The 113755-nt window shown below is 74.6% G+C and carries 105 protein-coding genes, 1 tRNA gene and 1 pseudogene (1 of these 107 cut by a window edge); 68 read left to right on the top strand and 39 right to left on the bottom strand.

Annotation, left to right across the window (positions count from 1 at the left end):
• The 3 genes from ACI79R_RS12770 to ACI79R_RS12760 form a co-directional block, all read left to right on the top strand.
• Positions 1 to 202, top strand: the 3' end of a protein-coding gene (locus ACI79R_RS12770; RefSeq protein WP_456574001.1) for a sensor histidine kinase. Its footprint begins 917 nt before the window's first position; the window shows 202 of its 1119 coding nt (coding positions 918-1119); its start codon lies off the left edge, out of view; its stop codon occupies positions 200 to 202.
• The gene (locus tag ACI79R_RS12765; RefSeq protein ID WP_456574000.1) at positions 199 to 804 is read left to right on the top strand and encodes a response regulator transcription factor; all 606 of its coding nucleotides are present in this window, start codon (positions 199 to 201) and stop codon (positions 802 to 804) included. The genes ACI79R_RS12770 and ACI79R_RS12765 overlap by 4 nt, the downstream gene beginning before the upstream one ends.
• A 225-nt stretch (positions 805 to 1029) precedes the next feature.
• The gene (locus ACI79R_RS12760) at positions 1030 to 1866 is read left to right on the top strand and encodes an alpha/beta fold hydrolase (protein WP_456573999.1); all 837 of its coding nucleotides are present in this window, start codon (positions 1030 to 1032) and stop codon (positions 1864 to 1866) included.
• 24 nt (positions 1867 to 1890) lie between these two features.
• Here ACI79R_RS12760 and ACI79R_RS12755 read toward each other — a convergent pair whose 3' ends face one another.
• On the bottom strand, positions 1891 to 2247 hold the full coding sequence (locus tag ACI79R_RS12755) for a type II toxin-antitoxin system VapB family antitoxin (protein WP_456573998.1): 357 nt from the start codon (positions 2245 to 2247) through the stop codon (positions 1891 to 1893).
• A 212-nt stretch (positions 2248 to 2459) separates the two neighbouring features.
• On the opposite strand from ACI79R_RS12755, the gene hrcA reads away from it, so the two are divergent.
• Genes hrcA through ACI79R_RS12740 form a run of 3 tightly spaced genes read left to right on the top strand, consistent with a single transcriptional unit; the run spans position 2460 to position 5396 of the window.
• Complete coding sequence (gene hrcA, locus ACI79R_RS12750; protein ID WP_456573997.1) at positions 2460 to 3482, top strand: heat-inducible transcriptional repressor HrcA; 1023 nt, start codon at positions 2460 to 2462, stop codon at positions 3480 to 3482.
• Between the two features lie 16 nt (positions 3483 to 3498).
• Positions 3499 to 4632, top strand: coding sequence for a molecular chaperone DnaJ (gene dnaJ / locus ACI79R_RS12745; protein ID WP_456573996.1), 1134 nt, complete (start codon positions 3499 to 3501; stop codon positions 4630 to 4632).
• A 5-nt stretch (positions 4633 to 4637) separates the two neighbouring features.
• On the top strand, positions 4638 to 5396 hold the full coding sequence (locus ACI79R_RS12740) for a 16S rRNA (uracil(1498)-N(3))-methyltransferase (RefSeq protein WP_456573995.1): 759 nt from the start codon (positions 4638 to 4640) through the stop codon (positions 5394 to 5396).
• 15 nt (positions 5397 to 5411) lie between these two features.
• Here ACI79R_RS12740 and ACI79R_RS12735 read toward each other — a convergent pair whose 3' ends face one another.
• Positions 5412 to 6323 carry a PhnD/SsuA/transferrin family substrate-binding protein gene (locus ACI79R_RS12735; RefSeq protein WP_456573994.1) on the bottom strand — a complete coding sequence of 304 codons (912 nt, stop codon included), beginning with the start codon at positions 6321 to 6323 and terminating at the stop codon, positions 5412 to 5414.
• Positions 6324 to 6410: 87 nt separating this feature from the next.
• Between ACI79R_RS12735 and ACI79R_RS12730 the strand changes: the two genes are divergently transcribed.
• The 9 genes from ACI79R_RS12730 (at position 6411) to ACI79R_RS12690 (ending at position 13560) form a co-directional block, all read left to right on the top strand.
• Positions 6411 to 6770 (top strand): histidine triad nucleotide-binding protein, encoded by a 360-nt coding sequence (locus ACI79R_RS12730; RefSeq protein ID WP_456573993.1) that lies wholly within the window; start codon positions 6411 to 6413, stop codon positions 6768 to 6770.
• A gap of 20 nt (positions 6771 to 6790) precedes the next feature.
• Positions 6791 to 7606, top strand: coding sequence for an enoyl-CoA hydratase/isomerase family protein (locus ACI79R_RS12725; protein ID WP_456573992.1), 816 nt, complete (start codon positions 6791 to 6793; stop codon positions 7604 to 7606).
• Between the two features lie 120 nt (positions 7607 to 7726).
• Positions 7727 to 8854: a PhoH family protein gene (locus ACI79R_RS12720; RefSeq protein ID WP_456573991.1), complete on the top strand. Its 1128-nt coding sequence runs from the start codon at positions 7727 to 7729 to the stop codon at positions 8852 to 8854.
• A 5-nt stretch (positions 8855 to 8859) separates the two neighbouring features.
• Positions 8860 to 9363 carry an rRNA maturation RNase YbeY gene (gene ybeY / locus ACI79R_RS12715; protein ID WP_456573990.1) on the top strand — a complete coding sequence of 168 codons (504 nt, stop codon included), beginning with the start codon at positions 8860 to 8862 and terminating at the stop codon, positions 9361 to 9363.
• On the top strand, positions 9360 to 10724 hold the full coding sequence (locus ACI79R_RS12710; protein WP_456573989.1) for a hemolysin family protein: 1365 nt from the start codon (positions 9360 to 9362) through the stop codon (positions 10722 to 10724). The genes ybeY and ACI79R_RS12710 overlap by 4 nt, the downstream gene beginning before the upstream one ends.
• Positions 10725 to 10730: 6 nt before the next feature.
• Complete coding sequence (locus ACI79R_RS12705; protein ID WP_456573988.1) at positions 10731 to 11063, top strand: cytidine deaminase; 333 nt, start codon at positions 10731 to 10733, stop codon at positions 11061 to 11063.
• Between the two features lie 37 nt (positions 11064 to 11100).
• Positions 11101 to 12015, top strand: a complete 915-nt coding sequence (gene era, locus ACI79R_RS12700; protein ID WP_456573987.1) for a GTPase Era — start codon at positions 11101 to 11103, stop codon at positions 12013 to 12015.
• 1 nt (position 12016) lies between these two features.
• Complete coding sequence (gene recO, locus ACI79R_RS12695) at positions 12017 to 12763, top strand: DNA repair protein RecO (protein ID WP_456573986.1); 747 nt, start codon at positions 12017 to 12019, stop codon at positions 12761 to 12763.
• A complete protein-coding gene (locus tag ACI79R_RS12690; protein ID WP_456573985.1) occupies positions 12760 to 13560 on the top strand; it encodes an isoprenyl transferase in 801 nt (266 codons plus the stop codon). Before recO ends, ACI79R_RS12690 begins: the two co-directional genes overlap by 4 nt.
• A gap of 13 nt (positions 13561 to 13573) precedes the next feature.
• Here ACI79R_RS12690 and ACI79R_RS12685 read toward each other — a convergent pair whose 3' ends face one another.
• On the bottom strand, positions 13574 to 15379 hold the full coding sequence (locus ACI79R_RS12685; protein ID WP_456573984.1) for a serine/threonine-protein kinase: 1806 nt from the start codon (positions 15377 to 15379) through the stop codon (positions 13574 to 13576).
• A 251-nt stretch (positions 15380 to 15630) separates the two neighbouring features.
• Between ACI79R_RS12685 and ACI79R_RS12680 the strand changes: the two genes are divergently transcribed.
• From ACI79R_RS12680 to ACI79R_RS12670, 3 genes are read left to right on the top strand one after another with little or no spacing between them, the layout of a single operon-like run.
• Positions 15631 to 17184 carry a hypothetical protein gene (locus ACI79R_RS12680; protein WP_456573983.1) on the top strand — a complete coding sequence of 518 codons (1554 nt, stop codon included), beginning with the start codon at positions 15631 to 15633 and terminating at the stop codon, positions 17182 to 17184.
• Positions 17185 to 17228: 44 nt separating this feature from the next.
• Complete coding sequence (locus ACI79R_RS12675; RefSeq protein WP_456573982.1) at positions 17229 to 17663, top strand: hypothetical protein; 435 nt, start codon at positions 17229 to 17231, stop codon at positions 17661 to 17663.
• Positions 17663 to 19204 carry an FHA domain-containing protein gene (locus ACI79R_RS12670; RefSeq protein WP_456573981.1) on the top strand — a complete coding sequence of 514 codons (1542 nt, stop codon included), beginning with the start codon at positions 17663 to 17665 and terminating at the stop codon, positions 19202 to 19204. The genes ACI79R_RS12675 and ACI79R_RS12670 overlap by 1 nt, the downstream gene beginning before the upstream one ends.
• A 163-nt stretch (positions 19205 to 19367) precedes the next feature.
• Here ACI79R_RS12670 and ACI79R_RS12665 read toward each other — a convergent pair whose 3' ends face one another.
• Positions 19368 to 21458 carry a cation:proton antiporter gene (locus ACI79R_RS12665; RefSeq protein WP_456573980.1) on the bottom strand — a complete coding sequence of 697 codons (2091 nt, stop codon included), beginning with the start codon at positions 21456 to 21458 and terminating at the stop codon, positions 19368 to 19370.
• 280 nt (positions 21459 to 21738) lie between these two features.
• Between ACI79R_RS12665 and ACI79R_RS12660 the strand changes: the two genes are divergently transcribed.
• On the top strand, positions 21739 to 22584 hold the full coding sequence (locus ACI79R_RS12660) for a protein kinase domain-containing protein (RefSeq protein WP_456573979.1): 846 nt from the start codon (positions 21739 to 21741) through the stop codon (positions 22582 to 22584).
• Between the two features lie 72 nt (positions 22585 to 22656).
• On the opposite strand, the gene ACI79R_RS12655 is transcribed toward ACI79R_RS12660, so the two are convergent.
• Positions 22657 to 24537, bottom strand: a complete 1881-nt coding sequence (locus ACI79R_RS12655) for a serine/threonine-protein kinase (RefSeq protein ID WP_456573978.1) — start codon at positions 24535 to 24537, stop codon at positions 22657 to 22659.
• 296 nt (positions 24538 to 24833) lie between these two features.
• Here ACI79R_RS12655 and ACI79R_RS12650 point away from each other — a divergent pair, with 296 nt between their 5' ends.
• A complete protein-coding gene (locus ACI79R_RS12650; RefSeq protein ID WP_456573977.1) occupies positions 24834 to 25616 on the top strand; it encodes a hypothetical protein in 783 nt (260 codons plus the stop codon).
• 73 nt (positions 25617 to 25689) lie between these two features.
• On the opposite strand, the gene ACI79R_RS12645 is transcribed toward ACI79R_RS12650, so the two are convergent.
• Positions 25690 to 26073 carry a Fur family transcriptional regulator gene (locus ACI79R_RS12645; protein WP_456573976.1) on the bottom strand — a complete coding sequence of 128 codons (384 nt, stop codon included), beginning with the start codon at positions 26071 to 26073 and terminating at the stop codon, positions 25690 to 25692.
• Between the two features lie 10 nt (positions 26074 to 26083).
• Here ACI79R_RS12645 and ACI79R_RS12640 point away from each other — a divergent pair, with 10 nt between their 5' ends.
• Positions 26084 to 26401 (top strand): antibiotic biosynthesis monooxygenase, encoded by a 318-nt coding sequence (locus ACI79R_RS12640; RefSeq protein WP_456573975.1) that lies wholly within the window; start codon positions 26084 to 26086, stop codon positions 26399 to 26401.
• Here the strand turns inward: ACI79R_RS12640 and ACI79R_RS12635 are convergent.
• Positions 26386 to 26973 (bottom strand): hypothetical protein, encoded by a 588-nt coding sequence (locus ACI79R_RS12635; protein WP_456573974.1) that lies wholly within the window; start codon positions 26971 to 26973, stop codon positions 26386 to 26388. The genes ACI79R_RS12640 and ACI79R_RS12635 overlap by 16 nt on opposite strands.
• Before the next feature lie 167 nt (positions 26974 to 27140).
• Between ACI79R_RS12635 and ACI79R_RS12630 the strand changes: the two genes are divergently transcribed.
• Positions 27141 to 28538 (top strand): glycine--tRNA ligase, encoded by a 1398-nt coding sequence (locus tag ACI79R_RS12630; RefSeq protein ID WP_456573973.1) that lies wholly within the window; start codon positions 27141 to 27143, stop codon positions 28536 to 28538.
• A 20-nt stretch (positions 28539 to 28558) separates the two neighbouring features.
• Here the strand turns inward: ACI79R_RS12630 and ACI79R_RS12625 are convergent, their stop codons facing one another.
• Positions 28559 to 29185: a class I SAM-dependent methyltransferase gene (locus ACI79R_RS12625; protein ID WP_456573972.1), complete on the bottom strand. Its 627-nt coding sequence runs from the start codon at positions 29183 to 29185 to the stop codon at positions 28559 to 28561.
• Between the two features lie 51 nt (positions 29186 to 29236).
• Between ACI79R_RS12625 and dusB the strand changes: the two genes are divergently transcribed.
• The 8 genes from dusB to ACI79R_RS12585 all read left to right on the top strand — a co-directional run bounded on the left by dusB (position 29237) and on the right by ACI79R_RS12585 (position 39067).
• Positions 29237 to 30400, top strand: coding sequence for a tRNA dihydrouridine synthase DusB (gene dusB / locus ACI79R_RS12620; protein WP_456573971.1), 1164 nt, complete (start codon positions 29237 to 29239; stop codon positions 30398 to 30400).
• Positions 30397 to 30861: an Rv0361 family membrane protein gene (locus ACI79R_RS12615; RefSeq protein ID WP_456573970.1), complete on the top strand. Its 465-nt coding sequence runs from the start codon at positions 30397 to 30399 to the stop codon at positions 30859 to 30861. The genes dusB and ACI79R_RS12615 overlap by 4 nt, the downstream gene beginning before the upstream one ends.
• A 115-nt stretch (positions 30862 to 30976) precedes the next feature.
• Positions 30977 to 31591, top strand: a complete 615-nt coding sequence (locus ACI79R_RS12610) for a hypothetical protein (protein WP_456573969.1) — start codon at positions 30977 to 30979, stop codon at positions 31589 to 31591.
• A gap of 138 nt (positions 31592 to 31729) precedes the next feature.
• Positions 31730 to 34447 carry a pyruvate, phosphate dikinase gene (gene ppdK / locus ACI79R_RS12605; protein WP_456573968.1) on the top strand — a complete coding sequence of 906 codons (2718 nt, stop codon included), beginning with the start codon at positions 31730 to 31732 and terminating at the stop codon, positions 34445 to 34447.
• 46 nt (positions 34448 to 34493) lie between these two features.
• Positions 34494 to 35126, top strand: a complete 633-nt coding sequence (locus ACI79R_RS12600) for a YdcF family protein (protein ID WP_456573967.1) — start codon at positions 34494 to 34496, stop codon at positions 35124 to 35126.
• 10 nt (positions 35127 to 35136) lie between these two features.
• Positions 35137 to 35658 carry a hypothetical protein gene (locus tag ACI79R_RS12595; protein ID WP_456573966.1) on the top strand — a complete coding sequence of 174 codons (522 nt, stop codon included), beginning with the start codon at positions 35137 to 35139 and terminating at the stop codon, positions 35656 to 35658.
• Entirely contained in the window at positions 35658 to 38489 is a 2832-nt protein-coding gene (gene dnaG / locus ACI79R_RS12590) for a DNA primase (RefSeq protein WP_456573965.1), read from the top strand. The genes ACI79R_RS12595 and dnaG overlap by 1 nt, the downstream gene beginning before the upstream one ends.
• Positions 38486 to 39067 (top strand): hypothetical protein, encoded by a 582-nt coding sequence (locus ACI79R_RS12585; protein ID WP_456573964.1) that lies wholly within the window; start codon positions 38486 to 38488, stop codon positions 39065 to 39067. Before dnaG ends, ACI79R_RS12585 begins: the two co-directional genes overlap by 4 nt.
• A gap of 61 nt (positions 39068 to 39128) precedes the next feature.
• On the opposite strand, the gene ACI79R_RS12580 is transcribed toward ACI79R_RS12585, so the two are convergent.
• A complete protein-coding gene (locus tag ACI79R_RS12580; RefSeq protein ID WP_456573963.1) occupies positions 39129 to 39338 on the bottom strand; it encodes a hypothetical protein in 210 nt (69 codons plus the stop codon).
• A gap of 132 nt (positions 39339 to 39470) precedes the next feature.
• On the opposite strand from ACI79R_RS12580, the gene ACI79R_RS12575 reads away from it, so the two are divergent.
• Positions 39471 to 39543: transfer RNA gene (locus ACI79R_RS12575), tRNA-Asn, on the top strand.
• 78 nt (positions 39544 to 39621) lie between these two features.
• Here the strand turns inward: ACI79R_RS12575 and ACI79R_RS12570 are convergent.
• Both ACI79R_RS12570 and ACI79R_RS12565 read right to left on the bottom strand, forming a co-directional pair.
• Positions 39622 to 39975, bottom strand: coding sequence for a tyrosine-type recombinase/integrase (locus ACI79R_RS12570; protein ID WP_456573962.1), 354 nt, complete (start codon positions 39973 to 39975; stop codon positions 39622 to 39624).
• Between the two features lie 619 nt (positions 39976 to 40594).
• Positions 40595 to 41419, bottom strand: a complete 825-nt coding sequence (locus ACI79R_RS12565) for a class I SAM-dependent methyltransferase (protein WP_456573961.1) — start codon at positions 41417 to 41419, stop codon at positions 40595 to 40597.
• A gap of 832 nt (positions 41420 to 42251) precedes the next feature.
• On the opposite strand from ACI79R_RS12565, the gene ACI79R_RS12560 reads away from it, so the two are divergent.
• Positions 42252 to 43151 carry a DMT family transporter gene (locus ACI79R_RS12560; protein WP_456573960.1) on the top strand — a complete coding sequence of 300 codons (900 nt, stop codon included), beginning with the start codon at positions 42252 to 42254 and terminating at the stop codon, positions 43149 to 43151.
• Positions 43152 to 43180: 29 nt separating this feature from the next.
• Here ACI79R_RS12560 and ACI79R_RS12555 read toward each other — a convergent pair whose 3' ends face one another.
• The 3 genes from ACI79R_RS12555 to ACI79R_RS12545 form a co-directional block, all read right to left on the bottom strand.
• Entirely contained in the window at positions 43181 to 43630 is a 450-nt protein-coding gene (locus tag ACI79R_RS12555) for a MaoC family dehydratase (protein ID WP_456573959.1), read from the bottom strand.
• A gap of 128 nt (positions 43631 to 43758) precedes the next feature.
• On the bottom strand, positions 43759 to 45423 hold the full coding sequence (locus ACI79R_RS12550; protein ID WP_456573958.1) for an FAD-dependent monooxygenase: 1665 nt from the start codon (positions 45421 to 45423) through the stop codon (positions 43759 to 43761).
• Positions 45423 to 45551 (bottom strand): hypothetical protein, encoded by a 129-nt coding sequence (locus tag ACI79R_RS12545; protein WP_456573957.1) that lies wholly within the window; start codon positions 45549 to 45551, stop codon positions 45423 to 45425. Before ACI79R_RS12545 ends, ACI79R_RS12550 begins: the two co-directional genes overlap by 1 nt.
• 229 nt (positions 45552 to 45780) lie before the next feature.
• Between ACI79R_RS12545 and ACI79R_RS12540 the strand changes: the two genes are divergently transcribed.
• The gene (locus ACI79R_RS12540; protein ID WP_456573956.1) at positions 45781 to 46623 is read left to right on the top strand and encodes a mycofactocin-coupled SDR family oxidoreductase; all 843 of its coding nucleotides are present in this window, start codon (positions 45781 to 45783) and stop codon (positions 46621 to 46623) included.
• Between the two features lie 58 nt (positions 46624 to 46681).
• The gene (locus ACI79R_RS12535; protein WP_456573955.1) at positions 46682 to 48139 is read left to right on the top strand and encodes an aldehyde dehydrogenase; all 1458 of its coding nucleotides are present in this window, start codon (positions 46682 to 46684) and stop codon (positions 48137 to 48139) included.
• 171 nt (positions 48140 to 48310) lie between these two features.
• On the opposite strand, the gene ACI79R_RS12530 is transcribed toward ACI79R_RS12535, so the two are convergent.
• Complete coding sequence (locus ACI79R_RS12530) at positions 48311 to 50167, bottom strand: NAD(P)-binding domain-containing protein (RefSeq protein ID WP_456573954.1); 1857 nt, start codon at positions 50165 to 50167, stop codon at positions 48311 to 48313.
• Between the two features lie 92 nt (positions 50168 to 50259).
• Positions 50260 to 51204: a LysR family transcriptional regulator gene (locus ACI79R_RS12525; protein ID WP_456573953.1), complete on the bottom strand. Its 945-nt coding sequence runs from the start codon at positions 51202 to 51204 to the stop codon at positions 50260 to 50262.
• Positions 51205 to 51298: 94 nt separating this feature from the next.
• On the opposite strand from ACI79R_RS12525, the gene ACI79R_RS12520 reads away from it, so the two are divergent.
• From ACI79R_RS12520 to ppsA, 6 genes are all read left to right on the top strand, one after another.
• Positions 51299 to 52243 carry a 3-carboxyethylcatechol 2,3-dioxygenase gene (locus ACI79R_RS12520; protein WP_456573952.1) on the top strand — a complete coding sequence of 315 codons (945 nt, stop codon included), beginning with the start codon at positions 51299 to 51301 and terminating at the stop codon, positions 52241 to 52243.
• Positions 52240 to 53124: an alpha/beta fold hydrolase gene (locus tag ACI79R_RS12515; protein ID WP_456573951.1), complete on the top strand. Its 885-nt coding sequence runs from the start codon at positions 52240 to 52242 to the stop codon at positions 53122 to 53124. Before ACI79R_RS12520 ends, ACI79R_RS12515 begins: the two co-directional genes overlap by 4 nt.
• An 82-nt stretch (positions 53125 to 53206) precedes the next feature.
• Positions 53207 to 54247 carry an ABC transporter substrate-binding protein gene (locus tag ACI79R_RS12510; protein ID WP_456573950.1) on the top strand — a complete coding sequence of 347 codons (1041 nt, stop codon included), beginning with the start codon at positions 53207 to 53209 and terminating at the stop codon, positions 54245 to 54247.
• Between the two features lie 38 nt (positions 54248 to 54285).
• A complete protein-coding gene (locus tag ACI79R_RS12505) occupies positions 54286 to 56043 on the top strand; it encodes an ABC transporter permease (RefSeq protein ID WP_456573949.1) in 1758 nt (585 codons plus the stop codon).
• A gap of 44 nt (positions 56044 to 56087) precedes the next feature.
• Positions 56088 to 56903, top strand: coding sequence for an ABC transporter ATP-binding protein (locus ACI79R_RS12500; protein ID WP_456573948.1), 816 nt, complete (start codon positions 56088 to 56090; stop codon positions 56901 to 56903).
• Between the two features lie 37 nt (positions 56904 to 56940).
• Positions 56941 to 59406, top strand: coding sequence for a phosphoenolpyruvate synthase (ppsA, locus tag ACI79R_RS12495; protein WP_456573947.1), 2466 nt, complete (start codon positions 56941 to 56943; stop codon positions 59404 to 59406).
• Here the strand turns inward: ppsA and ACI79R_RS12490 are convergent.
• A pseudogene (locus ACI79R_RS12490) lies at positions 59393 to 59720 on the bottom strand (NAD(+)--rifampin ADP-ribosyltransferase). The gene ppsA and the pseudogene ACI79R_RS12490 sit on opposite strands and share 14 nt — an antisense overlap.
• Positions 59717 to 60673 carry an EamA family transporter gene (locus tag ACI79R_RS12485; protein ID WP_456573946.1) on the bottom strand — a complete coding sequence of 319 codons (957 nt, stop codon included), beginning with the start codon at positions 60671 to 60673 and terminating at the stop codon, positions 59717 to 59719. Before ACI79R_RS12485 ends, ACI79R_RS12490 begins: the two are co-directional and overlap by 4 nt.
• An 87-nt stretch (positions 60674 to 60760) precedes the next feature.
• Between ACI79R_RS12485 and ACI79R_RS12480 the strand changes: the two genes are divergently transcribed.
• Positions 60761 to 61270, top strand: a complete 510-nt coding sequence (locus tag ACI79R_RS12480; RefSeq protein ID WP_456573945.1) for a MarR family winged helix-turn-helix transcriptional regulator — start codon at positions 60761 to 60763, stop codon at positions 61268 to 61270.
• A 3-nt stretch (positions 61271 to 61273) separates the two neighbouring features.
• Here the strand turns inward: ACI79R_RS12480 and ACI79R_RS12475 are convergent, their stop codons facing one another.
• Genes ACI79R_RS12475 through ACI79R_RS12465 form a run of 3 tightly spaced genes read right to left on the bottom strand, consistent with a single transcriptional unit; the run spans position 61274 to position 64513 of the window.
• Positions 61274 to 62911 (bottom strand): amidohydrolase, encoded by a 1638-nt coding sequence (locus tag ACI79R_RS12475; protein ID WP_456573944.1) that lies wholly within the window; start codon positions 62909 to 62911, stop codon positions 61274 to 61276.
• The gene (locus tag ACI79R_RS12470) at positions 62889 to 64349 is read right to left on the bottom strand and encodes a purine-cytosine permease family protein (RefSeq protein ID WP_456573943.1); all 1461 of its coding nucleotides are present in this window, start codon (positions 64347 to 64349) and stop codon (positions 62889 to 62891) included. The genes ACI79R_RS12475 and ACI79R_RS12470 overlap by 23 nt, the downstream gene beginning before the upstream one ends.
• The gene (locus ACI79R_RS12465; RefSeq protein WP_456573942.1) at positions 64346 to 64513 is read right to left on the bottom strand and encodes a hypothetical protein; all 168 of its coding nucleotides are present in this window, start codon (positions 64511 to 64513) and stop codon (positions 64346 to 64348) included. Before ACI79R_RS12465 ends, ACI79R_RS12470 begins: the two co-directional genes overlap by 4 nt.
• Before the next feature lie 133 nt (positions 64514 to 64646).
• On the opposite strand from ACI79R_RS12465, the gene ACI79R_RS12460 reads away from it, so the two are divergent.
• On the top strand, positions 64647 to 65261 hold the full coding sequence (locus ACI79R_RS12460; protein ID WP_456573941.1) for a TetR family transcriptional regulator: 615 nt from the start codon (positions 64647 to 64649) through the stop codon (positions 65259 to 65261).
• Between the two features lie 38 nt (positions 65262 to 65299).
• Here ACI79R_RS12460 and ACI79R_RS12455 read toward each other — a convergent pair whose 3' ends face one another.
• From ACI79R_RS12455 to ACI79R_RS12435, 5 genes are all read right to left on the bottom strand, one after another.
• Positions 65300 to 66751, bottom strand: coding sequence for a gamma-aminobutyraldehyde dehydrogenase (locus ACI79R_RS12455; protein WP_456573940.1), 1452 nt, complete (start codon positions 66749 to 66751; stop codon positions 65300 to 65302).
• A 22-nt stretch (positions 66752 to 66773) separates the two neighbouring features.
• Entirely contained in the window at positions 66774 to 67172 is a 399-nt protein-coding gene (locus tag ACI79R_RS12450) for a hypothetical protein (protein WP_456573939.1), read from the bottom strand.
• On the bottom strand, positions 67163 to 69055 hold the full coding sequence (locus ACI79R_RS12445) for a primary-amine oxidase (RefSeq protein WP_456573938.1): 1893 nt from the start codon (positions 69053 to 69055) through the stop codon (positions 67163 to 67165). Before ACI79R_RS12445 ends, ACI79R_RS12450 begins: the two co-directional genes overlap by 10 nt.
• On the bottom strand, positions 69052 to 70083 hold the full coding sequence (speB, locus tag ACI79R_RS12440; protein ID WP_456573937.1) for an agmatinase: 1032 nt from the start codon (positions 70081 to 70083) through the stop codon (positions 69052 to 69054). Before speB ends, ACI79R_RS12445 begins: the two co-directional genes overlap by 4 nt.
• A 112-nt stretch (positions 70084 to 70195) precedes the next feature.
• Positions 70196 to 70813: a TetR/AcrR family transcriptional regulator gene (locus ACI79R_RS12435; protein ID WP_456573936.1), complete on the bottom strand. Its 618-nt coding sequence runs from the start codon at positions 70811 to 70813 to the stop codon at positions 70196 to 70198.
• A gap of 129 nt (positions 70814 to 70942) precedes the next feature.
• Here ACI79R_RS12435 and ACI79R_RS12430 point away from each other — a divergent pair, with 129 nt between their 5' ends.
• Genes ACI79R_RS12430 through ACI79R_RS12420 form a run of 3 tightly spaced genes read left to right on the top strand, consistent with a single transcriptional unit; the run spans position 70943 to position 75782 of the window.
• A complete protein-coding gene (locus tag ACI79R_RS12430) occupies positions 70943 to 72430 on the top strand; it encodes an APC family permease (protein WP_456573935.1) in 1488 nt (495 codons plus the stop codon).
• Positions 72427 to 74049, top strand: coding sequence for an amidohydrolase (locus ACI79R_RS12425; protein ID WP_456573934.1), 1623 nt, complete (start codon positions 72427 to 72429; stop codon positions 74047 to 74049). The genes ACI79R_RS12430 and ACI79R_RS12425 overlap by 4 nt, the downstream gene beginning before the upstream one ends.
• Positions 74046 to 75782, top strand: a complete 1737-nt coding sequence (locus tag ACI79R_RS12420; RefSeq protein ID WP_456574037.1) for an amidase — start codon at positions 74046 to 74048, stop codon at positions 75780 to 75782. Before ACI79R_RS12425 ends, ACI79R_RS12420 begins: the two co-directional genes overlap by 4 nt.
• Here ACI79R_RS12420 and ACI79R_RS12415 read toward each other — a convergent pair.
• Positions 75769 to 76332 carry a helix-turn-helix domain-containing protein gene (locus ACI79R_RS12415; RefSeq protein WP_456573933.1) on the bottom strand — a complete coding sequence of 188 codons (564 nt, stop codon included), beginning with the start codon at positions 76330 to 76332 and terminating at the stop codon, positions 75769 to 75771. The two genes, ACI79R_RS12420 and ACI79R_RS12415, sit on opposite strands and share 14 nt — an antisense overlap.
• 95 nt (positions 76333 to 76427) lie before the next feature.
• Here ACI79R_RS12415 and ACI79R_RS12410 point away from each other — a divergent pair, with 95 nt between their 5' ends.
• From ACI79R_RS12410 to ACI79R_RS12400, 3 genes are read left to right on the top strand one after another with little or no spacing between them, the layout of a single operon-like run.
• Complete coding sequence (locus ACI79R_RS12410; protein ID WP_456573932.1) at positions 76428 to 77612, top strand: thiolase family protein; 1185 nt, start codon at positions 76428 to 76430, stop codon at positions 77610 to 77612.
• A 15-nt stretch (positions 77613 to 77627) separates the two neighbouring features.
• Positions 77628 to 79751, top strand: coding sequence for an AMP-binding protein (locus tag ACI79R_RS12405; RefSeq protein WP_456573931.1), 2124 nt, complete (start codon positions 77628 to 77630; stop codon positions 79749 to 79751).
• A gap of 17 nt (positions 79752 to 79768) precedes the next feature.
• Positions 79769 to 80548, top strand: a complete 780-nt coding sequence (locus tag ACI79R_RS12400; protein ID WP_456573930.1) for a TIGR03084 family metal-binding protein — start codon at positions 79769 to 79771, stop codon at positions 80546 to 80548.
• 41 nt (positions 80549 to 80589) lie between these two features.
• Here the strand turns inward: ACI79R_RS12400 and ACI79R_RS12395 are convergent, their stop codons facing one another.
• Together ACI79R_RS12395 and ACI79R_RS12390 are read right to left on the bottom strand one after the other, a co-directional pair.
• Complete coding sequence (locus ACI79R_RS12395) at positions 80590 to 81987, bottom strand: NAD(P)/FAD-dependent oxidoreductase (RefSeq protein ID WP_456573929.1); 1398 nt, start codon at positions 81985 to 81987, stop codon at positions 80590 to 80592.
• Between the two features lie 107 nt (positions 81988 to 82094).
• On the bottom strand, positions 82095 to 83534 hold the full coding sequence (locus ACI79R_RS12390) for an amidase (RefSeq protein WP_456573928.1): 1440 nt from the start codon (positions 83532 to 83534) through the stop codon (positions 82095 to 82097).
• 192 nt (positions 83535 to 83726) lie between these two features.
• On the opposite strand from ACI79R_RS12390, the gene ACI79R_RS12385 reads away from it, so the two are divergent.
• From ACI79R_RS12385 to ACI79R_RS12350, 8 genes are read left to right on the top strand one after another with little or no spacing between them, the layout of a single operon-like run.
• A complete protein-coding gene (locus ACI79R_RS12385; protein ID WP_456573927.1) occupies positions 83727 to 85358 on the top strand; it encodes an ABC transporter substrate-binding protein in 1632 nt (543 codons plus the stop codon).
• A 29-nt stretch (positions 85359 to 85387) separates the two neighbouring features.
• A complete protein-coding gene (locus ACI79R_RS12380; protein ID WP_456573926.1) occupies positions 85388 to 86347 on the top strand; it encodes an ABC transporter permease in 960 nt (319 codons plus the stop codon).
• Positions 86344 to 87213: an ABC transporter permease gene (locus tag ACI79R_RS12375; RefSeq protein ID WP_456573925.1), complete on the top strand. Its 870-nt coding sequence runs from the start codon at positions 86344 to 86346 to the stop codon at positions 87211 to 87213. Before ACI79R_RS12380 ends, ACI79R_RS12375 begins: the two co-directional genes overlap by 4 nt.
• Complete coding sequence (locus tag ACI79R_RS12370; RefSeq protein ID WP_456574036.1) at positions 87213 to 88229, top strand: ABC transporter ATP-binding protein; 1017 nt, start codon at positions 87213 to 87215, stop codon at positions 88227 to 88229. Before ACI79R_RS12375 ends, ACI79R_RS12370 begins: the two co-directional genes overlap by 1 nt.
• A complete protein-coding gene (locus tag ACI79R_RS12365) occupies positions 88226 to 89050 on the top strand; it encodes an ABC transporter ATP-binding protein (RefSeq protein ID WP_456573924.1) in 825 nt (274 codons plus the stop codon). The genes ACI79R_RS12370 and ACI79R_RS12365 overlap by 4 nt, the downstream gene beginning before the upstream one ends.
• Positions 89047 to 90435 (top strand): NAD(P)/FAD-dependent oxidoreductase, encoded by a 1389-nt coding sequence (locus tag ACI79R_RS12360; protein ID WP_456573923.1) that lies wholly within the window; start codon positions 89047 to 89049, stop codon positions 90433 to 90435. The genes ACI79R_RS12365 and ACI79R_RS12360 overlap by 4 nt, the downstream gene beginning before the upstream one ends.
• A 24-nt stretch (positions 90436 to 90459) precedes the next feature.
• Positions 90460 to 92064, top strand: coding sequence for a CocE/NonD family hydrolase (locus ACI79R_RS12355; protein WP_456573922.1), 1605 nt, complete (start codon positions 90460 to 90462; stop codon positions 92062 to 92064).
• A 26-nt stretch (positions 92065 to 92090) separates the two neighbouring features.
• Positions 92091 to 92555 carry a DUF3237 domain-containing protein gene (locus ACI79R_RS12350; protein WP_456573921.1) on the top strand — a complete coding sequence of 155 codons (465 nt, stop codon included), beginning with the start codon at positions 92091 to 92093 and terminating at the stop codon, positions 92553 to 92555.
• A gap of 21 nt (positions 92556 to 92576) precedes the next feature.
• Here the strand turns inward: ACI79R_RS12350 and ACI79R_RS12345 are convergent, their stop codons facing one another.
• Complete coding sequence (locus tag ACI79R_RS12345; RefSeq protein WP_456573920.1) at positions 92577 to 94265, bottom strand: PucR family transcriptional regulator; 1689 nt, start codon at positions 94263 to 94265, stop codon at positions 92577 to 92579.
• 112 nt (positions 94266 to 94377) lie between these two features.
• Here ACI79R_RS12345 and ACI79R_RS12340 point away from each other — a divergent pair, with 112 nt between their 5' ends.
• The 3 genes from ACI79R_RS12340 (at position 94378) to ACI79R_RS12330 (ending at position 96609) form a co-directional block, all read left to right on the top strand.
• The gene (locus tag ACI79R_RS12340; protein WP_456573919.1) at positions 94378 to 95115 is read left to right on the top strand and encodes a TetR/AcrR family transcriptional regulator; all 738 of its coding nucleotides are present in this window, start codon (positions 94378 to 94380) and stop codon (positions 95113 to 95115) included.
• 70 nt (positions 95116 to 95185) lie between these two features.
• A complete protein-coding gene (locus ACI79R_RS12335) occupies positions 95186 to 95536 on the top strand; it encodes a hypothetical protein (RefSeq protein WP_456573918.1) in 351 nt (116 codons plus the stop codon).
• Positions 95527 to 96609: an HNH endonuclease signature motif containing protein gene (locus ACI79R_RS12330; RefSeq protein ID WP_456573917.1), complete on the top strand. Its 1083-nt coding sequence runs from the start codon at positions 95527 to 95529 to the stop codon at positions 96607 to 96609. Before ACI79R_RS12335 ends, ACI79R_RS12330 begins: the two co-directional genes overlap by 10 nt.
• Positions 96610 to 96620: 11 nt before the next feature.
• Here ACI79R_RS12330 and ACI79R_RS12325 read toward each other — a convergent pair whose 3' ends face one another.
• A complete protein-coding gene (locus ACI79R_RS12325) occupies positions 96621 to 96986 on the bottom strand; it encodes a cupin domain-containing protein (protein WP_456573916.1) in 366 nt (121 codons plus the stop codon).
• 121 nt (positions 96987 to 97107) lie between these two features.
• Positions 97108 to 97683: a TetR/AcrR family transcriptional regulator gene (locus ACI79R_RS12320; RefSeq protein ID WP_456573915.1), complete on the bottom strand. Its 576-nt coding sequence runs from the start codon at positions 97681 to 97683 to the stop codon at positions 97108 to 97110.
• Between the two features lie 73 nt (positions 97684 to 97756).
• On the opposite strand from ACI79R_RS12320, the gene ACI79R_RS12315 reads away from it, so the two are divergent.
• Entirely contained in the window at positions 97757 to 99289 is a 1533-nt protein-coding gene (locus ACI79R_RS12315; protein ID WP_456573914.1) for an MFS transporter, read from the top strand.
• A 130-nt stretch (positions 99290 to 99419) separates the two neighbouring features.
• Positions 99420 to 100910, top strand: a complete 1491-nt coding sequence (locus tag ACI79R_RS12310; RefSeq protein WP_456573913.1) for a gamma-aminobutyraldehyde dehydrogenase — start codon at positions 99420 to 99422, stop codon at positions 100908 to 100910.
• 36 nt (positions 100911 to 100946) lie between these two features.
• Here the strand turns inward: ACI79R_RS12310 and ACI79R_RS12305 are convergent, their stop codons facing one another.
• A complete protein-coding gene (locus tag ACI79R_RS12305) occupies positions 100947 to 101948 on the bottom strand; it encodes an oxidoreductase (RefSeq protein ID WP_456573912.1) in 1002 nt (333 codons plus the stop codon).
• A 119-nt stretch (positions 101949 to 102067) separates the two neighbouring features.
• On the opposite strand from ACI79R_RS12305, the gene ACI79R_RS12300 reads away from it, so the two are divergent.
• The 4 genes from ACI79R_RS12300 to ACI79R_RS12285 all read left to right on the top strand — a co-directional run bounded on the left by ACI79R_RS12300 (position 102068) and on the right by ACI79R_RS12285 (position 106763).
• Positions 102068 to 104137, top strand: coding sequence for an acetate--CoA ligase family protein (locus ACI79R_RS12300; protein ID WP_456573911.1), 2070 nt, complete (start codon positions 102068 to 102070; stop codon positions 104135 to 104137).
• On the top strand, positions 104134 to 104553 hold the full coding sequence (gene kal / locus ACI79R_RS12295; protein WP_456573910.1) for a 3-aminobutyryl-CoA ammonia lyase: 420 nt from the start codon (positions 104134 to 104136) through the stop codon (positions 104551 to 104553). Before ACI79R_RS12300 ends, kal begins: the two co-directional genes overlap by 4 nt.
• A gap of 14 nt (positions 104554 to 104567) precedes the next feature.
• Entirely contained in the window at positions 104568 to 106214 is a 1647-nt protein-coding gene (locus ACI79R_RS12290) for an amidohydrolase (protein WP_456573909.1), read from the top strand.
• Positions 106215 to 106280: 66 nt separating this feature from the next.
• Positions 106281 to 106763, top strand: coding sequence for an Lrp/AsnC family transcriptional regulator (locus ACI79R_RS12285; RefSeq protein WP_456573908.1), 483 nt, complete (start codon positions 106281 to 106283; stop codon positions 106761 to 106763).
• 12 nt (positions 106764 to 106775) lie between these two features.
• On the opposite strand, the gene ACI79R_RS12280 is transcribed toward ACI79R_RS12285, so the two are convergent.
• On the bottom strand, positions 106776 to 107417 hold the full coding sequence (locus tag ACI79R_RS12280; RefSeq protein ID WP_456573907.1) for a hypothetical protein: 642 nt from the start codon (positions 107415 to 107417) through the stop codon (positions 106776 to 106778).
• Positions 107418 to 107531: 114 nt separating this feature from the next.
• On the opposite strand from ACI79R_RS12280, the gene ACI79R_RS12275 reads away from it, so the two are divergent.
• Positions 107532 to 108392: an SGNH/GDSL hydrolase family protein gene (locus tag ACI79R_RS12275; RefSeq protein ID WP_456573906.1), complete on the top strand. Its 861-nt coding sequence runs from the start codon at positions 107532 to 107534 to the stop codon at positions 108390 to 108392.
• Positions 108393 to 108400: 8 nt separating this feature from the next.
• Here ACI79R_RS12275 and ACI79R_RS12270 read toward each other — a convergent pair whose 3' ends face one another.
• On the bottom strand, positions 108401 to 109762 hold the full coding sequence (locus tag ACI79R_RS12270) for a CopD family protein (RefSeq protein ID WP_456573905.1): 1362 nt from the start codon (positions 109760 to 109762) through the stop codon (positions 108401 to 108403).
• Positions 109759 to 110310 carry a copper resistance CopC family protein gene (locus ACI79R_RS12265; protein ID WP_456573904.1) on the bottom strand — a complete coding sequence of 184 codons (552 nt, stop codon included), beginning with the start codon at positions 110308 to 110310 and terminating at the stop codon, positions 109759 to 109761. The genes ACI79R_RS12270 and ACI79R_RS12265 overlap by 4 nt, the downstream gene beginning before the upstream one ends.
• A gap of 268 nt (positions 110311 to 110578) precedes the next feature.
• On the opposite strand from ACI79R_RS12265, the gene ACI79R_RS12260 reads away from it, so the two are divergent.
• Positions 110579 to 111346 carry a hypothetical protein gene (locus tag ACI79R_RS12260; protein WP_456573903.1) on the top strand — a complete coding sequence of 256 codons (768 nt, stop codon included), beginning with the start codon at positions 110579 to 110581 and terminating at the stop codon, positions 111344 to 111346.
• 79 nt (positions 111347 to 111425) lie between these two features.
• Positions 111426 to 112109, top strand: a complete 684-nt coding sequence (locus tag ACI79R_RS12255; RefSeq protein WP_456573902.1) for a class F sortase — start codon at positions 111426 to 111428, stop codon at positions 112107 to 112109.
• Between the two features lie 10 nt (positions 112110 to 112119).
• On the opposite strand, the gene ACI79R_RS12250 is transcribed toward ACI79R_RS12255, so the two are convergent.
• The 3 genes from ACI79R_RS12250 to ACI79R_RS12240 are packed head-to-tail and all read right to left on the bottom strand — an operon-like array spanning position 112120 to position 113542.
• Positions 112120 to 112413: a DUF2218 domain-containing protein gene (locus ACI79R_RS12250; protein WP_456573901.1), complete on the bottom strand. Its 294-nt coding sequence runs from the start codon at positions 112411 to 112413 to the stop codon at positions 112120 to 112122.
• Positions 112406 to 113017: a PadR family transcriptional regulator gene (locus ACI79R_RS12245; RefSeq protein ID WP_456573900.1), complete on the bottom strand. Its 612-nt coding sequence runs from the start codon at positions 113015 to 113017 to the stop codon at positions 112406 to 112408. Before ACI79R_RS12245 ends, ACI79R_RS12250 begins: the two co-directional genes overlap by 8 nt.
• Positions 113018 to 113065: 48 nt before the next feature.
• Positions 113066 to 113542, bottom strand: a complete 477-nt coding sequence (locus tag ACI79R_RS12240; RefSeq protein ID WP_456573899.1) for a VanZ family protein — start codon at positions 113540 to 113542, stop codon at positions 113066 to 113068.
• Between the last annotated feature and the right edge of the window lie 213 nt (positions 113543 to 113755).

Below are 113755 nucleotides of genomic sequence, written 5' to 3'. Positions count from 1 at the left end.
CGCGGTCACGCTCGCCGTCACCGACGACGGCCGCGGCCCCGCCGGCCCGCCCGGGGCCGGCCTCGCCGGGCTGGAGGAACGGCTGGCCGCCCTCGGCGGGCACCTGGACAGCGGCCCCGCACCCGGCGGCGGGTTCGCCCTGACCGCCCGGGTGCCGGTGGCCGAGGCGGCCGTCCGGCAGGAGGAGGTGGCGCACCGGTGATCCGGGTGCTGATCGCCGAGGACCAGACGATGGTCCGCGGCGCGCTGCGGGCGCTGCTGGACCTCGAGGACGACATCACGGTCGTCGCCGAGGTGGGCCGGGGCGACCTCGTCGTCGACGCCGCCCGCGAGCACGCCCCGGACGTCGCCCTGCTGGACATCGAGATGCCCGGCTGCGACGGCATCGAGGCCGCCCGGGCGCTGGCCCGCGAGGTGCCCGGCTGCCGCGCCGTCGTCCTCACCACCTTCGGCCGGCCCGGCTTCCTCCGCCGCGCCATGGAGGTCGGCGCCGCCGGCTTCCTGGTCAAGGACGCCCCCGTCGCCGAGCTCGCCCGCTCCATCCGCGCCGTGGTGGCCGGCGAGCGGGTCATCGACCGCGACCTGGCCGCCGCCGCGCTCGCCATCGGGGCCACGCCGCTGTCGACCCGCGAGGCCGACGTGCTGCGCGAGGCCGCCGACGGCGCGACCGTCGCCGACATCTCCCGACGGCTGTTCCTGTCCGAGGGCACGGTGCGCAACTACCTGTCGTCGGCGATCGGCAAGACCGGGGCGCGCACCCGGGTGGAGGCGGCGCGCGTGGCGGAGGAGAAGGGCTGGCTGTAAGAGGACCCCCGTGCCCCCCACCGCTCGCAGGCTCGCGGCGGGCCCCTGCACGGGGGCCGCCCGTGCCCCCCACCGCTCGCAGGCTCGCGGCGGGCCCCTGCACGGGGGCCGCCCGTGCCCCCCACCGCTCGCAGGCTCGCGGCGGGCCCCTGCACGGGGGCCGGGCTCACCGCTGAGCGGGAGGACGCCTCCCGGCACGCCGCGTCGCGGGTGCATCGTCCGCACATGGCCCTGACCTACGAGTCCACCGCCCAGCCGCCGTCGGCCACCGACGGTCTGCACCACCACGTCGCCGGGGAGGGGCCGGACCTGGTCCTGCTGCACGGCTCGGGGCCCGGCGTGAGCGGCTGGTCGAACTTCTCGGAGAACCTGCCGGTGTTCGCCCGGCACTTCCGCACCCACGTCGTGGACATGCCCGGCTTCGGCGCCAGCCCGGCGCAGGAGTGGACCCGCCCCTATCCCGAGCACGCCGCCGAGGCGGTGCTGCGCTTCCTCGACGACCTCGGCATCGAGCGCGCCCACCTGCTCGGCAACTCGATGGGGGGCTACGTCGCGCTGACCGCGGCCCTGAAGGCGCCGGAGCGCGTCGACCGGCTGGCGCTCATGGGGCCGGGCGGGCTCTACGCCCCGGTGTTCACCGCGGGCCGCTCGGAGGGCGCCCGCCGGCTGTCGGAGTTCATGGCCAAGCCCTCGCGGGAGGCCATGTACGCCTGGGTCGACTGCATGGTCGCCGACCGCAGCATGATCACCGACCAGCTGATCGAGCAGCGCCTGGAGATGGCGATGGCCCCCGGCGCGATCGAGCGGATGCGCGACGTCATGCGCTCCCTCGGCAACCCCAGCCCCGAGCCGCCGCTGTGGACGCGGCTGGAGGAGATCCCCCACCCGACGCTGGTCACCTGGGGTCGGGACGACCGGATGCTGCCGTTGGACGGCGCGTTCTTCGGCACCCGTCGCATGCCCAGGGCCGACCTGCTGGTCTTCTCCGACTGCGGCCACTGGGCGCAGGTCGAGCGCAAGGCCGCCTTCGAGGCGGCCGTCATCGACTTCCTCGGCCGCTGACCGGCCGGCGGAGGGAGGCGGGCGTCAGCCCCGCGGCGCCGGCTCGGCCGGCATCAGCGCGTCGAGGTCGAGCACCCGGACGTGGATGACGTTGCGCTGCTGCAGCGCCGCACGCAGCGCCCGGTGCAGCCCGTCCTCGAGGTAGAGCTCGCCGTGCCACTGGACCGCGTGCGGGAACAGGTCGCCGTAGAAGGTGGAGTCGTCGGCGAGCAGGGCGTCCAGCGCCAGTTCCCGCTTGGTCGTGACGAGGGTGTCCAGCCGGATCTGCCGGGGCGGGATCATCGCCCAGTCCTTGGTGGACAGACCGTGGTCGGGATAGGGACGGCCGTCTCGTACCGCTTTGAAGATCAGGGAACCGACCTCCGTCCTGCTGCCCCGCACCGTGCCGACCGCACGCCACCCTAGTCGCCGGGCGCGGCCTCCGCCGCCGCCCCGTCCCGCCCTCCGCGGTCGCGCGAGCCACGCGACGCGGGGGCCGCCGGGTCGTATGCTGGGTTGGCACTCTGTCCGTGCGAGTGCCAGACCCGCGACGGGTGCGCCGGGGGGATCCGCGGTGTCGCACGGCACGTCGACCGGTACGGGGAGGTGTCACCGTGGCGCACGACGAACGCCGCCTGCAGGTCCTGCGGGCCATCGTCCAGGACTACGTCTCGACCAACGACCCGGTGGGCAGCAAGGCCCTGGCCGAGCGGCACGACCTCGGGGTCTCGCCGGCCACCATCCGGAACGACATGGCCGTGCTCGAGGAGCAGGGCTACATCACCCAGCCGCACACCAGCGCCGGCCGGGTGCCGACCGACAAGGGCTACCGGCTGTTCGTCGACCGGCTGTCGGCGGTCAAGCCGCTGTCGGCGGCCGAGCGCCGCGCGATCGAGGCGTTCCTCGACGGCGCGGTCGACCTGCACGACGTCCTCGGCCGCACCGTCCGGCTGCTGGCCCAGTTGACCCGCCAGGTCGCCGTCGTCCAGTACCCGACGCTGTCGCGCAGCGCCGTCCGCCACCTCGAGGTGGTCCAGGTCGCCGGCTCCCGCCTGCTGCTGGTGCTGATCACCGACACCGGCCGGGTCGAGCAGCGGATCGTCGAGTGCCCGGTCGACGTGGAGCGGGACGACGTCGCCGACCTGCGCGCCCTGCTGAACTCCGCCTTCGCCGGCGCCAAGCTCGCCGACGCCGGCGGCAAGGTGCCCGAGCTGGTGGAGACCGCCCCGCCGCACCTGCGCGGGCTGGTCGCCGCGGTGAGCGCGGCGCTGGTGGAGACCCTCGTGGAGCCGGGGGAGGACCGCCTCGTCGTCGGCGGGACGGCGAACCTCGCACGCGCCGCGGTCGACCTGCAGGGCACGGTGCGGCCGCTGCTCGAGGCGCTCGAGGAGCAGGTCGTCGTCCTGCGGCTGATCAGCGAGGTCGACACCGGCGGTGCGGTGCTGGTCCGCATCGGCGAGGAGAACGCGCACGAGGCGCTGTCCGGCGCGTCGGTGGTCTCGGTGGGCTACGGCTCGGCCGACCGCGCGCTGGGTGGACTGGGCATCGTCGGGCCCACCCGCATGGACTACGCAGGGAACATGGCCGCGGTCCGTGCCGTGGCCCGCTACGTCGGCCAGATCCTGGCCGAGAGCTGAGGGCTGAGACTTCTCGATGGCAACCGACTACTACGGCGTGCTGGGCCTGTCCCGCGGCGCGTCCGACACCGAGATCAAGAAGGCCTACCGCCGGCTGGCGCGGGACCTCCACCCCGACGTCAACCCGGACCCGGAGGCCAAGGAGCGGTTCCAGGAGGTCAGCCGCGCGTACCAGGCGCTGACCGACCCGGACAAGCGCCGCATCGTCGACCTCGGCGGCGACCCGTTCGACACCGGGGGCGGCGGGGGTGGCGGCAACCCCTTCGGTGGCGCCGGCTTCGGCGGCCTCGGCGACATCATGGACGCCTTCTTCGGCGGCGGGGCGAGCACCCGCGGGCCGCGCAGCCGCACCCGCGCCGGTGCCGACGCGCTGATCCGCATCGACCTCGACCTCGATCAGACGGTCTTCGGCACCACCGAGGAGATCACCGTCGACACCGCCGTCCTCTGCGACGCGTGCACCGGGGCCGGCACCGCGCCGGGCACCCACCCGACCACCTGCACCACCTGCGCCGGCCGCGGCGAGGTGCAGAGCGTGCAGCGGTCGTTCCTCGGCCAGGTCGTCTCCAGCCGCGTCTGCCCGACCTGTGCCGGCACCGGGCAGGTGATACCCGAGCCGTGCCCGAAGTGCGGCGGCGACGGCCGGGTCCGCGCGCGGCGGAACATCACCGTCAAGGTGCCCGCCGGCGTCGAGGACGGCATGCGGATCCGGCTGACCGGGCACGGCGAGGTCGGCCCCGGCGGCGGTCCGGCCGGCGACCTCTACGTCGAGATCGCCGAGCGCCCGCACCCGGTCTTCACCCGCGACGGGGAGGACCTCCACTGCCGGGTCACCCTGCCCATGACCGCCGCCGCGCTGGGCACCACGCTGTCGCTGGAGACGCTGGACGGCGAGGAGGACGTCGACATCCGCCCCGGCACCCAGTCCGGCAGCGTGCTCACGCTGCGCGGCAAGGGCGCCCCGCGGCTGCGCGCCACCGGCCGCGGCAACCTGGTCGTGCACGTGGAGGTCGAGACCCCCACCCGGCTGGACGCCGAGCAGGAGAAGCTGCTGCGCGAGCTCGCGGTGCTGCGCGGGGAGGACCGTCCGGGGTCCACCTCGGAAGGGCAGGGGGGTCTGTTCTCCCGCGTGCGGGACGTGTTCAAGTGACGGACATGAGCACCGACGCCGCTCTGCCCGAACTGGACGGGGCGCCCCTGTTCCTGCTCGACGAGCTGCCCGCCGGCGACGACCTGCTGGTCGACGGGGCCGAGGGCCGGCACGCCGTCGACGTGCTGCGGCTGGTCGTCGGCGAGCGGGTCCGGATCGGCGACGGGCGGGGCGCCCTCGCCGAGGGGGAGGTCAGCGGGGCCGGCGACGACGGCCTGCGGGTCCGGGTCAGCGCCCGCTACGAGGTGCCGCCCGCGCAGCCGTCGCTGGTGCTCGTGCAGGCGCTGCCCAAGGGCGACCGCGGCCCGCTGGCCGTGGAGCTCGCCACCGAGCTGGGCGTCGACCGGATCATCCCGTGGGCCGCCTCGCGCTGCGTCACCCGCTGGCGCGACGACCGGGTCGCCAAGGGCGTGGCCAAGTGGCGGGCCGCCGCGCGCGCGGCCAGCAAGCAGTCCCGCCGTCCCCGGCTGCCCGAGGTCGAGGACCTCATGACCACCCGCGAGGTCTGCGGCGAGCTCGCCGAGGTCGACCTGGCCCTGGTCCTGCACGAGCAGGGCCGCGACCGGCTGGCCGAGGTGGAGATCCCGTCGTCCGGCACGATCGCCGTCGTCGTGGGGCCCGAGGGCGGGCTCACCGACGGCGAGGTGCTGGCCTTCCGTGCCGCCGGCGCCCGCCCGGTGCGGCTGGGCCCGGAGGTGCTGCGCACCTCCACCGCCGGCGCCGCCGCGCTGGCCGCGCTGTCGCTGCGCACCCGCTGGCGCTGAGCCGGGGCGGGCCGGTCAGCTGACCAGGCCGAGCCGGCGGGCGATCTGCTCGATCGGGTCGTGCGCGGCCGGCGTGAGGGGCAGGTAGCCGCCCGCGCCGAGCAGCTGGAGCACCTCGGCGTCCGCGGCGTCGTCGGGCGACAGCCCGGTGAAGTACTCCGTGAGGCGCGCGGCGATCCGGGTGCCGAGCCGGGCGGGCACCTGCGGGCCGAGCAGCCAGTGGTGGTCGGAGAAGCCCGGGGTCCGGGAGTACTGGACGACGGCCGGGTCGATCCCGCCCGACTCCTGCCGCGCCAGCCAGATCCGCTCGTTGAGGACGCCGGCCTCGTACGCCCCGGAGGCGACCGCGTCGAGCGCGCCCTCGTGCGAGCCGGCGAACCCGGGCCCGCCGGGGAAGCCCTCGGGGTCGACCCCCTGCTCGTCCAGGAACGCCGCGGGCATGAGCCGCCCGGAGGTCGAGGCCTCGTCGCCGTAGGTGAACCGGAGCCCGGCCAGCGGCCGCAGGTCGTCGGAGGGGGCGAGCCCGGTCGAGGTGTTGACCACGAACACCGAGTGCACGTCGGCGTCGACGTCGCGCGAGGCCACCGGCTGCGCGCCGGGCGCGAGCACCCGGGCCTGCACCCCGGTGAGGCCGGTGAACCAGACCAGGTCGAGGGCCCCGTCGACGAACGCGGCGACCGCGGCGCCGTTGTCGGTGACCGGGGTGTAGGACACCTGCAGCCGGAGCGCCTCGGACATCGAGGCCGCCAGCGCGCCGTACACCCGGTGCAGGGTGTCGGGGTCCTGGTCGGGCACCGCCCCGATGCGGAGCACACCCTGGGGCCCGTCGTCGGCGGTCGCGGGGGAGACGCGGGCGCAGCCGGTGGCCGCGGCGGCGATCGCCACGCCGGCACCGGCCAGGAAGCCGCGGCGGGAGAGGGCGGACACGGGGTGGGGACCTCCGGGGACGTGGGGGCAGCGCCTCATCCTGGGGCACCTCCGCCGGGCGAGCGATAACCCGTAGGGTCGTATTTCGTGACGGACTGTCTGTTCTGCCGCATGGTGGCCGGCGAGATCCCGGCCGATGTCGTGCACGAGAGTGATCGCACGCTCGCGTTCCGTGACATCAACCCGCAGGCGCCGACGCACGTCCTGGTCATCCCGAAGGAGCACCACGCCACGGCGGGGCTGCTCGTCGGGGCCGACCCAGCACTCCTGGCCGAGGTGTTCGCCGCGGCGCACGCGGTCGCGGTCCAGGAGGGGCTGGCCACCGAGGACGGGCCCGAGCCCGGCTACCGCCTGGTCACCAACTCCGGACCGGCCGCCGGGCAGACCGTGCACCACCTGCACGTGCACGTCCTGGGCGGGCGCCACCTCGGGTGGCCCCCCGGCTGACCCGCGGGGAGGGTGGTCGGGTGACCGCCAGCCCCGTCCGCATCGAGCGGGACGGCGACGTCGCCGTCGTCGTCCTCGACGCCCCGCCGCTGAACCTCTTCGACGAGTCGGTGTTCGCCGGCTACGAGCGCGCCGCGGCCGACCTGGTCGCCCTGACCGAGCCCGGCCGGCCCGGGCGGGCCCGCGCCGTGCTGTTCGAGGCGCGGGGGAAGGTGGTGTCCGGCGGCGTCGACGTCGCCCACTTCCGGGACATCGCCGAGGGTCCGGACGCCGTCGCCCGCGGCACCGCGCTGTGGGCCCGGCTGCTCCGGATCGTGCAGACCGTCGAGGAGCTCCCGGTGCCCACGGTCTTCGCCGCGCACGGGCTGACCCTCACCGCCGCCTTCGAGCTGGCGCTGGCCTGCGACCTGCTGGTGGCCGCCGAGCGGGCCGCCTTCGGGCTGGTCGAGATCGTCGTCGGGCTCACCCCGTCGATGGGCGGGCCGCAGCGGCTGGCCGAGCGGGCCGGCCCGGCCCGGGCCCGGGAGCTCGTGCTCACCGGGGAGCGCTATCCGGCCGCCGTCCTCCAGGGGTGGGGCGTCGTGAACCGGGTGCTCCCCGACGACGGCTTCGCCGAGGCCGCCCGCGAGCAGGCCCGCCGGCTGGCCGCCGGGCCGACCCTCGCGCACGCGGCCACGAAACGGCTGGTGGCCACCGCCGCCCGCTCCGGCGTGCGGGCCGCCGACGAGATCACCCCGCAGGTCTCCGGACCGCTGTTCGGCACCGCGGACCTGCGCGCGGCGGTGGCCTCCTTCCTCGCCGAGGGCCCGGGGCGGGCCTCCTACGAGGGCCGCTGACCCGATCGGGGCGAGGCCGGTTCCCGGGCCGCCGACGCGGGTATCCTCGACCGGTCCGCCGCCGTCGTCGCAGGAAGGCAGGGTCGAGGGTTCTTGCCCGACACCTCCCCGAACGTCCCCGTGCCGGGAGCCCCCACATCGCGGGAGGCCTCGGCACAGGCCGCCGCCGCGGACGGGGCCGCCGCGCCGTCCGCCCCCGCGGGCGGGTCACCGGCCGCGGTCCGGACCACCATCACCGTCCCCGACACCGTCTCGATGGTGGCGCTGCTCGGCTCCGGTGACGAGCTGCTGCGCCTGGTCGAGAGCGAGCTCGCCGCCGACGTGCACGTGCGCGGCAACGAGATCGCCGTCACCGGGCAGCCGGCCGACAACGCCTTCGCCGTCCGCGTCTTCGACGAGCTGATCGCCCTGCTCGGCACCGGCCAGCAGCTGCGCCCCGACTCGGTGCGCCGGGTCATCGGCATGCTGCGCAGCGGCGGGTCCGAGCGGCCGGCCGACGTGCTCAGCCTCGACATCATCAGCCGCCGCGGGCGCACGATCCGGCCCAAGACGCTGAACCAGAAGCGCTACGTCGACGCGATCGACGCCCACACCGTCGTCTTCGGCATCGGCCCGGCCGGCACCGGCAAGACCTACCTGGCCATGGCCAAGGCGGTGCAGGCGCTGCAGACCAAGCAGGTCAACCGGATCATCCTGACCCGGCCGGCGGTCGAGGCCGGCGAGCGGCTGGGCTACCTGCCCGGCACGCTGTCGGAGAAGATCGACCCCTACCTGCGGCCGCTGTACGACGCGCTGCACGACATGGTCGACCCCGAGTCGATCCCGCGGCTGATGCAGTCCGGCACGATCGAGGTGGCGCCGCTGGCGTACATGCGCGGCCGGACGCTCAACGACGCGTTCGTCATCCTCGACGAGGCCCAGAACACCACCGCCGAGCAGATGAAGATGTTCCTGACCCGGCTCGGCTTCGGCTCGAAGATCGTGGTCACCGGCGACGTCACCCAGGTCGACCTGCCCGGCGGGCAGCAGAGCGGCCTACGGGTGGTGCGGGAGATCCTCGACGGCATCGAGGACGTCCACTTCGCCAACCTGACCAGCTCCGACGTCGTCCGGCACCGCCTGGTCGGCGACATCGTCGACGCCTACGAGCGGTGGGACGCCGCCCACCAGCAGAACGTCGCCCGGTCCGCCGGCCCGGCCGGCCAGGCGCCGGCCCGCGGTCCGCGGCCGCGGCGGCAGGGGAGCTGATCGCGGTGCCCGTCGAGGTCGCCAACGAGTCCGAGATCGCCGTCGACGAGGCCGAGCTCGCCGGCGTCTGCCGGTTCGTCCTCGCCGAGCTCGGCGTCAGCCCGATGGCCGAGCTGTCGGTGCTGTGCGTGGACACCGAGTACATGAGCACGCTGCACGAGCGGTGGATGGGCGAGAAGGGCCCCACCGACGTGCTGGCCTTCCCCATGGACGAGCTCGACACCGGCCGCCCCGACGACCCCGACCCGGGGCCGGCGCTGCTGGGTGACGTCGTGCTCTGCCCGGCCGTCGCCGTCCGCCAGGCGCGGGCCGCCGGGCACACGATGGACGACGAGCTGGTGCTGCTGGCCACCCACGGCGTGCTGCACATCCTCGGCTACGACCACATGGAGCCCGAGGAGGAGAAGGAGATGTTCGCCCTGCAGTCCAAGCTGCTGGAGGGCTGGCGCTCCGCTCCCCGTGAGCCGGTGACCGGGGAACCCGCGGACCGGGAGCACGGTCCCCGATGACCGCCGACGCGATCACGTCCGGGGTGGTCGCGGTCTGCCTGGTGCTGCTCGCCGGCATCTTCGGCGCGATGGACGCCGCCCTCCAGCGGGTGTCCAAGGCGCGCGTCGAGGAGCTCCGGCGCGAGGGCACCAAGCGCGCCGCCGCCCTCGAGGAGGTGGTCGCCGAGCGCGCCCGGCACGTCTCGCTGCTGCTGCTCCTGCGGATCGTCTGCGAGATGGTCGCCGCGGTGCTGGTGACCGTCACGCTGTACCGGCTGTGGGGCGGGGGCTGGCAGACGGTGCTCACCGCCGCCGGCGTGATGACCGTCGTCAGCTACGTGCTGGTCGGCGTCGGCCCGCGCACCCTGGGCCGGCAGCACGCCTACGGCACCGCGCTGGCCACCGCGGGCGTCGTCCGGCTGCTGGGCCGGGTGCTCGGCCCGGTCGCCACCCTGCTCATCCTGGTGGGCAACGCGATCACCCCCGGCCGCGGCTTCCGCGACGGCCCGTTCTCCTCCGAGGTCGAGCTGCGCGAGCTGGTCGACATGGCCGAGGAGCGCGGCGTCGTCGAGTCCGGCGAGCGCAACATGATCCACTCGGTGTTCGAGCTGGGCGACACCATCGCGCGCGAGGTCATGGTGCCCCGCACCGACGTCGTCTACATCGAGCGCACCAAGACCGTCCGCCAGGCGCTGGCCCTGGCGCTGCGCAGCGGGTTCAGCCGCATCCCGGTGATCGGCGAGAACGTCGACGACGTCGTCGGGGTCGTCTACCTCAAGGACCTCGTCCGGCGCTCGCAGAACCTCGGCGACCAGCGCGGCCCGCGCGTCGAGGAGCTGATGCGCCCCCCGACGTTCGTGCCGGAGTCCAAGCCGGTCGACCAGCTGCTGCGCGACATGCAGGCCCAGCGCATCCACATCGCGATCGTCGTCGACGAGTACGGCGGCTTCGCCGGCCTGGTCACCATCGAGGACATCCTCGAGGAGATCGTCGGCGAGATCGCCGACGAGCACGACGCCTTCTCCCGGCCCGAGGTCGAGCAGCTCGACGACGGCTCGATGCGGGTGACCGCGCGGCTGCCGGTGGAGGACCTCGCCGAGCTGTTCGGCGTGGAGCTGCCCAGCGACGACGACGTCGAGACCGTCGGCGGGCTGCTGGCCCGCGAGCTCGGCATGGTGCCCATCGAGGGCTCGGCGACGGAGGTCGCCGGCTTGCGGCTGGTCGCCGAGAGCACCGGCGGGCGGCGCAACCGGATCGACACGCTGCTGGTCTGCCGGGTGCCCGAGCCCGGCCAGGACGCCGAGGACGCCGACGCCGACGGCGCGCGGACCCCCGCCGGCGCCACCCGCGCCGAGCAGCCGGCCGGCGTCGTGGAAGGGTGATCTCCCGTGCCTGATCTGCAGCCCGAGGACGCCAAGCTCGTCACCCTCGCCCGCTCCGCGCGGGGCCGCACCGGCGCCGCGGAGGGCGCCGCGGTCCGCGACACCGACGGCCGCACCTACCTGGCCGCCACGGTGAGCCTGCCGTCGCTGGAGCTGTCGGCGCTGCAGGCCGCGGTCGCCGCCGCGGTGTCCAGCGGGGTCGAGGGGCTGGAGGCCGCCGCCGTCGTCTCCGCCGCCGACACGGTGGAGCAGGCCGGGCTGGCCGCGGTGCACGACCTCACGCCGTCGGCGCCGGTCTTCCTGGCCGGTCCGGACGGCGCCGTCCGCGCCACGTCGTGAGCCCGGTCCGTCGGACCCCGATGGGACACTGGACGACGTGACGCCCCCCGACCAGCCGTACCGCAGCGGCTTCGCCTGCCTGGTCGGCCGTCCCAACGCCGGCAAGACCACGCTGACCAACGCCCTCGTCGGCGAGAAGGTGGGCATCGTCAGCAACCGGCCGCAGACCACGCGGCACGCCATCCGCGGGGTGGTGCACCGCCCGGGCGGCCAGCTGGTGCTGGTCGACACCCCGGGGCTGCACAAGCCCAAGAGCCTGCTCGGCCGCCGGCTCAACGACGTCGTCCGCGACACGCTGTCGGAGGTCGACGTCGTCGTCTTCTGCGTGCCGGCCGACCAGCCGGTGGGCACCGGCGACCGGTTCATCGCCCGGCAGCTGCGCGAGGTGACCGCGCCGGTGGTCGTCGTGGTCACCAAGACCGACGCGGCGAGCAAGAAGCAGGTGGCCGAGCAGCTGGTGGCGGCCAGCCAGCTGGTCGAGGCCGCCGAGGTGGTGCCGGTCAGCGCCGTCCGCGGCGACCAGGTGGAGCTGCTCGAGGACCTCCTGGTCGGGCTGCTGCCCGAGGGCCCGCCGCTGTACCCCGAGGAGCAGACCACCGACGAGGACACCGAGCGCCAGATCACCGAGCTGATCCGCGAGGCGGCCCTGGAGAAGGTGTTCCAGGAGGTGCCGCACTCCCTGGCGGTCACCGTCGAGGAGCTCGAGCGCCGGCCCGACCCCAAGAACGCCGGCGGGGAGCTGGTGGTCGTCCACGCGCTGCTGCACTGCGAGCGCCCCAGCCAGAAGCCGATGCTGCTGGGCAAGGGGGGCTCGGTCATCAAGGCCATCGGCAGCGAGGCGCGGGTGGGCCTGGAGCAGCTGCTCGGCGCCCGCGTGCACCTCGACCTGCACGTCACGGTGCTGGGGGAGTGGCAGGACGACCCCAAGAAGCTCAACCGGCTGGGCTACTGACGTGAGCACCACACCGCGGGCGCTGTACCGCGACGAGGGCATCGTGCTGCGCACCCAGAAGCTGGGCGAGGCCGACCGGATCGTCACCGTGCTCACCCGGCGCACCGGCAAGGTCCGCGCGGTGGCCAAGGGCGTGCGCCGCACCAAGAGCAAGTTCGGCGCCCGGCTGGAGCCCTTCAGCCACGTCGACCTGCAGCTCTACACCGGCCGCAACCTCGACATCGTCAGCCAGGCCGAGTCGATCCGCTCCTACGGCCAGCCGATCGTCGGCGACTACCGCGCCTACACCGCCGGCACCGCCGTCCTGGAGACCGCCGACCGGCTCACCGTCGAGGAGAAGGAGCCCTCGCTGCGGATGTTCCTGCTCGTCGTCGGGGCGCTGCGCTCCCTCGCCGAGCAGACCCACCCGCCGGCGCTGGTACTGGACGCCTTCCTGCTGCGCGCCATGTCGGTGGCCGGGTGGGAGCCGGCGCTGACCGCCTGCGCCCGCTGCGGCGAGGAGGGCCCGCACCGCCACTTCTCGGTGCCCGCCGGCGGCTCGGTCTGCCCCGACTGCCGGCCGACCGGCTCGGCGATGCCCAACCCCGCCACCCTCGCGCTGCTCGACGCCCTGCTCACCGGCGACTGGAGCGCCGCCGAGGCCAGTGAGGGGGCGCAGCGGCGGGAGGGCAGCGGCCTGGTCTCGGCGCTGCTGCAGTGGCACCTCGAGCGCGGGCTGCGGTCGCTGGCGCTGGTGGACCGCTCGTGAGCGGACAGCAGCGCGAGCACCAGCGAACGGGGACGTCGCTGATGCCGCGGCTCCCGAACCCGCACCCCTCGGGCGCCCGCCCGCCGGACCTCCCGCCGGACAAGGTGCCGCACCACGTCGCGATCGTGATGGACGGCAACGGCCGCTGGGCCAAGCAGCGCGGCCTCCCGCGCACCGCCGGGCACGAGGCGGGGGAGGCCTCGCTGTTCGACTGCGTCGAGGGCGCCATCGAGCTGGGCGTCAAGGCGATCAGCGCCTACGCGTTCTCCACCGAGAACTGGCGGCGCAGCCCGGAGGAGGTCCGCTTCCTCATGGGGTTCAACCGCGACGTCATCCGTCGCCGCCGCGACGAGATGCACGCCCTCGGGGTGCGGGTGCGCTGGGCCGGCCGCCGTCCGCGGCTGTGGCGCAGCGTCATCAAGGAGCTCGAGATCGCCGAGGAGCTCACCCGCGACAACGACGTGCTGACCCTCACCATGTGCGTCAACTACGGCGGCCGCGCGGAGATCGCCGACGCCGCCGCGGCGATCGCCCGCGAGGTCGCCGCCGGCCGGCTGAACCCGGACAAGGTCGACGAGCGGACCGTCGCCCGGTTCCTCGACGAGCCGGACATGCCCGACGTCGACCTGTTCGTCCGCAGCTCCGGGGAGAACCGGACAAGCAACTTCCTGCTCTGGCAGTCGGCCTACGCCGAGTTCGTCTTCCTGGACACGCTGTGGCCGGATTTCGACCGCCGGCACCTGTGGGCGGCCTGCGAGGAGTACGCGAGCCGCCAGCGGCGGTTCGGCTCCGCGTGACGGCCGCCGGGGCCTAGCTGCCGAAGGTGGCCACGTCGGTGTCGTTCCACCACTCGGCCAGCTGCACCAGCCCCTGGGTGCCGCCGTCGCGGATGCGGACGATGCCCTCGACGCCGTCCTCGGTCTCGGTCCAGATGAGCACGGCGTCGTTCTCCTGGTCGACGTAGCAGGCGACCTGCCCCGAGCCGATGTCCTCCAGCGACCACTCGTAGTAACCCTGGGACGACGGGCAGACCGTGTCCGCCGGCAGCTCGGGCAGGCCCAGCCGGCCGACGTCGGCGCGGAAGGCCCGGTCGGCCATGTCGCCGTCGGGGTAGAGGTAGAACCGCGAGAGCATCGGCCCCGGCTGGGTGGCGCTGGGGCCGCAGTCGACCGCGGCGACCTCGCCGTCGTCGGCCGGGGGCGCGGGCTCGCAGTCCTCGGGGGAGTAGTCCGCGGGGAGGATGGCGAGCAGGTCGTCGTGCTGCGGGCCCTCCGTCGGCGGGTCCGGCGGCTGCTGCGCCGAGGACTCGCTGCCCGACTGCACGAGCACCAGCACCGCGGTGAGCACCGCCACCAGCGCGGCGGCCGCCCACACCAGCGCCGTCGCCACCCGCGGGCCGCGGGAGCGCTTCCCGTCCCCGCCGGCCGCGGGCGGCACCCCGGCCTCGCCGGTTCCGCCGGGCCCGCCGGGACCGGGGCCGAACGGCGCCGGCGGGGGCACCTGGGGGAGCACGGTGGTCGACGGGCTGCCTCCGGGGTCGCCGCCCGGCGAAGTGCCCAGGCCCGACGCGGAGGACCCGCGCCCCGACGGCGGCGGGATCGGCGCCGGGGCCGGCGTCGGGGCCGGCGCGCCGACGGTCGCGGCGGGATCCGGGCCCGGCGGGGGCATCGGCCGCCCCGGGTCGGACAGGCCCACGGCCTGCGCCGGCACCCGCGCGCCGTCGGTGACCGGCGGCGGGACGACGGTGCTGCGCGGGGTCAGCCCGGCCGTGGTGAGCGCCCGGCGGGCCGCCGACGCCAGCGCCCCGGCCGAGCGCCAGCGCTCCTCGGGGTCCTTGGCCAGGCCCTTGGCCACCACCTCGTCGAGCGCGGCGGGCACGTCGGGGCGCAGCACGCTCACCGCCGGCGGGGTCTCGTTCAGGTGGGCCCACATCAGCGGGGCCAGGTCGGTGACGGTGAACGGACGGCGGCCGGTGAGGCTCTCGAACAGCACGCAGGCCAGGGAGTAGACGTCGCTGCGGGCGTCCGCGGGCTGCTCCAGGAACCGCTCGGGCGCCATGTAGTCGAAGCTGCCGACCGCCGAGCCGACCTGGGTGAGGGCGGGCAGCTCGTCGTCCATGATCGCCCGGGCGATGCCGAAGTCGACGAGGTAGACGAACTCGTCGTCGTCGGGGTCGGCGTCGCCGGTGGAGCTGCAGACCAGCACGTTGGAGGGCTTCACGTCGCGGTGCACCAGGCCCTCGGTGTGCGCGGCGTCCAGGGCGTGGGCGACCTGGCCGACGATCGACACCGCGCGGGGCGGGGCCAGCGGGCCGTCCTCGGAGATGACCGCGGCGAGGTCGCGGCCGCGGACCAGCCGCATGTCGAGGAACAGCCGCCCGTCGATCTCGCCGTAGCGGTGGATGGGCACGATGTGCGGCTCGCTGAGGCGGGCCGCGGCGTAGGCCTCCCGGCGGAAGCGCTCGCGGTAGCTGCGGTCCGCAGCGAGGGACTCGGTGAGCACCTTGAGCGCCACCGTGCGCTGGTGCTCGGTGTCGAAGGCGCGGTAGACCTCGCCCATGCCGCCGCGACCGAGGAGCTCCTCGATGCGGTAGGGGCCGAACTCACGGAACTCCACCCACGACCTCCCGCCAGGACGCGGCGGCACGGCACAGGGCGCTCCTGCAGGCGCCGGCGCGCCGCCGCAGTCTAGGGCGCCGGTCGCGCACCGGACAGCTCCCTGCGTCCGGTGACCTGCCCGGACGGCGTCCGAGAGGCTGCCGGGAACAGGGAGGAAACGGTTCGACGCGGCGCGCTCGATCCCGTTGACAGGGGTGCGGCGGTCGCCCGACAGTGGCGACTCCCCTGGAAGAGGACGGACCACCCACCGTGAGCGAGAGCACGATCGCGCCCCAGCACGCCCAGAACCCCTCGGCGCCCCACCAGCCCGGTGACCTCAACGACCAGCTGATCGCCAGTGACTTCTGGACCGACCAGATGGTGGCCGAAGCCGGCATCCCCATCATCGACGTCCCGTTCGTCACCTTCGGCGGTGGCATCGGGTCGTTCGTGACCGTGGACTACCTCCGCATCTGCGGGGTGCCCACCACGGCCATGCGGGTGCTCACCCCGCTGAAGACGCCCTGGGAGAGCTACGAGTACCTGACGACGGTCTCCCAGATCCCCCGCGGCGAGCGCCTGAGGTCGGACTCCTCGTCGACGCCGGACAACATCTGGGGCTTCCCCAGCTACGCCTTCCGCGAGGGCATGCAGGGGAACCTCAAGCAGCTCTGGAACGTCTTCGTCGAGCCGATCTTCGCCCGGTACTACACGCCCAAGGCCGGTCACGCGTTCACCTCGATGGAGCGCGAGATGTACCGGATCCGGTACCCCGAGATGGTGGTGCACGGCCAGGTGCGCATGGTCCGCCGCCGGGTGGGCGGGGGGTACTTCACCATCCTCACCCCGCCGGAGGGCGCGGCCTCGACGCGCCGCATCGCCTACCGCAGCCAGTGGGTGCACGTCGCCGTCGGCTACCCCGGGCTGAAGTTCCTGCCCGACCTGCAGAAGTACCGGCAGGAGTACAACGACTTCCACAAGGTCGTGAACGCCTACGAGCCGCACGAGCACGTCTACGAGCGACTGCACGCCCGCCCGGGCACCGTGCTGATCCGCGGCGGCGGCATCGTCGCCTCCCGCGTGCTGCAGCGGCTGATCGACGACCGTGACCAGCGGGGTCTGCAGACGCAGATCGTGCACCTGTTCCGCACCTACGTGGACAAGCCGCACGGCGCCGGCATCTTCAAGCGCCGCAAGGGCGCCGACGGCTGGGCCTACCAGGGCTTCAACTACCCCAAGTCGGTATGGGGCGGCCAGCTCAAGCAGCAGGTCCGCAAGTCCGAGGGGGAGGAGCGGGCCCGTCTCTACAAGGAGATGGGCGGCACCAACACCCCCTTCCGCAACGACTGGCTCGAGCAGCTGGACCGCGGCCGCCGCGAGGGCTGGTACCGCGTGATGATCGGCCAGATCGACAACATGCGGCCGGTCGGCGACCTCGTCGAGGTGGCGGTGTCCAGCGACCAGGGCCCGCAGCTGGGCACGTTCGACTTCGTCATCGACTGCACCGGCCTGGAGGCCGACATCCGCGAGCACCGGGTGCTCGCGGACCTGCTCGACCACTCCAACGTCGGCCGCAACCCGGTCGGCCGGCTCAACGTCGACCGGAACTTCGAGCTCATCGGCGCGCAGAACGGCGGCAAGATCTACGCCTCGGGCAGCGCCACCCTCGGTGGCCCGTTCCCGGGCGTCGACACCTTCTTCGGGCTGCAGATCGCCGCCCAGGAGATCGCCGACGACCTGATCAAGCAGGGCTTCGCGCAGAAGCTCGGACCGGGGCGGTCGATCAGCCAGTGGTGGAAGTGGGCCCGGAACAAGCAGATCTGACGCCCTCGCCCCGCTGACGCCCGCGACGACCGAGAGAGACGACCGTGCTCCCCACCCTCAACGGCCGCATCCAGACCAGGATCTTCCTGCTGGTCGTGGTCGGTTCGATCTGGACCCTGATCATCACGCCCATCCTCCCGACGGGCGTCGGCATCGGCGCCTCCTACGCCGCGACCTTCTCCGTCATCCTCGTGACGACGGTGCTGGGCGTGCTGTGGGAGCTGCTGTACCACGGCATCCAGCAGTTCCGCTGGGAGAAGGACTGGCCGACGATCTTCGGCTTCCTGACCGGTATCAACGAGGGCCTCCTCGTGTGGTTCCTCTTTGCCGGTGGCGCGATCCCGTGGATCGACGGCATCGCCGGTCCCGCCTTCGTCATCCACTTCGTCACCACCTGGCTGCTGGTCTGGCTGGTCGCCAACGGCCCGATGCGGGTGCCGTTCATCCACTGGCGGATCAACGGGGGGCGGCTCGTCTGATGGTCAACCCCGCCGTTCCCGCGGCGGCCGGACAGGCCGCCACCGTTCCGCCGTTCGACCAGGTCGCCGTCGCGGTGACCACCGGCGAGGACCTCGTGGTCCGCATGCCGGGGATCGTGCTCGTGGTCGCCGTCGACGCCACCGGCACGCCCGTCCCCGCGCCGGGGCCCAAGCTCGGCGGCTGGGGGGCGCCGGCCGCGCCGGCCCCCGCGGCCGCGCCTGCCGGTGACCGGCGCGTCGGCGAGCTGATCGGCCTCTGCCGCCGGGTCTCCGCCGCCGGCAGCCGCGCGCCGGGCCGCCGCCTGCACACCGAGCTGCGCAGCTGGCTGCCCACGGCCACCGACGCGCCGTCGTTCGCGGTCGCCGCCGCCACCGAGGAGGGCCTGGCCCTCGCCCTGTGGGGCAAGGGCGCCGCGGAGGTGCCCGACCTCGGGCTGCGGCTGACCCCCGCCGAGGGGTCGCCGCTGGACGACGGCAGCCCCTACCTCGACCGCCTGGTCGACTGGCCGCCGGCCGCGCTGCGGCTGTCGGTCGGATCGGGCGGCGACATGGGCCCGCACCCGCTGGCCGACCTCGAGGCCGGTGCCGTGCCCGGCGCCGCCGCGGTGCTCTCCCCGGCGCCCGTGCCGGCGCCGACGCCGGTGCCCACGCCGCCCGCCGTCACCGGGGGGACGGTGGTGGCCGACCTCGGCGCCCTGGTGCCGCCGCGCACCTCGATCCCGCCGATCGCGCCGGCCCGCAGCGCCGTCCCGCCGGCGCCCGCGGCACCGCCGGCGCCCGCGCCGGCCGTGCACGACCACGCCGACCACGACCACGCCGGGCACGACCACGCGGGGCACGACCACGGTGACCACGCCGGGCACGCCCACGCGGCGGCGCCCGCCCCGGTGGCCGCACCCGTACCGCCGCCGGCGCCCCCGCCGGTCGAGCTGCCCCCGCCGGCCCGCGCGGTGTCGTTCGTCAGCCCGCCGCCGGCCGACGAGGTCGAGCCGCCGCGCGCGCCCCTGCCCGTCGTCTCGGAGGAGCAGCCGCCGGCCGCCCTCGTCAAGGAGGAGGGGGACGCCCGGCCCAAGGTCAAGGGCATCCTCTGCAAGAACGGGCACCTCAACGACCCGCGCGTGCTCTTCTGCGCCCAGTGCGGCATCCGCACCACGCAGCAGACCGCCGTCTTCGTCGAGGGCGTCCGGCCGCCGCTGGGGCTGCTGGTCTTCGACAACGGCGCCACCGTCAGCCTGGACGCCGACTACCTGCTGGGCCGGGAGCCGGAGACCGACGAGCGGGTGCGTGCCGGTGAGCTGCGGCCGCTGCTGGTCGTCGACCAGACCGGGGGTGTCAGCCGGCACCACGCCGAGGTCCGGCTGGAGGGCTGGGACGTCGTCCTGGTCGACACCGGCTCGGCCAACGGCACCCTGGTGGCCCCGCGCGGTGCGCCGTCGTGGACCTCGCTGGTGCCGGGGCAGCCGGTGCAGCTCACCCCGGGCATGACCGTGCGCATGGGTGGCCGCCAGTTCGCCTTCGAGTCACCGCACGGCGGCTACTGACCCCGTCACCGCACGGCGGCTGCTGACCCGCTGACGCACAGCGCCCGCGCCCTCACCCCGAGGGCGCGGGCGCTGTCGTGTGCGGGCACCCGCCGGCCGGTGTCCCGACGCAACGGCGCCCGTGCCCCCTCGGGGAGGGCACGGGCGCCGTCGGTCGGTGCGATCAGGCGGAGGCGCCACCGGAGCTGATCCCGGCGAGGGTCTCGTCCATGTCCCGGTCGCTGTCGGCCCGGCCGGCGTGCACCAGCAGCACCGGGGTGAGGTCGTCGCCCGAGGTCACGGCAGCGCCTGCGGGGGCGACGAGCAGCGACGGCAGCGTCGCCGCGTCGCCGTCCGCGGCCAGCACCACGCCGGCGCGACGCAGCGTCTCCGCGACCCCGGCCGCGCGCCGCTCGGCCCGCCAGCCGTCGCCGGCCTGCAGCTGCAGCGGCACGCTGCGGCCCAGCGACGCCTGCGCGGCCAGCCGCAGCGCGGCCCGCCCGTCGGCGTCGGAGTCCTGGACCACGCTCACCGGACCCCGCGGGGTGAGGCCGGGCTCGCCGAGCTCGCCGTGGACCTGCACGACCGTGCCCTGCATCTCGGCCGGCCACGGGGTGCCGGTCGCACCCTCGGGCACGCCCCAGCCGGCGCGGACGAGCACGACGTCGGCGTCGGTGCTGGCGGCCAGGTCGACGACCTCCGCCCAGGGCGCGTCGCTGAAACGGGACGCCACGGAGGCCTTGAGCCCGCGGGCCTCGACCTGCCGGGCCAGGGCGCGCAGCTCGTCGGCGGCGGTGGCCATGAGCACCAGGTCGGCACCCAGGCCGCTGGCGACCTCCGGCTTGGGCTGCGTGCGGCGGACGACGCGGGTGAGCACCACCTGCGCCGGCTGCTCGCGCCCGACCAGGTCGCAGGCGAGGTCGGCCAGCCCGGCGTCCTTGTGCGGGTCGTCGACCACGACCATGACCGTGTAGGCGTCGGTGAGCCCCATGGCCTGCCGCTCCGCGGCGGCGATGTCCCGGTCGAGGATCCGCTTCGGGTACACGAGGTTGAGCAGCGGCGACGCCATCACGGTGGTCACCACGGCCATGATCACCATGAGCGTGAACATGTCGCCGTCGAGCACGCCGAGGTCGCGGCCGATGTTGAGGATGACCAGCTCGGTGAGCCCGCGGGTGTTCATCAGGATGGCCAGGGCGGTGGCCTGCCGCTGGGGCACCCGCTGCGCGCGGGCGGCGGCGAACGCGCCGATGAACTTGCCGGAGATCGCGACCAGCAGGATCAGGAAGAGCTCCCAGATCCCGATGAGGCCGACCGCGCCGACGTCGACGTTGGAGCCGGTGATGACGAAGAAGACCGGCAGCAGCAGGAGCACGCTGACCTGCTCCAGCTGCTCGGTGATCTCGTGGGTCAGCTTCGCGGCGTTCTTCCGTGGCATCACCACGCCGAAGAGGAAGGCACCGAAGATGAAGTGGATGCCGATCTCCTCGGCCACCCAGGCGCTGAGCAGCAGGCCGACCAGGACGACGGCGAGCATGTCCGGGGTGACCCGGCCGAACCGCTCGCGGTAGGTGACCAGCGCCCGCAGGAGCGGCTTGACCACGAGGAACATCACCAGCGCGAACAGCACGGAGAACGCCAGGATCTGGATGACCCCGGTGAACGAGGTGGCGGCCACGATGGCCACCACGACCGCCAGCAGCGACCAGGCCAGGACGTCGTCCACGGCGGCGCAGGCCAGGCTCAGCACGCCGGTGGGGATCCGGTGCATGTTCCGCTCGGCCAGGATGCGTGCCAGTACCGGGAACGCGGTGATGGACATGGCGACGCCGAGGAACAGCGCGAACCCGAGGAAGCTGACGCCTTCGCCCTCGACCACGTCGTGCCGCTGGTGCAGGTACAGCGCGAGCAGCACGCCGAGGGAGAACGGCAGGATGATCGACGCGATCGACACCGAGGCGGCGACCCGTTCCCTGCCCTTGATGAACGAGAGGTCGACCTCCAGGCCGACCAGGAACATGAACAGGACCAGACCCAGCTGGGCCAGCACGTTCAGGAACGGCTTGATGTCGGTCGGGAACAGCAGGGTGTCCAGGTCGCCGGGCAGCGCACCCAGCAGAGTGGGGCCCAGCATGATGCCGGCGATGATCTCGCCGACGACGGCCGGTTGGCCGACCTTGATGGCGAGCCGGCCCATGAGGCGGGCCAGCACGATGATCACGGCCAGGTCGACGAAGACGTAGGCGATGATCTCGGCGATGGGGCGGGACTCCACGGGGACTCCGAGGTGGGACGGGCGGGCCGCGGAGTCCGGGGCCCGGCGTGCGGGCGGAGGGCCCCTCCCGGGGCCCGGGACACGGCAGAGGCCGGTTCCGGGCGCGGATGCTAGCGGCGGGGCAACCCCCGTGGCGGTTCCGCGAGCGCGGTACGTGCGGCCGTGGCGGGCGGCGCGCCCGACTCCCTTCCCGCGAGGCCCCGGCGCGGGCAGACTGACCCGCTGCCGATCCGTGGCAGCCCGGGTGACCGGGGATCAGAACAGCTTCAGGAGGACATGCATGGATGCCGTCGGCCTGGTGGGCGCGGCGCCTGCCACCATCGCTGACTACCAGGTCATCCGGGTGCTCGGCGAGGGCAACAACGGCCGGTTCTACCTGGCCCGCCCGCCGGCCCGGCTCGGCCTGCCCGACGAGTACGTGGCGGTCAAGGTTTTCACCGGCTCGCACAGCGAGCAGGCCTACGAGCGCGGCGTCCGCGAGCTGCGGGCCTTCGCCCAGGTCAACTCGCCCTACCTGGTGCGGGTCTACGACGCGGTGCTGCAGGACAGCTTCCTGTACGCCATGGAGTACTGCCCCCTCGGCTCGCTGGCCGCGCCGGCGCGGCCGCTGTCCCGGGGGGAGGTGCTGCGCGCGGTGGCCCACGCCGCGCACGCGCTGCACGCCCTGCACGAGGCCGGCCTCACCCACGGCGACCTCAAGCCGGCCAACATCCTGCTCACCGAGGACGGCGGCAAGCTGTCCGACCTGGGCCTGGCCCGCTTCCTCACCCCGGGCGTCACGCTGACCGGCATGGCCAGCGCCGCCTCGGTGGAGTTCCTCGACCCGGCGCTGCTGCGCGGGGAGCGCCCGTCGCGGGCGACCGAGGTCTTCGCCCTCGGCGCGACGCTGCACCGCGCGCTCACCGGGAACGGCCTGTACGGCGAGCTGCCCGACAGCGAGCCGCTGCTGGCCATCCGCAAGGTGATGAGCGCCGAGCCGGCGCTGGCAACGGGGCTCACCCACGAGGAGGCCGCGCTGGTCAGCGACTGCCTGGCGCCGGTCGGGCAGCGCCCGGCGACCGCCGAGCAGGTCGCCCAGCGGCTGGACGCCCTCGCGGCGGCCGCGCTCGGAGCCGCGCCGGCCTGACCGGACGCCCGACGACGAGGGCCCCTCTCCTCCCGGACGGGAGGAGAGGGGCCCTCGTGCGTGCGGAGCCGGTCAGCGCTCGGCGAAGTCGCTGTTGCCCTGGACGGTCCACCAGTCGTAGAGGGTCTGCAGCCCCTCCTGCCCGCCGCCGACGATGCCTACGAGGCCCTCGGCGCTGACGTCGTCCTGGGTCCAGATGAGGATGGCGGTCTGGTCGTCGGGGTCGATGTAGCAGGCCAGGCGGCCGGCGCGCTCACCGTCGATCGTGTAGTACCCGTAGCCCTGGGCATCGGGGCACAGCACGCCGCTGGGCAGCGGTGCGACGTTGTTGCGCTCCATGTCCGCGAGGAAGACGTCGTCGAGGGTGGCGGCGTCCTCGTACAGGTAGAACACCGAGCCCTCCGGTCCGGGCGAGCTGATCGCCGGGCCGCACTCGAGCACCGCCAGCGCGCCGTCGCCGGTCGGGTCGCCGGTCTGGCACTCCTCGGCGTCGAAGCCGCCGGGGACGATCGACCGCAGCGTCTCCTCGTCGTCGACGGGCGGGTCACTGGGCGGCGTCGACGGGGGAGTGCTGGGCGGCGTCGTCGTCACCGGGGTCGTCGTCCCGCCGGCGTCGTTGCGGCCGGGGTCCTCGCTGCCGCCGCTGGTCAGCACGATGACCAGCACGACCGCGAGCACGACCAGCGCGGCCACCCCGGCCAGGATCAGGGGCAGCTTCGACTTCCCCCTGCCGCTGCCCGAGGGGGACGAGCCGTGCGGACCGAACCCCGTCGTGCCGCCGGGCCCCTGGGGCGGGAAGCCGCCGCCGCTGGTGCCGCCGGGCACCTGCGCGAAGCCCTGCGGCGGCGGCCCGAACCCGCCGCCGGTGGTGCCGCCGGGGCCCTGCGGCACGAAGCCGGGGTTGGACGGCGGACCGAAGCCGCCCGCGGTGCCGGGGTTGGACGGCGGGCCGTACCCACCCGGGTTGGACGGCGGGCCGAAGCCGCCGGCGGTGCCGGGGTTGGACGGTGGGCCGTAGCCGGTGCCGGGGTTGGAGAAGCCGACCGTCTGCGGCCGCACCGGCGGGAGCGGGGTCACCGAGGTGGGCGGGGCCGCCGGCATCGGCGTCTCGGAGACGCCGGAGCTGCGCAGGGCCGCCCGCGCCGCGGCGGCGAGCTCGCCGCAGGTCGAGTAGCGCTCGTCGGGGTCCTTGGCCAGGCCCTTGAGCACGACCTCGTCGAGAGCGCGGGGGAGGCCCGGGCGCACCGACGACGGCGCGGTCGGCTCGGTGTTCAGGTGCGCGTACATCAGCGTGGCCAGGCCGTCACCGGTGAACGGGCGCCGGGCGGTCAGGCACTCGAACAGCACGCAGGCCAGGGCGTAGACGTCGACCCGCTTGTCGATCGGCTTCTCGAGGAACCGCTCGGGCGCCATGTAGTCGAACGACCCGAGGGCGGCACCGGTCTGGGTCAGCGCGGGGCCGGCCTGGTCGGTGGTGGAGCGCGCGATGCCGAAGTCGACCAGGTAGACGAACTCGTCGTCGCCGGTGCCGGTGATCAGCACGTTCGAGGGCTTGACGTCGCGGTGCACCAGGCCGTCGGCGTGGGCGGAGTCCAGCGCCCGGGCGGTCTGGCTGACCACCGAGACCGCGCGCGCCGGCTCCATCGGGCCCTCCTCGGCGAGCACCGCCGCGACGTCCCGGCCCGGGACCAGCCGCATGTCGAGGAAGAGCCGGCCCTCGATCTCGCCGTAGCGGTGGATGGGCACGATGTGCGGCTCGTTGAGCCGGGCCGCCAGGTGCGCCTCCCGGCGGAACCGCTCCCGATAGCCCTTGTCGGCCGCCAGGGCCTCGGAGAGGACCTTCAGCGCCACGACCCGGTCGTGCTCGGTGTCGAACGCCTTGTAGACCTCGCCCATCCCGCCGCGACCGAGGAGCGCCTCGATGCGGTAGGGGCCGAACTGTTCCAACTCCACGTGTGCAGACCCTCCGTGTGCCGCAGCTCGGGCGCTCGTCCGAAGGCGCCGGTGCGGGGTCGCGGCGGAGTCTAGGGACGCGGTCGATCATCGACCAGCGCCCTGGCCGTAGGCGTGCGTGACCGCAACAGCCTGGTGCCTGTTGCGCCGTCCGGGTGACCTCTGCGTCGTTTCGTGACGTACCTGTGACGCTCGGCGCGCACGAACCCGTATCGGCGGGGGCGGCGCATGGCTACCTTGCTGCCTTGCTCCGGGGCTCCTCGCCCCCCGAACCACCGAGAGACGAGAGACGCACCATGAGCCAGCCTCAGTACGGCGGCCAGTACGGCCAGCCCGGTCAGTACGGCCAGCCCGGCCCCGGCCAGTACGGCCAGCCCGGCGGGTACGGCGGCCCGCCGCCTCCGCCCGGCGGCGGCTACGGGGGCCCCGGCGGCTACGGCGGCCCGGGCGGCTACGGCCAGCCGCCGCAGAAGAAGAGCGCGCTGCCCTGGATCATCACCGCGCTCGTCGTCGTCCTCGCCGGCGTCGGCGTCCTGCTGTTCTTCCTGCTCCGCGACGACGACGAGGCCCCCACCCAGACCGCCGGTGGCACCACCACCACGAGCGCGGCCCCCGCCTCCGAGGAGATGGGCGGGATGATGGGCGAGATCGACCCGGACGAGATGAACATCCCGACCGGCGCCGAGCCCCCGCCCATGAACACCGACGCCCCGCAGGGCGACGACGAGGGGCAGATCGACGGCTCGCTCGACGTCGCCGACGTCTGGCTCGGCTCGCTGGCCGCCGGTGACGGCGCCACCGCGTGGGACCTCACCGGCCCGAACCTGCAGGCGATCATCGAGGAGGCGGCCGCCGAGCAGGGCGCCGACCCGACCGAGTTCCTGGTCGCCGTCTGGGTGCAGGGGATCCTCGACAACCAGGAGCTCGAGGGAGCCTCGCTGGTCAGCATCGAGTACGACTCGGCCTCCAGCAGTGACGTGATCACCGTCGACCTGGAGACCAGCGGCGGCACGATCACGCTCCGGGTCTACGTCACCGAGGACCTCCTCGTGGACAACTTCGAGACCCTCCAGAGCTGACCTCTCCGCACGAACGGCCGACGGCCGGTCCCCGGGCATCCCGGGGGCCGGCCGTCGGCCGTTCGGCGGGTGCTCAGGCGGCGCGGCAGGCCGCGCAGGTGCCGAAGATCTCCAGGGTGTGGCGGACGTCGGCGAAGCCGTGCTCGCCGGCCACCCGGTCGGCCCACTGCTCCACGGCGGGGCCGGCCACCTCGACGGTGCGGCCGCACTGCCGGCAGACCAGGTGGTGGTGGTGCTGGGGGCTGCAGCGCCGGTACAGCGCCTCGCCGGTCTCGGTGCGGATCGAGTCGAGCTCGCCGTCGTCGGCCAGCGACTGCACCGCCCGGTAGACGGTGGACAGCCCCACGGGGTCGCCGGCCTCCCGGAGCCGGGCGTGCACCTCCTGCGCGCTGTGGAATCCGTCCAGGTCCTGGAAGACGGCGCGCACGGCTTCGCGCTGCCGGGTGCTGCGGGCCATGGTCGCCATGGTGACAGGCGGCCGCGACGCGCTGGTCTGCGACGATGCCGACGTGTTCGCCGTCACGAGGTTGCGCGTCCCCGCGGAAGACGACGCCGCCCTGGCCCGGGACGCCCGCGCGCTGCTGGCCGCCCTCGCCGCCCGCCCCGGGTTCCGGGACGGCGACCTCGGCCGCGCCGCCGAGGATCCGACCCTGTGGGTGCTGCTGACCCGGTGGGACGGCGTGGGCGCCTACCGCCGCGCGCTGTCGGCGGCCGAGGTCAAGATCGCCGGCGCCCCGGTGTGGGTGTACGCGCTCGACGAGCCGGGCGTCTACCTGCCGGAGTAGACCGGACCGGCACCGCCGACGACCAGCCGGTAGGTGACGTCCACCTCGAACCCGAACCCGTCACCGCCCTGGATCCGCACCTCGTGCGCACCCTGTGCCGGCGCGGCGATCAGCGCCCACAGGCCCCAGACGGTGGTCGGCATCGGGCGCTTGCGGCCGGTGACCCCGTTGAGTCGCGCCCCGGTGACCACGAAGGGCACCGGCGTGCCGATCTCCTGCAGCTGCTGGGGGACCCCGTCGAGGAGGACCGAGCCGTACGCCTCCTCCAGGACCGGCGGCGGTCCCTCGGCCGGCCACTCCCACATGTTGACCGCGGGGAGGAACAGCGGCCGGCCGGCCGGCACGACGCAGTCGCGGGCCCGGGGCCGGCCACTGGACCCGGCGAGGAACCACACGTCCTCGGGCTGGTTCTCCGCCGCGAACCGGCCGTCCTCGTCCTCCACCGGGTTCTTCAGCGGACCTGCAGCAGCTACCCACTGCACCCAGCGGGCGGCCAGGCCCTCGGGGGAGGCGGCGTCGTAGGGCAGCGGGGCGGGAACGTCGGCAGCGCCCGAGCGGAACAGGAACGGCATGGCCGAGCACGCTAGGTGATCGCGGCGGTGTCGCCCGGGTGCCACGGCGACAGCCGGCACGGCGGCTCCTGGCCCGCCCGCCGTCACCGACCGACGGCGCGCCGGCGGGGTCGCACTACCGTGGACGGGTCAACCACCGACCGCCAGCCGGATGGAGCCTCCACCCCGTGAGCACCGCCAAGCACGACGCCGCCCGCCTCGACAAGGTCGTCAACCTCTGCAAGCGACGGGGCTTCGTGTTCCCGTCCGGGGAGATCTACGGCGGTACCCGCTCCGCGTGGGACTACGGGCCGCTGGGCGTGGAGCTCAAGGAGAACATCAAGAAGCAGTGGTGGCGCACCGTCGTCCAGAGCCGGGACGACATCGTGGGCCTGGACTCCTCGGTGATCCTGCCGCGCCAGACCTGGGTGGCCTCGGGCCACGTCGGCGTCTTCACCGACCCGCTGACGGAGTGCCAGAGCTGCCACAAGCGCTTCCGGGCCGACCACCTCGAGGAGGAGTTCGAGGCGAAGAAGGGCCGGGCCCCGGAGAACGGCCTGGCCGACATCAGCTGCCCGAACTGCGGCACCAAGGGCGCGTGGACCGAGCCGCGCGACTTCAACATGATGCTCAAGACCTACCTCGGCCCGGTCGAGGACGAGTCGGGGCTGCACTACCTGCGCCCGGAGACCGCGCAGGGCATCTTCGTCAACTTCGCCAACGTGATGGGCGCGGCCCGCAAGAAGCCGCCGTTCGGCATCGGCCAGATCGGCAAGTCGTTCCGCAACGAGATCACGCCGGGCAACTTCATCTTCCGCACCCGCGAGTTCGAGCAGATGGAGATGGAGTTCTTCGTCGAGCCGGGCAGCGACGAGGAGTGGCACCAGTACTGGATCGACGAGCGCACCCGCTGGTACACCGACCTGGGCATCTCCCCGGACAACCTGCGGCACTACGAGCACGCCAAGGAGAAGCTCTCCCACTACTCCAAGCGCACCGTCGACATCGAGTACCGCTTCGGCTTCCAGGGCTCGGAGTGGGGTGAGCTCGAGGGCATCGCCAACCGCACCGACTTCGACCTCTCCACCCACACGCAGCACTCGGGCGTGGACCTGTCCTACTTCGACCAGGCCACCAACACCCGCTGGACGCCGTACGTCATCGAGCCGGCAGCCGGGCTGACCCGCTCGCTGATGGCCTTCCTCATCGAGGCCTACACCGAGGACGAGGCGCCCAACGCCAAGGGCGGGGTGGACACCCGCACGGTGCTGCGGCTGGACCCCCGGCTGGCGCCGGTGAAGGCCGCCGTCCTCCCGCTGTCGCGCAACGCCGACCTCTCGCCCAAGGCGCGCGACCTCGCCGCCCAGCTGCGCCGCAACTGGAACGTCGACTTCGACGACGCCGGCGCCATCGGCCGCCGGTACCGGCGGCAGGACGAGGTCGGGACGCCGTTCTGCCTCACCGTCGACTTCGACACCCTCACCGACGACGCGGTGACCGTGCGCGAGCGCGACTCGATGAGCCAGGAGCGGGTGGCCCTCGGCCAGGTGGAGTCCTACCTGGCCGCTCGCCTGCCCGGCTGCTGAGCCGGCTCACCTGGCGCCGGTCACGGCCGGCGCCAGGTGAGCAGGTAGCGCCAGAGGAGCAGCCGCCGCACCCGGACGCCGGGCAGCAGCGCCGCTGCGGCGGCGCGCACCTCCCGGGTGGTGAGCGCGCCGTCCTGCACCGGCATCCGGTCGTGCTCGGGTCCGTGCGCCAGCAGGGCCGGACCGCCGACCGCGCGCAGGCCGGCCAGCCCCGCACCGAGCAGGTGGTGCGCCGCTGCGGCGGCCAGCTCCACCGGCAGGTCGCGCGGCAGGTCGACCCGCGGCAGGGCGACGGCGGCCAGCACGCCACCGGGGCGCAGCCAGCCGGCCATCCGCGGCAGCGCCGTCTCCAGGGTCAGGTGGTGCAGCACCGCCATCGAGACCACCGCGTCGAACGCACCGGCGGGCAGGTCGAGCGTGGTGACGTCCGCCCGGTGCAGCGTCACCTGCGGCGGCACCCGGCGCCGGGCGGCCTCGACCATCTCCGGCGACCGGTCGACGGCGTCCACCTGCGGCACCCGGCGGGCCAGCGCGGCGGCGAGGTCACCGGCGCCGCAGCCGACGTCCAGCACCCGCCCCGCGCCCTCCGGGACCGCGCGCAGCAGGAGGCGGTGGTACCAGCGGTTGTGGTCCCAGTCCGTGCGCACCCCGGCAGCCTGCCCCGGGCCGGCCGTGCCCGGCCACCTACCCTGGAACCCGTGACCGCCACCCTCGAGCCGACGACGACGGCCCTCCCGCCGCTCCGGCTCGGGCCGCTCACCGTCGACCCCGCGGTCGTGCTCGCGCCGATGGCCGGCATCACCAACCCGGCCTTCCGCACGCTGTGCCGCGAGTTCGGAGCCGGGCTCTACGTCTGCGAGATGATCACCACGCGGGCGCTGGTGGAGCGCAACGAGAAGACGCTGCGGATGATCCAGGCGACGCCGGAGGAGGCCGACGCCGGCTTCTCCGTCCAGCTCTACGGCGTCGACCCGGCCACCGTCGGGCGCGCGGTGGAGATGCTGGTCGACGAGCACGTCGCCGGCGTGCGCCCGGCACACATCGACCTCAACTTCGGCTGCCCGGTGCCCAAGGTGACCCGCAAGGGCGGCGGCTCGGCGCTGCCGTGGCGCCGGCGGCTGCTGGCCGACATCGTGCGGTCGGCGGTGCGTGCCGCCCGCGACGTCCCGGTCACCATCAAGACCCGCATCGGCATCGACGCCGAGCACGTCACCTACCTCGACGCCGGCCGGATCGCCCAGGACGAGGGCGCCGCGGCGATCACCCTGCACGGGCGCACCGCCGACCAGCTCTACAGCGGGACGGCGGACTGGGCGCCGATCGCCCGGCTGGTGGAGGCCGTGGACATCCCGGTGCTGGGCAACGGCGACGTCTGGGAGGCCGACGACGCGCTGCGGCTGGTCGCCGAGACCGGCTGCGCCGGCGTCGTCATCGGCCGCGGTTGCCTGGGCCGCCCCTGGCTGTTCGGCGACCTCGCCGCGGCGTTCGCGGGGGAGAGCCGCCGCGCGCTGCCCACGATGGGCGAGGTCGCGGCGATCATGTACCGGCACGCCGAGCTGCTCTCCGCCGAGCAGGGCGAGCTGCACGGCTGCACCGACTTCCGCAAGCACGTGGCCTGGTACCTCAAGGGCTTCTCCGTCGGCTCGGACACCCGCCGCGCGCTGGCGATGGTCTCCTCGCTCGACGAGCTGGCCACCCTGCTCGCCGACATCCCCGACCAGCCGTACCCGACCGCGGTGCTCGGCGGCCCGCGCGGTCGCACGAGCTCGCCGCGCCCGGTGGCCCTGCCCGAGGGCTGGCTGCTCGACCGTGACGACCCCCGGCCCCCGGCCGGCGCCGAGCTGCTGGTGGGTGGCGGATGAGCACCGATCCCGGTCCCTACCTCTACGACGACGGGCCGACGTCGCCGCACACCGGCACCCCGCGGTCCCGCCGCGGGCTGCTCGTGGCGATCATGGGCGGCACCGCGCTGGTCGCCGTCGCCGCCGTCGTCGTCCTGCCGCTGGTCAAGGGCACCGCCGAGGAGCAGGCCACCGCCGCGGTCGACGTCCTGCTCGCGTCGCTGGCCGACGGCGACACGGACACCGCCACCCAGATGCTCTGCCTGGACGAGCGCGCCCGCCTCGCCGACGACGACCTGACCGGCGCCTACACCCGGCCCGGCACGCCCGAGGTCACCGGCGTCCGCGAGGGCGAGGTGGACGGCGACACCGTGCAGCAGGTGACCGTCGTGTGGTCGGCGGACGGCGATGAGCAGACCACCACGCTGACGGTCGTCAACGAGGACGGGCCCCGGGTCTGCGGGATCGCGCCGGGCGCCTGACGCCGGTCCGGATCACCTCCGGACGGCGCCCGGAGGCCTTCCGAGAAGCGGTCGCGCCTGCCACCATGGCGCCGCCCGTCGGGAGACCCCCGGGCCTGCTCGAGAGGAACCTCCGTTGTCCCAGCCGCCGTACGCCCAGCCCCCCGTTCCCCCGGCCGGAGGTCCGCAGCCCCCGGCCGCGCCGACGCAGGTCGGTTTCCCCGGGCAGGTGCAGCTGGCTCCGCAGCCCCAGTACGCCCCCACGCCGCAGCAGGCGGCGCAGCAGGGCGGCCCGCTGGCGGTCGGCTTCCCGAACTACCGGTCCCCGGCTCCCTCGCCGAAGAACCGCACCGGGCTCATCGTCGGCACCATCGTCGTCCTGCTGACCATCGCGTTCGCCGTCATCGGCTTCCTGATCGTCTCCGACCGCGGCGCCGGCAGCCCGGAGGGCGCCGTCGAGGGCGTCTTCGCCTCGATCGTCGACCGCGACGGCGAGCGCATCTACGAGCTCACCTGCGAGTCCGCCCGGGCCAACGTCACCGAGGACCAGATCCAGGCCGAGCTCGACGCCGGGGCGGTGCCGGTGAGCACCTTCGAGGTGGGCGAGGGCACCGAGACCACGCTGCCCGACGGGCGCCCCGGCTACCTCGTGCCGGTGACCTTCACCGCCACCGACGGCAGCCAGGGCTCGTTCGAGCTGCCGGTCGTCGACGAGCGCGGCTGGCGGATCTGCGGGGACGCCCTGTTCTGAGCGGGGCGCCCGGCGCCGCGATCGGCCGGCGGCGAGCCGGTGCACCATGATCGCGGATAGGGCACGATCGACGATCCACAGCGCCCCGGGGCCGGTCCGGCCCCGGGGCCCGGTCGACGAGCCTGGAGGTGCCAGCCCGTGACGGGTACGACGGCGGGGTCCCCGACGAAGTGGGTCTACGACTTCAGCGAGGGCAGCAAGGACCAGAAGGACCTGCTCGGCGGCAAGGGCGCGAACCTCGCCGAGATGACCAACCTGGGGCTGCCCGTCCCGCCGGGCTTCACCATCACCACCGACGCCTGCCGCCACTACCTCGCCCACGGGCAGACCCCGCCCGACCTCGCCGACCAGGTCTCCGAGCACCTGACCGCGCTGGAGAAGGCGATGGGCAAGGCGCTGGGCGACCCGGCCGACCCGCTGCTGGTGTCGGTCCGGTCGGGAGCCGCGGCGTCGATGCCGGGGATGATGGAGACCGTCCTCAACGTCGGGCTCAACGACGAGTCGGTCCGCGGGCTGGCCGCCCAGTCCGGCAGCGAGCGGTTCGCCTGGGACTCCTACCGCCGGCTGATCCAGATGTTCGGCAAGACCGTGCTCGGCATCGACGGCGACCTGTTCGAGCACGCGCTCGACGAGGTCAAGGCCGAGCAGGGCACCGACTCCGACCTCGACCTCGACGCCGCGCACCTGCAGGACGTCGTCGCGCGGTTCAAGGCGGTCGTGCGCGAGCAGTGCGGCCGGAACTTCCCGATGGACCCGCGCGAGCAGATGGACATGGCGATCAACGCCGTCTTCGACTCGTGGAACTCCGAGCGCGCGATCATCTACCGCCGCCGCGAGCGGATCCCCGGCGACGCCGGCACGGCGGTCAACGTCTGCGCGATGGTGTTCGGCAACCTCGGCATGGACTCCGGCACCGGGGTCGCCTTCACCCGCGACCCCGGCAGCGGCGAGCAGGGCGTGTACGGCGACTACCTGCAGAACGCGCAGGGGGAGGACGTCGTCGCCGGCATCCGCAACACCGTGCCGCTGGCCCGGCTCGAGCAGATCGACGCCGGCGCCTACGGCGAGCTGATGTCGATCATGGCGCGGCTGGAGAACCACTACCGCGACCTGTGCGACATCGAGTTCACCGTCGAGCGCAACAGGCTCTGGATGCTGCAGACCCGCGTGGGCAAGCGCACCGCGGGGGCGGCCTTCCGGATCGCCACCCAGCTGGTCGACGAGGGCCTCATCGACATGGACGAGGCGGTCCGCCGGGTCACCGGTGACCAGCTCGCGCAGCTGATGTTCCCCCGGTTCGTCTCCGGCGGCGACGCCACCCAGCTCACCCAGGGCATGAACGCCTCGCCGGGCGCCGCGGTCGGGAAGGCGGTGTTCTCCTCGGCCGACGCCGTCGCCTGGGCCGAGCGCGGGGAGAAGGTGGTCCTCGTCCGCCGGGAGACCAACCCCGACGACCTCTCCGGGATGATCGCCGCGCAGGGCGTGCTCACCAGCCGCGGCGGCAAGACCTCGCACGCCGCCGTCGTCGCCCGCGGGATGGGCAAGACCTGCGTCTGCGGCGCCGAGGAGCTGCAGGTCGACACCAAGGCCAAGCGGTTCACCGCCCCCGACGGCACGGTGGTCGAGGAGGGCGACGTCATCTCCATCGACGGGTCGACCGGGCGGGTGTGGCTCGGCGAGGTGCCGGTGGAGCCGTCGGCCGTCGTCCGCTACTTCGAGGGCGAGATCGACCCGGACGCCGAGGACACCGACGACCTGGTGCGCAGCGTGCACCGCATCCTCACCCACGCCGACGAGGTGCGGCGGCTGGACGTGCGCACCAACGCCGACACCCCCGAGGACGCCGCCCGCGCCCGGCGCTTCGGCGCCCGCGGCATCGGCCTGTGCCGCACCGAGCACATGTTCCTCGGCGACCGGCGGCAGCTGGTGGAGAAGCTGATCCTCGCCGACGGCGACGAGGAGCGGCAGGCCGCGCTGGACGCCCTGGAGCCGCTGCAGAAGCAGGACTTCCTGGAGATCTTCGAGGCCATGGACGGCCTGCCGGTCACCGTCCGGCTGCTGGACCCGCCGCTGCACGAGTTCCTGCCCGACCTCACCGAGCTGTCGGTGCGCGTGGCGCTGGCCGAGGAGCGCGGCGAGCCCGACGAGGGCAACCTGCGGCTGCTGGCGGCGGTGCGCGCGATGCACGAGTCCAACCCGATGCTGGGCCTGCGCGGGGTGCGGCTGGGCCTGGTCGTGCCGGGGCTGTTCGCGATGCAGGTACGGGCGATCGGCGAGGCGGCCTGCGAGCGGCTGCGCGCCGGCGGCGATCCGCGGCCGGAGATCATGATCCCGCTGGTCGGCGCGGTGCAGGAGCTCGAGGCGATCCGCGAGGAGTCCGAGCGGGTGCTGGCATCGGTCTGCGAGGAGCAGGGCATCGGCATCCACACGATGATCGGCACGATGATCGAGGTGCCGCGGGCGGCGCTGACCGCGGAGCAGATCGCCTCCTCCGCGGAGTTCTTCTCCTTCGGCACCAACGACCTCACCCAGATGACGTGGGGCTTCTCGCGGGACGACGTCGAGGCGGCCTTCTTCCACCAGTACCTGGACAAGGGGATCTTCGGGATCTCGCCGTTCGAGTCGCTGGACCGCGAGGGGGTCGGCCGGCTGGTGCAGCTCGGGGCCGAGGGCGGCCGGCGGGCCCGGCCGGACCTCAAGCTCGGCGTCTGCGGCGAGCACGGCGGCGACCCCGAGTCGGTGCACTTCTTCCACGAGGTGGGCCTGGACTACGTGTCCTGCTCGCCGTTCCGGGTGCCGGTCGCACGACTGGAGGCCGGCCGCGCGGCGCTGGGTGGGGAGCCCGGCGGCGGCTGACGACGGGCTGCGCCCGGCGGTCGGCGCCGCGTGGTACCCATGACGCGTGGGGGTGCGCGCGGGGAGCCTGGTCGTCAGGGTGGTCGCTGCCGTCGTCCTCGCCGCGCTGCTGCTGTTCGCCTCCACCGCGGCGGCGATCTGGTGGACGGCGCGGCAGGACTCGCGGCCGGCGTCCGACGCGATCGTCGTCCTGGGGTCGGCGCAGTACAACGGCGTGCCGTCGTCCAACCTCGAGGCCCGGCTGGAGCACGCGCTCCAGCTGTACGAGGCCGGCGTCGCGCCGGTGGTCGTGACGGTCGGCGGCAAGGCACCGGGCGACGAGTTCACCGAGGCGTGGGCCGGCCAGAACTACCTGGTGACCGAGGGCGGGCTCGACGAGGCCGCCACGCTGGCCGTGCCGGAGGGCAGGGACACGCTGGAGAGCCTGCGGGCCGTGGCGCGGGAGTTCGCCGCGCGCGGATGGGAGAGCGCGGTGCTGGTGACCGACCCGTGGCACGCGATGCGCGCCGAGCGGATGGCCGAGGACTCGGGCCTGGCCGCGGAGAGCTCACCGACCCGGCAGGGGCCGGCGGTGCGCACCCGGGCGACCCAGTTCTTCAACATCTTCCGGGAGACCGCGGCCTACCTGCTGTACCGCGCCACCGGGGAGAGCGTCGCCGGCGCCTCGAGGGTGGGCTGAGGAGCGCGCGATGGGCACCACCGTGCTGGAACTGGGCAAGGCCGGATCGGCGGGCGTCGGCAAGGGCGTGCTGCCGGTGCTGCGCGAGGGCGCCGTCGTGGGACAGCTGCGCGCGGCGAACTGGAAGGAGGCGGCCACGGCCGTCGTGGGAGACCGGGAGTGGGTGTTCGCCAGCCGGAAGCGGACGCTCACCGCACGCTGGGCCGCGGAGCCAGAGGACGCCGTCCGGTTCCGGGCCGCGCAGACGTCGTGGTGGAAGGGCTCTTGGACCGCCGACCTGGCGGGGACGCCGGTCGAGGTGACCAGCGCCTCGAAGTGGAAGTGGACCCACCGGTTCACCTCCGGCGGGCGGGTGGTGGCCGAGAGCGGCAGCACCGGCGGCTGGTCACCGCGGCCCACGCTGACCGTCGACGGCACGCTGCCGCTGGAGGCACAGGTCTTCCTGCTCTGGCTCGAGCTCGTGGTCAGTCGGCGCAACCAGGTCGCGGTGACCGCCGGCGTCGGCGCTGCCGTGGTCGGCGGGGCGTCCTGATGGCCGGCCGCGGGCGGATCCGGGCCGCCGACATCGCGCTGGTGCGCGAGCGCAGCAAGATCGACGACATCGTCGGCGAGCACCTGCAGCTCAAGCGGGCCGGCGGCGGGAGCCTGAAGGGGCTCTGCCCCTTCCACGACGAGAAGTCGCCGTCCTTCCACGTGACCCCGTCGCGGAACCTCTACCACTGCCTGGCGGGGGAGACCGGCGTCCTGACCGAGGACGGCGTGGTGCCCATCCGCGAGCTCGCCGGGCGCAGCGTCCGAGTGCTGAACGGGGACGGCGGTTGGGTCGAGGCGCCGTTCCGTGCCTACGGCGTCCAGCGGCTGATGGCGGTCACGCTGTCACGCAACGGCCGCACCAAGGTGCTGCATGCGACCGACGAGCACCGGTGGTTCGTTCCGTCGGGAAAGCTGCGGCAGGAGCGGCGCGAGAAGCTGACCAAGGACCTGCGCCCCGGCGATCAGCTGTCGCCGTCCTTCCCGATGAGCCGTGTGCTCAACCCGGCGACGCAACCGTCGCCGTTCGGCATCGCACGCGGAGTCGTGTTCGGTGATGGAACCCGTGCGGGTGCGGGCTCGATCGCCAACCTTTTCGGCGCCAAGGACGCGGAGTTGGCCCGGTACTTCGACGGCTGTCGCTCCTGGACCGGCGACGGGGTCACGAAGTACTACGGCCTGCCTGCCTACTTCAAGGACGAACGGCCGTCGCTCGACGAGGACGGCTCCTATCTCCTGGGTTGGTTGGCCGGGTACTTCGCAGCCGACGGCTGCGTGGCCGATGACGGCGATGCGATCCTCAACTCCGCCGACCCCGAGAACCTCGAGTACGTCCGCAGGCTGTGTACGCGACTCGGCATCGGCACCTACGGGGTCGCCAAGCAGGAGCGAGTGGGCATCGACGGCGTCCCGAGCGACGTCTACAACGTCCGGTTCATGACCAAGGGGCTGCCTGACTCTTTCTTCCTCCTGACGCACCACCGCGAGCGCATCCTGGCCAACAGGAAGAAGTACGAACGCAAGCGTTGGGTCGTCCGCTCGGTCGAGTGGACCGACCGCGTCGAAGACGTCTACTGCGCCGAGGTGCCCGGCACCCACGCCTTCACGCTCGAGGACAACATCCTCACCGGGAACTGCTTCGGCTGCGGAGAAGGCGGCGACGTCATCTCCTTCATCCAGAAGATCGACCACCTGTCGTTCTCCGAGGCCGTCGAGCTGCTCGCCGGCCGGGCCGGCGTGCAGCTGCACTACGAGGACGACGGCGGCCGGCCCACGGCCGCGCCGGACCGCGGCGCCGGCGGCCAGCGGGCCCGGCTGGTCGCGGCGAACACCGCGGCCGCGGAGTTCTACGCCGAGCAGCTGCGCACGCCGGAGGCGGCGCCGGCGCGGCAGTTCCTCGCCGAGCGCGGCTTCGACCGGCAGGTCGCCCTCGACTTCGGCTGCGGGTTCGCGCCGGGCGGCTGGGACGGGCTGACCCGGCACCTGCGCGGCAAGGGCTTCAGCCAGCAGGAGCTGGTCACCGCCGGCCTGGCCAAGGAGTCCTCCCGCGGCACGCTGATCGACCGGTTCCACCGCCGGCTGGTCTGGCCGATCCGCGACATCACCGGCGACGTCATCGGCTTCGGCGCCCGCAAGCTGATGGACGACGACCAGGGGCCCAAGTACCTCAACACCCCCGAGACGCCGCTGTACAAGAAGAGCAGCGTGCTCTACGGCATCGACCGCGCCAAGCGCGACATCGCCCGCCGGCACCAGGCGGTCGTCGTCGAGGGCTACACCGACGTCATGGCCTGCCACCTGGCCGGCGTCACCACCGCGGTCGCCTCCTGCGGCACCGCGTTCGGGCCCGAGCACATCGCCGTCCTGCGCCGGCTGCTCATGGACCAGGACGAGTTCCGCGGCGAGGTCGTCTACACCTTCGACGGCGACGCGGCCGGGCAGGCCGCGGCGATGAAGACCTTCGCCGAGGACCAGCGCTTCGTCGGCCAGACGTTCGTCGCCGTCGAGCCCGACGGCCGGGATCCCTGCGAGCTGCGCCAGGAGCACGGCGACGCCGCCGTCCGCGACCTCGTCGCCCGGCGCACCCCGCTGATCGCCTTCGTGCTGAAGACGACGCTGGCCGGCTACGACCTCGACACCGTCGAGGGCCGGGTCGCCGCGCTGGAGAAGACCGCGCCGCTGGTCGCGCAGATCAAGGACCACGCGCTGCGGCCGGCCTACGCCCGAGAGCTGGCCGGGATGATCGGCAACACCGACGAGTCCGAGGTGATGGACCGGGTGCGGCGGGTGCTGGGCGGCGACGCCCAGGGCCAGCAGCGCGGCCGGCCGCGCCCCCCGCGGCGCACTCCGGACGACGCCGCGGTCGCCGTCGAGCGGGAGGCGGTCAAGGCGGCGCTGCAGGTGCCCGAGCTGGCCGGCCCGTCGTTCGACGCGATCGCCCCCGACGCCTACACCGACCCCGACTACGCCGCGGTCGCCGCGGCGATCGCCGGGGCCGGGGGAGCGGCGGCCACCCACGTGACCGGTCCGGCGTGGCTGGACGAGGTCGCGGCGCACTGCCCCCAGGAGTCCGCCCGCGCCCAGCTGACCGCGCTGGCCGTCGAGCCGCTGCGCTCGGTGGGCGAGGCCGACGCCGGGTACGTCGCCGCGGTGCTGGCCCGGCTGCAGGAGATGGCGACCGTCCGGCAGGTGGCCGCGCTCAAGGGGCGGCTGCAGCGGATGAACCCGATCGAGGAGGCCGACGCCTACAACAAGGCGTTCATGCAGCTGCTGGCCCTGGAGCAGCAGGCGCGGTCGCTGCGCGAGCGGGCGATGGGCGGGTTGGCGACATGAGCGTGCTCGACCGGGTCCGCCGCCGGTTCACCCGGCCGCCGGAGCTCGTGCGCGCCGTCGTCGCCGCGTCGGCCGACCCCGACGAGCGGGTGCTGGCCTGGGGCGCGCTGGTGCGCGGCGAGGGCTGGCTGGCGGCGACGTCCCAGGGGCTGCGCCGGGTGCCGGCCGACCTGCCGCTGGCCGACGCCGGGAGCGTCGAGGTGCTGCGGTGGCACGAGGTCGGCTCGGCCCGCTGGACGGCGACCGCCGACGGCGGCGGCAGCTTCGTCGTCGTCCCGCTGGCCGAGGTGGAGCCCGGCGTCCAGGCCCGGCAGCCCGCGCAGCGGTACGCGCTGGCCGACGCCGGCGACCTGCCGGCGGTGGTGCGCCGGCGGGTCGACCAGACCGTCGTGGACAGCCGGCGTTCGCCGCTGCCCAGCGGGGGAGCGGTGCTGCTGGTGGCCCGGCGGGTGCCGGGTCAGGCGGCGCGGGAGTGGACCGTCGTGTTCGACGACGACGCCGACCGCGCCGACCCCACCTCGCGGGAGATCGCGCGGCAGAAGCTGGCCGACGCCGTCGCCGCCGAGCGGCCGGACTGAGAAGGGCCCCGTCCCCCTCACGCCTCGCGAGCTCGCCGCGAGCCTCCGGACGGGGCCGTACTCACTTCGGGGCGTCGCTGCCCATCTTGGCCTTGACGCTGTTCAGGACGTCGTCCGCGCGGGCCTGCGCCATGCCGGCGACGCCCTGCAGGCGCGGGTCGTCCTTGGCCTGCGACCAGGCGCGGCGGATCTGCTCGTAGCGCTCCCGCCCGGCCCGCGCGCCGAGGACGTAGCCGGCGCCGAAGCCGGCGAGGAACGACAACTTGGCCACGGGGCTCTCCTGGATCTGGGAGGGTCGGGGACGATCACCGTAAGCCGCCCGGGCGCGCGCCGCGACGTCGAGGACCCTCCCCGGGTGCGCCGGACCCGTGGGGTAGTCTCTTCCTGCGCGGTTCGCCGCCCATCCCCCGTAGCTCAATTGGCAGAGCATGCGACTGTTAATCGCAGGGTTATTGGTTCGAGTCCAATCGGGGGAGCAAGACCGCAGGTCAGCCGGGCGGACGGCCCCGCCTCGTCCAGTCGGGTCGCCACCGTCTTGCGGAACACGTGCGAACTCACCCAGTCGAACTCGGCGCGATCGTCCGCCGACCGGCCGTGGTCGTGGGAAACTCCTGGATCTCGAGGCCCTGACCCGGGACGCGGATCAGCGTGGCCTCGACGCGCAGTGTGCTGGCCGGGAGGTCCACGGCCGACCAGCGGACCGCGCACGCCTCGCCGATGCGCACGCCGGTGCCCAACATGAACTCGACCAGGTCCGACAGATCCAGCTCGACCGCCTCTGCGTCCGCGGCGAGCCGCTCGCACAGCTGGCGCGCCTCCTCGACCGTCAGCGCGCGCGGTCCCGGCGGGGGCGCCGGTGCACCCGCCGGGATGCCACCTCGCGCACCGGGTGGTCGGGATGGCTCCACGACGGACGGCCTCGGTGAGGATCCCGGACAGCACCGAGCGGGTGGCCTTGGCAGCGCCGGCGCCGTCGCTCCTGCGGACGGCGATCAACAGGCGGTCGACGGCGGACACGGTGATCTCGCGCAGCCGGAGTTGTCCGACGCCGGGGATGACGTAGCTCTGTGCGGTGAATCGGTACAGCCGCTTGGTGCCCACGGCGAGGTCGCTGTCGTCGACCTCGGCGAGCCAGGCGGCGGCCACGGTCGCGACCCGGCTGTCGGCGCTGGCGCCCTCGTCGAGGCCACTGCCCCGGTCGCGCAGGGCCGGACCGTATGGTCGACCCGTCAACGACCGAGTCGGATCCAGCCCGCACGCTCGTTGATCCGAAAGGTGCCTCCTGCCTCACGCGGACATCGAGCTCGAACGCGCAACATCTGGCGGGCCAGGTTGGCCTTTCGTGCTCCTCGTCCGGCAGCAAGCAGCCGACCCGCGGTGAGATCCTCGGGGTAGGACCATCTGGTCCTCAGCCCTTCAGCGCGCGATCAGCGCCGGCCGTCGGCCCGGAGACCCGCTCGGTCGATCGGTTGGGTCGCCGCGCAGGTACGCGATGTCCAGGCCGGCGAGCAACCCCAGACGCAGACCTCATCCTGGCTTACGGCAGATCACCGTCACCGGATGCGTGCGGCCCTCCTCGATGTTGCGGGCCGAGTTGCGCCACTTCTCAATAGCCCCAGGCCCCATGAGCACATGCAGGCCTAGGGCCGGCAGTTCGCCACGCTCCGCCACTGCCAGGGTCGCCCGGTACCCCTGCAGGTAGTCCTGGCCGGTGTCGGTGACGTCGATGTCGACGAAACCCGCTGCGCCGAGGAGTTCTACGGTCTCCTCGGGCGTCACGAGGAACTCCCCCCGGCCGTCCTCCGACCAGGGCACCGGGTGGTATGTCGGACCCGCGTCTCCTCGGCCGTGTTCCGTGATCGCGAAGAATCCACCAGGTCGGATCACCCGCCAGGCCTCACCGAAGAAGGAGGGCCGGTCCGGCACGTTCATCGTGACGTGCTGGGCGTAGCCGCCGTCGAACGTTCCGTCGCCGTATGGCAGGGCCTGACCGTCCCCCTCTCGCAGGTCGACCACTGCCCCCATCCCGAGCAACTCCGTCAGCCGCCGGCCGGCGTCGATGAACGGCCCAGTCACGTCGATGCCGCTGACCCGGCAACCGAAGCGCCGGGCGAAGTAGCGAGCCGGCCCCCCGAGCCCGCAACCCACGTCGAGCAAGTGGTCCCCGGCTCTCGCTGGAAGGGAGTCGCCGAGCTCGATCGTGGCCGGTAACCCGCGAGCGTGAAAGTGGTCGACCGGGGCGAGGTCCTCGATGGTCAGCGCGTCGAGTGACTTCCCCGCCGCGTGGAGCGCGGTGACGATCCGACCGTAGACATCCCCGCTGGCCCAGTGCTCGGCGACCGCGGTAGTCATCGAGGACTCCCGGCATCTCGGATGGAGGACTCGAGAAACATGGCCATCTCCTCCCCGCTCCTCAGTCGGAGTGCTTCACTGGCGAGAAGAAATAGTCGGCGGACGGCGCCAGCTTTCCCCGCCCCAGCTCAACTATTCGGCTCAATAGGGGCCTGGACCTCTGGAGCCTTGTACTCCTCTACGGGTCGAGGGTGTCGCCCGCTGGTGCCTCACGTCCAGACCTTTCTATGCCCGCCAAGGCGACGTCTGTCGCGAAGCGCGGGAGGCATCGAAGTGCTCGGCGAGTGAGGCGCCTGCTCGGCCCTCCGCCGGGAGGTGAGGCTGCATCCCGCCGGGTTGGCCGGGTACGCCTCGCACATCCGAAGGGTCGGGCTACATACTCCGTGGTCGAGGCGGCGATCGAGGGGCTGACTCTGTCACGTGGGGAGCCGTCCGTGGCGGAGAGCCACGCTTGGATAGTCAAGACATGCGACGACGCGAGTGGGAACGTGGGGCAGCGATCTGGACTGTCGCCCCCGGAGGAGCACCGTGTCCGCTGCCGGCGCGACGGACTTACGACGATTCATCGACCGTGATGTGCACTTTCCAGTCAACGATCGTTGACGCGAAATGCGCAGCTCATCCGCAAGGTCCGTCATATACCAACGCCCACCAGCGTCCCCGGCGCGTTCTCGCAGGGTTATCGGTTCGAGTCCGATCGGGGGAGCACCAGCAGGCCCTCGACCAGCGTCCGACGCGGGTCGGGGGGCCTTCGTCGTCGTCCCCCCAGGTCGGCCACGGCGCTGACGCGCCGGGGGCCTGGTGGTCGTGATGGCCTCGGCAGACTGAGCCGATGACGGGGACGTCCTCGAGGGTTCAGGCGCTGGGTGGACCGGCGCTCTTCGTGCTCCTGTGGAGCACCGGCTTCGTCGGCGCCAAGTACGGGCTCCCCTACGCCGAACCCTTCACCTTCCTGGGCCTGCGCCTGGCCGTCGCTGCGGCCCTGCTCGGTGTGCTGGCCGTCGCGCTGCGCTCGGCGGGCATGGCCTCCCGCTCCCAGTACGGCCGCGCCTCGGTCGCCGGGCTGCTGCTGCACGGGGGATACCTCGGCGGAGTGTTCTACGCGATCTCGCTGGGTGTGCCGGCGGGAGTGTCGGCGGTGATCGTCAGCCTGCAGCCGGTGCTCACGGCCGTCCTCGCCTCCCGGGTGCTGGGTGAGCGGCCCACGGCGCGTCAGTGGCTCGGGCTGGCGCTCGGGGTCGGAGGGGTGGTGGCGGTCGTCGGTCCGGGCATCGCCGACGTCGGCTCGGCCCAGCGGCTTCCGCTGATCGGTCTCATCGCCTGCCTGGTGGCACTGGCCTCGGGGACGTTCGGGACCGTCTACCAGAAGCGGCACGGCGACCGGATTCCGCTGGTCTGGGGGACGGCGGTGCAGTACACGGCGGCCGCGGCGGCGATGCTGGCGGTCGCGGTGGCGAGCGAGGACATGTCGATCCGGTGGACCGGCGAGTTCGTCGCCGCGTTCGTCTGGCTGGTGCTGTTCCTGTCGATCGGCGCCGTCCTGCTGCTGCTCCTGCTGCTGCGCCGCGGCACGGCCTCGGGTGTCTCCAGCCTCTACTACCTGGTTCCGGTGGCCACCGCCGTCGAGGCATACCTGCTGTTCGGGGAGCGCGTCAGCGGGCTGTCCCTCGTCGGGTTCGGGGTGACCGCTCTCGGCGTCGCGCTGGTCGTGGTGCCGCCGCGGCAGCGGTGACGGTCGCACCCCGTCGCCGCTGCTCGACGTCAGGTGCCCGGCCGGAGCGAGACCATCAGCGGGATCTCGCCGTCCTGGACGACCTCCTCGCGCTGGTTCAGCAGGGTGAAGCGCCGCTGCAGGATGCCGGCGTCACCGGCGCTGGTGAGCCGGGTGCCGAGGATCTCCACGCGGCAGCGCACCGTGTCGCCGATCAGCAGAGGACGGCGGAACCGCCAGTCGTCGACGCCCAGCAGGGCCACCGAGCAGGACTCGAACACGCCGAGCCGCGAGGCCAGCCCCATCGCGACGGACAGGCCGAGGACGCCGTGCGCGATCCGCTCCCCGAAGCGTCCGTGCCGGGCGCTCTCGGCGTCGGTGTGCACGGGGTTGGTGTCCCAGCTCCAGCCGGCGAAGGTGACGACGTCGGCCTCGGTGATGGTGCGGGCCTGGCTCAGGAACACCTGCCCGGAGCGGAAGTCCTCGAAGTGGTGGGTCACCGGTGGATCTTCCTTGACGGGCCGGTAGGACCGCGTGGGGTTGCCTCGGTGGCGCTGGACCTCGTCTCCACCGGACCGGGCCGGGAGCGCAACGCGTCCACCACGCTGCTGCCCTGACTTCCCGCCGGTCAGGCGGCCTCTCCCGACGGCGTCACCGGGACGTCCGACAGTCCGATCAGCCGGCGGAACAGCCCGTCCACGTCGGCGGGGGCGGCGTCCCCGCTCCAGGCCACGTACATGTCCGGGCGCACCAGCACCAGGCCGCGCGGCTCGGCGGGGAGGGTGGTTCCCTCGAGGTCGAGCACGGTCAGCGGGACACCGAGGCGCTCGGCGGCGTCGACGATCGGGTCGGCGTCGCCGTGCGTCCGGACGAGGGTGAAGTCGCGCCCCAGCAGGTCGAAGACCGAGCGGCCGTCGGGCAGCCACACGTGGGGGAACCGGGAGCCCGCGGTGAGGCTCGGCCGGTAGTGGTCGATGCGCTCGATCGCGTCCTTGGCGGGGCCGTCGTCCACGGCGATCCCCGGGGACGACGCGTAGCGGGAGCCGAACTGGACGCCCTGGCTGTGCCACTGCTGCCGGTCGACCTCCGCGATCAGCCTGCCGACCTCGGCGCGCAGGCGGGCGCCCTCGGCGTCGTCCACGTGCAGCGCCGGCTCGCGCGCGATGGAGGCCATGTCCCGGTCGATCTTGAGCGCGGCGCGGGAGGTGGCCTCGCCCACGGACCGCCGCTCGGTCTGGTAGGCGGTGAGCAGCTCGGGGCCGCCGTAGCCGGCATGGAGTGCGGCGAGCCGCCAGCCCAGCCCGACCGCGTCGGCGATGCCGGTGTTCATCCCGAAGCCGCCCAGTGGCAGCCACAGGTGGGCGGCGTCGCCGGCGAGGACGATCCGGTCGTCGACGAACCGGTCGGCCACGAGGCGGCGCGGCGTCCAGCGCACCACCTGGATCTTCTCCAGCTCCATCTCGCGCCCGAGCGCGGCACGCAGCACCTCGTCCGGGTCGAGGTCCTCGGGGGCCGTGCCCGCCGGCACCCGGGCGTGACACAGGTAGAGGCCGGCGCCGTCGAGCTGGACGAACGAGCCCTTGAGGCGCGGGCCGTACCACCAGTACATCCAGCCGGGCCGTTCCGCCGCGGCGAACTCGCGGGCCAGCTCGGCCGAGCGGAAGTAGACCGACAGCCGGTTCTCGGCCGCCTGCGAGTCCCCCTCGAGCCGGGCGCCGATCGCCCGCCGGGTGATGCTGGCGCCGCCGTCGCAGCCGACCACGTAGTCGGCCGTCAGGACCCGCTCGGCCCCGTCGGCCTCCACCCGGACCTCGACCACCTCGCCCCGCTGGACCACGCCGGTGACGCGGTGGCCGCGGGAGATCTCGACCGCCGGGTAGCCGCGCACGTGCTCCTCGAGGATGGGCTCCAGGAAGATCTGCGAGATGCGGTGCTGCGGCTCCGGGGTGGGCCACTCGGCCAGCTCGGGCGCGGTCCGGTCCAGGACCTCCCGGGCCGAGGAGAACGGGAACCGGGTCAGCTCCCAGCCGGTCAGGGTCGTGCAGTAGACGACGTCGGTCGCGTGGTCCAGCGGCAGCCCCGCCCGGCGGATGGGGTCGGCGACGCCCAGCCGGCGGAAGTACTCCATGGACCGCGCGTTGGTCGTGTTGCAGCGTGGGTTGTCCGTGGTCGTGGCGTTCTGCTCGAGGACCAGCGTCGGAACGCCGCGGCTGCCGAGTTCGGCGGCCAGGGTCAGGCCCACCGGGCCGGCGCCGACGACGATGACCGGACGGTGTCCGGACGGACTGGGCATCAGTGGATCTCCTCGGGGAAGTCGTGTCCCGCCGGGGCCCGCGGGTTCGTCGTCACCGCCGCGCCGAGGCGCCGGTGCCGGCGCACCAGCGGCGCACCGGGGTCACCGAGGGGCCTCGGATCGGGCATGCCAGCGAAGCTAGGGCGCGGTGCGTCATAGGACTATGACGAATAGCGGCAGGCTGACTGAGCCGATCGGCTATCAGTCGCCGCGGCGCGTGCGTCGTCGTGCCGTTAGCCGTATGGCTATCCGAGCCCTCCGATGTTGCACATGGACCTCAGGGTCGGCCGCACCTAGCGTGGGCCCGTCGTCGTGCCGGCCGCCCCGAGGCGGCCGGCCCCACACCGAGGAGAGTCGTTGAGCAGTCGCGGACGCGTCGAGGGCAAGGTCGCCCTGATCACCGGAGCGGCCCGCGGGCAGGGGCGCAGCCACGCCGTCCGGCTGGCCGAGGAGGGCGCCGACGTCATCGCCGTCGACGTCTGCGGTCCGGTGGACGACTCCGACCTCTACCCGCCGGCCACCGAGCAGGACCTCGCCGAGACCGCACGGCTGGTCGGTGCGCTCGGTCGCAGGGTCGTCACGGCCACGGTCGACGTGCGGGACGCCGAGGGCCTGGGTGCCGCCGTCGCCGCCGGCGTGGCCGAGCTCGGCCGGCTGGACATCGTGTGTGCCAATGCCGGGATCCTGCGGCTCTCGCCGTCCCTGGAGCTCTCCGGCTCCGGGTGGCGGGACATGATCGACGTCAACCTGACCGGGGTCTGGAACACCTGCCAGGCCGCGCTACCCCACCTCCTGGCCGGCGGTCGCGGGGGATCGGTCGTGCTCACCAACTCGACCGCCGGTCTCAAGGGTCTGGTCAACGCCGCGCACTACGTGACGGCGAAGCACGGTCTGGTCGGGATGATGCGGTCCCTCGCCAACGAGTTCGGGCCCCACTCGATCCGGTTCAACACCGTGCACCCGTCCACCGTCGACACCCCCATGATCCAGAACGAGGGGCTGCGCCGGGTGTTCGACCCGGCCAACCCCGCGCCGACGCAGGAGTCCACCGCCGCGATCATGCAGTCCAAGCACACGCTGCCGGTGCCGTGGGTCGAGCCGGTCGACGTCTCCAACGCCGTCCTCTTCCTCGCCTCCGACGAGGCCCGTTACGTGACCGGCGCGGTCCTGCCCGTCGATGCCGGCTACACGACCAAGTGAGCCCAGCCGCCGCCCCGTCCCCGGCAGCCGCCGCTGCCCCGGCCCCGCAGGAGCAGCAGTGACCGTCACCGAACCAGCACCGACCCTCCTCGACCGTCCTCATCTGTTCATCGACGGCACCTGGGTGCCGCCGCGTGGAGCGGAGCGCCAGGGGGTGATCGAGGCCGCCACCGGTGAGCTCATCGGCACGGCGGCCCTCGGTTCCGAGGCCGATCTCGACGCCGCCGCGCGCGCCGCCCGGCGGGCCCTGGACGAGGGTCCGTGGGGGATGACGACGGCCGCCGAGCGGGCCGGGGTGATGCGCCGGTTCGCCCAGGCGCTGGCGGACCGGGCCGACGACACGGCCGCGCTGGTCAGCCGCGAGAACGGGATGCCGATCACGCAGTCGGCCGGGTTCAACGGCACCGCGCCGGTGGCGCTGCTGCGCATGTACGCCGACATCGTCGAGGCGCTGCCGATGGAGGAGCGCCGGCCCGGTGCGCGGGGCACCACCCTCGTCCGCCGGGAGCCGGTCGGGGTGGTCGGCGCGATCACGCCGTGGAACTACCCGCAGGCCCTGGCGATGTTCAAGGTCGCACCCGCGCTGGCCGCCGGGTGCACGGTCGTGCTCAAGCCCTCGCCGGAGACCGCGCTGGACGCCTTCGTCCTGGGTGACGCGGCGGCCGAGGCGGGTCTCCCGCCGGGAGTGCTCAACGTCGTCCCCGCCGGCCGCGAGGCGGGCAGTTCGCTGGTGACCCATCCCCTCGTCGACAAGATCAGCTTCACCGGCTCGACGGCGGCGGGGCGGGTCATCGGTGCCGAGTGCGGCCGGCTGGTCCGGCGGTGCACCCTCGAGCTCGGTGGCAAGTCCGCCGCGATCTTCTGCGACGACGGCGACCTCGACACCCTGCTCGCCGGGATCGGCAACGCGAGCTTCAAGAACAACAGCCAGACCTGCACCACGCAGTCGCGCATCCTGGTCGCGCGGTCCCGCTACGAGGAGGTCGTGGAGGCCCTCGCCGCGTACTGCCGGGCCATGGTCGTGGGGAACCCGCTGGACCCGGCGACCACCTGCGGTCCCATGGTCAGCGAGCAGCACCTCGACCGCGTGCTCGGCTTCATCGCCGACGCCCGCACGTCCGGCGCGCGGCTGGTCACGGGAGGCGGCCGCCCGGCGGGTCTGGAGCGCGGCTGGTTCGTCGAGCCGACCGTCTTCGCCGACGTCGACAACCACGACCGGCTGGCCCGTGAGGAGGTCTTCGGTCCGGTCATGGCGGTGATCCCCGTCGAGGACGACGACGACGCGGTGCGGGTCGCCAACGAGTCGGACTACGGGCTCGGGGGATCGGTCTGGTCCGCCGACGAAGAGCGCGCGCTCGGCATCGCCCGGAGGGTCCGCACCGGCACGATCGGCATCAACCGCTACGACCTGGACTTCGGCGCTCCCTTCGGCGGCATGAAGAACTCCGGTATCGGCCGCGAGCTGGGGCCGGAAGGGCTGTCCGCCTACCTGGAGTACCAGTCGGTCTACCTCTGAGGCGGTGGGCGCCAGGAGCGCCGCACGTTCGCAGGGCCCGGTGTCGTCCCGACGACGCCGGGCCCTGCGGCGTGCCGGCCGGGGTGACGGGCGCACGCAGAGCACCGGCCCCGGACCGGGGGGCCGGGGCCGGTGCGGTCCCCGCAGCGCCGGCGGCGGGAACGAGTGCGGTCAGGGGGTCGCCGTCATCTCCGACTCCAGCTGGGCTCCGCGGTGGACCGGCGTGGCCAGTCCCTCGTAGCGGGCCTTGAGCTGGAGGGCGAGGGCGCGCGAGTAGAACCGCAACTGCTGCAGGTTGCCGCCGTGCATCCAGAGGTTCGGGACCGGCGTGGGCTTCCACATGTTGCGCAGCTCGCCGTGCCAGGGACCAGGATCCCGCGTCGTCCCGGAACCCAGACCCCAGCAGGGGCCGAGCCGGTCGGCCGCCTCCTGCCCGACGATGTCGGCGACCCAGCCGGTCATCGACTCGTAACCGGTGGCGAACACCACCAGATCGGCGGGCAGCTCGGTGCCGTCGTCGAGGACGACCGCGTCCTCGGTCAGGTGCGTCACCTGGCCGTGGGCGAGGGCCACCCGGCCGTCGGCGACGAGGTCGGCGGCACCGACGTCGATGTAGTAGCCCGATCCGCGGCGCAGGTACTTCAGCATCATGCCGGTGCCGTCGTCGCCCCAGTCGAGCCAGAAGCCGGCCGCGCGCAGCCGGTCGTAGAAGTCCCTGTCGGCCTCGGCGATCCGGGCGAAGAGCGGGGTGTGCACCGAGGGCAGGACGCGGTAGGGCATCGACGCGTTGAGCAGGTCGGCCCGCTCGGTCGTGATGCCGGCGGCGAGTGCCTCCTCGGAGTAGAGCCGGCTGGAGAAGAACTCGCGCAGCGTGCGGCTCTTGACGATCAGGGTCGACGACCGCTGCACCATCGTGACCTGCGCGTCGTTCTCCCAGAGGGCGCCGCAGATGTCGAAGGCGGAGTTGTTGCTCCCGACCACGACGACCCGCCGGCCGCGGTAGCGGTCCGGTCCCGGGTGGGTCGAGGAGTGCTGCACCTCCCCGCGGAACACGTCGGCGCCGGGCACCTCGGGCATCCGTGGCCTGCCCGACATCCCCGTGGCGAAGACGAGGTGCGTCGGGTGCACGGTGACCGGGTCGCCCTCGCGGACGAGGTCGACGGTCCAGGTGCCTGTCTCCTCCGACCAGGTGGCGCCGACGGCCTCCGTGCGCGTCCAGTACGGCACCTCCAGGTGGGTGACGTAGGACTCCAGCCAGTCCGCCATCCGGTCCTTCGGCGTGAAGACCGGCCACGTGTCGGGGAACTCCAGGTACGGGAGGTGGTTGGCCCAGACCGGGTCGTGCAGACACAGCGACTTGTACCGGTTGCGCCACTGGTCGCCGGGGCGGGCGTGCCGGTCCACGACCAGCGCGGGGACGCCGAGCTGCCGGAGCCGGGCCCCGAGGACGATGCCGCCCTGACCGCCACCGATGACCAGCACGTAGGGCTGGGTCTCGACGCCGAGCCTCGCTTCCTCCTCCCGCTTGCTCTCGAGCCAGGTGCGGCGGTCCTTGTGGGCGCCGTGCCGCGCGCCCATCGGGCGCCGGGTGCCCCGGGCCTCCTCGTGCCCCGCGAGTTCCGTGAGCGTGGTGAGCAGCGTGAACGCCCGGTCGGCACCCTCGTCGCGCACGAGGCGGAAGACGCCCTCGCCGCGACCCACGGCGGTCCGGAAGGTGAAGACGCCGGTGACGACGCCGTCCGCCTCGTCGGGGGTGCCGGTAAGGCGGAACCCGGAGGGGTCGGTGGTCTCGAGCGTGGCCGTGAGCAGGTCCCGCACGCCGCTGCGGTGCTCCACGGTCTGCAGGTCCCAGGTGAACGACACCAGGTCGCGCCAGTAGCTCCGGGTGGCGAACAGCACCGTCGCGCCGTCGACGTCCCGCCGGGCGAGGGCGTCCTCGAACGAGGCCAGCCACGCCCTGGCGCGGTGTGTCGGCTCGTCGCCGACGACGGTCGAGCCGCTGGCCGGCGGCCGGGCGGTCTGGGTCATGACGTCCTCCTCTGTGAGGTCTCGCGGAGGACGTTAGGGCGCGGCTGTCATAGGCACTATGACGATTTCTGCGCCGACTGTGAGGGGATGGACTATGAGTCGGTGCCCAGTCGCGCACGGACGCCGTCGCGGATGACGTCGGCGAGCGTGGTCTGGAACGCCGTGAGCCGCCGTCCGCGGCGCTGCACGAGGAAGAGCTTGTCCCGCAGGTCGTGGTCGGCGATCCGCACCTGACGCAGCAGGCCCGCGTCCAGCTCGCGTTCCACCGAAGCGTGCCAGAGCATCGCCAGGCCCAGGCCGCCCTGCACCGCCACCTTCATGGACTCCGCGCTGCCCAGCTCGATCACCACCCGCCGGTCGACGACGCCGATCGCCGCCAGCGCCGAGTCCTGGCTGCGCCGGATGGCGCTGCCCGCGGGTGGGCACACGAAGGGCAGGCCGGTCAGCTCCGCCACGGTCACCGACTCCCCGACGCGCTCGTCGTCGGGGGCGGTGACGAGGCAGAAGCGGGGCTGGGCGATGAGCTCGGCCTCGAAGGAGTCGGTGTCCAGGACGGCGTCCGTGGCCAGCACCGCGAAGTCGTACCGGCCGGCCAGCGTGCGCTCGAGACCGATCTCGACGGCGGACTGGTGCAGCGAGATCGACGCGTGCGGGTGCTGCCGGCGGAAGTCCACGAGGATCGGCGGGAGCACGTAGTTCCCGACCGACATGCTGGCCCCGATGGTCGCCCGCCCCGCGGCGCCGCGGGAGATGTCGCGCAGGCTGCGATCGAGCTCGGTGCGGCCGCGCAGCACGTCGTTGGCCCAGACCAGCACCTCGGCGCCGGCCTCGGTCAGCTCCATGCCCCGCCCCTCCCGCCGGAAGAGCTTGATGCCCAGCCGCTCCTCCAGGGAGCGCAGGTGGGCGCTCACCACCGGCTGCGAGACGAAGAGCTCCTCCGCCGCGAGGCGGACGCCGCCGCGCTCGGCGACCAGGCAGAAGACCTCGAGCTTGTGGAGGGAGATGCGGTTGTCCGGGGCGCGCGACGCGTCGCTCATAGCCGAAATGCTAATTCCAGACGTCGAACTTTCACATAGATCTATGCTCCGCTCGGCTCTAGCGTCCAGTCATCCCCAGTGCCGAGGAGACCAGATGCCACTCGCCGCGATCACGGCGTCGCACACGCCGCTGATGCACACCGTCGAGCCCCGGGGGGACGCCCGGCCGGCGGTCGACGCGGCCTTCGCGCAGGCCCGGTCCTTCGCCGAGGACTACCGGCCGGACCTGGTCGTCGTCGTGGCCCCGGACCACTACAACGGCATGTTCTACGACCTGATGCCGCCGTTCTGCGTCGGCACCCGGGCCGAGGCCGTCGGCGACTACGGGACCGGCGCGGGGCCGCTGGCGGTCGACCGGGAGGCCGCGCGCCACGTGGTCCGGGAGGTCCTGTCGGCCGGCCTGGACCTGGCGATGTCGGAGCGCATGGTCGTCGACCACGGCTTCGCGCAGCCGCTGGAGCTGCTGTTCGGTGCGATCGACGCCGTCCCCACCGTGCCGGTGTTCGTCAACTCGGTCGCGCTGCCGTTCGGTCCGCTGCACCGGACCCGGCGGCTGGGCGAGGCGCTGGGTCGGGCGCTCCTCGCCCTCGACCGGCGGGTCCTGCTGCTGGGCTCCGGCGGCCTCTCCCACGACCCTCCGATCCCCGTGCTCGACGACGCGCCCCCGGAGGTCGCCGCCCGGCTGGTCTCCGGCCGCGACCCCACACCGGACCAGCGCCAGGCGCGGGAGAGCCGGGTCCGGGACGCCGGCCTGGCGGTGCTCGCCGGAGCGCCGGGCCCGCGGCTGAACCCGGCCTGGGACGAGGCGTTCCTCGAGCTCCTGGCCCGCCAGGACCTGGCCGCGACCGACGCCTGGACCAACGACTGGATCACCGCCGAGGCCGGCAACTCGGCCCACGAGATCCGCACCTGGCTGGCCTGCTACGCCGCCCTCGCCGCGGCCGGCCCCTACAGCGTCACCAGCAGCTTCTACCGCCCGATCCCGGAGTGGATCGCCGGCTTCGGCGTCACCACCGCACAGACCCGGAGGACCTCGTGACCATCCCCGCCGCCGTCACCGACGAGCCGAGCATCTGGACCGCTCTGCTGGGACAGAGCCTGACCATCCGCTACGTCCAGGTCGGCGAGTGGCGCACCCGCGTCCTCGAGGCCGGCTCGGGCGAGGAGACCGTCGTCCTGCTGCACGGCGTGGGCGGTCACCTGGAGGCCTACGCCCGCAACGTCAGCGCCTTCGCCCAGCGGTACCGCGTGATCGCCTACGACTACCCGGGCCACGGCATGACCACCCCGGCCGGCCGGCCGCTGGAGCTGCCCGACTACGTGGCGCACCTGCTGGGCCTGCTCGACGCCCTCGGCGTGGCACGGGCCCACCTCAACGGCGAGTCGCTCGGCGGGTGGATCGCGGTGAAGACGGCCTACGCCCATCCCGAGCGGGTCGGCCGGATCGTGCTCAACACCCCTGGTGGCGCCCTGTCGGACCCCGCGGTGCGCGACCGCATCCGCACGCTCTCCCAGGGGGCGGCCGACGACCCCAGCGACGAGCGGATCCGCGCCCGGGTGAGCTGGCTGATGGCCGACCCCGCCAGCGTCACCCAGGAGCTCGTGGACGTGCGGCGCACCATCTACGCCCAGGAGCCCTTCGCCGAGTCGATGCGCCACATCATGTGCCTGCAGGACGGGGACGTCCGGGCGCGCAACATGATCCGCGACGAGGAGCTGGCGGCGATCACGGCGCCGGCCCTCGTCGTCTGGACCAGCGACGACCCCTCCGGCCCGGCGGCCGTCGGGCTGCGGATGGCCGAGCTCCTGCCGAACGGACGCTTCGCGCTGGTCGACGGGGCCGGGCACTGGCCCCAGTGGGAGCGCCACCGCCACTTCAACGACCTCGTCCTGGGCTTCCTGGCCGAGGGCGCCGACTGACCGTCGGGGATCCCACCCCGGCACCCGCACCGCCGCGCCACCCACCAGGACCCGCTCTCCCGACACCCGAAGGACGGCTCTCGTGCGCCCCACGGCCCGCACCACCGCTCTCTCCCTCGCCGCGATCGCCTCGGTCGCGCTGACCGGCTGCGCCGCCGGCCAGAAGCAGGACACCGTCGCAGCCGACACCGCGGCCGCCTCCGTCGCGCCCGGTGCCGACTGCGACGGCACCACCGACACGCTGAGCGTCAACGTGGCGCTCGCGCCCACCGTGGCCACCGTCCAGCTCGGCGAGGAGTCCGGCATCTTCGCCGAGCACTGCCTCAGCGTCGCCCTCACGGTCTCGACCAGCCCGCCACCCGCGCTGGCCGCCGTCGTCGGCGGCTCGGCGGACATCACGTACCTGCCGGCCGTGAACGTGGTGCTCAGCCGGGGTCAGGGTCTGCCCATCCGTGTCGTGGCACCGAACGAGGCGCTTCCGGAGGACGCGGCCGACCGGGACCCCGAGACGTTCGACCCGGCCGGCGTCTACGCCGCCGAGGGCGGCGACATCTCGAGCGCCGCCGATCTGGAGGGCAAGACCGTCGCCGTGCCCGGCCGGGGCGCACAGCTGGAGATGTCCGTCGCCGCCGCGGTCGCCGACGACGGCGGCGACCCCGCCACGATCAACTGGGTGCAGCTGGACCAGGCGACCATGCTGCAGCAGCTGGAGGCCGGCCAGATCGACGCGGCGACATTCACCTCGCCGTTCACCACGCAGGCCGGCCAGGCCGGCTTCGAGCGGGTCGTCTCGCCCACCACGGCGCTGTACGCCGCCGGCACGACCTACTCGGTGTGGGTGACGACCGAGACGGCCCTGGGCTCGAAGACCGAGGCCATCCAGCGGTTCCACGACGCGATCCTCGAGGTCAACCAGTACGCCATGGAGCACGTGGACGAGTTCCGCCAGGTCCTCTCCGAGGCCACCCGGACACCGCTGGAGGTCGTCGAGGCCGGGCCGGGGGTCTTCCTCGGGGACGAGGTGTCCGTCGACGTGCTGGAGGACGTCGCCGACACGATGTCCACGCTCGGCTACCTGGACCAGCGGCCGGACCTGGACGACGTCGTCGTCTCCTTCGGCTGACCACCACTGCAAACACACCGATCGACGAGGGGGCAGCAATGGCGCTCGCCACAGGACACCGGACGGCGGTGCGGCTGCCGGCCGTGCCCCGCTGGGTGCGGAGGTCATGGCTACCGGCGCTGGGCATCGCGCTCTTCTTCGCCACCTGGCAGTGGCTGTCGGTCGGACCGCTGGCCGACAGCAACCTCCCGTACGCCACGGGCACGGTGACCGCGCTCGGTCAGATCCTGGGCGGGAAGGCGTTCTGGACGGCGCTCGGTGAGACGCTGCTGCAGGCGGGCACGGGCTTCGGTCTCGCCGTCGCGATCGGCCTGCCGCTGGGACTGCTGGTCGGCCTCAGCGAGGTGTTCTTCCGCGCCACGCGGGTCGTCGTCGAGGTCATCAAGCCGATCCCGGCCGTGGTGATCCTGCCGTTGGTGGTGCTGCAGCTGGGCACCAGCCGCAGCATGGCGGTCTTCCTGATCGTCTTCGCCCTGGTGCCCCTGCTGATCGTCACGACGGCGGCCGGGGCGCGCGACGTGGACCCCGTGATGCTCGACGCCGCCCGGTCCTACCGGCTGGGGCGCTGGGCGCGCACCCGGCGGGTGGTGCTCCCGAACGCCCTGCCGTTCATCGCCACCGCCCTGCGGATCAGCGCCACGTTCGCGGTGCTGATCGCCGTGGTCGCCGGCGTGGTCGGGGGCGCGCCCGGGCTCGGGCACGAGCTCGAGGCCTACCGGCAGGCCGGGCTCCTGGAGACGGTGTTCGCCTACGTCGTCGTCCTGGGCGGGGTGGGCATCGTCCTCAACGCGTTGCTCACCCAGGGCGAGCGCCGGCTCATCCACTGGCACGCCTCCTTCCGCGAGGCCGACGGTGGGGGTCCGGCCCGCGTGCGGCCGGACCGCCGGGGCGCGGTGGCACGGGCCGCCGAGCGGTTCGCCGACGGCTTCGACCGGTCCACGCGCCGGGTCACGGCCGTCGTGGGGCGGCGCTCCGGCGGGCGGGTGCCGGGGGCAGAGGGCCGCCGGCGGCTGCCCGGCTGGGTCCGGTGGTGGTTCCTGCGGCTGCTGCAGGTCGCCGTGCCGGTCGCCGCGCTGGTCGCGTGGTGGATTGCCTCGGCGGACTCGACCGACCCCTTCTTCCCGCCGGCCGCGACGATCTGGGACCGCTTCACCGCCACCTGGCTGTCGACCCAGTTCCTGACCGACGCCCTGCCGAGCCTGCGCAACCTCGGCGTCGGACTGGGCCTCGCCATCGCCATCGGGATCGGGGCCGGCACCGTCATCGCCCAGGTCCCGTGGCTGCTGGCCATGGTCACCCCGCTGATCTCGTTCTTCCGGTCGATCCCCGGCATCGCCTACCTGCCGCTGCTGATCGCGCTCATCGGGTTCAGCTCGGTCATGCGCATCACCGCGATCACGCTGGCGGCGCTCTTCCCGGTCCTGATCGCGACGATCGACGGGATGCGCGGGGTCGACCAGACCCTGCTGGACGTCAGCCGGGGCTACCGGTTGTCCCGGGTGCGCCGGCTGCTGTCGGTCCAGCTGCCCGCAGCGGCCCCGCGGATCTTCTCCGGCCTCGAGCTCAGCATCGCGGCGGCCGTCATCGTCATGGTCGCCTCGGAGCTGCTGGGCACCTCCCAGGGGATCGGGGCCCAGGTGCTGCTCGCGCAGCAGTTCTTCGCCTTCGCCGACATGTGGGCAGGCATCGTCCTGCTGGCCCTCATCGGACTGCTCAGCAACGTCCTCTTCCGTCTCGCCCGCAGCCGGGTCCTGGCCTGGTACGAGGGCGCCCGGGCCGCCGCACGGACCCGATGACCCCGGACCTCAACTCCCCGAACCCGGAAGAGAGTGACGCCACGATGACCGCCACCATCGGCTCCGCCCCGACCAGCTCCGTCCAGGGACCAGGCCAGGCGGCCCGGCTCTCGGTCCGGGGACTGCAGAAGACCTACGGGTCGGGCGCCTCGGCCAAGCAGGTGATCGCCGACCTGTCGTTCGACGTGGGCGCCGGCGAGTTCGTCTGCATCGTCGGCCCGTCGGGGGTCGGGAAGACCACGCTGCTCAAGTGTCTGTCCGGCCTCACCCCGGCCAGCGGTGGCGAGGCCCGGCTCGACGGCGTCCTCATCGACGGGCCGCCGCGCCAGATGGCGCTGGTCTTCCAGGACTACACCCGGTCGCTGGCGCCGTGGCTGACCGTCGAGAAGAACGTCCTCCTGCCGCTACGGGGCTCCGACCTCCGGCGCCGCGAGCGGATGGAGCGGGTGCACCGCGCGATCGAGGAGGTGAACCTGACCGACGCGCTGCACAAGTACCCGTGGCAGCTGTCCGGCGGCATGCAGCAGCGCGTGGCCATCGCCCGCGCGCTCGCCTACCAGCCGGAGGTGCTGCTGATGGACGAGCCGTTCGCCTCGCTCGACGCCCAGACCCGGTTCGACCTGGAGGACCTGCTGCTCCGGCTCCGTGCGGAGCTCGGTATCACCGTCGTGTTCGTGACCCACGACATCGACGAGTCGGTCTACCTGGCCGACCGTGTGGTCGTGCTCGGCTCCTCGCCGTGCCGCGTCCTCGAGATCGTCGACGTGCCGCTGCCCTCCCCGCGGGACCAGCTCTCGACGCGGGCGCACCCCACGTTCACGCGGCTGCGCACCCACGTGCTCCAGGCCATCCGGCACTGACCGGGCACGCGGACCGCCTGCGACGAGGGGCCGGAGCATGAGCACCGACACGATGCACGAGGCGGCCGCCGACCGCGCCGACGACCACGGCGACGACGTCCGGTGGTTCGCCGGGCTGGGGCTGGGCGACCTCGGGACGGTGGGCGGGAAGAACGCCTCGCTGGGGGAGATGATCTCCGGCCTGGCCGGTGCGGGGGTGAGCGTCCCCGACGGGTTCGCCACCACCGCGGCGGCGTTCCAGCGTTTCCTGGCCGACACCGGGCTGGCGGCCCGCATCGCCGAGCGGTTGCGGGGTCTGGACACCGACGACGTCCGCGCCCTGGCTGCCGCAGGGCGGGAGATCCGGCAGGAGGTGGTGGGGCAGCCGTTCCCGCCGGCGCTGGAGGCCGGCATCCGGTCGGCGTACGAGCGGCTGGTGGGCGGCGATCCGCAGGTCGCCGTCGCGGTCCGGTCCAGCGCGACGGCCGAGGACCTGCCCGACGCGTCGTTCGCCGGGCAGCAGGAGACGTTCCTGAACATCCGCGGGATCGACGCGGTGTTGCAGGCGGTCCGGGAGGTCTTCGCGTCGCTGTACAACGACCGGGCGATCGCCTACCGGGTGCACCACGGGTACGACCACGCGGCGGTGTCGCTGTCGGCGGGCGTGCAGCGCATGGTCCGCTCGGACGTCGGAGCGGCGGGCGTGGTGTTCACCGTGGACACCGAGTCCGGCTTCGACGACGCGGTGTTCATCACCTCGGCCTACGGGCTGGGCGAGGGCGTGGTGCAGGGAGCGGTCAACCCCGACGAGTTCTACGTCTACAAGCCGGCGCTGGCGGCCGGGCGGCCGGCGATCCTCAAGCGCGGGGTGGGGGAGAAGGCCATCAAGATGGTCCACACCGACTCCGCCGAGGTCGGCCGGACGACGGCGTACGTCGACGTCGACCCCGCCGACCGGCGCCGCCTGTCGCTCACCGACGACGAGGTGCTGGAGCTGGCCCGGCAGGCGGTGCGGATCGAACGGCACTACGGCCGGCCGATGGACGTCGAGTGGGCCAAGGACGGGTTGACCGGGCAGCTGTTCATCGTGCAGGCCCGCCCGGAGACCGTGCAGTCCCGCGCCGGCGCCGGCACCCGCCGGTACCGGCTCACCGGCACCGGCGAGGTCCTGGTCGAGGGCCGCGCGATCGGGCAGCGGATCGGTGCCGGCCCGGTCCGGATCCTGACCGACGTCGGGCAGATGGACTCCTTCTCCACCGGCGACGTGCTGGTCGCGGACATGACCGACCCGGACTGGGAACCGATCATGAAGCGGGCCTCGGCGATCGTCACGGACCGGGGCGGGCGGACCTGCCACGCGGCGATCATCGCCCGCGAGCTGGGCATCCCGGCCGTCGTCGGCACCGGCACCGCGACCCGGGTGCTGGCCGAGGGAGCTCCTGTCACCGTCTGCTGCGCCGAGGGCGACACCGGGCTCGTCTACGCCGGCGCGCTCGGCTTCGAGGTGGAGGAGACCCGGCTGGACGCCATGCCCGAGATCCCCACCAAGATCATGATGAACGTGGGGGCGCCGGAGCAGGCTTTCGCCTTCTCCCGGCTGCCGCACGCCGGGGTCGGGCTGGCCCGGCTGGAGTTCCTCATCAACCGGCAGATCGGCATCCACCCACGGGCGCTGCTGGAGCTCGACGCCCTGGACGCCCCGCTGCAGGCCCAGGTCCGGGAGCGGATCGCCGCCTACCCCACGGCACGGGACTTCTTCGTCCAGCGGCTCGCCGAGGGCGTCTCGACGATCGCCGCGGCCTTCGCGCCGGAGCCGGTGATCGTGCGGATGAGCGACTTCAAGTCCAACGAGTACGCCGACCTCCTCGGCGGCGACCGCTACGAGCCGCACGAGGAGAACCCGATGCTCGGCTACCGCGGTGCCTCCCGGTACCTGTCGGCCGACTTCGCCGACTGCGTCGCCATGGAGTGCGAGGCGCTGCGCCACGTCCGCGACGAGATGGGCCTGACCAACGTCCAGATCATGATCCCGTTCGTCCGGACGGTCGCCGAGATCCAGGGCGTGGTCGACCTGCTCGCCGCGCACGGGCTGCGCCGCGGGGAGAACGATCTGTCGGTGGTGATGATGTGCGAGATCCCCGCCAACGCGCTGCTGGCCGGCGAGTTCCTCGAGCACGTCGACGGCTTCTCCATCGGCTCCAACGACATGACCCAGCTGACCCTGGGCCTGGATCGTGACTCCGCTCTCGTCGCCGGTGGCTTCGACGAGCGCGACCCCGCCGTCCTCGCCCTGCTGGAGATGGCGATCCGGGCGTGCCGGGAACGCGGCAAGTACGTCGGCATCTGCGGCCAGGGCCCCAGCGACCACCCCGACCTCGCCACCTGGTTGCTCGACCAGGGCATCGACTCGCTGTCGCTCAACCCCGACACCGTCGTCGACACCTGGCTCCACCTCGCCGGGACCACACCGGCGACCGGAGGGCGGCGGCACCATCGACGCGACGCGCCGGTCAGTCCTCGATGACGTCGAGCCCCTGCTCGCGCAGCCGCGCCAGGCCGTCGAGCATGCCCTGCAGCACCTCCGGGGGATGGCCCTCCCAGTCGTCCACCTCGCCGACGACGCGCAGCGGTCGCCGGCTCCGCACCCCAGACCGCCGTCTCGAGCACCGCGGTGACGTACACGTGGTTCGACGTCCGGTTCTCCTGGAAGCTGGAACCCCGGCCGGGCACCAGTTCGTCGCCGACCGCGAGAGCCGCCTTCGTGCCGTGGAAGAACGGGCCCTCGACGTGCCCGCAGTGCTCGTAGGTCACGGGAACGCGTTCGCCGTCCCCGGTCATCGGGGGCCTCCTCGCCGGGATGCGGTCGCGGGGTACGGGGCCCGCGGGTGCTCCAGCCTGCCGGGGGAGCGCTGCGCCAGCAGGACGGCGGCGAGCGCGAGGGCCATGCCGGCCGACTGCACGGGCGTGAGGGTCTGTCCGAGGAGCACCCAGCCGGCGGTCGCGGCGACGACCGGGGAGAGCAGGCCCAGGAAGCTGACCCGCGCCGTGGGCAGCAGGGCCACGCCGCGCAGCCACAGCACGTAGGCCACGGCGGTGTTGACGGTGGCGAGGTAGAGCAGCCCGCCGGCCTCGCCCGCGGTGAGCCCGGCCGGCAGGCCCTCGGCGGCGACCGCCAGCGGCAGGAGGAGCAGTCCGCCGGCCGCCAGCTGCCAGCCGGTGAACGCGAGCACCGGCACCGGCCGCCCCCACCGCTTGGTGAGGACGACGCCGGTGCCCATGCACGCGGTGCCCGCGAGCCCGGCGGCGATGCCGACGGGGTCGAGCGCGACCGGCCCGGTCACCACGATCAGCGCCACCCCCACGACCCCGAGCAGGCCGAGCAGCAGGGTGCGGCTGCGCAGCCGCTCGCCCAGGAGCGGCACCGCGAGCACGGCCACGAGCAGCGGCTGCGCCGCGCCCAGCACCGCCGCGACGCCCCCGGGCAGGCGGTAGGCGGCGACGAAGAGCAGCGCGAAGAACGCCCCGATGTTCAGGACGCCGAGCACCGCCGCCTTCCACCACCACGCGCCGTGCGGGAGCCGGCGTCCGGCCGCGACCAGCAGCAGCCCGGCCGGCAGGGCGCGCACGGTGGCCGCCAGCAACGGCCGGTCGGCCGGCAGCCACTCGGTGGTGACCACGTAGGTGGTGCCCCAGGTCGCCGGGGCGACGGCGGTGACGAGGGTCAGGAGGCCGAGCCGGCGGCGGGCCGTCGACACGGCCACCGGAGCGGGGGAGACGGCGGTGGCGGTCATGGCGGCATCGTTCGCCGACAAGTATCTCGACGTCAAGATACTTTGGGCCATGTATCTTCTCGGCGTGCCATGTGCGATCCTGGCCGGGTGACCGAGAAGGACGGCGTCGACGAGATCGTGGCGCAGTGGGCGGTGCGCCGGCCGGACCTCGACACGGAGGCCATGGCGGTCTTCGGGCGGATCTACCGGGCGGCGCGGCTGGTCGCCGACGTCCAGGAGCGCTGCTACGCGGCCTTCGGCATCACGCGGGCCGACTTCGACGTGCTGGCGACCCTGCACCGGGCGGCCGGGCCGGAGGGGCTCTCTCCGGGCCGGCTGACCGCGGCGCTGATGCTCAGCACGGGCGGGATGACCAGCCGGCTGGACCGGCTCGAGCGCGCCGGCCACCTGGTCCGCGTGCCCGACCCGGCCGACCGGCGGGCGCTCCTGGTGCGGCTCACCGACAGCGGCCGCGCGCTCGTCGACGAGGCGGTCACCGCCGGGCTCGCCGAGCAGCAGCGGCTGCTCGGCGACCTCCCCGCCGCCCGGCTGCGCCGGATCGACGGCGACCTGCGCGACCTGCTCGCCTCGGTGGAGCGCCACGCCGCCGAGGGCTGAGGCTCAGCCGCTCCGGTGCGTCGTTCTCCCGCCGGCCACGGTCCGCGTCACCCGGGCCTCGAGCAGCGAGTCCACGCCCTCGCGGAACGGGTTCCGGTCGAGGACGGCGAAGTCGGCCAGCAGCCCCGGGGACAGCGTGCCGCGCTCGCCCTCGGCCCCGCACGACCAGGCGGCGTCGTGCGTGGCGTGCCGCAGCGCGTCGGCCAGCGGCAGCGCGAAGCCGGGGATGTTGGGCGGCAGCGAGGTGTCCAGGGCCGAGCGGCGGGTCGTGGCGATGTAGAGGTTGCGCAGCGGGGAGTGCGGCGCCGTCGGGGCGTCGGTGCCGAAGGCCAGCCGGGCCCCGCTGCCCGAGAACTCCGGCCACGCGTACCCGCGGTCGACGCGGGCGTCGCCCAGCATCGCCCGCCAGTTCTCCTGCACGGCCGGATCGGCGTGCACCGGCTGCATCGAGGCGGTCACCCCGAGCCGGGCCAGCCGCGGCACGTCGGCGGGGTCGACGTACTCCAGGTGCTCGATCCGGTGCCGCCGCGGCCGGGCCCCGTTGCGCTCGGCCGCCTGCTCGAGAGCGTCCAGCGCGATCCGGACCGCCTGGTCGCCGATCGCGTGGATGGCGATCTGCAGGCCGGCCGCGTCGGCCGCCACGACGGCAGGAGCGAGGGTCCCGAGGTCCCAGATCGGGTCCGGCAGCGCGCCGTTGGAGTAGGGGGCGGTCAGCGCCGCCGTGCAGCCGTCGATCACGCCGTCGATCACGAACTTCACGCCCGCCATGCGCAGCCACGGGCTGCGGTGCTCCTCCGCCAGCCGGGCGGCGGTGGCCACCTGCGCGAGGTGGTCCTCCGTGTCGCCGGTCCGATCCATGAACCAGTGCCCGACGATGCGCACCGGGAGCCGGCCGGCGGCCTCGGCCCGGGCCATGGCCGCGAGCCCGTGCTCGTCGACGGCCATGTCGACCACCCCGGTGATCCCGTCCGCGGCGTACGCGGAGAGGGCGGCGGCGAGGTGGCGGTCGCGGTCGTCGTCGGTGCGCCGGGCCGCGAGGAACGGCCAGACGAGCTCGTGCATGGCGGTCTCGTCGATGTGCCCGGTGGGCTCGCCGGTGGCCGGGTCGCGGGCGATGGTGCCGCCGACGGGATCGGCGGTGTCCCGCGTGATCCCCAGTTCCTGGAGCGCCCGGCTGTTCACCCAGACCGAGTGGTAGTCGTTGGCGTCGAGGTAGACCGGCCGGTCGGGGCAGACCGCATCGAGCATCCCGCGGCTGGGCCGCCCGTCCGGCACCGCGGAGAACAGCCAGCCCTGACCCAGCACGCGCGGTGCGTCCGGGTGCGCCTCGGCCCACGCCCGCACCCGCCGCTGGATCTCCTCGACGTCCGGCGCGTCCCGCAGCGCGGCCCGGGTCAGGGCGTCCCCGGTCATGAGGACGTGCGTGTGCGCGTCGACGAAGCCGGGGACCACGAACTCGCCGCCGAGGTCGACGACGTCGGCCCCCTCGCCGGCCGCGGCGCCGGCGTCCGCCTCGCTGCCGACGTGCACGATCCGGTCCCCGCGCACGACGAGGGCCTCGGCGAGGGGCACGTCCGGGCCCCGGAAGACCGCCGCGCCGCGGTAGAGCGTGGTGCGGTCAGCGAACGGCGCGGTCGACATATCCGCCCTTTCCGGTCGGGATGACCACGAGCCGGGTCAGCAGGTAGTGCACGAGGCCGGCCACGAGGAACGCGGGCAGCGATGCCGTGGTGTAGCGGAACACCGCGGCCGACTCGAAGCTGATCGGGTCCAGCAGCCAGTAGTAGGTACCGGCGCCGGCCGCCACGGCGACGAAGGCGACCGGGTTGAACCCCGCCCAGAAGCTGTAGCGCGAGATCCCCTCGGGCTCGTAGATCTCGCGGACGTCCAGCTTCCGCCGCCGCAGCAGGAAGAAGTCGACGAAGTAGACCGCGCACAGCGGGGCGAGGATCAGCGACACCCAGGCCAGGAACTTGAAGTAGTTGTCGTAGATGGCTCCCGGCCAGAACACGACGATCGCGGCCGGCGCGAACAGCAGGCCCGCCAGCAGCGGCCAGGGCAGCCGCCGGGTCGGTGCGCCCCCCGCCCGGCGGATCGCCAGGCTGCCCGAGTAGGTCTGGCCCACCATGCTGGTCAGGTTGGCGAAGCCGACGAAGACCAGGGCGACGACGCCCAGCGCCGCGCCACCGAGCGGGATCATCCACACCGTCGGGTCGGAGTCGCCGAGCACGAGGGCCGCGAAGGAGCCGACGACGCCGGCCACGACGCTGGCCAGGAACAGGCCCAGCATGTTGGGCCAGAAGGCCGCGCGCTGGGTGGTGGTGAGGCGGGCCAGGTTGCCCATGATGGTCCACCACGAGAAGCCGACGCCGAGGCTGAGCTCCAGGGCGATGGTCCAGTCGAGCCCGGGGTCGCCGAAGGGCGCCAGGGGAGCGGCGGCGGTCAGGTCGCTCCAGGAGAACTCGGTGAAGATCGCGGCCAGCATCACGACGGTCACGACCACCAGCGCGGGCGCCACGAACTTGTTGACCCACTCGATGGAGACCGGCCCCTTCACCAGCACCAGCCAGGAGACCAGGATCGCGAACAGGGCGGCCGCGACGACCATCGCGCCGTTCGGGCCGAAGTCGGTGCCCAGCGTCGCGTTGCTGACGTTGACGATGGCGCGGCCGAACATGATCGCGAGGATGGCGTTCCAGCCGGCCGCCGCGAGGGGGAACAGCACGAGGACCAGGGCCCGCGACCCGGTGCCGCCGAACACGCTGCGCAGTGCCGTGTACTGCTCCAGGCCGTACTTGGCCGACGGGATGCACGTGGTCAGCGACACGAGGACGACGCCGATCAGGTTGCCGATGACGCTGGCCGCGATCGCCGTCTCGGCGCCGACGAAGACGGCGAGCGTGCCCCCGCTGAGGAAGGCCCAGGTCGCGATCGCCAGGCCGATGTTCACCGAGGCGAAGGACCAGAACCCCCAGATCCGCTCGGTGGCGAGCGTGGGGAGGTCGCTGGTGCCCGAGTCGCTGCTGATCGCCGGGATGGCCGGCTGCCGGACGGCGGGCCCGGAGGTGGACTCGCTCATGCCGGGTAGCTCCACCAGATCATGGCCACGATCAGCAGCGCGCCGAGCACGACGAGGAGCACGAGGTCGCGGGCGGGCAGGTCGGCCCGGGCGGGGTCGACGTAGTCGGGGTCCTCGATCACCGCGAGCCGTGCCTGCAGTTCGCGTTCGAAGTCGTCGGCCATCGTGCTTCCTCCGCTGGGTCGCGCGCCGGTGTGGCGGATAAACTAGCGCCGCTAGTTAGCGGGGGAGACTAGCGTCACGTCGACGTCCGCGGAAGGGGCGTCGGGCGTGGCGCGGTGCGGACGGAGGTGGCACGTGGGACGGCGGCCGGGCCTGGTGCTCACGCGCGAGTCGATCGCCCGCACGGCGCTGGCCATCCTCGACGAGGAGGGCGCCGAGGGGCTGACGGTGCGGCGGCTGGCCGGCCGCCTCGGAGTGCAGTCGCCGTCGCTGTACAACCACGTCGCCTCCAAGAAGGAGATCCTCGACGCGGTCACCGAGCTCATCGACGAGGAGATCGACACCGACTGCCTCGACGACCCCGACTGGCGCCGCGGCATGACGGCCTTCGCCCGGAGCTACCGGCGGGCGTTCCGGGCGCATCCGCACGCGCTCGTGCTGATCGCCCGCGAGGCGGTGGAGACCGAACCCGCGCTGCGGGCCTACGACGCCGCGCTGGGAGCCCTGCTGCGGGCCGGATGGGGGCCGGTGCCGGCGCTGCAGCTGCTGGCCTCGATCGACTACCTGGCGCTCGGGTCGGCGCTCGTCCCGTTCACCGGCGGCTTCGTCCGCCGTCCGGCCGAGTACGCCGGGCGCTACCCGTCCCTGGCCGCGGCCCTCGCCGGCGCGCCGGACCTGCCCGCGGTGGACGACGCGGGGTTCGAGCGGGGCCTGGCGGCGCTGCTGCGCGAGGAGCCGCCCGGCCGGTGACCCCGGGTGCGGTCACCGGCCGCACCCGGGGACACCGCTCAGCTGTCCAGGTTCGCCATGACGTGCTTGATGCGGGTGTAGTCCTCGAACCCGTACATCGACAGGTCCTTGCCGTAGCCGGAGTGCTTGAACCCGCCGTGCGGCATCTCGGCGACCAGCGGGATGTGGGTGTTGATCCACACGCAGCCGAAGTCGAGCTTCTTGCTCATCCGCATCGCCCGGCCGAAGTCCTTGGTCCAGACGCTGGAGGCCAGCCCGTACTGGACGCCGTTCGCCCACGCCAGCGCCTGCGCCTCGTCGCCGAACCGCTGGACGGTGATGACCGGGCCGAAGATCTCCCGCTGCACCATCTCGTCGTCCTGCCGCAGCCCGGCCACGACGGTCGGCTCGACGAAGAACCCGCGCTCGCCCTGTCGGTGCCCGCCCGCGGTGATCTGCGCGTGGTCGGGCACCCGCTCCAGGAAGCCGGTGACCTGGGCGAGTTGGTTGGCGTTGTTGACCGGCGGCACGAGGGCGTCCTCGTCGCCGGCGCCGTTCTCGAACGTCGTCCGGGTGCCGCGCGCCTGCTCGGTCAGGGCCGCGACGAAGTCGTCGTGGATCCCCGGCCCGGCCAGCACGCGGGTGGCCGCGGTGCAGTCCTGGCCGGCGTTGAAGTAGCCGGCCACGGCGATCGCCTCGGCGGCGGCCTCGAGGTCGGCGTCGTCGAAGACGACGACCGGCGCCTTGCCGCCCAGCTCCAGGTGCACCCGCTTGACGTCGCGCGCCGCGGACTCGGCCACCTGCATGCCGGCCCGCACCGACCCGGTGATCGAGACCATCTGCGGGGTCCGGTGCTCGACCAGCGCACGGCCGGCCTCCCGGTCGCCGCAGACCACGTTGAGCACGCCCGCGGGCAGGAATTCCGCGGCCAGCTCGGCCAGCCGCAGCGTGGTGGCCGGCGTCGTGTCCGACGGCTTGAGCACCACGGTGTTGCCCGCCGCGACGGCCGGCGCGAACTTCCAGACCGCCATCATCATCGGGTAGTTCCACGGCGTGACCTGCCCGATCACCCCGATCGGCTCGCGCCGCACGAACGACGTGTGCCCGGCCATGTACTCCGCGGCCGCCTTGCCCTCCAGGTTGCGCGCCGCTCCGGCGAAGAACCGGATCTGGTCGGCCATCGGCGGGATCTCCTCGCCGGCGACCAGCGCGAGCGGCTTCCCGGTGTTGCGGCTCTCCAGGGCGACGAGTTCGTCGGCGTGCTCCTCGATGGCGTCGGCCAGCTTGAGCAGCGCCCGCGACCGCTCCGACGGCGTCGCGTCCCGCCAGCCCTCGAAGGCGCTCTCGGCGGCGACGTAGGCGCGGTCGACGTCCTCGGGGCCGGAGGCCGGCGCGGTGCCGAACACCTCGCCGGTCGACGGGTCGACGAGGTCCATCCGGCGGCCGTCGACGGTGTCGACGTGCTCGCCGCCGACGAAGTTGCGCAGGTCCAGCTTCTCGCTCACGGGCATCCCTCTCGTGGTGGTGGGCGGATCAGGTCGGTGGGGCGACGGCGCAGCCGGCCCGGACGACCGCCAGGCCGAGCGCGGCCACGGCGAGCACGCCGCCGAGCAGCGCGGCCCAGGCGGCCATGCCGGCGGCCGTGCCGGCGGCCGTGCCGTGGTGGGCGGCCGCGACCAGCGGCGGGTGCAGCGCGAGCATCGCGGCGGCGAGCACCGCGTGCACGAGCCAGGCGCGCGTGCTCGCCCGGCGCCACAGGTGCCCGGCACAGACCAGGCACGCCGCGGCGAGGACGACGGTCGCCGCCCGCGCCGGGGCCGGGACGGCCGCCGCCGTCCCGCCGTGCAGCACGGCGCAGCCGCCCCCGGTGCCGGCGGCGGCGCGGGCCAGCAGCCGGGGGAGCGCCGCCGTCCCGAGCGGGGTCAGTGGCACCGCGCCGGCGCGGGGGGCACGTCGAGGGCCGGGTTGCGGTCGAAGAAGCCCACCGGCTTGAGCTGGAACGACACGGCGTCCACCGGCATGACCGGCCAGTCCTCCGGCCGCGGGATGTGGTGGATGCCGAAGACGTGCCACAGCACGATGTCGGTGTCGGCGATCGGCCGGTCGGCCTCGATCCAGCGCGGGATCCCCTCGTCGGCGCGGCTCTGGTTGCAGAACTCGCCGGCCGGCCAGCGCTCCTCCTCGTCGAACCGGGTCACCCAGACCGCGTGGTCGATGACCCCGGCCCGCTGCCGGAACGGCGCGCTCGGGTCGGCGATGACGGGGAAGGCCGCCGGCGGGTAGAGCTTGTAGCCGGGGGCGGTGCCCAGCCGGTTGGGCCGGGTCCGGTTCACCACGGTGAAGCCGCGCTGGGTGGCGTAGTCGGGGTCCTGGCAGCCCTCGGACTCCCGCTCCAACACCCGCTTGCGCTGCACCAGCGCCAGGCCGTACGGGTTCTCCGGGGAGACCGGCAGCGCCTCGCTCTCGGAGACCACGACGCTGTTCTCCGGGCCGTCGACCTCCATGTCCAGCCGGGCGACGATGAAGTGCTGGTGGTTCGGTGCGTAGGTGCGCTCGTCCACCACCGTGCCGTAGGGCGGGGGAGTGCTCTCGTAGGCGCTGGTCACCATGATCCCGGTGGCGCGGACCTCGCACTCGATCGTGCCGTCCTGGTAGAAGCGCCAGTAGACGAGGTACTCGTAGTTGGCCACCGTGGCGTGGAAGGACACGACCATCCGCCGCGACCGGCGCACCTCGCTGCCGGCCACCTCGTCGACGTGCTTCCACAGCACGCCGTCGTCCTCCTCGTGCAGGCAGATGGCGTTCTCGATGGTGTACGGCTCCCCGCGGCTGTCGTGCAGGACGGCGTCGACGTAGGTGATGTCGCCCAGGCAGTCGCAGCCGAGCTTCAGCGAGGTGGTCATGAAGCCCAGGCCCCACTCGCCGATGTCGAAGGCGGTGCGCCGGTGGTGGTCGGGGCTCGGGTCGCGGTAGGGCACGACCATCTCGGCGAACGACAGCCGGTGGGCCACCGGCCGTACCTGCTCGCCGTCCCGGTAGCCGACCCGGTGGAGCACCAGCCCCTCGCGGTAGTTGAAGCCCAGCCGCATCGTCCAGTTCTGCCAGCGCAGCTCGGACCCGTCGAGGGTGAAGGAGACACCCTCGGGCTGGGTGATCTCCAGGGCGCGCACGTCGGTCCGCTGCTGCAGGCCGGGCACGAGCGCCGGCACGTACTCGCCCATGACCTCCGGCTGCGCCGGCGCTGCGGAGTCCTCGATCTGGAGCAGCTCCATGGTGTTCAGGTCGACGACGAAGTGCAGGCCCATCACCGGGTTGGCGTAGGGGTTGCCGCCGGGCACCGAGCGCCGCCAGACGTCGGTCCAGCCGACCCGGCGGTCCTGGAGGCCCTCGGGGATCAGCGAGTGGCCGTAGGCCCAGGTGTCGATGAGCACCAGGTCGAGGTCGGTGATCCCGCGCCGGGCGAGCGCGGCGACGACGTCGGGGTGCCGGATCAGCACCTCGTGCGCCTCGTGCCACTCGTCGAGGGTCATGTTGGCCTGCTGCCCCGGCACCGCCTCCCACGAGACGACGGCGTCGTCGGTGAGGGAGACGACCGCCTTGTACGGGGTGCCCTCGTCGCGGCTCCAGCAGGTCACCCGGGCCTCGCGGCGGATCGGGTCGCCGGACCGGAACGCGCGGACGACGTCCTTCGCCGGCTCGCGCAGCTCGATGGCGGCGAACCGCCACCGGTCGTCGACGCCACGGTCCCGGCGCAGGATCGCGGCCGCGGCGCGGAACTCGTCGGCGGACAGCGGGTCGAGCGGGTGGGCCGTCACGGGGTCTCCTCGGGGGTGCGGTCGGCGAGCAGGGGGAGGCTCGGGTCGAAGCGGGTGCCGTCGCGGGCGTCGCGGCGGCGGCGGGCGATCGCCGACAGGGCCTCCAGCACGACGCGGTTGGCCAGCGCCGCGGTGATGTCGGCGTGGTCGTAGGGCGGGCTGACCTCGACCACGTCGATGCCGGCGACGGGCAGCTCCAGGCACAGCCGGCGGACGGCGTCCAGCAGCTGCCGGGCGGTCAGCCCGCCGGGCTCGGGGGTGCCGGTGCCGGGCGCGTGCCCGGGGTCGCAGACGTCGATGTCGACGGAGAGGAAGACGCCGTCGCACTCGTCGGTCGCGATCGCCGAGGCCTCGGTGAGCACTTCGTCCAGCCCGCGGTGCCCGATCTCGGTCATCTCGTAGGACCGCATCCGCTGGGCGGCCATCCAGTCCAGCGTCTCCGGCGGCGGCCAGTAGCCGCGCAGGCCGATCTGCAGGAAACGGTCGCCGCGCAGCGCGCCGGACTCGATCAGCCGGCGCATCGGCTGGCCGTGGCCCCACAGCGAGCCGAACTCGATGTCGCCGGTGTCGGCGTGCGCGTCGAAGTGCACCATCGACACCCGGCCGTGGCCGAGCACGTTGGCCACGCCCTTGGCGTCGGCGAAGGCGATCGAGTGGTCGCCGCCGAGCACCAGCGGGATCGCGCCGGAGCGGGTGACCGTCTCGACGGCGGCCTCGAGGGCGCCGAGCGCGGTCTCGATGTCGCCGGAGTACATCTCCACGTCGCCGGCGTCGACCACCCGCAGGTCGCGCAGGCCGTCGGTGCGCAGCGCGAGGCTCGGCCGGGAGCCGTCGTGGGGGAGGTAGTCGGTCATCCGGATGGCCTGGGGGCCGAAGCGGGTGCCGGGGCGGTGCGACGTACCGCCGTCGAACGGCGCGCCGAGGACGACGACGTCCGCCCCGGCGTAGGTGGCGGGGTCGTCGAGGTCGCAGCGGTCGACGCCGAGGAACGTGATGTCGGGGCCGAACTGGGGGCCGTAGCGGGCCATGGGCGCCGTCCTGGGGTCGGGTGGGGCGTCGAGCCGGTCGACGGAAACGTGAGCAACATAGCGCTTCGGCCGTGGAAACCGTAGCGACGAGGTGTCGCCGGGAGTGGAAAGATCAGATCACGGCGTCGGCGGCCAGCCGGGCCCGGATGCCGGCGACCAGGGCGGCCAGCCCGGCCTCGAAGGCGGCGTCGGCGCGGGACCGCCCGCGCGGCCCGGCCTGCACGGCGGCGTCGAGCGCCGGCGTCCCCCCGCCGCCGCTGGCCCAGACGTCCTCGGGGGAGGTGAGCTCGAAGGCCGCGCCCACGGTGTAGGAGTCCAGCACGGTCAGCCACACGATGACCTCGTCGCCGGGCAGGCCCGCCGCGGCCAGCAGGCCGGCCACCCGGTCGTACCAGCGCAGCGCCGTTCCGGCGGTCATCGGCTGGCTGATCAGCAGCGGGATCAGGTTGGGGTGCTCGGCCAGCGCCCGCCGGTAGGCGCGCAGCAGCGCGGGGAGGGCGGTGGCCCAGTCGCCGGCCTCCGCGGCCGGGAGGTCCTCGGTGTTGTCGAGGCGGTCGCGGAGCAGCTCGACGATCTCGTCGCGCCCGCTGACGTGGTGGTAGATCGACGACGCGCTGGTGCCGAGCCGCGCCGCGAGCTCGGCCATCGTGAACTGCCCGTGCTCGTCGACCAGCGCGAGCGCCGCGTCGAGGATCGCCGGCACGTCGATCAACCGCCTGCGCCGCTGCACCACGGCCCCTCCTCGCCTCGAAGATCCGCCGCCGAGTCTGCTGGATGCCTTGACGGTGTCGGAGGTCACCCCCACACTAACCGAACGCCATTCGGTTAAGGCGCCTTCGGGGCGCTCGGGAGGACCTCCGTGACCACTGACAACGCCCCCTCGGCCCGCGCCGCAGCGCCCGCCGCGGACGACCTGAAACGCGGTGTCCTCGGCACCGGCAGCATCGTGCTGATGGTCGTGGCGGCCGCCGCGCCGCTGACGATCCTGGCCGGGATCGCGCCCCTGGCGATCCTCATCGGCGGGGTCGGGGCACCGAGCGCGTACCTCGTCGCGGGCCTGACGCTGGCCGTCTTCGCCGTCGTGTTCACCCGGATGACCCGGCACGTCGGCAGTGCCGGGGCCTTCTACGCCTACGTCGCCAAGGGGCTGGGCCGCACGTGGGGGCTGGCGGCCGCACTGCTGGCGCTGATGTCCTACAACGCCCTGCAGATCGGCATCTACGGCCTGCTCGCCGTGCAGACCCAGGCCACCGTGGCCGACCTGTTCGGGGTCACCGTGCCCTGGCCGGTCATCGCGCTGGTCGCGGTCGTCCTGGTCTACCTGGTCGGGTGGGCCGGCATCGACGTCGGCGCGAAGGTGCTCGGCGTCCTGCTGGTGCTGGAGACCGGCATCCTGCTGCTGCTGGCCTTCGCCGTGGTGTTCCAGGGCGGCGCCTCCGGGCTCGACGCGGTCTCCTTCTCGCCCGACGCCGTCTTCGTCCCCGGCATGGGCGCGGCCCTGGCGTTCGCCTTCGCCGCCTTCATCGGCTTCGAGTCCACGGCGCTCTACCGCCGCGAGGCCCGCGACCCCGAGCGCACCGTCCCGCGGGCGACCTACGTCGCCGTGCTCGGCATGGCGGTGACGTACGCCTTCATCATCTGGGCGGTCGTGCAGGCGTTCGGCAGCGACTCGGCGGTCGCGGCGGCCGGCAGCGACCTGGCGGGCATGTTCTTCACCGCGCTGACCGACTACGTGGGCCCGTGGGCGGCCACGCTCGCGTCGGTGCTCATCGTGACCAGCGTCTACGCCGCGCAGCTGGCGTTCCACAACGCGATCAACCGCTACGCGTTCAGCCTGGCGCAGGACGGCGTCCTCCCCGCCTGGTTCGGGCAGACGCACCCGCGCTTCCGTTCCCCGCATCGGGCCGGCCTCGTGCAGTCGGTCCTCGCCGCCGTCGTCGTCCTCGGCTTCGCGCTGGCCGGCGCCGACCCCTACACCCGGCTGCTGCTGTGGGTGAACACCCCGGGCGCGATCGGCATCTTCGTGCTCATGCTGCTCACCTCGGTGGCCGCGGTCGTCTACTTCACCCGCCGCAACCCGGGCGCCAGCACGCCGGCCGCGCTGGTCGCCGGTGTGGTCAGCACCGTGCTCCTCGCGGTGGCCCTCTACGTCACCGTCGACAACGCCGAGCTGATCACCGCGTCGTCGCCGACGGTCAACGCCGTCCTCATCGGGATCGTGCCGCTGACCGTGCTCGTCGGCATCGGCCTGGCCCTGTGGCTGCGGCGCAGCCGGCCGGCCACCTACGCCCGGATCGGGGAGGGGCAGGACCCCGCCGTCGAGCCGTCGGGCACGGTGGCGGCATGACCGCCGCCGACCTGGTCCTGCTCGCCGACACCGTCCACACGCTCGTGCCCGGCGCCCCGCCGGTCGAGGCGGTGGCCGTCGCCGGAGGGGTGGTGGTGGCCACCGGCAGCCGGTCCGACGTCCGGGAGTGGCGCGGCGCGCGCACCGAGGTCCTCGACCTGGGGGCCGCCACGCTCACGCCCGGGCTGGTCGACGGCCACATGCACCCGGTCATGGGCCTGCAGATGGCCGCCGGCGCCGACCTCACCGGCGCCCGGTCGCTGGACGACGTGCACCGGCTGCTCGCCGCCGAGGCGGAGGGGAAGGGCCCGGAGGACTGGGTGCGCGGCTGGGGGCTGGACCCCAACGTGTTCGGCGGTCGGCCGATCACCGGCGCGGCGATCGAGGCGGCGGTCGGCGGGCGCCCGGCGTTCGTGAACCTCTTCGACGCGCACTCGGCGCTGGCCACGCCGGCGGCCCTGGCGATCGCGGGGGTGGACGGGCCGCGGCAGTTCGACATGCGCTCGGAGGTGGTCTGCGACGACGCCGGCCGCCCGACCGGGCTGCTGCTGGAGTGGGCCGCCATGGAGCTGGTGACCGACGTCGTCCCGCTCGCTCCGCCGGCCGCCCGCGCGGCCGCGCTGCGCGAGCTGCTGGCCGGCATGGCGGCCACCGGGCTGACCGGCGGGCACGTCATGGACCTGCTCGGCGACAGCGAGGCGGTCGTGACCGCGGCGGAGGACGGCGGCGACCTGCCGCTGCGGTTGCGCTTCGCGCCGTGGTGCCTGCCCGGTGCCGACGCCGACGACCTGGCCGAGCTGGTGGCCGCGCAGGGACGCGGCGGCCGGCGCTGGTCGGTCGGGGGCGTCAAGTTCATGGTCGACGGCACGATCGACAACGGGACGGCGTGGCTGGAGCAGCCCGACGCGCTGGGGGAGTCGGTCGAGAGCTTCTGGCCCGACCCGGCCGAGTACACCCGGGCGCTGCGGGCGCTGGCGGCCGCCGGCGTCCCCACCGCCACCCACGCCATCGGCGACGCCGCCGTGCGGCACGCCCTCGAGGCGCTGGACGGCGCCGGCCGCCCCGCGTCCGGGTGGCACCGGATCGAGCACATCGAGACGCTCCCGGGCGCGCTGGTCGAGGGCTTCCTCCGGGCCGGGGTCGTGGCGAGCATGCAGCCGACCCACTGCACGCACTTCACCCGGGCCGACCACGCCGACAACTGGTCCAGCCGGCTGGGGCCCGAGCGGGCCGGCCGCGCCTGGCGGTGCCGCGACCTGCGGGACGCCGGGGTGCCGCTGGTGCTGGGCTCGGACTGGCCGGTCGCGCCCTACGACCCGCGCGGCGTGCTCGCCGACGCCCAGCTGCGGCGCCCGGCGGGGGAGCCGGACGTGCCGCCGGTGCAGCCGCAGCAGGGGCTCACGCCCGTGATGGCGCTGGAGGGCTACACCACCCAGGCCGCCCGGGTGGCGGGGGAGGCGGGCTCGGCCGGCCGGATCGCGGTCGGCATGCGCGCCGACCTCACCGCCTTCGCCGCCGATCCGCTGGCCGCGCCGCCGGACGAGCTGGCCGGGGCGCCGGTCCTGCTCACCGCGGTCGGCGGTGCGGTCGTGCACCGGGCCGCGGCGGTGGACCGCTGAGCGCGCTGGGTCGTGACGGCGTCGTCGAGGCGTCGCTCGCGGAGCTGAGGGCGGCGCTGGAGTCCGGTGCGGTCACCTCCGTCGGGTTGGTGGAGGCATATCTCGCGCGGATCGAGGCCTACGACCGGGGCGGCATCCGGTTGAACTCGGTGGTGGTGCCGGCGCCGGACGCGCTGGCCGAGGCCGCCGCGTCCGACGCGCGCAGGGCCCGGGGCGCTCCGCTGGGGCCGCTGGACGGGATCCCGTACACGGCCAAGGACAGCTATCTGGTGCGGGGGCTGACGTGCGCGGCCGGGTCGCCGGCGTTCGAGCACCTGGTGGCCCAGCGCGACGCGTTCACCATCGAGCGGCTCCGCGCCGGCGGCGCGGTCTGCCTGGGGCTGACCAACATGCCGCCGATGGCCAACGGGGGGATGCAGCGGGGGCTCTACGGTCGCGCGGAGAGCCCGTACGACGGCGACTACCTCACCTCGGCGTTCGGCTCGGGGTCGTCCAACGGGTCCGGGACGGCGACGGCGGCCAGCTTCGCCGCGTTCGGCCTGGCCGAGGAGACGTGGTCCAGCGGCCGGGCGCCGGCGTCGAACAACGCGCTGTGCGCCTACACGCCCTCCCGCGGTGTGATCTCGGTGCGGGGCAACTGGCCGCTGGTGCCCACGATGGACGTCGTGGTGCCGCACGCCCGCACGATGGCCGACCTGCTCGAGGTGCTGGACGTGGTGGTTGCCGACGACCCGGAGACCCGGGGCGACCTGTGGCGGGCGCAGCCCTGGATCGCCCTGCCCCGGGCCGGGGAGGTGCGGCCGCCGTCCTACCCGGCGCTGCTCCCGCGGGACCGGGACGCCGCCCGCGCGGCGCTGGCCGGCAAGCGCCTCGGGGTGCCGCGGATGTACGTGGACGCCGATCCCGAGGCCGGCACCGCGGAGTCCCCGGGCATCGGGGGTCCCACCGGGCAGCGCATCGAGACGCGGCCGTCGGTGCTGGACCTGTGGGCGGCCGCCCGCCGGGACCTGGAGGCCGCCGGCGCCGAGGTGGTGCTGGTGCACTTCCCCGCGGTCACCAACTACGAGGGCGACCGGCCCGGCGCCCCCACGATCGCCACCCGCGGCCTCGTCGACCCCGACTTCCTGGCGCGCGAGGTCCTCGACCTCGCGGCCTGGGCCTGGGACGACTTCCTCCGGGCCAACGGCGATCCGGCGCTGCACCGGCTGGCCGACGTCGACGGCGCCCGGATCGCCCCGCACCCGCCGGGGGCGCTGCCCGACCGGTACGACGGGTTTCCCGACGACATCAGCTCCTATCCGGCGCACGTGCGGGACTCCGGCGTGGCCCACTTCGCCGACGTCCCCGGTCTCGAGGCGGGGCTGCGGGCCCTGGAGGAGACCCGCCGGATCGACCTGGAGCAGTGGATGGACCGCCTCGGCCTCGACGCGGTGGTCTTCCCGGCCGTCGCCGACGTCGCCCCGGCCGACATGGACGTCGACCCCGTCTCGGCCGACCTCGGCTGGCGCAACGGCGTCTGGGTCGCCAACGGCAACCTCGTGCCCCGCCACCTGGGCATCCCCACCGTCACCGTGCCGATGGGCACCATGGCCGACATCGGCATGCCCGTGGGCCTCACCTTCGCCGGCCGCGCCTACGACGACACCGCGCTGCTGCACCTGGCCGCGGCCTTCGAGGCCACCGGCGACCGCCGCACCCCGCCGCCGCGCACGCCGCCGCTCAGGCGGGGGTGAACTGCTGCACCTGGGGGACCGTCGTCACCACGTGGACGACGGCGGTGCCCCCGGGTGCGGCGCGCAGCACGTGCGGCACGTCGGCGGCGAACCGGACGAAGTCACCGGCCTCGAGGGTCTGGGGCTCCTCCACCGGGCCGGCGAGCACCCGGCCGTCGACCACGTAGGCGTGGTGCAGGGCGCCGGGCGGGAGGGCCGGGCGCACCTCGCGGGTGCCGCCGAGCTCGAGCAGCGCGGTGGCCACCTGGCCGGTGCCGTGGATCTGGTCCAGCGTCCGGCGCCGGCCGGCGCCGTCGTCGACCCACTCGGCCTCGGCCGCGCGGCGCACCAGCACCGGGGTGTCCCACTCGGTGACCAGCCAGCTCACGCCGATGCCGAGGGCGCCGGCCACGGTCAGCAGCGTCTCGACCGTCGGGTTGCCCTTGCCGCTCTCCAGGTTGGCCAGCGTCTGCTTGGCCAGACCGGTCAGCCGGGCCAGCGCACCGAGGCTGAGCTGCCGTTCGCTCCGCAGTCGCCGCACGTTCCGGCCGAGCACCACCACGCCGTCCATCCGTCCATCATGATGGACCGCCGTCCATCTTGACCGGCCGGTGTGCGCGTGGGTGGATGGTGCAGGTCACACTCTCGCGCACCTGGAGCACCGCCATGCGTTACGACGACGTCGCCATCCCGCTCGGCTCGGCCTGGTCCTCGCCCTTCGCCAAGTGGCAGGGCACGCTCGCCGAGGTGTCCAGCCTCGACGTGGCCGTCGCGGTCACCACGCGCGCGCTGGCCGACCGGGGGATCGCCCCCGAGCAGCTGGACGGCGTCGTGCACGGCTGGACGATCCCGCAGAAGGACATCTTCTACGGCGGCCCGACGCTCGCCGCCCGCATCGGCGCCCCGGACCTCACCGGCCCGATGGTCAGCCAGGCGTGCGCCACCGGTGTGGCCGGCCTGCACGCCGCCGCCGGTGCGGTGACCGCCGGTGCCGGGCCGCAGCTGGTGATCGGCGCCGACCGCATCTCCAACGGCCCGACCCTCTCCTGGCCGGCGCCGAGCGCCATGGGTGGCGCCCCGGTGATCTCGCACTGGGTGCTCGACAGCTTCGCCCGCGACCCGTGGGCCGGCGCCGGCATGCTGGCCGCCGCCGAGGCCGTGGCCGCCGAGATGGGCGCCACCCGCGAGGAGCTCGACGACCTCACCGCCCTGCGCTGGGAGCAGTACACCGCCTCCCTCGCCGACGACCGGGCCTTCCAGCGCCGCTACCAGGTGCCGGTGGAGATCCCGCAGCGCAAGGGCTCCCTGGTGCTCGACGCCGACGAGGGCGTCCGGCCCAAGACCCGCGAGGGCATCGGCGGGCTGCCGCCGGCCGCGCCCGACGCCCGGCACACCTTCGCCTCGCAGACCCACCCGGCCGACGGCTGCGCCGGCGCCGTGGTGACCACCGAGGCCCAGGCCCGGGAGATCTCCGGGGAGGGCGTCGTCCGCATCCTCGGGGTCGGCTTCGCGCGGGTGGCCAAGAGCCGGATGCCTATGGCGCCGGTGCCGGCCGCGCGGTCCGCGCTCGACGCCGCCGGCCGCTCGCTGGCCGACGTCCGGGCGATCACCACGCACAACCCGTTCGCCGTCAACGACCTGTACTTCGCCCGCGAGACCGGGATCAAGGCCGAGGACATGAACTCCTTCGGCTGCAGCCTGGTCTTCGGCCACCCGCAGGCCCCGACCGGGCTGCGGTCGATCGCCGAGCTGATCGAGACGCTGCGCCTGCGCGGCGGCGGGCTCGGGCTGTTCACCGGCTGCGCCGCGGGTGACACCGGCGCCGCGCTCGTCCTCGAGGTCACCGACTGACCAGGGAGGTGAGGCATGGGGGATCCCCTCCCCGGGCCCTCGCCGCGGCGCCCGCCGCCGGTCGAGCAGGTCCAGGCGCTGGTCGTCGAGCGCATCCGCGCCCGGGTGCTGGTGCGCGGCGCCGGCGCGCCGTCGACCCGCGACCTGGCCGCCGAGCTCGGCGTCGACCCGGCGACGGTCCTCCGTGCCTACACCCGGCTGGCCGCCCAGGGCCAGCTCGTCCGGGGCCCCCGCGGCTGGACCGTGGGCCCCGCCACGCCACCCGGCCGTCCACTGCACGAGACGGCCGCGGCCGACATCCATCCCGTTCCCCACGACCTCCGGAGGGTCGACGTGTCCGAGACTGCCGACGCGAGCCTGCTCCCGTTCGCCGAACCGCGCATCGAGGCCGAGCAGCTGCCCGACGGCCGGCTGCTGCTGCGGTCGGCCGAACCGCTCGCCGACCACCCGGTGAGCGTCGTCCACGAGTTCCGCCGGCACAGCGAGGAGCACCCCGACCGGCTGCTCGTCGCCGAGCGCGGCGCCGACGGCGAGTGGGCGCGGCTCACCTGGGGCGAGGTGCGCGCCGCCGCCGACCGGATCGCCCAGGGCCTGCTGGACCGGGGGCTGGCCGACCGGCCGGTCATGGTGCTGTCGGGCAACAGCCGGCTGCACCTGGTCGTCGCGCTGGCCGCGATGACCGTCGGCGCGCCCGTCGTCCCGACCAGCGTGGCCTACTCCCTGCAGAGCACCGACCACGCCAAGCTGCGCGCGATGGTCGAGCTGGTCGACCCCGGGCTGGTCGTGGCCGAGGACGCCTCCTTCGCCCGCGCCGTGGCGGCCGTGGGGGAGGGGCGCCCGGTGCTCAGCCGGGACGGCGACCTGCCCGGCTCGGTCGCCGTGGCCGACTTCGGCGCCGAGCCCACCGCCGAGGTGGACCGCCGCTGCGCGGGCCTGCAGCGCACCGACGTCGCCAAGATCCTCTTCACCTCCGGCTCCACCGGACAGCCCAAGGGCGTGGTGAACACCCACGGGATGCTCATGGCCAACCAGCAGCAGATGCGCCAGGTGTGGCCGTTCCTCCCCGAGGAGCCGCCGGTGCTGCTCGACTGGCTGCCGTGGAGCCACACCTTCGGCGGCAACCACGACATGAACATGGTGCTGGCCAACGGCGGCACGCTGTGGATCGACGACGGCCGGCCGGCGCCGGCCCTGGTCGGGAAGACGGTGCGCAACCTCGCCGACGCCCGGCCCACCATCTACCTCAACGTGCCCGCGGGGTACGCGGCGCTGCTGCCGCAGCTCGAGCGGGACCCGGCCGCGGCGAAGGCGTTCCTCGAGCGCCTGCGGCTGGGATTCTTCGCCGCCGCCGCGCTGCCGCAGACGCTGTGGGACCGGCTGGAGAAGCTCGCCGCCGAGCACGGCTCGACCATGCGGATGACCACCTCCTGGGGGCTGACCGAGACCGCACCCGCCGCGACGTCCGCGCACTTCCCCATCACCCGCAGCGACGTGCTGGGCGTGCCGCTCCCGGGTGTGGAGCTCGCGCTGGTGCCGGTCGGCGAGAAGACCGAGATCCGGGTGAAGGGGCCGAACGTGACCCCCGGCTACCACCGGCGCCCCGACCTCACCGCGGCCGCCTTCGACGAGGACGGCTACTTCCGGACCGGCGACGCCGTCGCCCTCGCCGACCCGGCCGACCCCGCGGCAGGGCTGGTCTTCCGCGGGCGGATCGCCGAGGACTTCAAGCTGATGACCGGCACCTTCGTCAGCGTCGGCACGCTGCGCCCGAAGCTGCTCTCGGCGTCGCAGGGGCTGCTGACCGACGCGGTGATCTGCGGCCAGGACGGCGACTGCGTGACCGCGATGGTCTGGGTGAACCCCGAGGCCGCGAGCCGGGTCGACGCCGACGGCGTCCCCGACGAGTCGCTGCGCGCGGAGCTGGTCGCGACCATGCAGCGGCTGGCCGCCGAGGGCGGTGGCTCCTCCCAGTGCGTCGAGCGGCTGCTCGTGCTCACCGAGCCCGCACAGCTGGACGCCGGCGAGATCACCGACAAGGGCTACGTCAACCAGGCCGCCGTCCGCGACCGCCGGGCGGACCTGGTGGCGCTGCTGGGCAGCGGGCCGTTCCCGCCGCGGGTCGTCGTCCGGGAGGGGTGAGGGAGCATGAAGGCCTGATGCCGGTCGACATGGCGGCGCTCACCGCCGACCTCGCCGCGGAGTGGGCCGAGCTCGACGGCGTCCTGGCCGGGCTCGACGACGCCGGCTGGGACCGCCCCACGCCCGCCGTCGGCTGGAGCGTGCGCGACCAGGTGACGCACCTGGCCTACTTCGACGAGGCGGCGGTGACCTCCGCGGTCGATCCCGAGCGGTTCCGCGCCGAGCTGGACCGGCTCGGCACCGCCGAGGACGGCCTGCCCGACCGGGTGGCCGCCGAGCACCGCGGCATGCCGCCGGCCGAGGTGCTGGCCTGGGCCCGCCGGGCGCGCGCGGAGTACGTGCGCGTGTTCGCCGGGCTCGACCCCGGCACGCGGCTGCCCTGGTACGGACCCCCGATGGGCGCGGCCTCGTCGGTGACCGCCCGGCTCATGGAGACCTGGGCGCACGGGCAGGACGTGCTCGACGCCCTCGGCCGCACCCGGGTGCCGAGCGCCCGGCTGCGGCACATCGCGCACCTGGGCGTGCGCACCCTCGGGTACAGCTTCCGGGTGCACGGCCGACCGGAGCCGACCGTGCCGGTCCGGCTGGAGCTCGCCGCGCCGGACGGCGGCTCGTGGACGTGGGGTCCCGAGGACGCCGCCGACCGGGTGTCCGGCCCGGCCGAGGACTTCTGCCTGCTCGTCACCCGGCGCCGGAGCCGGGCGCAGACCGCGGTCGTGGCCGAGGGGCCGGTGGCCGAGGAGTGGCTGGCGGTGGCGCAGGCCTACGCCGGCCCGCCCGGGCCCGGACGGGGCTGAGCCGATCTCGCCTTTCGCGCGCGAAAGGCGGATCGGGGGGCTCAGCGCCCGGTGAGCGCGTTCGCCACCCCCGTCAGCCGGCTGGGCCGGCGCAGCCCGGCCGCCTCCCGCCGGTCGGCCTCCCGGTACAGCAGGTACATCGACCGCACGCCCAGCCAGCGCAGCGGCTCCGGTTCCCAGCGGCGCACCCGCCGGTTGGTCCAGGGCAGGTGCACCGCGTCGGAGTCGCGGCCGAGCACGAGGTCGGCCAGCGTGCGGGCGGCCAGGTGGGTGGTCGACAGCCCGCTGCCGACGTAGCCGCCGGCCCAGCCCAGGCCGGTCCGCCGGTCGAGCGTGACGCTGGCGCACCAGTCACGGGGCACGCCGAGGACGCCGCACCACGCGTGCGCCAGCGGCACGTCCAGCGTCGCGGGGAACTGGGCGTGCAGGACGGCGGTCAGCGCCTCGACCGTCCAGCGCTGGGTGACGCCGTCGGTGTCGGTGCGCGAGCCGAACCGGTAGGGGATCCCGCGCCCGCCGATCGCGATCCGCCCGTCGGCGGTCATCTGCGCGTAGCTGTAGGCGTTCGCGCCGTCGCCGACCAGCTCCGCGCCGGCCCAGCCGATCTCGGCCCGGACGTCGGCCGGCAGCGGCTCGGTGACCACCATCGAGCTGTTCATCGGCAGCCACTCGCGGCGGGCACCGGGCAGCGACGCGGTGTACCCCTCCAGGCACCGGAGGACGACGTCGGCGCGGACGGTGCCGTGCGCGGTGACCGCCCGGCCGGGGGAGATCTCGGTGACCTCGGTGCCCTCGTGCACCGTCACCCCGCGCCGGCGGACGGCGTCGAGCAGCCCGCGGACCAGCTTGGCCGGCTGCACGCGCGCGCCGTGCGGGTCGAACACCGCGCCCAGGGCGCCCTCCACCCGCACCCGCTCGCGCACCTCGCTGCGGCTCAGCCACCGCTGGTCGGTGCCCCACTCGCGGTGCCCGTCGAGCACCGCCCGCAGCCGGGCCAGCTGCGGCTCGGTGCGCGCCACGTGCAGGACGCCGTCCTCGGCGACGTCGGCGTCGATGCCCTCGGCGCGGCACACCGCGAGCACGTCGCCCACGGTGCGTTCCATCGCCCGCAGCAGTCGCACCACGCCGTCCCGGCCGCCGGTGGCGGCGTACCGGTCGAGGCCGCCGGAGAGCTCGGCGGTCAGCCACCCGCCGTTGCGGCCCGAGGCTCCGTAGCCGGCGAACTCCTTCTCCAGCACCACGATCCGCAGGCCGGGGTCGGCGCCGGCGAGGTGGTACGCCGTCCAGAGGCCGGTGAGCCCGCCGCCGACGATGCAGACGTCGGCGGTCGCGTCACCGGGCAGCGGCGGGCCGGGCGCCGGTACGCCGATCTCGCGGTACCAGAACGACACCCCGCCGTTGGGGACGCCGGAGCGGGTCCGGACGGTGCGCCGACTCATCGACTCCTCCTGTCTGCCGCACACCACCGTGGCACGCCGCGCGCGGGATGCACCGCGGCCCCTGCCCGGTCGGGCGGGGGCCGCGGGACGTCGGCGGTGCGGGCGGATCAGCGCGGGTCGACCGGCGTGAGCAGCCCCGCGCGCGCCTCGATGGCCTGGCCCGCGTCGAGCAGCGCCGCCTCGTCGAACCGGCGCCCCAGCAGCTGGACGCCGGCCGGCAGCCCGCCCGCCACGCCGGTGGGCACGCTCAGCGCCGGGAAGCCGAGGGTCGGCACCGCCATGCAGGGCCACTGCACCGCCGCGAGCCGGCGGCCCTCGTCCACGCTCACCAGGTCGGCGTCCTGGTCGAACGCCTGCTCCGCCGACACCGGCAGCAGGACCAGCGGGTACTCCTCGAGGAACCCCGCGAGGCGGGTGACCAGCGTGTTCCGCCGGGCCCATCCGCCGATGTACTCCGGCAGCGACGGCTGCGGGCCCCAGAAGTCCTCCGCGGTGGCGTACACGCCCTCCATGGCGATCTTCAGGCTCTTGCCGCCGAGCTCGTCGAGCATCGGCTGGATGAGCCGGATCTCCTCCACGGCCAGCAGGTACCAGAGCCGGTAGGCCTCGGCCAGCACCGGCAGCTCGACCTCCTCGATCTGGTAGCCGGCGTCGCGCAGGTACCCGGCGGCCTGGTCGAGCGCGGCGTCCACCTCCGGGGTCGGGTCGACGACGCCGACGCTGCGCACGAGGGCGACCCGGCGCGGGTTGCGGGAGAGCGGGGCCGCCGCACCGTGGGCGTAGAACGCGTCGCGCGGGTCGAAGTCGGTCATGGCCGCGTAGGCCAGCCGGAGGTCCTCGATCGAGCGGGTCAGCGGTCCCTCGACGGAGAACAGGTGGGCGGTCATCGGCGCGTCCATGCCCTCCATCCCGGAGGAGGGCAGCCGGCCGACGGTGGGCCGCAAGCCGGTGATCCCGCAGGCGTAGGCGGGGTAGCGGATCGAGCCGCCGATGTCGTTGCCGTGCGCGATCGGCACCATGCCGCTGGCCACGGCCGAGGCCGCGCCACCGCTCGACCCGCCGGGCGTCTTCGCGGCATCCCAGGGGTTGAGCGTGCGGCCGTGCAGCTCGTTGTCGGTGATCCAGCGGAAGGAGAAGGCCGGCACGTTGCTGCGGCCGACGAACACCGCGCCGGCCCGGCGCAGCGCGGCCGCGCTGGAGCTGTCCTTCTCGGCGATGACGCCGGCGTGCGCCGCGACGCCGCCGGTCGTCGCCCGGCCGGCCTCGTCGGTGTTCACCTTGATCGACGCGGGGACGCCGTGCAGCGGGCCCACGGCGCGGCCCTGCGCGACCATGCGGTCGGCCAGGTCCGCGGCCTCCAGGGCCTCCTCGCCGTACACGTCGACCAGCGCGTTGAGCGCCGGGTTGACCTCGGCGATCCGGTCGAGGCAGCTGCTGACCGCCTCGCGGGAGCTGACCTCGCGGGCCGCGATCGCGCGGGCGAGCCGGGCTGCGGACCACCGCCACAGCTCGTCGGAGGACGGGGCGGCGGGACTGACGTCGGTCATGACACTCCTGGGCGCACGGCAGGGGACGGTAGGGCCATCCTCCGCCGGGCACCTCGCGGCGGGCGGGGCGATCTGTCACCCCGGTTCCCCGAATCCGACGATCTGTTGCCCGGGGGTGGCGCTCCCGGGCCCTTTGATTCCCTCAGTGCGTGGACCGTCCGACCGGTCCGCCTCCACCGAGCGGAGACACCGATGCACTCTCCCCAGCGAACGACCACCCTGGCCGTCGCGGCCCTGCTGACCGCCGCCACCGCGGCCGGCTGCAGCAGTGACGGCGGAGGCGGCGGCAATCAGCAGCAGTTCGACGCCGAGATCACCACAGAGGTCCCCGCCGCGAGCACGGCCGTCGACTCGGTCACCTGGAACCTGCCCACCGGCGAGCCACCGGTCCTCGACCCGGCGCTGTCGGCCGTCGAGAACGTCAGCACCGTCGTCGGCAACATGTGCGAGAGCCTGCTGCGCTTCACCCCGGAGTACGAGCTCGAGCCCGGGCTGGCGGAGTCCTGGGAGCAGGTCGACGAGACCACCTGGCAGTTCACCCTGCGCGAGGGCGTCACCTTCTGGGACGGCACGCCGGTGACCGCCGACGACGTCGTCTTCAGCGTCACGCGGATCCTCGACCCGGCCCTGGGCTCCCCCTGGGCCGGCTGGGCGGTGAACTTCCAGGCGATCGAGGCCACCGACGACCGGACGGTCACCGTGCGGCTGACCAACCCCGACCCGCTGGCGGAGAACTACTTCGCCCTGCCGGCCTTCACCGTCGTGTCCCGGGCCTTCGCCGAGCAGGCCGGTCCCTCCTTCGGCACCGCGGGCACCGGCGTCATGTGCACCGGGCCCTACGCGTTCACCTCGTGGACGTCGGGCCAGAGCATCGAGCTGACCCGCAACGACGACTGGTGGGACACCGAGCGGGAGCCGCTCGTCGAGAGCGTCACCTTCACCTTCACCACCGACCCGGCGGCCCAGATCGCCTCGCTGCGCAGCGGTGAGTCCGACGGCCAGTGGGAGATCCCGACCGCGGCCTACGACCAGCTGGCCGAGTCCGGCAACCTGCTCTTCGGCCGCAGCCTGTCGCCGATCTTCATGGTGCCGCTGGACCTGAGCGGCCCGCTGGGCGACCCGGCCACCCGCGACGCCCTGCAGTACGCCATCGACTACGAGGGCATCGCCCAGTCGGTGTACCGCGGGGCCGCCGAGCCGCTGCGCGCGCTCGTGCCGCCGGCGGCCTACGGCTACGCCGAGGACACCTACCAGTCCGCCTACGACGAGCTGCCCGAGCCCCGGCAGGACCTCGACCGGGTCGCGGAGCTGGTGCAGGAGAACCCGGCCGCGGCCGAGCCGGTCGTCCTGGCCTACCTGGCCGCCTCCGACGAGGCGACCCGCTCGGCCACCGCGATCGCCGACGCGGCCAACCAGGCCGGGATGAGCATCGAGCTGCGGCCGCTGCCGCCGGCCGACTTCGGGGCGGTGTTCTCCTCGGCGCAGGCGCGCGAGGGGCTGGACGCCTTCCTCACCCTCGGCTACCTGGACTTCCCCGACCCGCTGGCGTACTACCAGTACTTCCTCACCGGCTCGTTCTACAACTTCGCCGGCTACAGCAACCCGGAGTACGACCGGCTCATCGGCGAGGCGCTGACCACGACCGACGACGAGGCCCGCGCCGAGCTGGTGCTGCAGGCGCAGCAGATCTTGCTCGACGACGACGGCGTCATCCCGATCATCACCGCCGGCGTCTCGGTCTACTACGGCCCCGACCTCGCCGGCCTGCTGCCGCGGCAGAACTTCCTCTACACCCCCTGGCTCACCGAGCTCGGCGGCGCGTGAACCGGCTGCGGCGGAGGAGGGGGATCCCGGTGGCCCGATCGACCGGACCGTGGCTGGCCCGCCGGCTGGCCGGTGGTCTCCTGACCATCGCCGTGGCCTCGGTGGTGATCTACGGATCGCTGCGGCTGGTGCCCGGCGACCCGGCCGACGCTCTCGCGGCCGGGCGCCGGCTCAGCCCGGAACAGCTCGACGCCCTGCGCGAGCGGTACCGGCTGGACGACCCGTTCCTCACCGGCTACTGGCACTGGATCACCGACGTGCTCCGCGGGGACCTCGGCATCTCCGCGGTCTACCAGGACAGCGTGAACACGTTGCTGGGCGCCCGGCTGGGGATCTCGGCGGCGCTCATCGCCTACGCCGCGGGGATGACCGTCGCCCTCGGCCTGGCCGTGGCCCTCGTGGGCGCCGTCCGCGGGGGAGGGGTGGCCCGGCTGACGACGGTGCTGACCAGCGGTGCGGTGGCCACCCCGCCGTTCGTCGCCGCGGTGGTGCTGCTGTCGGTGTTCGCCGTGCAGCTGGGCTGGTTCCCGGTCACCGGGGCCGGCGACGGCCTGGTCGACCGGATCTGGCACCTCACGCTGCCCGCGCTGTCGATGGCGCTGGTCGCCTTCGGCGTCCTGGCGCGGGTGGCGCAGGCCAGCTTCACCGAGCAGTTGCGCCGGGAGCACGTCGAGGTCGCCCGCAGCCGGGGGGTCGGGACGGCGGCGATCATCCGCCGGCACGTCGTCCGCAACTCCCTGGGGCCGGTGCTCACGCTGGTCGGCCTGCTGGTCGCCTCGCTGTTCGTCGGCACCGCGGTCGTGGAGACCGCCTACGGCATCAACGGCATCGGGTCGTTCCTGGTCAGCTCGGTCGGCCGGCAGGACTTCCCGGTCGTCCAGGCCATCTCGCTGCTCGCGGTGACGCTCTTCGTCGTCATGAGCCTGCTCGTCGACCTGGTCATGCCGGTCGTCGACCCCGGTGTGCAGAAGGAGCGGGCGCGCGCATGACGCTCACCATCCCGGCGCTGCGGACCCGGCGGGCCACCGCCCGCCGCCGGCGCCGTCCCGTCGCGGTCGTCCTGTCCGCCGCCTTCCTCGTCGTCGTGGCCGCAGTCGCCGCCCTGGCACCGGTCCTGGCCCCGTACTCCCCGGACGCCACCAGCCTGCTGGACTCGCTGCTGGCCCCGGGTGCGCCGGGGCACCTGCTCGGCACCGACTCCACCGGCCGGGACGTCCTCTCCCGCCTGATGGACGGCGCCCGGCTGTCCCTGCTCGCGCCGCTCGCGGTCGTCGGGCTGTCCACGATCGCCGGCGTCACCATCGGCCTGGCCGCCGCCCGCGGTCCGGCCTGGCTGGACGTCCTCCTGTCGCGGGCCATGGACGTCGTCTTCGCCTTCCCCGGGCTGCTGCTGGCGATGCTCGCCGTCGCGGTCTTCGGGCGGGGGCTGACCGCGCCGATGATCGCGCTGGCCATCAGCTACACGCCGTTCGTCGGTCGGGTGGTGCGCAGCCTGGCGATGCAGGAGTCGGCGCGGCCCTACGTCGAGAGCTACCAGGTCATGGGCTTCGGCCGGCTGGCCGTCACCCTCCGGCACGTCCTGCCCAACCTGACGCCGGTGATCGCCGCGCAGTCGGCGCTGGCCTTCGGCTACGCCCTCATCGACCTCGCGACCCTGTCCTTCCTGGGGCTGGGCGTGACGCCCCCGCAGTCCGATTGGGGTTCCATGATCGCCCAGGCGCAGCCGGCGCTCCTGCAGGGTCTGCCGTGGCCGGCGGTGATCCCGGGCGTCGCCGTCCTGCTCACCGTCGTCGCGGTCAACGTGCTCGGCGACCACCTCGGCAGTTCGGTCGGCCGGACGGGGGAGCGCTCGTGATGGGCGTGCGCGCCGGCGCCCCCGTGGTCGCCGTGGAGGACACCGAGCCGGCGACCGTGCTGTCGGTCGACGGGCTGTCGCTGTCGGTGCCGGGGCCCGACGGGCCGGTGCCGCTGCTGGCCGACGTGTCGCTGACCGTCGGCCGGGGCGAGACGGTCGGCCTGGTGGGCGAGTCCGGCTCCGGCAAGTCGCTGACCGTCCGCTCGGCGATGGGCATGCTCCCGAACCGGGCCACGACCACCGGCCGGGTGGTCGTCGGCGGCACCGACGTCCTGACCGCCGGCCGCGACGCCCTCCGGCGGCTGCGCCGCTCCGAGGTGTCGATGGTCTTCCAGGACCCGCGCGCCTCGGTCAACCCCGTGCGTCGCATCGGCGACTACCTGACCGAGGGCCTGCGGGCGTCGGGCACGCCCCGCGCCGAGGCGCGGGCCGAGGCGCTGGCCCTGCTGGAGAAGGTCGGGCTCCGCGACCCGGCGCGCGCCATGCGGCAGCACCCGCACGAGTTCTCCGGCGGGATGCTGCAGCGGGTCGTCATCGCCGGCGCCCTGTCGGTGCGGCCGTCCCTGCTGCTGGCCGACGAGCCGACGACGGCGCTCGACGTCACCACCCAGGCGGAGGTGGTCGCCCTGCTCAAGGACCTGCAGGCCGAGCGCGGGATGGGCCTGGTCTTCGTCACCCACGACCTCGGGCTGGCCGCCGCGGTCTGCGACCGGGTCTACGTCATGTACGCCGGGCGCATCGTGGAGTCCGCGCCCAGCGCGGAGCTGTTCCGCGCCCCCGCGCACCCCTACACCGCCGCCCTGCTCGCCGCGCACCCGTCGCTGCACAGCCCGCGCCAGGAGCTGCGCGCCATCCGCGGCCGGCCGCTGGCCCTGGCCGAGACGCCGTCGGGATGCTCGTTCCGCGACCGCTGCCCCCAGGCCGTCGACGCCTGCGCCGAGGACGTCCCGGCGCTGCGCCCGCACGGCAGCTCCGTGGCCGCGTGCATCCGGCCCGGGAAGGAGAACTGGTCGTGACCGAGCCGGTCCTGGAGGTCACCGGCCTCTGCAAGAGCTTCGGCTCCTTCCGCGCCGTCGACGACGTCAGCTTCGCCCTGGAGCGCGGCGCGTCGCTGGGCATCGTCGGCGAGTCGGGCTCGGGCAAGACGACGACGGCGCGGATCCTCGTCGGCCTCGAGCGGGCCACCGCCGGCGAGGTCCGGCTGGACGGCGAGGTCGTCGGCGCCACCTCCCGCCGGCAGCGGGCCGCCCAGGCGCGCAGGATCCAGATGATCTTCCAGGACCCCTACCAGTCGTTCGACCCGCGGCTGACCGTGGAGGAGTCCATCGCCGAGCCGCTGCGGCTGCACTTCGGCCTCTCCCCGGACGAGCGCCGCCGCCGCGTCGCCGAGCTCTGCGACCAGGTCGGGCTCAGCGAGCGCAACGCCCGGGCGCTGCCGCGCAACCTCTCCGGCGGCCAGCGGCAGCGGGCGGCGATCGCGCGGGCGCTCGGCATCCAGCCGGCGGTGCTGGTGCTCGACGAGGCGGTCGCCGCGCTCGACGTGTCCATCCAGGCGCAGGTGCTGACCCTGCTGGACCAGATCCGCCGCGACACCGGGATCTCCTACGTCTTCGTCAGCCACGACCTCGCCGTCGTCCGCGCGATCACCGACTCGGCGATCGTCATGCGGTCGGGCCGGGTGGTCGAGCGGGGCCCGACCGAGCAGCTGCTGCGCGCGCCCCGGCACCCCTACACCCGGCTGCTGCTGGACTCCGTGCCCGAGCCCGGCTGGGACCCGGCTGCCGTCGCCCGCACCAACCGCGCACTCGCCCCCGAGACCTCCGGAGCCCCCTCGTGACCGCGACCGACCTGTCCGCCGCGGAGCTCGACGCCCGCATCGACCGGGCGGCCCCGGTGCCCCTCTGGCTGGACACCCCCGACCGCCCGGCGCCGCGGCCGGCGCTGGCCGGGGACGCCGACACCGACCTCGTCGTCGTCGGCGGTGGCTTCACCGGTCTGTGGACGGCGCTGCGGGCCAAGGAGCGCCGTCCGGACCGCCGGGTGCTGCTGCTGGAGGCCGGCCGGATCGCCGACCACGCGACCGGGCGCAACGGCGGCTTCTGCGAGGCCAGCCTGACCCACGGCGAGGTCAACGGGCGCACGCGCTGGCCGGGGGAGTACGACCTGCTCGAGCGGCTGGGCGCGGAGAACCTGGCCGGCATCGCCGACACCGTGCAGCGCTACGGCATCGAGTGCGACTTCCGGCTGCCCGGCGTGCTCGCCGTCGCCACCCGGCCGCACGAGGTGGCCGGGCTGGCGCCGGACGAGGACGGCTTCCTGGCCGCCGCCTCGGTGCGCGCCCTGGTCGACTCGCCCACCTACCTGGCCGGCCGCTGGCTCCGCGACGGCTGCGCCCTGGTCGACCCGGCCCGGCTGGCCTGGGGGCTGGCCGCGGCCGCCGAGTCGCTCGGGGTGGTTCTCGCCGAGTCCACCCCGGCGACCGGGATCGCGCACCGGGGCGGGCACGTCCGCGTGACGACGCCGTCCGGCACCGTCCGGGCCGGCTCGGTCGTGCTGGCCACCAACGCCTTCCGCCCGCTCCTGCGGCGGGCCCGGCTGCACACCGTCCCCGTCTACGACTACGTCCTCGCGACCGAGCCGCTGACCCCGGAGCAGCTGGCGTCGGTCGGCTGGGAGGGCCGCCAGGGGATCTCCGACTCCGGCAACCAGTTCCACTACTACCGGCTCACCGCCGACGACCGGGTGGTGTGGGGCGGCTACGACGCGATCTACCACTTCGGCCGGCGGATCGATCCGGCGCTGGACGACCGGCGCGCGACCTTCCGGGTGCTGGCCGAGCACTTCTACGAGACGTTCCCGCAGCTGCGCGACGTCGGCTTCACCCACCGCTGGGGCGGGGTCATCGACACCAGCACCCGCTTCGCGGCGCTGTTCGGCACCGCGCTGCGCGGACGCGCCGCCTACGTGCTCGGCTTCACCGGGCTCGGCGTCGGCGCCTCCCGGTTCGCCGCCGACGTGATGCTCGACCGGCTCGAGGGCCTGCGCACCGAGCGGACCGAGCTGGAGATGGTCCGGCGCAAGCCGCTGCCCTTCCCGCCCGAGCCGCTGGCCTGGATCGGCATCCAGCTCACCCGCTGGTCGCTGGCCCGCGAGGACCGCACCGGCCGCCGCAACCTCTGGCTGCGCACCCTGGACCGCTTCGGTCTGGGCTTCGACAGCTGATCGCACCCGACCCCTGGAGAACTCGTGGAGATCACCGTCCTGCGCCCTGCGCCCGTGCCCGGGGACGCGGAGGAGCTGTCCGTGCCCATGCGCGACGGCGTCCTGCTGGCCGCCGACCTGTACCGGGCCGGCGCGGGCGCGCACCCCGTCGTCCTCGTCCGGCTGCCCTACGACAAGGACGGCGCCTACTGCTTCCTGCCGGTGATCGCCCGGTACGTCACCGCGCGCGGGTACACGGTCGTGGTGCAGGACGTGCGCGGGAAGTTCCGCTCCGGCGGCGCGACCGAGTTCGGCTGCCACGAGGTCGACGACGGCGCCGACACGATCGCCTGGATCGCCGAGCAGCCCTGGTGCAGCGGCGACGTGGTCATGTGGGGCGACAGCTACTACGGCATGACCCAGCTGGCCGCCGCGGCCGCTGCTCCTCCCGCGCTCCGGGCGATCGCGCCGCGGCTGACCGGCACCCGGCTCTCCCGCGAGGTCACCTACCGCGACGGCACCGTCGACGTGGAGGCGACCACCCGCAAGGCGTACTTCGCCGGCTGGTACGTCGACCGCGACGCCTACGAGTGGCCGATCGACTGGACCGCCCGCCCGCTGCGCGACCAGTTCGAGGTGTTCTTCTCCGAGCTGGGCCGGCGGTCGGTCAACTTCGACGCCGAGTTCGGCGAGGACCGGCTCCGCTTCCAGGGGCCCGCGGTCGAGCAGCTGCTGGCCGCACCTCCGGTGCCGACGCTGTTCACCGTCGGGCTGTACGACAACTGCGCGCAGTACTCGTGGTCCGACCTCGACGCCCTGCTGGCCGACGAGCGGTGGCGCGACGCCGTCCACCTGCGGCTGGAGGCCATCGACCACGAGCTCAACCGGTTCGGGGAGGAGATCCTCGCCTTCGGCGAGATCCCCGACCTCGCGCCGGTGCTCGACCCCAGCCTCGACTTCTTCGACGCCGTCCTGGCCGGCCGCCGGGACGACGTGCCGCGGGTGTTCGCCGAGACCGTGCACGGCGAGCCGGTCACCGCCGGGGCGTGGCCGGTGCCCGGCACCACCGAGGTCCCGCTGTTCCTCGGCCTCGAGGACGGCCGTCCCGTGCTGGTGCCCGAGGCCGGCGACGCCGCGACGGCCGGCTGGCGCCACGACCCCGCCGATCCGGTGCCGCCGACGGCGGACAATCCCTTCGCCCGCCTCGCGGGCCGCGGCGGCCTGGAGGCCACGGCGGTGCGCGCCGACGTCCTGCACCTGGAGGGCCCGGTGGCGGAGACGGCGATCGACCACCTGGGGCGCGTGTCGGCCGAGGTGTTCCTCGAGAGCACGGCGACGACCACGAACCTGCACGCCCGGCTGCTCGACGTCGCTCCCGACGGCCGGCACGAGCTGGTGGCCAAGGGCCAGGTGCACCTGGACGTCGTCCCCGCCGACCGGCCGGTGTGCGTGGACCTGCTGCCGATCGCCCACCGGCTGCGCCCGGGCCACCGCTGGGCGCTGCAGCTCATGAGCAGCGACTTCCCCGAGTACGTGCTCGAGCCGGGCGACGGCTCCGACCCCTGGGAGGCGACGGCGTTCGCCGCCTCCGAGCAGACCGTGCGCGTCGGCGGCAGCACGCCCAGCCGGCTCGTCCTGACCCGGCGCTGACCGCGCCACCGACCGAGAGGACCCCCATGGCCGACCTGCTCGAGCCCCAGCTCACCTTCGCCTTCGAGGCCCGCGTCGAGGTCGCTCCGCCCCTGCGGATCGGCCGCGGGCCGGGGGAGGAGGTGTGGTTCACCCCGATCACCGGCGGCACCGTCGCCGGGCCCCGGCTCAACGGCGAGGTGCTGCCCTACGGCGGCGACTGGTCGACCACCCGGCCGACCGGCACCGAGCTCTGGGCCCGGTACCTGCTCCGCGCCGACGACGGGGCGGTCATCGACATCCTCAACCGCGGCTTCTGGGTCGCCGACCCGGCCGTGGAGGCGCGGGTCGAGGCCGGCGAGGCCGTGACCGAGCACGAGTACTACTACCGGACCCAGCCGGAGTTCCAGACCGACGCCGAGGCGCACTCCTGGCTGACCTCGACGGTGTTCGTCGGGATGGCCCGCGAGGAGGACCGGAAGGTCTGCATCCGCTTCTACGCGCTGGGATAGGGGGAACCCGCCCGCGCCGGCTCAGCCGGCGCGGGCGGTGAGCACCTCGTCGGCCATCACGGCGGCGTGCAGGGAGACCCGGATGTCGGGGTCGTCCAGGTCCACGCCGAGCAGCCGCTCGATCTTGGCCAGCCGGTCGTAGAAGGCCGGCCGCGACATGTGCAGGCTCGCGGCGGCGTCGGACTTGCTGCAGGGGTTGCGGACCAGCGCCCGGACGGCGTCGAGCAGGCCGGTCGACCACCGCGCGTCGTGCTCGCGCAGGGGCTCCAGCTCGCGGGTGACGAACATCCGCAGCCGCTCGTCGTCGGCGAGCATGGTCAGCAGGCCGCGCAGGTGCACGTCGGACAGCCGGTGCACCAGCGGGCCGTCGGCGCGGTGCCGTACGGAGTCCACGACGTGCACCGACTCGCACAGCGACCGCCCGACGGCGGCGATCCGGTCGACCGCCGCGCCGGCGCCGATCACCACGGTGTTGCGCCGGTGCAGCCGCCGGGCGAGTTCCTCGACGACGTCGGCCGGATCGGCCGACCGGTCCAGCGACACGAGCACCCGCACGTCGCCGTCCACCACGGCGACGAGCGCGGGCACCCGCTCCTCGGACAGCGCGTGCACGGCGGCGGCGAGCACGGTCTCGACGCCCGGGACGCGCCGCGGCACGGCGTCCTCCGGGGCCTCGGCCAGCCGCACGGTCAGCCCGACGAAGCTGCGCCGGCCCACCGGCAGCCCGGCCAGCTCGCAGCGCTGCAGCACCTCGGGGGCCGTGGCGTCGCGGACCAGCGCCGCGAGGATCTCCGCGTGCGTGCGGCGGACCAGGCTGTCCCGCTGCCGGTGGTGCAGGTTGTGCAGGGCCAGCGCGGCGGCGGCGCGCTCGGCGGCGGCGACCAGCCGCGGTGCCGGGACCTCCGGCGCCTGCACGACCAGCCGCCCCCACGACCGTTCCGGCCGGCCCACGCGGGTGAGCAGCCAGCCGTTGGCCGGGTCCCAGGTGGTGCGCCGGTCCAGCGGCACGGCCCGCGAGCGCCGCTGCCAGTCGGCGAGGAAGCCGGCGGCGTCGCCGGGCCCGGGCCGGTAGTCGACGAGGCGGTGCTGGCCGTCCTCGAGCACCACGGTGGCGCCGGTCAGGCGGGCGACGGCCTCGAGCACCTCGGCCGGGTCGGCCTCGGCCAGGCCCAGCTCGGTGAAGACGTCGTGCACCCGCTGCGCCTCGCGCAGCTCCTCCAGCTGGGCGTCGACGATCCGCTCGCCGACGGCCTGGGCGACGGCGGCGAAGCGCACCTCCCGGCGGAGGGCGATCAGCGGCAGGCCGAGCCGGTCGCAGGCCTCGACGAGGGCCGGGGGCAGGTCGGCCCAGCGGCGGCCGAGCTCGATCACCAGGCCGGCGGCGTCGCTGCGGTCGAGGCTCTCGGCGAAGCCGACCAGCTCCTCGCCGGTGTCGGGGAGGGCGATCCCGGTGCTGAGCACGAGGTCGCCGCCGCGGAGCAGCGGGGCGACGTCCACCAGCTCGGTGGTGTGCACCCAGCGCACGGTGCGGTCGACGCCGGAGGCGCCGGCGACCAGCAGGGGGTCGGCCGAGCGCAGGACCGGGACGTCGAGCACCCGCGCGACGGTCATGCCGGTCCGGCCCAGCGCGGCCGGGTGTTCCGTCGTCCGTGCGCCGTCGGTGTCCGGGACCGCCCGCAGGGTGGGCACGGAGGCAGTGGTGGCACGCATGTGACCTCCCTCATGTGTGGCAGCCATGGAAGCGGGCGCCAACGCTGCTGTCAACAGCGTTGACTAATCGTTAGCATGTGTCGGACGGACAGGGACGAGAGGCGGGTCCGCGGTGGAGACCAGTGAGCGGGAGGGGCGGCCGGCCCCTGCGCGCGGGCGGCGCCGGACCCGCGCCGCGGGGGAGTCGCTGAGCCCCGAGGCGATCGTGCAGGCCGCCCTCGAGTTCATCGAGCGGGAGGGCGCCGGCGCCCTCACCGTCCGCCGGCTGGGGGCGGAGCTCGGGGTCGACCCGACGGCCTTCTACCGGCACTTCCGGGACAAGGACGACCTGGTGCTCGCCTGCATGGACCGGGCCGAGCAGCTGGCGGTCGAGGAGCTGGCCGACCGGGGCGACCTGCTGACCTGGCAGGACCGGCTGCGCGCGCTGGCGGACGCGTGCTGGCGGATCTCCACGACCTATCCGGCCATCTACGCCTCGGCCTTCGCGCGGGTCACCGGCGGCCCGGGGGAGCGGCGGATCGTGGAGTTCCTGCTCTCGACGATCGCCGGGCTGGGGCTGGACCGCCGGGCCACGGTGCTGTTCTACCGGTCCTACGCCGACGCCATCCTGAGCCTCAGCGGCGCGAACGCGGTCGTGGAGCAGCTGGGGGCCGAGGTCGCGGCCAAGGACGAGTCCGCGTGGGCCCGCGTGTACGCGGCCTCCTCCGCGGCCGAGTACCCCGTGACGCGCGAGCACGCCGCGGAGCTCGTGGACGTGACCGACCGGCAGGTCTTCGACCACACCGTCGAGTCGCTGGTGCGGGCGATGGAGGACGCCGCGGCCCGGGCGGGGACGGTCGCCCGGCCCTGACGTCGGAGTACCTGCGGAACGGGTGGCGGCGTGCCCGGAAACTGTCGTACCCCCAGGTCAGACTGCTGGTGTGGTCGACACCCAGCCGCCGCGACCGCCCCTGGTGGGTGTGCCGTGGCCGGTGTCGCCGGGGGAGGTGGTGCCGCGGTGGTCGACCGAGTCGGATCTGGTGTGCGACATCTGGTCGACCGATGCGCGGATGGCCCGGGAGCACGCCCGGCAGGCGGCGGCGATCGCGGAGCTGGCCCGCCGCCGGGCGGTCGAGCGGGGTGCTGACCCGCTGGGGCGGGGTCCGGATGCGGCGGCGGTGCGGCCGTTGGCGTTGGCGCACCTGTCCGATGACTTCGTCTCCGAGCTGGCGGTGATCGGGGCTGCTCGGATGCCGAGGCCGAGTCACTGGCCGCCGAGGCGGTGCTGCTGACCGGCAAGCTGGCGCCGACGTGGGCGGAGTTGTTCGCCGGGCGGCTGACCGTCCGCAAGGCCCGCATCCTGCTCGATCTGCTCGGTGACGCCGATGACGAGGTCGCCGCCGGGGTGCAGGCCCGGGTGCTGCCCGGCGCCGAGCACCGCCCGCCCTCGCGGCTGGCCGACCGGACCCGCTACCACCTGTACCGGCTGGACGCCGACGCCCGCGACCGCCGCCGGCGGACCGCCGAGCGGACGGCGGACGTGTCGGTGCAGCGCACCGCCGACGACCTGGGCCGGCTGGTCATCGAAGGCCCGCTGCCGCAGGTGCACGCGGCCCGGGCCGCGGTGGACTCCTACGCCCGCTGGCTGCGCGCCGACGGCGATCCCCGCCCCATCGGCCGGCTGCGCTCGGCCGCGGCGCTGGATCTGCTCCTGCGGCCCTGGGACACCACCCGCCCACCGGTCACCGCGCAGCTCACCGTGCACGTCGGGATCTCCACCCTGCGCGGTGGAAGCGAGCCCGGGGAGCTGGACGGGCAGGTCGTCTCCGCCGCCCAGTGCCGCGAGGTCCTGGCCGCCCTGGACATGCTCGGGTTGCAGTCCCCGCCCGCCGGCGGATCGCTCACCTTCTCCCTCGACGACGCCACCACCGGCCAGACCGTCGCGGTGGCCACCCGGGGAGAGGTGCGGCGCGGTGCCGGCGGCCCGGGCCTGCGCCGTCCGGCCGGCACCACGCGGTACGGGCCGCGGGCGGCGCAGCGGCGCTACGTCGAGGCGCGCGACCGCACCTGCCGGATGCCCGGCTGCCGCCGCCGACCCGGCCGCTGCGACATCGACCACGTCCAGCCCTACGACGCCGGCGGCCCCACCGAGTGCCAGAACCTGTGCTGCCTGTGCCGCCGGCACCACCGCATCAAGACCCACGCCCGCGGCTGGTCCTTCACCCTCCTGCCCGACGGGCGACTGATCGTCCGCACCCCCTCCGGGGTCACCCGCACCACCCAGCCACCGGGTTGGGCCACCGACCCCGAACCCGATCCACCCTGGCTCGACGACCTCGCCCCACCCGACCCCCTCCGCATGTGAGGGGCCGCAGCTCAGGCGGGGACCACGTACACCTTGCGGAGCGTCTCGCTGACCTGCCAGACGGTCCGGTCGCCGGCGCGCAGGCGGACGACGGTGCCCGGTCCGAGCGGGATCGTCGACCCGTCGGGAAAGGTCACCGTGCCCCGCCCGGAGAGGACGACGAAGACCTCGTCCTCCTCGACGTCGGTCACGATGCCCGGACCGAGCTCCCAGACGCCGACCGCGCCGTCGCCGTCCTCCAGCTCGGCGAGGGCGGCCTCGGGCGCCCCGGCCCGCACCGTCGCCGGGTCGAGCGGCAGCGGGTCGAGGGCTGCGGCCCCGGCGTCGTCGCTCAGCAGCCGCTGCGCCGCGGTGGACGCCGCCGGGGGAGGGGTCACGGGTACGGAGTCTCGCCGGTCGCCGCCGGGTCACCCGGCGACACGGCGTCGGCGATCGGGCCGGCCGCCGACGCGATGACGGAGTGCCGGCCCGTTCCGCCCTTCGCGCGCGAAAGGCGGATCACGGGAGGTCGACCAGCGGGCCCGAGCCGGTGGTCAGCCGGAGCAGCAGCTCCCGGGTGGTGGCCAGCTCCTCCGGGTCGGGCACGCCCTCGAACAGCGGCGCGATGGACATCCCGTCGCAGGCACGCAGCACGAGCAGGACGCGCTGCAGGTGCACGCCGTCGGCGGCCAGCTCCTCGTTCCAGCGCCGGTACCGCTCCTGCGACCGGCGGGCGATCTCCGGGAAGGCGCTCAGCGTGGCCAGCAGCGTGCTCAGCTCCACGGCCTCCCGCCCGCGCGCCAGGTCGTCGAACGTCGCTCGCACGTAGGCCCGCAGCAGCCGGCCGGGCCGGTCGTCGTCCGGGCCCACCCGCTCCTGCACGGCCCGGGCGAACTGCTCGAACAGGTCGTCGACGAGGGCGGCGAACAGGTCGTCCTTGGTGCGGAAGTGGTGCATCAGCCCGCCCTTGGAGACGCCGGCCTCCCGGGCGATGACGTCCAGGCTCACGCCGGCGCCGTGCACCGTCACCGACCGGGCGGCCGCGTCCAGGAGGACGCGCCGGGTCCGGACGGCGTCCCGCATCTGTCCTGGCACGACTCGCTCCTCTCGACGAGGTCACAGCGTATGTCGGCTGACAACAAACCGTCTGGTCGGTACGCTGCTCGCCATGAGCGCCACCCGGCGGGCTCCCGCGCCCGTCCTGCCGACACCTCCGTCCGCCGGCCCCCGCGAGTGGGCCGCGCTGGGCGTGCTGGTGCTCGCGGTGGTCCTGCTCTCGGTCGACAGCACCGTGCTGTCGCTCGCCGTCCCCGCGCTCACCGCCGACCTCCAGCCGACCGCGGGCGAGCTGCTCTGGATCGGCGACGTCTACTCCTTCGCCCTCGCCGGGCTGCTGGTGCTCATGGGCGGCCTGGCCGACCGCTACGGCCGCAAGCGGGTGCTGCTGATCGGCACCGCCGGCTTCGGCCTGGCCTCCGCCATGGCCGCCGTCGCCTCCGACCCGGTGGCCCTCGTCGTGGCGCGCGCCGCACTCGGCGTCACCGCCGCCACGCTCATGCCGTCGACGCTGTCGCTGATCCGCAACCTCTTCCCCGACGCCCGGCAGCGCACCCGCGCCATCGCGCTGTGGAGCGCCGGCGCCTCCGGCGGCGCGGTGCTCGGCCCGCTGGTCGGCGGGCTGCTGCTGGAGCACTACTGGTGGGGGTCGGTCTTCCTCGTCAACGTGCCGATCGTCGTGGTGCTGCTGGTGGCCGGCTGGCTGCTGCTGCCCGAGTCGCGCGACCCCCGGCCCGGCCGGCTGGACGTCGTCGGCGCGCTGCAGTCGATCGTCGCCGTGCTCGGGGTCGTGTACGCGGTCAAGGAGCTGGTCGGCCACGGGCTCACCGCCACCGCGGTGGCGACGGCGCTGGGGGGCGTGCTCGCCGGCACGCTCTTCGTCCGGCGCCAGCTGCGCATCGCCAGCCCGCTGGTCGACGTCCGGCTGTTCCGCAACCGGGCCTTCTCCGGTGCCCTCGGCAGCCAGATCATCGCGCTGCTGGCGCTCAGCGGCCTGCTGTTCTTCTTCTCCCAGTACCTGCAGCTGGTGCGGGGGCACACCGCCCTGGAGGCCGGCATCCGGGAGATGCCGATCATGCTGGCCTCGCTGGCGGTCGTGCTCGTCATCGGGCCGCTGGTCTCGCGGATCGGGCTGGGTCGCGCGATCGGCCTGGGCCTGGGCACCGCGGGCGTCGGCATGCTGCTCCTGGCCGGGGCCGAGTCGCTGTCCGGTTACGGCTGGCTGGCCGGCGCGCTCGTCGTCCTCGGCTGCGGCTTCGGCATCGCGTTCACCCTCAGCACCGACGCCGCGGTCAGCGCGGTCGACCCCCGCACCGCCGGCACCGCCTCGGCGCTGTCGGAGACCTCCTACGAGCTGGGCGCCGCCCTCGGCATCGCGCTGCTCGGCTCCCTGCAGACGGTCCTCTACCGGGCCCACCTGCCGGCCGACGTCGCCGGCCTGGCCGACGGCGCGCCCCGCGAGTCCCTGGCCCGTGCCGACCAGGTGCTCGGTGCCGACGCCGCGGCCCTCGACGCCGCCCGCGAGGCGTTCACCTCGGCGATGCAGGTGACCGCGATCGCGGCGACCGTGCTGCTGGCGGTCTCGGCGGTCACCGCGTGGCGGGTGATCCCCTCGATCCGGGCACGGGTCGGCGCGCACGGCTGACCGAGGGCGACGGATCGACGGAGACCGGCCGCGGAGTCGACGATCCGTCCCGGTCGCGCGCGGCGGGCGCGGGCAGGCTGAGCGGGTCGCCGGTCTCCCGGGCGACGTCCCGAGTGCCGAGGAGGCGACCGTGCAGCTCCCGGAGGGTGCCCACCACGTCGGTGGGGTGCCGTGCGACGGCGACGGTCCGGAGCAGGAGGTCGTCGACCCCTCGACCGGGGAGGTCCTGTGGACCTACCGCGCCGCCACCCCGGCCACCGTCGACCGCGCGATCGACGCCGCCACCGCCGCGCTGCCCGGCTGGGCCGGCAGCACCCCGGCACAGCGGTCGGCGGTGCTGACCGCCCTCGCGGCGGAGCTGGAGTCGACGGCCGAGGAGCTGGCGCAGGCCGAGACGGCGCAGGCCGGCAAGCCGATCCGGCTGTCCCGCGAGTTCGACGTCCCCGGCTCGATCGACAACGTCGCCTTCTTCGCCGGCGCCGCGCGCCGGCTGGACGGCATGGCGGCCACCGAGTGGGACGGCACCCACACCTCGACGCTGCGCCGCGAGCCGGTCGGCGTCGTCGGCTCGATCGCGCCGTGGAACTACCCGCTGCAGATGGCGGTGTGGAAGGTGCTCCCCGCCATCGCCGCGGGCAACACCATCGTGCTCAAGCCCGCCGAGACCACCCCGCTCACCACGCTGCTGCTGGCCGAGGCCTGCCGGCGGGCCGGCGTCCCCGACGGGGTCGTGAACGTGGTGAACGGGCCCGGCCCCCTCACCGGCGAGGCGCTGGTGGGCAGCCCGCGGATCGCGATGACCTCCTTCACCGGGTCCACCGCCGCGGGCCGGCACGTGGCGGCCGTCGCCGCGGCGAACGGCACCCGGCTGCACCTGGAGCTCGGCGGCAAGGCGCCGTTCGTCGTCTTCGACGATGCCGACCTGACCGCCGCCGTGCGCGGTGCGGTCGCCGGCTCGCTGATCAACAGCGGGCAGGACTGCACCGCCGCCACCCGCGCCTACGTGCACCGCTCGCTGCTCGAGGAATTCGTGTCCGGGGTCGCCGAGCTCATGGCCTCGGTACGCCTGGGGCCGACCCGCGACGAGGACACCGACCAGGGGCCGCTGGCCTCCTTCCGCCAGCGGAACCGCGTCGCGGCGATGGTCGAGCGGGCCGTCGGCGACGGCGCGCGGGTGGTGACCGGGGGCCGGGCACCCGGCGGCGAGCTGGCCGCCGGCGCCTACTACGAGCCGACCCTGCTCGTGGGGGCCGACCAGCGCAGCGAGGTCGTGCAGTCGGAGGTGTTCGGCCCGGTACTCGCCGTCCTGCCGTTCGACACCGACGACGAGGCGCTGGCGCTGGCCAACGACGTCCCCTACGGGCTGGCCGCCTCGGCGTGGACCCGCGACGTGTTCCGCGCCCAGCGGGCGAGCCGGGAGCTGGCCGCCGGCACCGTGTGGATCAACGACCACATCCCGATCGTGAGCGAGATGCCCCACGGCGGGGTCAAGGGCTCGGGCTACGGCAAGGACATGTCGGTCTACTCGTTCGACGAGTACACCCAGCTCAAGCACGTCTCCAGCGACATCACCGGCCTGGCCCGCAAGGAGTGGCACGACACGGTGTTCAGGACCCGCTGAGCGCCGGGGCGGCCCCCGAGCCGCCCCGGCCGGTGCTCAGGAGACGCGCACGAGGGTCCGGCCGCGGGCGCCGCCGGCGAGGATCCGCTCCAGCGCGGCCGGGACGCCGGCCAGGTCCACCTCGTCGGTGGCCAGCTCGTCGAGCACCGCCGGGCGCAGGTCGCCGGCCAGCCGCTCCCACACCTCGCGGCGCCGCCCGATCGGGCACTGCACCGAGTCGATGCCCAGCAGCGACACCCCGCGCAGGATGAAGGGGAACACCGTGGTGGGCAGGCCGACGCCACCGGTGTTCCCGGAGGCGGCGACCGCGGCGCCGTAGCGCAGCGAGGCGAGCACCGCGGCGAGGGTCTCCCCGCCGACGCAGTCGACGGCGCCGGCCCACCGCTCCTTCTGCAGCGGCCGGGACGGGTCCCCGAGCGCGGACCGCTCGACGACCTCGGCGGCGCCGAGGGAGCGCAGCCAGTCCGCGGCCTCCGGCTTGCCGGTCACCGCGGTGACCCGGTGGCCGCGGGCGGCGAGGACCGCCACGGCCACGCTGCCCACCCCGCCGGTGGCGCCGGTGACCAGCACGTCGCCGTCGCCCGGGGTCAGGCCGTGCTCCTCGAGGGCGACGACGCTGAGCGCCGCGGTGAACCCGGCGGTGCCGAGGGTCATGGCCTGGCGCTCCGACAGTCCGTCGGGCAGCGGCACCACCCAGCCGGCGGGCACCCGGGCGTGCGAGGCGTAGCCGCCGTGGTGGGCCACCCCGAGGTCGTAGCCGTGCACGAGCACCGGCTGCCCGGGGGCCAGACCGGACCCGCCGGGCTCGACGACGGTGCCGGCGAGGTCGATGCCGGGCACCAGCGGATCGATCCGCGCGACCCTGCCGTCCTTGCGGGTGGCCAGGCCGTCCTTGTAGTTCACCCCGGACCAGGCGACCGCGACGAGCACGTCGCCGTCGCCGAGGTCGGCGACGGGGAGGTCCCGGAGGTCGAGGCGGGTCGAGTCGCCGGAGGCATCGGCGACGAGGGCGCGGACGGAGGAAGGGGAGTCGGGCATGCGCCCGATCCTGCGGCCCGCGCCCGGGAAGCGCCGGGCGGCATCCTGTCCGCCGATCCGCACCGATCCCGACACACTGTCGACCCGGGCCGGGGGCGGTGCGCACCGATGCTGCTGACGTGTCCCTCGACGTGCGGTACCGCCCCCGCTCCCTGGCGGTCGTCGGTGCGTCGCCGTCCCGGTTCGTCGGCCGCATCGCCCTGGAGAACTGCCGGGCCCTCGGCTACCCCGGCCGCCTCGTGGCGGTCACGCCCCGGCACCGCGAGGTCGCCGGCGTCCCGGCGGTACCGCGCCTGACCGACCTGGACGAGCCGGTCGACGTGGCGCTGGTGCAGGTGCGCGCCGACCGCGTGCTGGGCGTGGTCGAGGAGGGCCTGGCCGCCGGCGTGCGCGCCTTCGTCGTCCCCGGCGCCGGGACGACCGACTCCGGCGAGGTCGCCACCGCCCTGGTCGCCGAGCTGCAGCGGCTCCGGCGGGAGCAGGACGTCGCGGTCTTCGGCCCCAACTGCATGGGCGTGCTCGACCTGGTCACCGGAGCCGCGCCCTACATCGGCACCGTCGGCCCGCAGCTGCGCCGGGGCACCGTCGGGCTGGTCGCGCAGAGCGGGGCGATCGTCGAGGCCTTCGTCAACGCCGGGCCCCGGGTGCCGCTGTCCACCGCGGTCTCCTCGGGCAGCGAGGCCGTGCTGTCGCTCCCCGACCACCTGCGCTTCTTCGCCGCCGATCCCGAGACCACCGCTGTCCTCACCTTCGTCGAGGCGGTCGACGACGCCGATGCGACGCTGGCCGCCTGCCGGGAGCTCGCCGAGGCCGGCAAGACCGTCGCCGCCGTCGTCGTCGGCCGCTCGGCCACCGCGCGGGAGGGCGTGCAGGCGCACTCCGGCCGGCTCGCCGGCGCGGCGCGCACCACCGCGGCGGCGCTGGCCTCGGCCGGGGTGGTGCTGGCCGCCGACCTCGACGAGCTGCTGGCCCTCGGCGAGGTGCTCGGCACCCGCCGGCCGGTCGCCGGGCCGTGCACGTACGTCGTCACCAACTCCGGCGGCGAGGGCAACCTGCTCGCCGACCTCGCGTCCGACGTCGGCCTGGAGCTGCCCCGCCTCAGCGACGCCGCCGCCGGGGCGCTGACCCGGCGCTGGCCGCTGTTCGCCGCCCGTAACCCGCTGGACCCGTGGGGGGCCGACGAGCACGAGGTCATCTACCCCGAGGCGCTGCGCGCGGTGGCGGGGGAGGGCGGCGACCTGCTCGTGGTCGGCATCGACCAGCAGCAGACCGCCGGCACCTACGAGCAGGACCTCGGGCTGTTCCTGGCGAAGACGCTCGCCGAGGCGGTGGCCGGCACGGGGACGACGCCCGTGCTGCTCAGCCCGGCCAGCCAGGACCCGCCGGCCGAGCTCGCCGCCTACTGCGCGCAGGCGGGCATCCCGCTGCTGCGCGGTGCCCGCCCGGCACTGGCCGCCCTCGCCGCGCTCGCCCGCAGGACCGGCGTCGACGAGCCGGTGCCGGCCCCGCCCGCGCCGGACGTCCACGGCCCCCTGCCGCGCACCGAGGACGAGGTCCTCGCCGCGCTCGCCGGCCTCGGCCTGGCCGTGCCGCGCACGCGGCGGGTGGCCGACGCCGACGCCGCCGTCGCGGCGGCCGCGGAGCTCGGCGGCCCGGTCGTGCTCAAGGGCGTCGCCGACGGGCTGCTGCACAAGACCGAGGCGGGCCTGGTCGCCGTCGGCCTGACCGGTGCCGACGCCGTCCGCGCGGAGGCCGACCGGATGCTGGGCTGGGCCGCCGCGGAGGGCGTGGCCCTGGAGCTGCTCGTCGCCGAGCTGGTCCGCGGGGAGCTCGAGCTGCTCGTCGGCTTCACCCGCGACCCGGTGTTCGGCCCGACGTGCCTGCTCGGCCTCGGCGGCGTCTGGGCCGAGTTCCTCGACGTCGTCGACGTGCACGTGGGCCCGCTCGACGAGGCCGCCGCCGGCCGGTTCGTCGACCGCAGCCGCGCCGGCCGGCTGGTCGCCGGTGCCCGGGGTGGCGCCCTCGACCGCGACGGCGTCGTCCGGGCGCTGTGCGCGGTCAGCCGCCTCGGGACGTCGTCGCCCGACGTCACCGCCATCGACGTCAACCCGCTGATCGTCGGCCGCACCCGTGCGGTCGCGGTCGACGCCGTCCTGACCACCACCGCACCAGGAGGAACCCCGGCATGACCCAGCCCATCGTGTGCAGCCTGCGCGTCCGCATCGGCCAGGAGGAGGCGCACTACGGAGGCAACCTCGTCGAGGGCGCCCGCGTGCTCAAGCTCTTCGGCGACATCGTCACCGAGGTCGCGATCCTCACCGACGGCGACGAGGGCCTGTTCGTCGGCTACGACAAGGTCGAGTTCCTCGCGCCGGTGTACGCCGGCGACTTCCTCGAGGTGACCGGCACCGTCACGCGGATCGGCAACACCAGCCGCACCGTCGAGCTCGAGGCCCGCAAGGTCATCGCCTCCCGCTACGACGACACCCCCTCGGGCGCCGACGTGCTCGACGAGCCGGTCGTCGTCGTCCGCGCGGTCGGCACCACCGTCGTGCCCGAGGCGCACCGCCGCGGGCCGCGCGGCGCCGGCCTCCCGGCCGCCTGACCGGGGGGATCGACGTGGACGCCGCCGACCTGGTGCTGACCGGAGGCACCGTGCACGCGGTCACCGGCCCCGGCGGGCAGGCGCTGGCCGTGGCCGGCGGCCGGGTGCTGGCCGTGGGCACCGACGAGGACGTCCGGGCGCTGGCCGGACCGCGCACGCGGCGGATCGACCTCGCCGGGCGCACGGTCGTCCCCGGCTTCGTCGACGCCCACGTCCATCCCGTCGGCGGCGGCATGGCGCTGCTGACCTGCGGGCTCGACGGTGCCCGCGACGCCGCCGACGCGCTCGCCCGGGTCGCCCGCTACGCGGCGGAGCACCCGGAGCTGCCGTGGATCACCGGCGGCGGCTGGTCGATGGAGTGGTTCCCCGGCGGCACCCCCGCGCGGACGCTGCTGGACGACGTCGTCCCCGACCGGCCGGTGCTGCTGGACAACCGCGACGGCCACGGCGCCTGGGCGAACACCGCGGCGCTCCGGCTGGCCGGGGTGGACGCGGCGACGCCCGACCCGGTCGACGGCCGCATCGAGCGCGAGGCCGACGGCTCCCCGCAGGGCACGCTGCACGAGGGCGCCGTCGGCCTGGTCGCCCGGTGCCGCCCGCCGGTGGACGACGCGCTGCTGCTGGCCGCCCTCCTGCGCGGCCAGGAGCACCTGCACGCCCTCGGCGTGACCGGGTGGCAGGACGCGATCGTCGGTGCCTACGGCGGGCTGCCCGACCTGCTGCCCACCTACCTCGAGGCGGCCGGCTCCGGCCGGCTGACCGGCCGGGTGGTCGGCGCGCTGTGGTGGGACCGCAGCCGCGGCCTGGAGCAGGTGGCCGACCTCGTCGACCGCCGCGCGGCGGCCGGGGGCGCGACCGGCACCGGCCGGTTCCGGGCCACCTCGGTCAAGATCATGCAGGACGGCGTCGCCGAGAACGGCACCGCCGGCATGCTCGCGCCCTACCTCGACGTCTGCGGCTGCCAGACGGCCAACTCGGGCCTCAGCCACGTCGACCCGGTGCTGCTGACCGAGGCCGTCGCGCGGCTGGACCGCGAGGGCTTCCAGGTGCACCTGCACGCCGTGGGTGACCGGGCCGTGCGGGAGGCGCTGGACGCCGTCGAGGCGGCGCTGGCCGCCAACGGGGACCGCGACCTGCGGCACCACCTCGCCCACCTGCAGGTGGTCCACCCCGACGACGTCCCCCGGTTCGGGCGGTCGCGCGTCGCGGCGAACCTGCAGGCGTTCTGGGCGGTGCACGAGCCGCAGATGGACGAGCTCACCATCCCCTTCCTCGGGCCCGAGCGCGCCGCCTGGCAGTACCCCTTCGCCGACCTGCTGGCCGCCGGCGCCCCGCTGTGCGCCGGCAGCGACTGGCCGGTGAGCTCCGCAGACCCGCTGCAGGCGATGCACGTGGCGGTGAACCGGCAGCCGCACGGCGAGCCCGGCGTCCCCCCGCTGCTGCCGCACCAGCGGCTGGCCGCGGCGGACTTCCTGCGGGCCGCCACGGCGGGCTCGGCGTGGGTGAACCACGCCGAGGCCGACACCGGCGGGCTGGCGCCCGGGCAGTTCGCCGACCTCGCGGTGCTGGACGGCGATCCGCTCGCCGTGGCCCCCGAACGGATCGGCGACGTGGCCGTCACCGGCACCTACGTGGAGGGCGCCGAGGTCTGGTCGGCCTGACCGGCCGGGCCGGTCGCTAGCATCCGATGGGCCCACGCCGGGCTGCGGAGAGGGGCTCGGAACTCGATGACCACGCGCGGACACCCCGCACTCGACGACGTCTCGCGCGCCATCATCGAGCAGCTCCAGGAGGACGGCCGCCGGTCCTACGCCCGGATCGCCACCGCCGTGGGGCTGTCGGAGGCGGCGGTGCGGCAGCGGGTGCAGCGGCTGCTGGACGCCGGCGTCGTGCAGATCGTCGCCGTCACCGACCCCCTGCAGGTCGGCTTCTCCCGCCAGGCGATGGTGACGCTGCGGACCAGCGGTGACCCCCGCGCGGTGGCCGACCGGATCGCCGAGTTCGACGAGGTCGACTACGTCGTCATCACCGCCGGGTCGGTCGACGTGCTCGTCGAGGTCGTCTGCGAGGACGACGACCAGCTGCTCGAGGTGGTGGCCCGCATCCGCGCGGTCGACGGCGTGGAGTCCACCGAGACCCACCTGTACCTGGGTCTGCGCAAGCAGACCTACGCGTGGGGCACCCGCGAGACGGCCGGGCCCGGCGCCTGACGCCGGCGCCGCTCAGCCCACCCCGCCGACGCCCAGCACGCTCGCCGAGTCCAGGTACCGGGCGCGCGCCACCCGCAAGGAGTCGACGGCGGCGCGCACCACCCAGGCGGCCCGTCCGGTCGCCGTGACCAGGGCGTCGGGCACCTCGGGGGCTGCGACCCGCAGGCCGAGCCGGCGGCCCTCGCCGACCAGACCCGCGATCGCCCCGAGCGCGGCGACCGCGGCGTCGGCGGGGTCGCTGGCCGGGTCGGGGGCGTCGACGTCCAGCCGGAGGTCGCGCTCCCGGCGTCCCGGGTCGGCCACGGCGTACCGCGGCCCCCGGAGCAGCCGCCGCCGCACGCTCCACGTGCCGGTCGCGACCAGCTCCGCGGCCACCTGCGGGAGGCCCAGGCGGCGCTCGGCGAACCACGAGTCCAGGGGCCGGTCCGGCTCGGCGGCCATGGCGAGGGCCAGCCGGTCGACCGGGGCCACGCCGGTCGGCGTCTCGTCGAGCTCGATGCTGTCGTCGGTCGGGCGCAGCCGGCCCTCGGCGACGAGGTCCACCACCAGCCCGCAGCGGACGGCGGCCGCGGCCAGCAGCTGCGGGGTCAGCCGGCCCTGCGCGTCGAGGCAGAGGCCGGCCAGCCGGATGCCCACGCTCGTCCCCGGCTCCACCCGGACATCGTGGCCGAGCCACCGGGTCGCGACGAGTCCGTGCCGGCTCCGTAACCGCCGCGCGGCTGTGCCGTTGACCACCGCGACATGCCCCCGGCTCCGCTGGAGTAGCCCGTGCGCCGTCTCGCCGCCTGCCTGCTCGCCGCCCTCGCCGCCGTGGTGGCGACGGCACCCACCGCCGCGGCCTCGCCCGACGGCCGGCCCCCGCTGGCCTACGTGGCCATGGGCGACTCCTACAGCGCCGCCTCCGGCGTGCTGCCGCCGGACCCGACGGCCGCGCCGCAGTGCCTGCGCTCGACGCGCAACTATCCGCACGTGCTTGCCCAGGCGATCGGCGCGCAGCTGACCGACGTCACCTGCGGCGGGGCCGACACCTCGCACTACGCCACCGCGCAGTACCCGGGCGTGCCGCCGCAGCTCGACGCGCTCGGACCGGAGACCCGGCTGGTCACCATGACCATCGGCGGCAACGACAGCGGCGTCTTCATCAACTCGATCCTCCGGTGCGGCGCCGCGGGCCTGCTCACGCTCGGCCAGGGCAGCCCCTGCCGCGACCAGTACGGGACGTCGTTCGCCGACACCGTGCGGACCACCACCTACCCGGCCCTGGTGCAGGCGCTGACCGCGGTGCGGCAGGCGGCGCCGAACGCCCGCGTCGCGATCCTGGGCTATCCGTGGATCCTGCCGGCGACCGGCGGCTGCTTCGACCGGATGCCGGTCGCCGAGGGCGACGTGCCCTACCTGCGGGACCTCCAGGCGACGCTCAACGCCGCCGTCGCCCAGGCGGCCCGGGAGACCGGGGTGCGCTACGTGGACATGAGCGCCGTCTCCGAGGGGCACGACGCCTGCGCGCCGATCGGGGTGCGCTGGGTGGAGCCGGTGCTGCAGGGCACCAACGCGGTGATCGTGCACCCGAACGCGCTGGGCGAGGCGGCGATGGCCGCCCAGGCGATGCAGGTGCTGCGGCTGCGCTGAGCACCGGGTCAGCCGGCGACGACCAGGACGCCGGTGAACCGCGGCGAGTGCCGGCTGGCGAACGGGTAGCTGCCCGGCTCCTCCGGCGCCCGGAAGGTGGTCAGGCTGCCCGCGGGGACGACGGCGTCGAACGCGCCGTCGACCGCGGTGACGGTCACCTCCGTGCCGGTCGGGTTGTGCACGACGACGACCGCGCCCGGCGTGACGGCCGCGGTGACGGTGAAGCCCGCCGGATCGACGAGGACGGGGACCGACAGGTCACCGTGGTCGTGGCCGGGCGGAGGAGACGTTCCCGGTCCGGCCGCCGCCGGGCCGCCGTCGACCGCCGGGACGCTCCCCGCCGGTGCCGGCGGTGGGGACGCCGCGAGCGCCACGGCCAGGGCGACGGTGGCCAGCAGGACGCCGCCCTCGACCGCCGCCACCCGGCGGAAGGCGCCCGGCCGGCCCGCGCGCAGGTCGGGCAGCGTGCGGCGGCGGTGGTGCAGGCCGAAGGCGAGGAGGACGCCGAGGGCGGCGGTCTTGCCGGCCAGCAGCCATCCGTATCCCGAGCCCAGCGCGGCCGGCAGCCCGGCGTCGCCCACCGTGAGCCACGCGGCCAGCACGCCGGTCGCCCCGACGGCCCCGGCACACGCCAGCGCCACGGCGCTGAACCGGCCGGCGACGCGGGGCAGGACCTCGGGGTCACGCCCGTGCACGAGGAGGGCGAGCAGGCCGCCCACCCACATGCTCCCGGCGACGACGTGCACCGACAGGTTCGGAGCCGCGAGGGCGTGGTCGTCGGCGGCGGCCGAGTGCCCGGTGAGCACGGTCGGCACGACGACCCCGGCCACCGTGACGGCGAGCAGCAGCCCGGCCGTGCGCCACGAGGTGCACCGGCGTGCCAGCACGCCGACGACGAGCGCGGCGGCGGTGGCGGCGAGGGCTGCCCGCCCAGCGGGCAGCTCGCCGAGGAAGGTCCGGACCGAGGCCGCGGTCAGCGCCGTGGGCGGTGCCCCGACGGTCCGGCCGAGCGTCAGGACGCCGCCCACGACGGCGGTTCCGGCCCAGGCCAGCGCCCACGCCGACGCGGCCCGGACGGCGCCGCGGGACGCGCGCGGCAGCGGGGAGCCCGGGTGCAGCACGGCGGCGAACAGCAGGGCGCCGACGGTCGCCAGCGCGGTGATCCGGCCGGCCAGGGTGACCAGGGGGAGACCCCAGTCGACGACGGGACCGGCGCCGGCCGCCGCCGTGGGCGCACCCCCGCCGACGGTCAGGGCCAGGACCAGCAGGGCCGCCAGGCCGAGGACCGCCGCGCCGCTCACCACCCCCGGGGACCGGTCGGCCGGCGGAGGCCGGTCGACCGGTGCCGGGCGCGGCAGCAGCCCGGTCACGCGGACCCGCGGAGCCGGCGGACGGCGACGGTGGCGGCGGCGACCAGCACGACCCCGGCACCGATGCCGAGGGCCAGCGGCGGCGGCCCGGAGCCGGCCGGCCGGTCCGCCGCGGCCTCGGACACCGGCGCCGCGCCGCCCGCGCCGCCGGTCACGGTGAAGGTCGTGGTGCCCGCGACCGGGTGCCCGTCGGCCGAGGTCACCCGCCAGTCGACGGTGTAGGCACCGGCGGGCAGGCCGGCCACGAGGGGCCGGCGCACCGTCGTCCCGTCGACCTCGACGGCGCCGTCGGTCACCGCCGTCCCGTCCGGTCCCGTGACGACGACCTGGGCACCCAGGGCCTGGACGGCCCCGCTGAACCCGAGCTCGACGCTCGCCGGTGCGGCCGTCACCGCGCTGCCGTCGGCCGGTGAGGCGCTGGTCAGTCCGTCGTGCGCCTGGGCCACCGGCATGCCGCAGACCAGGACGAGGAAGAGCGTGACGACGGCACCGACCGCGCCCACTGCCCGGCGTCGAGCAGGGCGGGCACCGTGCCGCGGGATGTCCATGGTGGGTGTTCGTGCCGGCCGCCCCGTCCGGTTCTCCGGAGCCCGGGATGAACCGATCGGGGGCTCCGGGGCGAACCCCCCGTGTGGACGGGGACCGACCCCCGGCTCCCGGAGCCCGGGGCACCGTCCGCGCGGCCCCTTCCCCGGGCCGGGACCGCGGCGGGCGCATCTGACGCGCCGGCCGGCTCGACCGGTAGCGGAACCCACCGCCCGGAACGCCCTCCGCCCGTCCGGCGCGGCGTGACGCAACGAACCGAGGAGAAGTCCCATGCGCAAGGCGCTCGCACTGCCCACCGTCGCCCTGGCCGCAGCGGCGTTCCCGCTGCTGACCATGACCGGCGCCTCCGCCCACGAAGGAAGTCACAGCTACCAGGCCGACCTCGCCCAGCTGAACGGCTCGGGCGCCTCCGGCACCGGGATGGTCACCCTCGACGGGACCCGGGCCACCGTGATGATCGAGGCCTCCGGTCTGCTGGCCGGCGCCCCGCATGCGCAGCACTTCCACATCGGCGCGCAGGGGACGTGCCCGACCGACGCGGACGACACCGACGGGGACGGCTTCGTCAGCGTCACCGAGGGCGCGCCGTTCTACGGCGCGATCGGCTCGTCGCTGACCACGACCGGGGACACCAGCCCCGACAGCGGCCTGGCGATCGACCGCTTCCCGACCGACGGCGCCATCTCCTACGAGCGGACCTTCGAGGTCACGCCGGACGTGGCGGCCGCCTTCGAGGACGGCACCGCGGTCCTGGTGCTGCACGGCGTCGACAAGGACGGCAGCGGCACCTACGACGGCGACGTCAAGAGCGACCTCGACCCGTCGCTGCCCATGGAGGCCACCGCGCCCGCCGCCTGCGGCGCCTTCGCCGCCTCGCAGATGGGCACCGCTCCCGGCGGAGGCGCGGAGACCGGCGGTGGCAGCACCGCCGGTCTCGAGGAGCAGGCGGCCATCGGCGTGGGTGCCCTCGCGCTGGTCGGCGCAGCCGCGGCCGGTGCCGTGGCCTACCGCCGTCGCCAGGCCCCCGGCCAGGCCTGACCGGACTGCCGTGCCGCGCGGAGCCTCCTCCCGCGCGGTACGGCGCCGGCAATCGCCCCTTCGACACCGGGAGGACCCCGTGCCCGAGCGCCGCCGACCGTCGTTCCGCACCTGGCTCGTGACCGCGCTCGTGCTGGCCACCGTGGGGGTGGTGGCACTCGTGCTCGCGGTCAGCGGGCAGCAGTCGCCGCCACAACCCGTTGCTGCCTCGTCTCCGCCGGCAGCCGGCGCACCGGCTGCGGACCCCGCTCCGGCGGAGTCGCGGCCCGGCGCCCCGGCCGACCCCGGGGGCGCGGCGGTGCCCGCGCCGGTGTCGGTGTCGGTGCCCGCGATCGACGTCACCAGCGAGCTCATGGAGCTCGGCCTCAACGGCGACGGGACGGTGCAGGTGCCACCGCTGGGACCCGACGACCAGGCCGGCTGGTACGAGCCGGGGCCCGCGCCCGGCGCGGTCGGGCCGGCGGTGCTCCTCGGGCACGTGGACTCGGCCGCGTACGGGCCGGGCGTGTTCTACGACCTGGGTGCCCTGGCGCCCGGGGACCAGGTCGAGGTGACCCGCACCGACGGCAGCGTGGCGGTCTTCGCCGTGGACCGGGTCGAACGGCACCCCAAGGACGACTTCCCCACCATCGCCGTCTACGGCAACACCCCCGATCCGCAGCTGCGGCTGATCACCTGTGGCGGCGACTTCGACCCGGCGGCGGGGAGCTACGAGGACAACGTCGTGGTGTTCGCCTCGCTGGTGGGGACGCGGGCGGCCTGACCGCCGGCGGCTACGGCCGCGTCCAGTGCACGGCCAGCTCGTTGCGCTGGCCGAAGCGCTCGAGGTGGGAGCCGACCACGCCCGAGAGCCGGTCGAGCAGCTCCGGGTCGTCGGCGGTGAGGAACAGCTCGAGGGTCTCCTCGCGGGACCGGAGCAGGCAGTCGCCGCCGCCGAAGACCAGGCGGGTGCCGTCGGCCTCCTCGCGGACCTCGCAGCGCCGGCCCAGGTGGGCGGCCAGCTGCTTGGCGTAGCGGGCGGCGGCCGGGGTGGCGACCGAGGCGGTCGCGGTGCAGGGCTCAGTCACGGGGCGCCTCCGGGCCGTCGGCGAGCAGCAGGTACATCGCGCGGCGGGCGTCGGCGAGGATGCCGGCGGCCGCGGTGAGCTGCGCCGGGGTGCCGGTGCGGCCGACCTGGCGGACGGCGCCGTGCAGCTGCTCGAGCAGCCCGCGCAGGTCGACGTCCGGACCGTCGGCGGCCGCGCCGGCGAACGGGTCGGACCAGGTGTCCCGGCGCGTGGCCACGTGCTCGCGGCCGGCGTCGGTCAGCGTGACGAGCTTGCGGCCGGCCTCGGCGGTGACGGTGGCCAGGCCCTCGTCCTCGAGCTGGCTGATCGTCGGGTAGATGGCGCCGGGGCTCGGCGTCCAGCGGCCGCCGCTGCGCTCGGCGATGGCCTGCATCAGCTGGTAGCCGTGCATGGGCTGCTCGTCGAGCAGCAGCAGGACGGCGGTGCGGACGTCGCCGCGGGGCGCGCGGCCGCTGCCACCGCGGCGGTGCGGGCCGCCGCGGAACGGGCCACCGAAGGGACCGCCGCGGAACGGCAGGTCGCCGGGCTCGGGCCGGCCGCCGCGGGGGTGGTGGGCACGGGCGCGGGGGTGCCGCCCCTCGTGCTTCGGGTGGTGGGGGTGCATGAGGCCTCCTATGACCTATCGGATGACGCTAACGATACATCGTTAGCGTCATGACGCAAGGGTGCCGTCGGAGGACGGCCGCAGCAGCGCCCGGCCCGGTCGGCGGGGAAAGGAGCCGGCGGAGGCCGGCAGCGCGGCGACCACCCAGCCCGCGGCGACCGCTCCGGCGGCGTTGAGCAGCGCGTCCAGCGGAGAGACGACCCGGCCCAGCGGCAGGGCGAGCTGGAGCAGCTCGATGCCCGTGCCCGCCGCCAGCGCGGCGGCGGCCAGCCGCCGCGGGGACCGCAGCGCCGGCCACCGGAGCACCGCGAGGACGGCGGGCACCGCCAGCAGGCCGAGGTTGCCCACCAGCTGCAGCAGGGTGCTCGCCGACCCCAGCCCCGTGGCGTACCAGCGCAGTTCGGGCAGCGGTGACCCCCACGCCCAGCCCGAGCCGGTCGGCGTGAGGGTCACCGCGGCCACGGCCGCGAGCGCGGCGGCCAGCAGGAGATCGAGGGTGCGGCGAGCCGGGGGAGGGGTGGCCATGCCCCGACGGTCGGCGCGGACGCTCGCGGGCACCTGGACGGTCCCTGGAGGTCGGCTGGGAGCGGTGCGCGGCGCAGCCGGCGTCCGGCGATCTCCCGGGCGTGCCGCATCGGGGGCGCCCCGGTACCCCGGGCGGGCGCGGGGCGGCTAAGCCCAGCTCGCGCCGGGGGGGGTCCAGGTCCTCCGGGAACAGGGGGATGATGCCCTCAAGGT

The organism is Blastococcus sp. SYSU D00820 (genome assembly GCF_054050695.1).
This window is presented reverse-complemented; position numbering and strand designations above follow the sequence as displayed.

What these genes read in the sequence shown, in the direction of transcription:
- dnaJ (WP_456573996.1), top strand. Translation starts at nt 3,499, where the DNA reads ATGGCAACCGACTACTACGGCGTGCTGGGCCTGTCCCGCGGCGCGTCC.
- ACI79R_RS12660 (WP_456573979.1), top strand. Translation starts at nt 21,739, where the DNA reads ATGGATGCCGTCGGCCTGGTGGGCGCGGCGCCTGCCACCATCGCTGAC.
- ACI79R_RS12240 (WP_456573899.1), bottom strand. Translation starts at nt 113,542, where the DNA reads ATGGCCACCCCTCCCCCGGCTCGCCGCACCCTCGATCTCCTGCTGGCC.
- ACI79R_RS12650 (WP_456573977.1), top strand. Translation starts at nt 24,834, where the DNA reads ATGAGCCAGCCTCAGTACGGCGGCCAGTACGGCCAGCCCGGTCAGTAC.
- ACI79R_RS12545 (WP_456573957.1), bottom strand. Translation starts at nt 45,551, where the DNA reads ATGCCCGATCCGAGGCCCCTCGGTGACCCCGGTGCGCCGCTGGTGCGC.
- ACI79R_RS12465 (WP_456573942.1), bottom strand. Translation starts at nt 64,513, where the DNA reads ATGGCCGACGACTTCGAACGCGAACTGCAGGCACGGCTCGCGGTGATC.
- ACI79R_RS12670 (WP_456573981.1), top strand. Translation starts at nt 17,663, where the DNA reads ATGGTCAACCCCGCCGTTCCCGCGGCGGCCGGACAGGCCGCCACCGTT.
- kal (WP_456573910.1), top strand. Translation starts at nt 104,134, where the DNA reads ATGACCCAGCCCATCGTGTGCAGCCTGCGCGTCCGCATCGGCCAGGAG.
- ACI79R_RS12740 (WP_456573995.1), top strand. Translation starts at nt 4,638, where the DNA reads ATGAGCACCGACGCCGCTCTGCCCGAACTGGACGGGGCGCCCCTGTTC.
- ACI79R_RS12425 (WP_456573934.1), top strand. Translation starts at nt 72,427, where the DNA reads ATGACCGCCGCCGACCTGGTCCTGCTCGCCGACACCGTCCACACGCTC.
- ACI79R_RS12405 (WP_456573931.1), top strand. Translation starts at nt 77,628, where the DNA reads ATGGGGGATCCCCTCCCCGGGCCCTCGCCGCGGCGCCCGCCGCCGGTC.
- ACI79R_RS12550 (WP_456573958.1), bottom strand. Translation starts at nt 45,423, where the DNA reads ATGCCCAGTCCGTCCGGACACCGTCCGGTCATCGTCGTCGGCGCCGGC.
- ACI79R_RS12410 (WP_456573932.1), top strand. Translation starts at nt 76,428, where the DNA reads ATGCGTTACGACGACGTCGCCATCCCGCTCGGCTCGGCCTGGTCCTCG.
- ACI79R_RS12345 (WP_456573920.1), bottom strand. Translation starts at nt 94,265, where the DNA reads ATGCGTGCCACCACTGCCTCCGTGCCCACCCTGCGGGCGGTCCCGGAC.
- ACI79R_RS12525 (WP_456573953.1), bottom strand. Translation starts at nt 51,204, where the DNA reads ATGAGCGACGCGTCGCGCGCCCCGGACAACCGCATCTCCCTCCACAAG.
- ACI79R_RS12260 (WP_456573903.1), top strand. Translation starts at nt 110,579, where the DNA reads ATGCGCAAGGCGCTCGCACTGCCCACCGTCGCCCTGGCCGCAGCGGCG.
- ACI79R_RS12375 (WP_456573925.1), top strand. Translation starts at nt 86,344, where the DNA reads ATGACGCTCACCATCCCGGCGCTGCGGACCCGGCGGGCCACCGCCCGC.
- ACI79R_RS12595 (WP_456573966.1), top strand. Translation starts at nt 35,137, where the DNA reads ATGGGCACCACCGTGCTGGAACTGGGCAAGGCCGGATCGGCGGGCGTC.
- ACI79R_RS12400 (WP_456573930.1), top strand. Translation starts at nt 79,769, where the DNA reads ATGCCGGTCGACATGGCGGCGCTCACCGCCGACCTCGCCGCGGAGTGG.
- ACI79R_RS12645 (WP_456573976.1), bottom strand. Translation starts at nt 26,073, where the DNA reads ATGGCCCGCAGCACCCGGCAGCGCGAAGCCGTGCGCGCCGTCTTCCAG.
- ACI79R_RS12245 (WP_456573900.1), bottom strand. Translation starts at nt 113,017, where the DNA reads ATGCACCCCCACCACCCGAAGCACGAGGGGCGGCACCCCCGCGCCCGT.
- dnaG (WP_456573965.1), top strand. Translation starts at nt 35,658, where the DNA reads ATGGCCGGCCGCGGGCGGATCCGGGCCGCCGACATCGCGCTGGTGCGC.
- ACI79R_RS12305 (WP_456573912.1), bottom strand. Translation starts at nt 101,948, where the DNA reads ATGCCCGACTCCCCTTCCTCCGTCCGCGCCCTCGTCGCCGATGCCTCC.
- ACI79R_RS12395 (WP_456573929.1), bottom strand. Translation starts at nt 81,987, where the DNA reads ATGAGTCGGCGCACCGTCCGGACCCGCTCCGGCGTCCCCAACGGCGGG.
- ACI79R_RS12470 (WP_456573943.1), bottom strand. Translation starts at nt 64,349, where the DNA reads ATGAGCGAGTCCACCTCCGGGCCCGCCGTCCGGCAGCCGGCCATCCCG.
- ACI79R_RS12455 (WP_456573940.1), bottom strand. Translation starts at nt 66,751, where the DNA reads ATGCCCGTGAGCGAGAAGCTGGACCTGCGCAACTTCGTCGGCGGCGAG.
- speB (WP_456573937.1), bottom strand. Translation starts at nt 70,083, where the DNA reads ATGGCCCGCTACGGCCCCCAGTTCGGCCCCGACATCACGTTCCTCGGC.
- ACI79R_RS12315 (WP_456573914.1), top strand. Translation starts at nt 97,757, where the DNA reads ATGAGCGCCACCCGGCGGGCTCCCGCGCCCGTCCTGCCGACACCTCCG.
- ACI79R_RS12615 (WP_456573970.1), top strand. Translation starts at nt 30,397, where the DNA reads ATGAGCACCGATCCCGGTCCCTACCTCTACGACGACGGGCCGACGTCG.
- ACI79R_RS12265 (WP_456573904.1), bottom strand. Translation starts at nt 110,310, where the DNA reads ATGGACATCCCGCGGCACGGTGCCCGCCCTGCTCGACGCCGGGCAGTG.
- ACI79R_RS12635 (WP_456573974.1), bottom strand. Translation starts at nt 26,973, where the DNA reads ATGCCGTTCCTGTTCCGCTCGGGCGCTGCCGACGTTCCCGCCCCGCTG.
- ACI79R_RS12500 (WP_456573948.1), top strand. Translation starts at nt 56,088, where the DNA reads ATGACCGCCACCATCGGCTCCGCCCCGACCAGCTCCGTCCAGGGACCA.
- ACI79R_RS12585 (WP_456573964.1), top strand. Translation starts at nt 38,486, where the DNA reads ATGAGCGTGCTCGACCGGGTCCGCCGCCGGTTCACCCGGCCGCCGGAG.
- ACI79R_RS12760 (WP_456573999.1), top strand. Translation starts at nt 1,030, where the DNA reads ATGGCCCTGACCTACGAGTCCACCGCCCAGCCGCCGTCGGCCACCGAC.
- ACI79R_RS12565 (WP_456573961.1), bottom strand. Translation starts at nt 41,419, where the DNA reads ATGACTACCGCGGTCGCCGAGCACTGGGCCAGCGGGGATGTCTACGGT.
- ACI79R_RS12520 (WP_456573952.1), top strand. Translation starts at nt 51,299, where the DNA reads ATGCCACTCGCCGCGATCACGGCGTCGCACACGCCGCTGATGCACACC.
- ppsA (WP_456573947.1), top strand. Translation starts at nt 56,941, where the DNA reads ATGAGCACCGACACGATGCACGAGGCGGCCGCCGACCGCGCCGACGAC.
- ACI79R_RS12530 (WP_456573954.1), bottom strand. Translation starts at nt 50,167, where the DNA reads ATGACCCAGACCGCCCGGCCGCCGGCCAGCGGCTCGACCGTCGTCGGC.
- ACI79R_RS12485 (WP_456573946.1), bottom strand. Translation starts at nt 60,673, where the DNA reads ATGACCGCCACCGCCGTCTCCCCCGCTCCGGTGGCCGTGTCGACGGCC.
- ACI79R_RS12415 (WP_456573933.1), bottom strand. Translation starts at nt 76,332, where the DNA reads ATGGACGGCGTGGTGGTGCTCGGCCGGAACGTGCGGCGACTGCGGAGC.
- ACI79R_RS12350 (WP_456573921.1), top strand. Translation starts at nt 92,091, where the DNA reads ATGGCCGACCTGCTCGAGCCCCAGCTCACCTTCGCCTTCGAGGCCCGC.
- ACI79R_RS12560 (WP_456573960.1), top strand. Translation starts at nt 42,252, where the DNA reads ATGACGGGGACGTCCTCGAGGGTTCAGGCGCTGGGTGGACCGGCGCTC.
- ACI79R_RS12710 (WP_456573989.1), top strand. Translation starts at nt 9,360, where the DNA reads ATGACCGCCGACGCGATCACGTCCGGGGTGGTCGCGGTCTGCCTGGTG.
- ACI79R_RS12475 (WP_456573944.1), bottom strand. Translation starts at nt 62,911, where the DNA reads ATGTCGACCGCGCCGTTCGCTGACCGCACCACGCTCTACCGCGGCGCG.
- ACI79R_RS12385 (WP_456573927.1), top strand. Translation starts at nt 83,727, where the DNA reads ATGCACTCTCCCCAGCGAACGACCACCCTGGCCGTCGCGGCCCTGCTG.
- ACI79R_RS12390 (WP_456573928.1), bottom strand. Translation starts at nt 83,534, where the DNA reads ATGACCGACGTCAGTCCCGCCGCCCCGTCCTCCGACGAGCTGTGGCGG.
- ACI79R_RS12505 (WP_456573949.1), top strand. Translation starts at nt 54,286, where the DNA reads ATGGCGCTCGCCACAGGACACCGGACGGCGGTGCGGCTGCCGGCCGTG.
- ACI79R_RS12370 (WP_456574036.1), top strand. Translation starts at nt 87,213, where the DNA reads ATGGGCGTGCGCGCCGGCGCCCCCGTGGTCGCCGTGGAGGACACCGAG.
- ACI79R_RS12285 (WP_456573908.1), top strand. Translation starts at nt 106,281, where the DNA reads ATGACCACGCGCGGACACCCCGCACTCGACGACGTCTCGCGCGCCATC.